The following is a 111,499-nucleotide window of genomic DNA, read 5'->3' as shown; positions in this document are numbered from 1 at the left end:
TCTCGATCGAGCTGTGCGGCGGCACCCATGTGGAACGGACCGGCGATATTGGCCTGTTCGCGATCATCGGCGAATCGTCCGTATCCTCGGGCGTCCGGCGGATCGAGGCGCTGACCGGCAATGCGGCCAGTGAGTATCTTCGCACCCGAGCGAACGCTCTCAACGAAATCAGTGGCAAGCTGGGCGCGACGCCCGATGCGGCGGTCGCGCAGCTCGATGCCCTGCTTGCACAGCGCAAGACGCTCGAGCGCGAGTTGGCCGACGCCAAGCGTGCGCTCGCCCTGTCGGGCGGGGGTGGCGACGGGCCGCAGGTCAGCGACGAGACGATCAATGGTGTGACCTTCAGCGGTCAGGTGATCGAAGGGCTGGACCCCAAGGAACTTCGCCCGCTGCTCGATGCGGCGAAGCAGCGCCTTGGCTCGGGGATCGCCGCGATCTGCGCGACCAATGACGGCAAGGCCGCCTTCGCGGTCGCTGTCACTGACGACCTGACGGATCGCTTCAGCGCTGTCGAGCTGGTCCGCGCCGGTGTTGCCGCGCTCGGCGGCAAGGGCGGCGGGGGACGACCGGATATGGCGCAAGGCGGCGGCCCCGATGCGGCTAACGCCGGGGCCGCGCTTGATGCGGTTCGAGGCGCGCTGGCCGAGGCGGTAAACGCCTAGCCGAACGCGCGCTCGGACAGTTGTTTAGCGGGCGCCGCTGCCTGCTCGCCGCGCGTCTGGCTGGCTGCCACGGTTCAGGTCTTCACCGCCGGTATCGGCAGGCCTGGAGGCGTCCCGGCGAGCGGACGGCTTGGCCTTGCCGCTTCCTTGCTGATTTTGCGGCTTGAACTTCTCGTCGTTCGGGATCGGCTTGGTGGGGTCGATGTCGGACATATAAATTCTCCTTTCCCTACCAATGGTTGGCAGCGAAAGAAGGTCCGGATCAGTCGGAAGACAGATCCGCCGGCACGTTTGAAGGTGCAGTTGCCGATACGGTGCTGGTGCGCAGCTTGGGCGCGTATTCCAGCGCGCCTTCGGTCTGAATCTGCTTGCGCATCTCGTCGCGCTTCTCGTGGATCGAGGCGATCACCGGCCCCATGGCCACTCCGATATCCACCAGCACCGCCTCCGACAGCTGCAGCGAGCTTTCGAGCGTTTCCGGGACCGCGTGGCTCGCACCAGCCTGATAGAGCAATGCGGCATGGCTGGCATCGCGGGCACGCGCGACGATCAGCAGATCGGGGTAATTGCGCCGAAGCCGTGCAACCAGCTGCTGGGCCAGAACCGGCGCGTCCATCGTCAGCACGATTGCGGAGGCGTCTTCTACCCGCAGCGCGCGAAGCGTTTCCAGCCGAGCGGCATTGCCGAAGATGACGTTGTAGCCATCGCGCTTGTCCTGCAGCGCCAGGTCCGCATCGGACTCGATGGCGACATAGGGCTTCTCGTGCACGCGCAGCATGTCTGCGATCAGCCGGCCGACACGCCCGCCGCCCACCACGATCACCCGGCCCGCCGGGGCGGACTGGTCGCGCGCGGGATCGGGGACGGGGTCCACCCTGCGGGCCACCGCGCGCCCGACGAAGGCCAGCAGCGGGGTTACGGTGAGACCGATCGCGGTCACGATCTGCCAGAACTGCGTCGTGCCCGGCTGGATCAGCATCGCCGAGCTTGCGGCAGAAAGCACGATCAGCGTGGTTTCCGAAGGGCTCGCCATCAGGATGCCGGTCTCGGTCGCCGTGTTGCGCCGCGCGCCCATCATGCGCAGCAGCAGCCCGGTGACCAGCGCCTTGAACGACAGCACCAGCACCACCGCGGTCAGGATGATCCCGACATTGTCGGCCAGCGCCTTCAGATCGATGCTCATCCCGATGGTGATCAGGAAGATACCGAGTGCGAGACCTTTGAAGGGCTCGATGATCGTCTCGACCTCGCCGTGGAAATCGGTTTCTGCGATCAGCAGCCCTGCGATCAGCGCGCCGACAATGGGGGAGAGGCCGGTGATCCCGGTCGCGAGACTGGCACCGATCACCACCACCAGCGTGGCGGCAAGGAAAACCTCGGGGCTCTTGGTACGCGCAGCCTGCGCGAACAGGACCGGCAGGGCATAGCGGCCCAGGATCAGCAGGACCGCGATCACCGCCGCACCCTGCCACAGGGTGGTCCACAGCCCGGTGAGCCCGTCGGCCTGTGCATAAGGGGCGAGCGCGCCGAGCATGAAGATGATCGGGACGATCGCGATATCCTCGAACAGCAGCATCGAGAGCGCGGCCTTGCCGACCGGAGAACTGGTGCCGGAAATCGGCAGCACGATCGCAGTCGATGACAGCGCCAGCGCCAGACCCAGCGCCATCGCGCCGGTCCAGTATTGCCCCATCATCGCCAGCACCAGCGCGATCGAGGTGCCGATGATCGTCAACTCGAGCGCGCCGAGCCCGAAGACCAGCCTGCGCATCTGCCACAACCGGTTGAACGACAGTTCCAGCCCGATCGTGAACAGCAGCAGGATGATTCCGAACTCGGCGAAGATCGCGAGCGAATCCGGCTCGGATATCGTCACCGCCGTCAGCCATTTGATTTCAGGTGTCAGCGCGCCGAGCCCATACGGGCCGACGAGGATGCCGATCAACAGGAAGCCGATCACCGGCGTGATCCGGAAACGGGCGAACAGCGGGATGACGATTCCCGCTGCGCCCAAAATCACCAGCGCGTCGGACAGCGCAGTCGTCGGTTGAAGTTCACCTGCCACGGGCCGACCATATCAAGCCTGCCCAGCCGTTGAAGGCCTGAAATGAGCGAAAGTCCGTGATTACCCACCGCCCGGGGTGTGTGGGCCCCTGGGTGCCGCGTCCTGTCCGGCGGCTTCGGCCTCTGCCTCGCCGATGCGGGGGGAGATCTGGCCCACGCGCTTGTCCCACTCGATCTGGTAGAGGTCGAAGCGGCGATCCGCGAGATTGCGCACGGTGCCCTCGGCGCGCGCCCAGCTGAGGTCTGCCAGATTGACGTCGCTGATCGTCAGCGTCTCGACATTCTCGCTCGCTTCGGCGGCGATCCCGTCGCGCGCGAAGGGGAAGTCACACGGGGTCAGGATGCAGCTCTGCGCGTACTGGATATCCATGTTCGCCACGTTGGGCAGGTTGCCGACATTGCCGCTGAGCACGGTGAAGCACTGATTCTCGATCGCGCGAGCCTGCGCGCAATAGCGCACGCGCATGTAGCCCTGGCGGCTGTCGGTGCAGAAGGGCACGAAGATGATCCGCGCGCCTTCGTCTACGAGCCTGCGGGCGAGTTCGGGGAATTCGCTGTCGTAACAGATCAGCACCCCGATCGGGCCGCAATCCGTTGGGATCGCATCGATCGAATCGCCACCCTTGATGTTCCACCAATAGGCTTCGTTGGGGGTGGGGTGGATCTTCTCCTGCGCGTGGATCGATCCGTCGCGCAGGCAGACATAGGCGACGTTGTGGATGTCCCCATCGTCCATCCGCGTCGGATGCGACCCACCGATGATGTTGATGTTGTAGTTGAGCGCCAGCTCGGAAAGCTTCTGGCGGATCTTGGGCGTGTACTCGCTCAGCGCCTCGATCGCTTCGATCGGGCTCAGCTCCTTTTCCTCCGCGCTCAGCAGCATCAGTGTGAACAGCTCGGGGAAGAGGATGAAATCGCTTTCGTAGTCCGATGCGACGTCCACGAAATATTCCACGTGGCGCATGAACTCGTCGAAGCCGGAGACCGCGCGCGCCTGCAACTGGCAGGTCGCGATCCGCACGCTTTCGACATCGCGCGGCAGGCGATGTTTGCGCGGCGCGTCGGCATCGACATACGGATTGCGCCAGACCATGCGCACGGCGAACGCCTTGGAGCGCTTGTCTTCGGGCAGATAGTTCTCGAGGATGCCCTGCGGTTCGAACCCGTTGGCCAGCTGGAAGCGCAGCACGGGGTCGTGGATCTTGTTGTCGACGACCTTCTCGAGATAGTCCTCCGGCCCCTCCGCGCGGTTGCGCTTGCGCCGCATCGCGTTCGCCAGATTGGGCATGCGCCCGCCGAAGACGATGCCCGACAGATCGAGCCGCTCGGCCAGCGCGCGCCGCTCCTCGTACAGGCGTCGTCCGATCCGGGTGCCACGCACCTTGGGATCGACGCACATTTCGTAGCCGTAGAGCCAGTCGCCGGTCGGATCATGCCGGCTGCCGAACCCGTTGCCGGTAACCTCGTCCCACGAGTGATCCGACATCGCGACATTCGCCTTCAGGCGCATCGACGCGCAATAGCCGACGATCACCCCATCCAGCTTGGCAACGAAGCAACCCTCGCGGTAATTGTTCAGCTGCCCACGGATCTCGCCCAGCTTGTAGGGCGGCAGATCGACATAGGCGCGGCGGACCAGCTCCGCGATATCGGGCACATCCTTGAGCTTCGCCTGGCGGACTTCCAGGCGGGCCTTGGTCTTGTCGGTGGTCGAGATCGGATCGTCTCCTGTATGCAGTGTTCAACGGGCACTAGTGCCTGAACAAAGGAGAGCGTCCAAGGTGCCACATGATCCCGAATTACCGGTAATCGTCGTTGGCGGAGGCCCGGCGGGAATATTTACCGGAATGTTGCTTGCCCGCGCGGGCGTGAAGGTGACCGTGCTGGAGAAGCACGAGGACTTTTTCCGGGATTTTCGCGGCGACACGGTCCATCCCTCGACGCTCGACCTGTTCCACCAGCTCGGCTGGCTCGATGAACTGCTGGAAATCGAACACAGCAAGGTCGAGCAGATCGGGCTCAGGATCGCAGGCGAGCAGCGTCAAATTGCCGACTTCCGACACCTGCCCGTGCCAGCGCCCTACATCGCGATGATGCCGCAATGGGATCTGCTCGATTTTCTGGCCGGCAAAGCGCGTCAGTACCCCGGTTTCGAACTGCGCATGGGGGCAGAGGCGGTTGCCGCCCGTAACGATAGCAGCGGGCGGGTATCGGCGGTCGAAACCAGCGCCGGGGAGGTGCTGCCCGCGCGGCTGGTGATCGCCGCGGACGGGCGCCGCTCGATCATGCGCGAAGAGGCGGCGCTGCCGCTCAAGCGAATCGGCGCGCCGATGGATGTCCTGTGGTTCCGGCTCGATCGCCCCGAAGGGCTCGGCCCGGAGAGTTTCGGTTCGCTCGCTGCGGGCAAGTTTCTCGTCCTGATCAACCGGCGCACTTACCTTCAGTGCGCGTTCCTGATTCCCAAAGGCAAGGCGGACGAAATTCGCGCGCAGGGGATCGACGCGTTTCGCAATCGCTTGCTGGGTCTGGTGCCCGAGCTCGATGGGGCGATCGCCGCTTTCTCGGATATGGACGAGGTGAAGCTTCTGAGCGTGGCGCTCGACCGTCTGACTCGGTGGAACCGTGACGGGTTGCTGGCGATCGGGGATGCCGCCCACGCGATGAGCCCGATCGGCGGGGTGGGTATCAATGTCGCGGTGCAGGATGCAGTGGTCGCGGCGAACGTGCTGGCGGCGCCGCTCGCACGCGGAGACGATCCCGATCCGCTGTTGCCGCGCGTGCAGCAGCTGCGCGCCCGGTCGGTCCATTACATGCAGATGATGCAAAAGCTCGCGCAGGATCGGATCATCCGGCCGATCCTCCAGCGCGATCAGCCGATCGACCGGGCGCCGCTGCCAGTGCGGTTGATCGATACGGTGAGCCCACTGCAACGCCTGCCTGCCAGGCTCATCGGGCTGGGCATCGACCGCCCGCATATAGAAAGCCCCGACGCCTACGAGTGAGGCGCCGGGGCTGGATTTTCACGTAACCGGTGTTCCGGATCAGGCGGGGGCGAGGCCCTGCTTCTTCATTTCGGTTTCGAGGTTGGTCACGATCGCCTCGAAGAACTGCTCGGTGGTCAGCCAGCTCTGGCCGGGGCCGATCAGCAGCGCGAGATCCTTGGTCATCTGACCGCTCTCGACCGTCTGGATGCAGACCTTTTCCAGCGTCTCGGCGAACTTCACCACTTCGGGCGTATCGTCGAACTTGCCGCGATACATCAGGCCGCGCGTCCACGCGAAGATGCTCGCGATCGGGTTGGTCGACGTCGCCTTGCCTTCCTGGTGCTGGCGATAGTGGCGGGTGACCGTGCCGTGCGCCGCTTCGGCTTCGACGGTCTTGCCGTCGGGCGTCATCAGCACGGAGGTCATCAGGCCGAGCGAGCCGAAGCCCTGTGCGACGATGTCCGACTGCACGTCGCCGTCGTAGTTCTTGCAGGCCCACACGAACTTGCCGCTCCACTTGAGCGCGGCGGCGACCATGTCGTCGATCAGGCGGTGTTCATAGGTAATCCCGGCCTTGTCGAAATCGGCCTTGAACTCGGCGTCGAACACTTCCTGGAACAGGTCCTTGAAGCGGCCATCATACTTCTTGAGGATGGTGTTCTTGGTGCTCAGGTACACCGGCCACTTGCGGTCGAGGCCGTACTGGAAGCTGGCGCGCGCGAAGTCGCGAATCGAGTCGTCCAGATTGTACATCGCCATCGCGACGCCGGGGCTGGGGAATTCGAATACGTCGATGTCGATGTTCTCGCCATCCTCGCCTTCGAAGACGAGGCGCAGCTTGCCCTTGCCGGGGATCAGCGTGTCCTTGGCGCGGTACTGATCGCCGAAGGCATGACGGCCGACCACGATCGGGTCGGTCCAGCCGGGGACGAGGCGCGGCACGTTGTCGATCACGATCGGCTCGCGGAAGACCACGCCGCCAAGGATGTTGCGGATCGTGCCGTTGGGCGAAACCCACATCTTCTTGAGGCTGAATTCCTCGACCCGCGCTTCGTCGGGAGTGATCGTCGCGCATTTCACGCCGACGCCGTACTGCTTGATCGCGTTGGCCGCATCGACCGTGATCTGGTCGTCGGTTTCGTCGCGCTTCTCGATCGACAGGTCGTAATACTTAAGGTCGATATCGAGGTAGGGCAGGATCAGCCTTTCGCGGATCCACTGCCAGATGATTTTCGTCATTTCGTCGCCGTCGAGTTCGACGACCGGGTTCTTGACCTGAATTTTCGCCATTATCCGTCCCTGCTGGTCCGTGCGTTGCAATTTGTGGGTGAATCTGGCGCGGCTTTAGCAGAGGTCCGGGCGGGTGCAAGGATCGCGGACGCAAAGCGCTGTGCCGATGCGGCGGGGTAACCAGCAATGCCGCGCTGGCGGCGGGGCAGGGGAGCTTGCAGCCAGATACGAAAAAAGGCGCCGCTCGCCGCGACGCCCCTTTCGAAAACCCCAATGGTGGGCGTAGGAGGATTTGAACCTCCGACCCCTACGATGTCAACATAGTGCTCTACCCCTGAGCTATACGCCCGCACCATGGGGATCGCCGTCTTGTCGGCGGAGGCGCCATCTAGCCGCGCCTGCTCACCGTTACAAGAGGCTAAAGTTGCTTGTTACAGAAGGGCCTCTCTCGCGTCCGCAAAAACCCGGTCCACCTCAAGTACCAGATCGCGTAGATGGAACGGTTTCGAGAGCACCCTGGCCTGCGGCTGGTCGGCGCTTGCCTTCAGCGAAACCGCCGCGAATCCGGTGATGAACATCACCTTCGTCTCCGGGCTGATCTCCGCGCACCGCTGGGCGAGTTCGATCCCGTCCATCTCCGGCATCACGATATCGGACAGCAGAAGGTCGTAATCGCCGCTTTCGAGCAGGGGCAGGGCCGCCGTTCCGCAATCGACCGAATCGACTGCGTAGCCTGATTTTTCGAGCGCGCGGGTCAGATAGGTCCGCATCGCTTCCTCGTCCTCCGCCAGAAGGATTCGCCGCTGAAAGGTGGGTTTGCTCATAGACCCTCGTCCATAGCGGCCACCACTTAATGAATCTTTGGCGTGTCAGTGCCTTGCCCTGCTTTGACACACCCTGTGTTCCGGTTCAGCACGGCGAACATGGAAGGCGCGCGCGGCAGCGATTCGGGACAGGGCATTGCAGGTGGAATGATCCCCGGCAGCGGGGCGCCGGCCTTCACCCTCGAGAATCTTGAGAACACTGCAATTCCGATCCTGATCGCGGCACCGCATGGCGGTCGCGCCTATCCTGCGCGGATTGCGGATGCGATGCGCAATCCGGCCATCGCCCAGTTGCGGCTGGAGGATCGCCACGTCGATCGGCTGGCGCTGGAGGTGGCGCGGCAGACGGGCGCTGCCTCGCTGATTGCACATGCCCCGCGGGCAATGCTCGATCTCAACCGGGCACCCGATGACATGGACTGGTCGATGGTCGCCGATGCGCCCGCGGACAGGCCTGCGCACTCAAGCGCCAATCGTCGCGCGCGAAGCGGGCTCGGCCTCGTCCCCCGCCGCGTTTCGGGGGTGGGCGAAATCTGGCGCACGGATCTGACCAGCGCCGAGGTGGCGGAGCGAATCGCGCTGATTCACGAACCCTATCACCGCGCTCTTGCCCGGGCGCTGGATGCGATCCGCAGGACCTGGGGCGTGGCCCTGCTGATCGATCTGCACTCGATGCCGCCGCTTGCCGCCAGCCACCCGGGCCAGCGGCCCACCGAATTCGTGATCGGCGACCGTTTCGGTGCCTCATGCGAGGATGGCGTGGCGGGCCGCGCGCTGCAGTTCCTGGGGTCCAGCGATCGAGGCGTGGCGCATAACCGGCCCTATGCCGGTGGCTACGTGCTCGACCGGCACGGCAGGCCCGGGCTGGGTATCAATGCACTCCAACTGGAAGTGTGTCGCACGCTCTATCTCGATGCGCGTCTGGCGGGGACCAGCCCCCGTCTGCCGGGGGTCGCGCGGCTGATTGCCGAACTGGTGCGCACGCTGGCGGACGAGATCGTACCGGATCGCCGCGATTACGGGCTACCGCTGGCTGCCGAATAAAAAAACCACCCCGTGCACGAATGCACGAGGTGGCCAAGGTTCAGGGAGGAAGCACGCTTGAAAGCGTGCCTGTCCGGGGCGGCTATGAGGGGGGAATTCCGCCCGGACACGCTGAATCTGGGGTGCGTTGCAGCAAAGTCAAGAACTGCTGCGACGCACCCTGTCAGCCCTAGTTCGGGGCGCCGTCCTGCTCGGTCGGAGCGGGCATCTTGCCCTGCTGTTCCTGGCGGCCGAAGATGTTGCGCATCAGTTCGAGCGAGGTGAGGTGCGCGTAAATGATCGCGAGCATCCCTTCCTTGTTCCACTGCTTCAGGGTCTCAGCATCGATCTCGGCCAGCTTGGCCTGATCGATCATGCGAAAACCGCGATAGACGTAGGGCTTGCCCGGCAGTTCGGCGCGTTCGATCGAGACTTCACCGTCCATCAGCAGGTCGTGCTTGAGCAGTTCCTGCGTCAGGTTGCGGGTCCGCTGACCCGCCTGCTCGAACTTCTCGCAGAAATCGAGGATCGCCTTGGTCTGTTCGGTGGTCGAACCATCTTCGTTGAACAGAAGCTCGCCTTCGTCGAATTCGCCGACCGCATTCGAGGTCGGGTCGAAGCATAGCGACAGCTCGTCGGTTTCGGGCGTCAGCTTGGCGAGGATGAACGGATAGCGGCGGATGTAGGCCGGCACGTAGACCTGATCGATCAGCTTGCCTTCATCGTCGAAGAAGGTGTTCACGCCTTCGTTGAGACCCATCAGCGCCAGCGGCAGCGGGTTGTCGCCCGACGAGAAGATCACCGGGAAATGGCGCGCGGCCTGGATGAACTCGTCGCCGGTCAGCGGAACGACGTGCTGCTTGGACAGCCAGGGTGCCGAATCGAGCATGCGATTGCGAAACTTCAGGTGGTCCCGCGTGTTGAGCGGCATCAGGTCGTTATAGAACATGGGAAGCTGGGGCTGTTGCGGCGCGCTGGCCATCGGTCTCTCCGTCATCGGGCTGAATGAGTGAGGGCGGTTATCGATGCGTGCCGCCCGGGTCGCGAAACCGCGCCTTTAGGCGGCCTGCGGGGAACTGGCAAGCGGCACAAGCTTGCCCGGATTCATGATCCCGAGCGGGTCGAGCGCCTGTTTTACTCCGCGCAGGATGGTCAGCCTTGCAGGGTCGGCGAGGCGTGCAAGCTCATCGCGTTTCATCTGACCGATCCCGTGCTCGGCACTGATGGAGCCGCCCCACTGCGTCACCAGATCGTGAACCGCAGCACTGATTGCCTTGCCTTCGCGCTCCTCCCATTCACCGCCGGTGGCGCCTGTCGGCGCACGAAGGTGGAAGTGGACATTGCCGTCGCCAAGATGACCGAAAGCCACTGCCCGGGTGCCCTCGAAACGATCCTCGAGCGCGGCGCTCGCCTGATCGATGAAGTCGGGCATCCTGGCGGGCGGCACGGAGATGTCGTGCTGCACCGCCGGACCATGCGCGCGCTCGGCGGAGGAAATGCCGTCGCGCAAGGCCCACAGCGCCTCGGCCTGAGTCTCGTTCGCGGCGATCGTGGCGTCTTCGACCAGTCCTTTGCCAAGCGCGGTTTCCAACAGGGCAGTGGTTTGCTCGGCGAGGGGGGCGGTGTCGGGATCGTGGGTGACCAGTTCGATCAGGACATACCAATGATGCCGATCTGACAGCGGGTCGCGGCTGGCGGGCTCGTGGTGCAGTACCGATTCGAGTGCGAGACGCGGGATGATCTCGAACCCTTCGAGCGCGGCTCCCATCCGGTCGCGCGCGAGGAGCAGCAGGCACCACGCCTGCTGGACCGATTCGACCCCTGCGAAAACCACCTGCCGTCCGGTGATTTGCGGTTCCAGCGAGAGCGTGGCGGCGGTCACGATGCCGAGCGTGCCTTCCGATCCGATCAGCAATTGCTTGAGGTCGAAGCCCCGATTGTCCTTCTTCAGCGCGGCGAGGGTATCAAGCACCGAACCGTCCGGCAGCACTGCTTCGAGGCCGAGGACCTGCGCGCGCATCGTGCCGTGGCGCAGCACCTGCGTGCCGCCCGCATTGGTCGAGATCAGCCCGCCGATGGTGGCCGATCCGCGCCCGCCCAGTGTCAGTGGGAAGCGCAAGGCCCGCTGCGCGGCCGCATCGTGCAACGTTTGCAGGATGACGCCTGCCTCGCACACGACCTCGCGAGCATCCTCGTCCCATCGGCGGAAGGAATCCATCCGCCGCAGCGACAGCAGCAGCGCCGTGCCGCTCGCATCCGGGGTTGCGCCGCCAGACATGCCGCTATTACCGCCCTGGGGCACGATCGGCACACGATGCCGGGCGCATAGCGCGACAAGCGCGGCGACCTCGGCAGTATTGGCAGGAGAGGCGAGGGCGATCGCGTTGCCGTGATAGCGTCCGCGCCAATCAGTCAGCCACGGCTCCATCAGCTCGGCATCGCGGGTCAGGCCGCGCTCACCCAAGGTGGCCTGCGCGCTTTCCAGGAAGGATCCGTGAGTGGCAGAGTTCATGTTGCTGTCATGCCACACTTAGGCGCGCCCCTGCCACCCCCGGACGTATTGTCCGGACACAATTAAGCCGCCATTCAAAAGACCAGGCTATCGCTTGCGCCCGGGTTGATCGAATTGGGCGCGCTGTAGATGTGCGTTCGCCCCGCAAGAGTTAGGCAGCATTTGACATCATGCACTTCGTGGCAGCATTTCTGGCACCGATTCTGGCGCTTAGCGCGCCGGTCGCGCCCGATGCTTCGTCGTCGAGTGCCAGCTGGCCGCTCGACGCGCCGGTGTTTTCAACAGAGCCGCCTGCAAATATTCGTACCGACCATTCGCCGGGGTGGATGGTCAGCCAGTCCTGGCGACGCGATCTCGAGGCGAACCAGGTCCGTATTCGGCAGCAGATTATGATCCGGGTATCCCCGCGCAGATCGACCACGAACGAACTGGTGGCCGATTGGCGGACTGCGATCCCGCGCGAGTATGAACAGCGCAAGATCGGCAAGTGTCTGCCAGCTAAAGATATTCTAGCGGTGCAAACGGTCTCTTCGCGGGATCTCGTGCTGCACATGTCCGACCAGCGAATGATCCGGGCGCTGCTGCCCAAGTCGTGCAATGCACGCGATTTCTATCTGGGCTTCTATGTGGAGCCGAGCGAGGATGGGAAGCTGTGCGTCGATCGCGATCTTCTGCGTGCGCGCAGCGGAGCGACTTGCAAGATCGGTGCGATCCGCCAGCTCGTCCCCGCCGAATAGCCCTCTAATCTTGACATTCGCGCGGGTTTGAGCGAAGCCGCGCGCGCTTGCGCGGAGCTATATTTTCCGCGGTCTTGGCGTTGATTGCCCTCCACATCCGGAACCCTGAATGAAATTTGCCGATCTCGGCCTCTCCGACAAATTGCTGCAGGCGGTAGAAGCCGCCGGCTACACCGAGCCTACGCCGATTCAGGCGCAGGCCATCCCCCCCGTGCTGATGATGAAGGACATCATCGGCATCGCGCAGACGGGAACCGGCAAGACCGCGAGCTTCGTGTTGCCGATGATCGACATTCTCGCCAGCGGTCGCCGCCGCGCGCTGATGCCGCGCTCCCTTATCCTTGCGCCCACGCGCGAGCTGGCCGCGCAGGTCGCCGAAAACTTCGAGAAGTACGGCAAGCAGCACGATCTCCAGCTCGCGCTGCTGATCGGCGGCGTGCAGATGGGCGACCAGGTCAAGGCGCTCAACGAAGGCGTCGACGTGCTTATCGCCACGCCCGGCCGGCTGATGGACCTGTTCGAGCGGGGCAAGATCCTGCTCAACGGCTGCGAGCTGCTGGTGATCGACGAGGCGGACCGGATGCTCGACATGGGCTTCATCCCCGACATCGAGACGATCTGTTCCAAGCTGCCCGAGCCGCGCCAGACGCTGCTGTTCAGCGCGACCATGCCGCCGCCGATCGAGAAGCTGGCGCAGAAATTCCTCACCAATCCGAAGCGGATCGAGGTGAGCCGCGCGGCGTCCACCAACGAGAACATCACCGCGTTCAAGATTCCGGTGAAGCCTCGCGAAAAGCGCGAGACGCTCCGCTGGCTGCTGGCGAACGACCACGTTGAAACCGCGATCATCTTTGCCAACCGCAAGACGACCGTGCGCGAGATCAACAAGAGCCTGCAGAGCCATGGCTTCGCCAGCGGAGAGATTCACGGCGACATGGACCAGTCGAGCCGGATCGCCGAACTCAACCGGTTCAAGGCGGGCGAGGTCAATATCCTGGTCGCGTCCGACGTCGCGGCCCGCGGGCTCGACATCAAGGGCGTCAGCCACGTGTTCAACTTCGACACGCCCTGGCACCCCGACGATTACGTCCACCGTATCGGGCGGACGGGCCGAGCCGGGGCCAAGGGGCGCGCCTTCACCTTCGTCACTGAAGACGATGCCGAGGCGATCGCCAATGTCGAGAAGCTGACCGGCGCCAAGGTCAAGCCGTTCGGCAAGGAAGACGTCCGGGTCGAACTGGTCGAGGCAGAGCCCAAGCGCGAATCGAGCCGCAAGCGGTCCGACGACCGCAAAACCGAAGCGCCCGATCGCGACGAAGATCGCGACGCTCGCAAGAACAAGCCTTCGCGGGAGCGCAAGCCCCGCCGCGACGAGACTCGTCACGACGAGGCGAGGCCTGCCCGATCGGCAGAGAACAGATCGTCCCGCAGCCAGGGTGGCCGTGGGCGTAGGGAAGATAATGAAGTGATCCCTGCCGGCGAGTGGAACGGGCCCAAGCCCGACTTCCTCTCGGTCAGTGCGACCTGACCCGAGAAACGGGCGCACTACCTGCGAAGGCGACGGGGGTTAGGCTGGTCTTAACCAGAATCGTGCACTCGTCGCGCGCAGAAGGAGCAGGGATGTCCGAAGAGAATATCAGCGTCGAGGCAATCCGCCACCGGACGCTTGCGGCGATGGAGATACTGGACACCGAGGCCGAAGGCGAATTCGACGCCATGGTCATGGCTGCGCGCCGGATTTTCGGAAGCCGGACAGCCTATATCTCGCTGATCGACGGGGACCGGCAATGGTTCAAGGCGCGCGAGGGTTTCCCGCCCAGCCAGGTTGCGCGCGAATGCTCGATTTGTGCGACAGCGGTCGACGAAAACCGCGAGATCGTGGTCGAGAACCTGCAGGAGCATCCGGTCTACGGCCAGATGCCCGAGATCGCGGCCATGCCACATTTCCAGTTCTTCGTGACGATCCCGTTGATGGGCCCGCCGATGGATGGCGTAAGCGTGCCGATCGGCACGCTGTGCGTCATCGACGACCGGCCGTGGGTCGCAAGCCGGGAAGAACTGGATGAACTGCGCCGACTCGCGCGGGTGGTCGAATCGCTGTTCCAGACGCGGCTCGATGCGAAGCTTGCCGAGCAGGCGCTCGAGGAGCGTCGTCAACTGATCGACGAGTTGCGCCGGGTCCAGCGCCAGTTCGAACTGGCGGAGGAAATGGCGCAGATAGGCCATTGGCGAATGGATCTGGCGACCGAGGAGCTTTTCTGGTCGCCGCAGACGATCGCAATTCATGGGATCGACAATCCGACCCAAGCGCACCTCCAGGGGGGGCTGGACTATTTCCCGCCCTACGAGCGGCCACGCATTGCCGATGCGGTCGAGGAGTGCGCCAAACATGGCACACCCTACGATCTCGAACTCGATTTCCGCGATGCGAAGGGTGTTTTCAAACGGGTCCGCGCGATTGGCGAACAGGAAATTGCTGACGGTAAGCCTGTCGGGATCATGGGCGTGTTTCAGGATATTACCGAGCGCTATCACCTCGAGACGCGCCTCCGCGCGGCGGCGCATGTCGATGAACTGACGGGGCTGCCCAACCGCGCACGCCTGAACCAGTATCTCGACAGCACCATCGACACGATGCACAAAGCGGGCCGCCGGATGGCGCTGCTGCTGATCGACCTCGACCACTTCAAGGATATCAACGACCGGCTCGGCCATGAGGCGGGGGACCGCGTGCTCAAGGGCGTTGCTGCACAACTGGTCAGCGAACCTTTCGCTGGTCAGATGGCTGCGCGGCTGGGCGGAGACGAATTCGTGCTGGTGATCGAGAACGAGCAGTTGCTTGCCGATCTGCCCGCGACGCTCGAACTGCTGCTGGGCAAGCTACGCTTCGAGGTCGGTCGGGAAGATGAGACAATTCTGGTCAGCGCTACGATCGGAGCAACCTGGCTGACTGGGTGCAACAATGATCGCAGCCAGCTGCTGCGCTGTGCCGACTATGCCCTGTACCAGGCGAAGCGGACCGAGCGCGGCACTGCTTCGATTTGCCCGGATGCGATTGCGGGGGAGCACATTCGCGCCGCGCCGCAGCTGCGCGCGGTGAGCTAGTCGGCTGGCTTCACGAAGCTGTCGATCACCCGCTTAGTGCCGGTGGTTTCGAACTCGATTTCGAGCTTGTTTCCTTCCTGCCCCATGACCGTGCCGTATCCAAACTTGTCGTGGAACACCCGCGCACCCAGCGCGATGTCGTCGCGCGGCTTGGCCGCGAAGCTGGCTGCGCTGCGGCGGCTTTCCTGAACCCTGGTGGGCCGTGTCTCGTATCCCGTCGCCAGCGCCCGCTGCCAGCCGGGGCCGCGGTTGTTCGAGCGCTCGGGCCGGTCGCGCGTGACATGGGCGAAGGGATCTTCGCTCTCGCTCCAGTTCGCCCGCCACAGGGAGGCACCGCCTGACATCGTGGTCTCGCTCTCGACGTGGTCGTCGGGCAGTTCCTCGATGAACCGGCTGGGAATGGAACTGGTCCACTGGCCGTAAATGCGCCGGTTGGCGGCGTGCAGAATCGTGCATGCCTTCTTCGCGCGGGTAATCGCGACGTAAGCGAGGCGGCGTTCCTCCTCCAGTGAGGCGAGCCCACCTTCGTCGAGCGAACGCTGCGAGGGGAAGACGCCTTCCTCCCACCCGACCAGGAACAGGTGGTCGAACTCCAGCCCCTTGGCGGCGTGGATGGTCATGATGGTGACCTTGGCATCCTCCGCATTCGCATCATTGTCCATCACCAGCGCGACATGCTCGAGGAAGTCGCCCAGCGTCTCGTAATCCTCCATCGCGCGCGCGAGTTCGGAGAGGTTTTCGAGTCGCCCCTTGGCTTCGGGCGTCCGCTCGTTCTCGAGCATCGCCTGATAGCCGCTTTCTTCAAGCACCTGCCGGAGCAGTTCGGCCGGCGCGAGGCTGTCCGCCTGTTCGCGCCACTGGAGAAACTGACGCATCAGCCCGCCGATGGTCCCGCGCGCCCGCGCAGGCAATTCGTCGCTGTCCGCCAGATCGAGCGATGCCGCAGCCAGCGGCATCCCGGTGCGCCGCGCATGCTGATACATCTTCTCCAGCGTCTTGGCGCCGAGCCCGCGCTTGGGCTGGTTGTAGATCCGCTCGAACGCGAGGTCGTCCGCCGGCTGCGCGATGACGCGCAGGTAGGCGAGGGCGTCGCGAATTTCGGCGCGCTCGTAGAAGCGGAAGCCGCCGACGATGCGGTAGGCCATGCCGATCTGGATGAAGCGGTCTTCGAACTCGCGGGTCTGGTACTGCGCGCGCACAAGGATCGCGATCTCGTCGAGGCCCACGCCGCCACGCTCGAGGCTCTCGATCTCCTCGCCCACGCGGCGGGCTTCCTCGGGCCCGTCCCACACGCCGATGACGCGGACCTTCTCGCCCGTGTCGGTCTCGGTCCATAACTCCTTGCCGAGCCTTTGGCTGTTCTCCCCGATCAGGCCTGATGCCGCGCCGAGGATGTGCGGGGTGGAGCGATAATTCTGCTCCAGCTTGATGACCTTGGCACCGGGAAAGTCCTTCTCGAACTTCAGGATATTCGCCACTTCCGCGCCGCGCCACGAGTAGATCGACTGGTCGTCGTCCCCGACCACGCAGATATTCTTGCGATGCTGCGCGAGCAGGCGGAGCCACAGGTACTGGACCTGGTTGGTGTCCTGATATTCGTCGACCAGGATATACTTGAAGCGGTTCTGGTACTGCTCCAGCACATCGGAATGCTGCCGGAAGATGTTGAGCATGTGCAGCAGCAGATCGCCGAAATCGCACGCGTTCAGTGATTGCAGACGCGCCTGATAGGTCTTGTACAGCTGCGCGCCGCGCCCGTTGGCGTAGGCCTCGTTCTCCACCGCATCGAGATCTTGCGGGTTGAGGCCACGGTTCTTCCACCGGTCGATCAGCCCGGCCAACTGGCGCGCGGGCCAGCGCTTCTCGTCCAGCTCGGCTTCCGCGATCAGCGTCTTGAGCAGACGCAGTTGGTCGTCGGGGTCGATGATCGTGAAATTCGATTGCAGGCCGACAAGCTCGGCATGGCGGCGCAGCATCTTCGCGCCGATCGCGTGGAAGGTGCCGAGCCAGGGCATGCCTTCCACCGCATCGCCGATATGCCGGCCGACACGTTCGCGCATTTCGCGCGCGGCCTTGTTGGTGAAGGTGACGCAGAGAATCTCGCTCGGCCAGGCGAGCCGCATCGCGACCAGATGTGCCAGCCTTGCGGTCAACGCCGAGGTCTTGCCCGTTCCCGCACCGGCCAGCATCAGCACCGGCCCTTCGGTGGTGAGCACGGCTTCGCGCTGCGGCGGGTTCAACCGCGCGGCATAGGGCGGGATATCCGCGTCTCCGGCGGCGGTTGCGAGGGGGAATGCATCATTCATGGCTATGCCCGAACAGGTAGGGAACGCGCGGCGAGGGAGCAAGGGAAGCGGCGCCCGCGCTCCCCAATTCGGAACCTCACGCCCGAGGTCTCGTTGGTTGGGCAAGGACGAGGGAAGAAGGAGACAGAGACATGAAAAAGCTTATTATTGCTTCGACTGCCGCCTGCGGCCTCGCAATTGCTGCAGCGGCTCCGGCGCTCGCCGACCATCATATGGAAGCCGAATCCTACGCGATGACTGCCGCGCAGGAAAAGATGTACCTCGATTGGTCTGCCGAACAGCGGATGACCTATCAGGAGTGGCCCATTGCCGCCCAGGAATATTACTGGACGCTCAACGATACCCAGAAGAACGTCTGGTGGAACACGCTGACCAATGATCAGCGGGTCAAGATCGTCAACATGGTGCCCGAGCAGCGCATGGCTGCCTGGCAGTCGATCAACAGCCAGCTGAGCGGCTCGGCAACGGCAACCACCACCAGCACGACTTCGGGAAGCGCCAAGATCAACTATACCAGCAACGCGATGGTGCAGCCGACCCCTGGCGATGAAGGTCCGCCGCCGGCTGATCTGCCCATCTGCGAGCCGATGCAGCAGGATAACTGCATCAACCGCGGGGCGGTCTAATAAACAAACGCTATTCTGCGTGAAACCGTGTGGCGACTCCGGGGTTATCCCGGGGTCGCCATATTACTTCGAGAGGAGATCAATAAGATGAATAAGATCCTTTTGACCGGTGTCGCCACCGCCCTTGCGGGGCTGTCGATGCCCGCCGCAGCGCAGACTGCACCCACGATCAACTACGTCAGCAACGAAACCGCGCAGCCGGTTCCGCAGGATGAGCAGCCCAAGTCGGGCGAGCTTCCGATCTGCAAGCCCAAGCAGGAAACCAACTGCATCAACAGCTGGGAAGCCAACAAGACCGGCAACCGCCCGATCAACTACTGGCCGGGTCGCTCGGCGAGCGAGATCGACGAGCCGCTGCCGCTTAACGAACCCAAGAACTGATCATCGATCTGCGATCGAAAGAGGGCGTTCGTCATCGGCGGGCGCCCTTTTTTTGATGGGCGTGGGCCTTAGCTGTCCAGCTGGAGCAGCAGCAGTTTGGCCTTGCCCACCTTACGCTCTGCATCGACCCGCATGCCACGCAGTTCCGGCGTTTCCTTCGCTGCCACCTCGAGCGAGATCCACGTCGCGGGGCCGATCCAGCCGAGCCTGACCAGCCGTTCCAGCGCGACGGCGCCTGCGCCAGTGCCATAGGGCGGATCGAGCATTACCAGATCGTGCGGCACCTTCGCCGGGCCTAGTCGCAACGCGGAAGCCTGCTGTACCGTCGCCCGCGTCCCCGCACCCAGCGCCGCGACGTTCGCCCGGATCGCGTCCACTGCACGCTTGTCTTCTTCGACGAACAGGCACGACGCGCAGCCGCGTGACAATGCCTCCAGCCCGAGCGCGCCCGATCCCGCGAACAGGTCCGCCGCGCTCAGCCCCTCGAAACTGCCGAGGCGGCTGCTCAGCATGTTGAACAGCGTCTCGCGCGTGCGGTCGGCGGTCGGGCGGGTGGTTTCGCCAGCTGGAGCCTTGATCGCGCGCCCGCGCCAGTCGCCTGCGACGATCCGCATCAGTCGCGTCCCTTCTTCACCGAGGCGCGGAACTTGCCGATTTCGTGCTTGCGGATTTCCATCGCCTGCCCGCGCGGCAGGTCGCCCAGCGCTACCGGCCCGAAGGCGACGCGGACCAGCCGGTTCACCTCCAGCCCGAGATGTTCGAGTACCCGGCGCACTTCACGGTTCTTGCCTTCGGTAATCGTCACTTCGATCCACTGGTTCGCACCGGTGCGCCGTTCGAGATTGGCGTTGATCGGGCCGTAATGGACGCCGTCGATGGTGATCCCCTCGCTCAGCTCCTCCAGCTGCGCCTGCGTGACGGCGCCATGCGCGCGCGCGCGATAGGTCCGCTCGACCGCATTGGCGGGCAGCTCGAGCAGGCGCTTGAACTCGCCGTCATTGGTCAGCAGCAGCAGGCCTTCGGTATTGTAGTCGAGCCGCCCGATCGGCATCACCCGCGGGGCATCCTTGGGCAGAGCGTTGCGCAGCGCGGCGTAGATCGTCGCCCGGCCTCTCGGATCGCGTTCTGCGGTGATAAGCCCGGCGGGCTTGTGGAACGCGAACAGGCGGGTCGGTTCGGGCTTGGCAACCGGTTTGCCGTCCACGGTCACCCCGCGCAGGGATTCGAGCAGGGTCGCCGGGGTCTCCACGGTTTTCCCGTCGATCGCGATCCGCTTGTCCGCAATCATCCGCTCCACCTCGCGGCGGCTCGCCACGCCTGCGCGCGCCAGCAGCTTGGCGATGCGATCGCCCTTACGTTCATCTTCGGCCATGCCCGCCCGCTTAGCGACCGCCCGGCGATCCGCCAAATGCTTTGGCACACGCAAAGCTAAACGTGGTAGTGCGGATGCGGCTTCCGGCGCACATCCGCGTCCTTGTCTGTATCGAAAGGGCGCCAGGCGTGGTTGCAGTTGATCAGCGGGCACGCGCAGCGAGCGCAGGTCGTGCGAAAATGCAGACCATCGCTCCAGACCCGCTTGCGGTCGACCCGGTGCCCGCGCAGGTCGCACAATGCTCTTTCCAGCATGGCAGCGAGCCTCCGCTAATACAGCGCGGCGAAAGAATAGACGCGTATGGTGGCAATTCTGCGTCACCGGCTAGGTCCGCCGTCTTTCGAAGCGATCGCATCGGCGTTTCGCGAGGGCTAGGCTAACCCCGGCCACAGCGGCTAGAGAGCGCAGGGACGATTTATCGAGGGAAGGGTGTGTATGGCCGAGGCTAAGGCTGACAAGGCGAAAAAGCCGGGCTGGGGAACGCTCGCACGATCGCTGCGCAATCCAAAGAGCGGCTATATGGCGCTGTTCGGCTTCGCCAGCGGCCTGCCCTTCGCGCTGTTCCTCGGCACGCTCTACGCCTGGCTGTCCGAAGCCGAGGTGGAACTGGAGACGATGGGCGTCTTCTCGCTGATCGGGCTCGCCTACGCATTCCAGTTCCTGTGGTCGCCGCTGATCGACAAGGTCTCGATCCCCGGCTTCCGCAAGCTCGGCCGGCGCAAGCAGTGGATCGTGCCCGCGCAGATCCTGCTCGGCGTCATCCTCATCGCACTCAGCCTGTCCAACCCGACCAACGAGGCGATCGGCTGGTTCAGCCTGCTCGCCGGGATCGGCGCGCTGGCGAGTGCCACCCAGGACATCGCAATCAACGCCTGGCGCATCGACGTGGCGGACGAAGAGGCGACGATCGACATCCTCTCGACCGTCTATCAGATGGGCTACCGCCTCGCGGCACTGGTGGGCGGCGCACTGGGCCTGATCATCGCCGCGCGGATCGGCTGGCCGCAAACCTACCTGATGATGGGCGCGATCCTGCTGGTGATCGGCATCGCAGGCCTGTTCGCGCCCGACAGCAAGGCGGGCGAGAATGTCGACGGCACGATCGATGACGAACTGCTGCTCAGCCTGCGCCGCAAGGGCGAGCTGAAGCCCTCGGTCCGGGCCAAGGCGCTGGGCGCGGTGGGCCTGCTGTGGGCGGTCGCCATCGGCACCGTGCTGACCTTTATGTACATGTCGCTTGCCTTCCCGCCGGAGGAGCGGCCCAATCCGACCGAATTCACGCTCAACTATGGTCCGTGGATCATCGTCGCCACGGTCGTCATCCCCGCGCTGATCGCGGGCTGGCTCGCCTCCAAGAAGGAGCGGGGCCAGTATGTGATGACCGAGGACCTGCCCGAACGCGCAGGCCAATCTTTTGCGATGGACCACCTCTATCGCGCGCTGGTGATGCCGCTGGTCGAGTTCGTGGGGCGGATGGGCTGGTCGCTGGTGCTGATCCTCTCGCTGGTGCTGACCTACCGCATCTGCGACGCGATCTGGGGCACCTTCGCCTATCCGTTCTATCTCGGCGAATTGCAGTACACGAACGACGAGGTCGCCTTCGCTTCCAAGTTCTTCGGCGTCGGCGCGATCATCGCCGGGCTGGCGATCGGCGGCTATCTGCTGACCGCGATCGGGCGGATGGCCACGCTGACCTTTGGCGCGCTGATCGCCGCGCTGACCAACCTGCTCTATGCCGACATGGCGGCGGGCGGGGCCAACATGCAGGCGGCGAGCGATGCGATCGGCTTTTCCGCGCTGATCGGCTTCATGGCCCCGTTCGGGTCGGAGGCGCTGCCGCGGCTGACCTTCACGATCATGTGGGAGAACCTTGCGATCGGCATCGCGGGGGCGGCCTATGTCGCGTGGCTGAGCTCGATCGTGTCCAAGAAGTACTCGGCGGTCCAGTATGCACTCCTGTCCTCGCTGACGCTGCTCGTGGGCACGCTGGGGCGCGGCGCGCTGGGGGAGATGATCGAGAAGCAGGGCTATTACGACGTGTTCATCCTGACGACGCTGATCGGGATGCTGGCGGTGGTCCTGTGCGTGTTCGAATGGATCCGCGTGGTCCGTTCGGGCCGCTCGCAGAACGCGCCGCCGCCCGGATCGGAAGCGGTTGCGGCGCAGTAGTCAGTCGGGCAGCGCGCCGCTCAGCCGTAGCACGTCGCCTGCGAGGTAGAGCGAGCCTGCGATCAGCACGGGCAGGCCATCGTCGGGCAGGGCCCGCAGCGCCTCGGCCACATCCGCCGCCTCGCGCACGTCTGCGCCGAACATGCTCGCGGGGTGATACTCGTGTCCCGGCACCGGCACGGCGGTGATGCTCGCGATGCTGTCCGCCAGCGGATCGACCAGCGCGCGGTGATCCTTGTTGGCGAGCATGCCGAGGATGAGGTGGAAGCGCTCACCCATAAAGTGCTGCGCCAGCGCCTCGCCCGCGCTGGGATTGTGTCCGCCATCGACCCATACGATCCGCTCGCCCGTCAGCGGCGAGGCGGGCAGACGCTGAAGCCGCGCGGGCCAGTTCACGTTTCGCAGCCCCTGCGCCATCGCATCGCGCGACACGCTCACGCGGTCCTGATGGCGCAGCATCGCGATGGCGAGTGCGGCGTTCTCCGCCTGATGCGCGCCCGGAAGCGCGGGCAGGGGCAGCGCGAGTTCGCCCAGCGCATCGACGTAATGCAGGCCCGTCTCGGTGACGCTGGAATGCCATTCGCGCCCGCGCATCGTCAGCAGTGCCTCACGCACGATCGCCGCATGCTCCACCTCCAGCGTCACGCCTTCGGGGTAGGACAGCGTGACCAGCGGCACGCCGGGCTTGCCGATTCCGGCCTTCTCGAACCCGATGCGTGCCAGCGGTTCGGCGGGCACTTTGTCCTCCGGCGCGAGGAGGAAGCGTTCATGGTCCAGCCCCAGCGCGGCGATCCCGCACGCGGCGAGGACGTGCGAGCCCAGCACATTGGTCGCATCGAAGCGCCCGCCAAGGCCGACCTCGATCACGCAGACATCGGCGGGTTCGCGCGCGAAGGCGAGGAAGGTGGCGGCGATGGTGACTTCGAAGAAGCTCGGATTGAGATCGCTTCCCGCATCCAGCACCTCGGCCAGCAGCGCGGCGAGCTGTGCGTCCCCGATCAGCGTGCCCGCGATCCGGATCCGCTCGTTATAGCGCACCAGATGCGGGCTGGTGGCGACATGGACGCGTTTGCCATCCGCCTCCAGCATCGCGCGCAGGATGGCGCAGGTCGACCCCTTGCCGTTGGTGCCTGCGACATGGAACACCGGCGGCATGCGGTCCTGAGGATCGCCCAGCCGGGCCAGCAGAGCGCGGATCGTCTCCAGCCCCAGCCGGCCATCTGGCACCGAAAGCGCGGCCAGCCGGTCGAGCTGGGCCTGAACAGCCGGATCGTCGGAGCGGGCGAAGTCCTTCATGCCTTTGGCCTCCACCAGGTCCATGCGATGAGAACGAAGCCTGACGCGAAGCACCCTATGGCAAGCCAACCGGCCCAGAAGGGCAACTCGGGCGCACACCAGTCGAAGCAGAAGGCCTTGGGGCCGCGAGCAGGGAGTTCCTCGCCCCAAGTGTCAACGAACCATTCCCAATGGCCGATTGCCGCTGCATTCATCCAGTTAGCGGCAATAACGGACTGAAGAGTCGCCGCCATTGCAGCGAACGCGAACAGCAGCAGCGCTATTGCCAGCCGTCTGTCGCGCCTGGGCTTCATTCTTCGTCGCCCGTCCGAGTGTTCAAGCCGCCTTCGATCCGCGCATATAGCGCAGCATCGTCGCCAGCTCGCCCTTCAGGTCGTGGCGGTGCACCACGCGGTCCACCATGCCGTGTTCGTGCAGGTATTCGGCGCGCTGGAAGCCTTCGGGCAGCTGTTCGCGGATCGTCTCCTGGATCACGCGCTGGCCCGCAAAGCCGATCAGCGCGCCCGGCTCCGCGATCTGAACATCGCCGAGCATCGCGTAGCTCGCGGTCACGCCGCCGGTGGTCGGGTCGGTCAGCAGCACGATATAGGGCAGGCCCGCCGCGCGCAGCTTGCGCACCATCACGGTCGCCTTGGGCATCTGCATCAGGCTGAGAATGCCTTCCTGCATCCGCGCGCCGCCCGCCGCCGTGACGACGACATAGCCGCACTTGCGCCGCAGCGCTTCGGCAGCGCCGTCGCAGAAGGCCTGGCCCACCGCCATGCCCATCGAACCGCCCATGAAGTGGAAGTCCTGCACGCCCACGACCGCAGGCTGGCCGTCGATCGCCCCGCTGGCGACGGTGAAGGCATCGCGGTGCGGATTGCTGGCGCGCGCGGCCCTCAGCCGGTCGGTATAGCGCTTGGAATCGCGGAACTTGAGCGGGTCTTCCTTGACCTCGGGCTGGGGCAGCAGCGTGAAGCCCTCGTCCATCAGCATCGCGATGCGCGTGTCCGCACCGATCCGGCCATGATGCTCGCAACGCGGGCAGACGTAGAGATTGTCGGCATAGTCGCTTGCGAAGATCATCTCTCCGCAGCCCTTGCACTTGATCCACAGCGTTTCGTCGGTGGAGCGCTTGGCCACGAAGGGCAGCGAATTGCGGACACGATTGAACCAGCTCATGCGGCTGCTCTTTCCGCAGAATGGACCGCCTTGGCAAGCCTTGCGGTGAGATCGCGCAGGTGCGCGGGTGCATCAACGCCATGTTCGGCGACCAGATCGACCAGCGCCGAGCCGACCACGACGCCATCGGCCACCTTGGCGATCGCCCCGGCCTGCTCGGGCGTGCGCACGCCGAAGCCGACCGCCACAGGCAGGTCGGTCGCCGCCTTCAGCCGCTTCACCGCCGCATCGATCGAGTCCTGCGCGGCGCTCTGCTTGCCGGTGATCCCTGCGACGGAGACGTAGTAGAGGAAGCCTTCGCTCCCCTCGATCACGGTCGGCAGGCGGAAGTCGTCGGTGGTCGGCGTGGCGAGACGGATCGGAGCGATGCCCCGTTCGCGCAATGCCGGGCCGAGCGCGGAGTCCTCTTCGGGCGGGATGTCGACGCAGATCACCCCGTCCACGCCCGCGCCTGCTGCCTCTTGCGCGAACCACTCAGGCCCGCGCCGGACCATCGGGTTGGCGTAGCCCATCAGCACGAGCGGCACGTCCGGGTGACGCTCGCGGAACTCGTTGGCGATCATCAGCACGTCTTGCGTGGTGGTGCCCGCCTTCAACGCGCGGATATTGGCCGCCTGGATCGCGGGCCCATCCGCCATCGGATCGGTGAAGGGCATCCCCAGCTCGATCACATCCGCGCCGCCTTCGACCAGCGCATCGAGATTGGCGGCGGTATCGCCATCGCCCGCGGTGACGAAGCACACAAGCGCGGGGTGGGGCTTTGCGAAAGCGGCTGCGATTCGGTTCGCGTTGTTCATCGTAGGGCTCTCGGGGCTGAACGCTGACACACCTGACACACTGTCCTAGGTTAGAAAAACGGGTTGGCGATGCGCATGGCAAAGAACGGCTGGGTGGGGAAGGGCGCTGAGCGGGTCATGCGACGATTATGCCCGTGGGGAGGGGGTGTAGGACAGCGCGATTGCCTTCGTTTCCATCGTCATCCCGGACTTGATCCGGGATCGGGCTTTTCTTCGATGGGATTGAAGGAAGCCTTGCCCCGGCTCGGTGGTCGGGGCGACGTGGAAGGTGGGAGAGGCGCAAATCCGTCAGGCGTCTTGCAAAGCCCGCCGGCGGCGCTCCGAAAGCCTAACCGCACACCACGCGCGCCGGAGTCCACCCCTTGCGTCGCCGTGCGAGCCGGTCCTCGGTCTCTTCCCCATCGAAGGAGGCGGGGCTAGCGGGGGCTAAGTCGCTCAAGCGGTCCATCGTGTTGATGTTGACGACGCCCAGCAGCCTCTCGTCGACCATTCCCAACGCCACGCACGGCACGCCACAATGCGTGCAGATGATGAAGTCGGTGATGCCCAGCCCGAAGCGGTAGCGACGGATGTCGTCGGGTGCGCGATGCGACAGGACGAGCACGCCCTGAGGATCGCTGGTCCATGCCGCGCCATGCTTGATGCAGAAGGAGCACCCGCACGCGCGCGCCGCCGGGAGTGTCTCTGATGAGGTCCGCAGTTCGACCGAAACTTTGCCGCAATGGCACGAGCCGTGGAGGGAGAGGGGTTGGTTGTTGTTCATCCTTTAGCCCCCTCACCTTCAGGGGAGGGGGATCGCCTCGTTCTTGAAAACGAAACCATCGTGTCGACAGCCTTCAGCACGTTCAGCACGAGCAAGGATACGCCGAATATTCCACAAGGTATCAAAATCCATGGGGAAATGGTGATATAGCACTCGTGAAAAAGTGCGCCGTCGAGTTGCTCGCAGCTATTACGGGTGAAGTATCCGGTAGACAGTAGAATATTCGCTAGGATGAAGCCGGTAAGCGTCAATAGGAACGTAGAGTAGCGCGTGGAAAGCCTGACGAAGCGAATGGGCGATATGGCCCTTTGTGCAAAATCCAGTAGATGCCAGAAATTGCCAAAATCGAAAATATGGCCAAGATTATGAGGCTTTCCCCGAGTACGTATAGGGCGGGGAAGGGATCGACCGCACCATTTTCAGCTCTTCCGTCTCTCAGCGCGACAAACCAGGATATGTTGGCGATGATCAGCCCCGCCGACCACGCCAAAAATATGCTGCAAACAAAGTTGAGTAGTTTCTGACGGTAACCCTCGCTCACGCGATCAAATCTCCACCCTCAGCTTTTCCGCGGCCGTGAAAATATCCTTGTCCGCCCCCCGCACAGGTTGGCAAGGATCATCGCGTCCTTGTCCATTTCCTTTGCGCGTTTCGGCTCGTCAAAACCTCTTAATCTGGATGGCCACGTCGCCTTCCTGGCTCCTCGCAATGAGGAGTGGGAGTGCGACTATTCCGGTTTCTCAACTTTTACGAAGAAGCCGAGTATCGTGATCGTGGCAAGGAACACGCCCCCCGTTGCGGTTATGGCACCGTTGTCGCGCCACAGGCCGCTTACCGCAAGGAACAGCAAGCCGACCAGCGCGAGAGCGATTGTGATCCAGGCCAGCCTGCGGGGGCTCAAATCTCCACCCCCAGCTTCTCGGCCACCGTGAAGATGTCCTTGTCCCCGCGCCCACACAAGTTCGCGAGGATGATGGCGTCCTTGTCCATCTCCTTCGCGCGCTTTGCAACGGCGGCAATCGCGTGGCTCGGCTCCAGCGCGGGGATGATCCCCTCGGTCCGGCACAGCAGCTGGAAGGCTTCCAGCGCCTCGTCGTCGGTGACGGCGGTGTATTCGACGCGGCCGATGTCCTTCAGCCACGCATGCTCCGGCCCGATGCCGGGGTAGTCGAGGCCCGCCGAGATCGAGTGGCCTTCGGTGATCTGGCCGTCCTCGTCCTGCAGCAGGAAGGTCTTGTTGCCGTGGAGGATGCCGGGTGCGCCGCCGGTCAGGCTGGCGGCGTGCTGGTCGCCGTCCAATCCAAGCCCCGCCGCTTCGACACCGAGCATCTTCACGTCCGCATCATCCAGGAACGGGTGGAACAGGCCGAGCGCATTCGAGCCGCCGCCGATGCACGCGACCAGCAGGTCGGGCAGGCGGCTGGTGCGCTGCTGGATCTGCGCGCGCGCTTCGGTTCCGATCACGCTCTGAAAGTCGCGGACCATCGCGGGGTAGGGGTGCGGGCCCGCCGCGGTGCCGATGATGTAGAACGTGTCGTCGACGTTCGCGACCCAGTCGCGCAGCGCCTCGTTCATCGCGTCTTTCAGCGTGCCGCGCCCGCTGGTGACGGGCACGATTTCCGCGCCGAGCAGCTTCATCCGGAACACATTTGGCGACTGCCGCCGCACGTCTTCGGCGCCCATGTACACGACGCAGGGCAGGCCGAAGCGCGCGCAGACGGTGGCGGTGGCGACGCCGTGCTGGCCCGCGCCGGTTTCCGCGATAATGCGAGTCTTGCCCATCCGGATCGCGAGCAGGATCTGCCCGATGCAATTGTTGATCTTGTGCGCGCCGGTGTGATTGAGCTCGTCGCGCTTGAACCACACCTGCGCCCCGCCCAGCGCCTCGGTCAGGCGTTCGGCGAAGTAGAGCGGGCTGGGGCGGCCGACATAGTGTTCGAGCAGATCCTCGAACTGGTCGGTGAAGGCGGGGTCCTTCTTTGCCTCGTCATAGGCCTGCTCCAGCGCGAGGATGTTCGGCATCAGCGTTTCGGCGACGTAGCGCCCGCCGAAATCGCCGAAATGGCCGCGATCGTCCGGCTGCTGGCGGAAGCTGTTGGGGGTGTCGGCGGTGTCGCCCGGGCTGGTCTGGGGTGTGCGCATAGGCCTGAGCGATTGGCAGAGCCGCAAAATCATGTCCACCGGTTTGCGCGCGTTTCGCGAGCCGGTTGCCACGCCCGCGCTGCCCAAAAAAACCGGCCCCGGGGGAATCGGGTGCGGCGCATCTCTCTATGATGGAAGCCTTATGGGTCTGGTTCGGGCCGGCGCTCCGGCGAGTGCGCGGTGGCCCTCTTGATGGGATGTTTCGATGATTAAACCTGTTGTGTTGTCCGCTCTCCTGATCGCTCTGCCGGCGGCTCCGGCCTTGGCCGAAGAAGCGGCCGGTGGCCCGCGTGCGGAAGTTCGCGGCGGTGTCGCATGGTCGGAAGGGGAGACCGATCCGGTCCTCGGCATTGCGGCGGGCTATGATTTCGACCTTGGCGAAACGGTGTTCCTCGGCGGTGAAGTGTCGGGCGAGAAGATCCTTGCCGAAGACACCTTCGTGGAACTCGCGCTGACCGGCCGCCTCGGCACGAAGGTGAGCGAGAAGGGCAGCATCTTCCTCGCGGGCGGATACACCTTCACCCACCATGGCGACGGGCCGCATGTGGGCGTCGGCTACGAGCATCATCTCGGCCACAGCGGCACCTACATCGCCGCCGAATACCGCCACGTGTTCGTGGACCATCACGAGGCCAACGCCGTAACCATCGGCATCGGCACCTTCTTCTAACCGTCGTTTTGGTTGCCGGGCCGGGGCGCATTGCCGCTCCGGCGCTAGCACTCAGGGGTTCGCGTCCGCAGCGCGCACCGCGTCGCAGAAGGCGCGGATCAGGGCTATGTCCTTCACGCCCGGCGCGGTCTCCACCCCGCTGGAGGTGTCGACGAGCGGCGCGCCGGTACGCGCAATCGCATCACCGACATTGTTCGGCGTCAGACCGCCCGCCAGCGCCCAGTCCATCGGGTGTTCGTAGCCGTCGAGGATCTCCCACTGGAAGGCGACGCCATTTCCGCCGGGGAGCGCCTTGGCCGGTGCATCGAACAGCACCCGGTCGACCTGACCGACAAAGCGTTGCGCCCGGTCCAGCGTGGCGCGTTCCTTCAGGCCAACCGCGCGCCAGGTCTCGACACCCATCAGCTTGCGGACCAGCGCCATCCACTCGACCGTCTCATTGCCGTGAAACTGGATCACGTCGGGCCTGACCGCGAGGTAGGCGGCTTCGAGCTCGGCGGGCTGCAAGGCCGAGGTCAGCAGCACGACCTTGACGCCTTCGGGCACCCGGCGGCGCAGCTTCGCCGCGTCGTCTAGGGTAACGTGGCGCGGGCTCTTTGCGAAATGTACCAGGCCGACATGGCTCGCGCCTGCGTCCACCGCCGCATCGAGCGTTTCGGGCATCGAGAGTCCGCAAATCTTGATCTGGGTGGGCATGTGTGTGCTCTTATAGCTTGGCCTTGCCGAGGCAAATGGTACTCGCTGGGCAATCGCACGGGGCTGACGAGTGGGGGACACGGCAATGCTGAAATGGATCGCAATGGTACTCGCCGGCGTGCTGCTGGCCGGGTGCAACCCGGTGCAGCAGGCGAAGGATGCGCGCGCGCAGGTGGATCTGTTCCACAAGCGGCTGAATGCGGGCGAGGATCAGGCGATCTGGACCAATGCGGGCGAGCAGCTGCGCAAGGCGACCTCGCGCGAGGATTTCGTCCGCCTGCTGGGCACGGTGCGCAAGAGCCTGGGGCCGGTCGAGGAAACTTCGCAGACAAACGTCAACATGAACACCAGCCCGCAGGGCAGCTTCACCACCTTGCAGATGGAGACCCATTTCGAACGGGGCCGGGGCGTCGAGACCTTCGTGTTCAGCGGATCGGGCGATTCGCTGAGGCTGGTCGGCTATAACATCAACTCGCCCGACATGATGGCCGACGTGTTCGAGAATTACGCGGACGAGCCCTCGGCGGAAGCGACGGGGAGCGCCGAGGCGAACGATTCGCCAGCAATCAGGATCGCTCCTGCCGAGCAGTAGGCGCGCGCTTCACAGCGTGCCTTCGATGGCCTTCGCTGCGGCGAGCGGATCGTCCGCCTTCGAAATCGGCCGCCCGATCACCAGCACGCTGGCGCCGTCATTGCGCGCGGCGCGCGGGGTGACGACGCGCTTCTGGTCGCCGACCGCGCTGCCCGCAGGGCGCAGGCCGGGGACGACGAAGAAGCCGTGCTTCCAGCGCCTGTGCACCTCGCCCACCTCGTGGCCCGAGCATACGATCCCGTCGAGCCCGGCGTCCTGCGCCAGATCGGCAAGGCGCAGCACCTGATCGTGCGCGCTGCCCGAAACGCCCGTGCGTTCCAGATCGCGCTCGTCGAGGCTGGTAAGCATGGTCACCGCGACCACCTTGGTATTCTCGCCCGCCGCCGCCTTGGCATCCTCCATCATTGCGCGCCCGCCGCCCGCGTGGACCGTGACGATCGCGGGTTCGAGCACGTGGATCGCCTGCATCGCGCCGGCGACCGTGTTGGGGATGTCGTGGAACTTGAGGTCGAGGAAGATCGGCAGACCGACCTGCGCGATCTCGTGCACCCCGTGGTGGCCGTGCGCGCAGAAGAATTCGAGTCCCAGCTTGAACCCGCCGACATGGCCCTTCACCTTTTCGGCGAGGGCACGCGCCGCGTCGATCCGCGGCAGGTCGAGGGCGAGATAGACCGGGTTGCTCACGAGCTGGCTGTCGTATCCTGTGTCGGTTTGCGATCATCCGTGGCGGGTGCATCGCCATGTGCCGTGTCGTCGGCGGTCAGGCGGGTTTCCTCTTCCGCCGGGGTCTCGTCAACCGTCGGCGTGGTGTTCACCGCTGCCGGGGCGGGAGCGGCAGCGGGATCGGTAGCGGGCGCGGGTTGCGGCTCGATGTGCGCTTCTTCCCGCCGCTCTGCCTCCTCGCGGTCGGATTCGCGTGCGGCGGCGGAGACGGAGCTGGCCTTGGCCGCGATCTCGAGGCTGCGGATCTTGCGATTGAGGCTCCAGATCACGCCGCGCGAATAGAGCCACACCGGCAGGAAGCCGATCAGGAAAGAGATGATGACCAGCGCGGGCACCTTGGTTTCCACAACCAGATTGTCCCAGATCGTCACTTCGACCGGGTTCCAGTTGGACCAGGAAAAGATGATCACCGCCACCAGCAGGATCACCCACACAATCATCCGCACGATTTGCACAGCACTTCCCCCCGTAATTCCGGTCAAGGCCCGGCCAGAGCGCAGCCTAGGCCGCGCGTCCCCATGCGTCCAGCGGCTGGTCAGCCCCTTTCGAAAGGCTAGTCGCCGTCGAACACCCGCGCGAAAATCGTATCGACATGTTTCAGGTGGTAGTCGAGGTCGAACAGCGCGGTGAGGTCATTTTCGGACAGGGCCTTCGAGACATCCTCATCCTGCTTGAGCAGGTCGAGCAGTTGCAGACGCCCGTCCGATTCCCACACCTTCATCGCGTTGCGCTGCACGATGGCGTAGGCATCCTCGCGGCTCACGCCGTTCTGGGTCAGCGCCAGCAGCACGCGCTGCGAGTGGATCAGGCCGCCCATCCGGTTCATGTTGGCCTCCATCCGCTCGGGGTAGACCAGCAGCTTGTCGACCACGCCGGTGAGGCGGGCGAGCGCGAAGTCGAGCGTGATGGTCGCGTCGGGGCCGATGAAACGCTCAACGCTGGAATGGCTGATGTCCCGCTCGTGCCACAGGGCGACGTTTTCGAGCGCGGGCATGGCGTAGGCGCGGATCATGCGCGCTTGGCCGGTCAGGTTCTCGGTCAGCACGGGGTTGCGCTTGTGCGGCATGGCCGACGAACCCTTCTGCCCCTTGGAGAAGAACTCTTCCGCCTCGAGCACTTCGGTGCGCTGGAGGTGGCGGATTTCCACCGCAAGCCGCTCGATCGACCCGGCGATCACCGCCAGCGTGGCGAAGTACATCGCGTGGCGATCGCGCGGGATGACCTGCGTGCTGACCGGCTCGGGCACGAGGCCCAGCTTGTCGGCCACATAAGCTTCGACCTGCGGATCGATATTGGCGAAAGTACCGACCGCGCCGCTGATTGCGCAGGTGGCGATCTCGGTGCGGGCATCCCACAGGCGCGCGCGGCACCGCTCGAACTCGGCATAGGCCTGCGCCAGCTTGAGGCCGAAGGTGACGGGCTCTGCGTGGATGCCATGGCTGCGGCCGATGGTGGGGGTGAACTTGTGCTCTTCCGCCCGGCGGCGCAGCGCGGCGAGCAGGTCGTCCATATCCGCCAGCAGAATGTCGGTCGCGCGGACCAGCTGCACGCTCAGCGTCGTGTCGAGCACGTCCGAACTGGTCATGCCCTGGTGCATGAAGCGCGCTTCCTCGCCGACATGTTCGGCCACCCAGGTCAGGAAGGCGATCACGTCGTGCTTGGTCACCGCCTCGATCGCGTCGATCGCGTCGACGTCGATCTCCGGGTTGGTTTCCCACCAGTTCCACAGCGCGTCGGCGGCGCTCTGCGGGACCACGCCCAGTTCGGCCAGCTTGCTGGTCGCGTGCGCCTCGATCTCGAACCAGATGCGATATTTCGCCTCCGGCTCCCACAGGGCGGTCATTTCGGGGCGGGCATAGCGGGGGACCATCGGGCGGCTCCGGTTGGAATGGCGGGGATCGACGCGCGGCTAAGATGCATCGGGTCCGAAGGCAAGCATCTCGGGTGCCAATGCGCGCCGGGACAGGCAGAAGCTTCGCCTTGCACGCGCCCGTGTGCCCTGTAAGTCTGCCGGGCCAAGGCAAGTACAGGGATCATCGGGGGACCAATGCGTTATTTTCACGTCGCTTATGCGACCGGGCTGATTGCGGCTGCCATCGCCATGCCGGCCCATGCGGGCGAGACGATTCTCTATGGCGATGAAGGCGCGTGGATCGATGTGGCCGATCTGCCATCTGCCGAAGATGGCCGGGGCCTGCCGCTGCGCCTGATGGAGTCGCAGACCCGGATGGAGGATGGCGTCGTCTCCAGCTACGGCGACATCGCCTTCGCGCTCGACAGCACCGAAGCGCTCGACGCGATGGGCACGATCTCGCTCGAATGGCTGCCCGACAAGGGCGATCTGACGGTCCACCGGGTCGAACTGGTGCGCGGGGACAAGGTGATCGACGTGCTTGCCGACGGCGCCCGGTTCGAGGTCCTGCGGCGCGAGGAAGGGCTGGAAAAGCGCATCCTCAACGGCGCGCTGACCGCCACCATGTCCATTCCCGGCGCGCAGATCGGCGATGTGCTGCGCTACAGCTTCACCACCACCACCGACGAGCAAGTGCTCGACGACGACATGGAATATGTGAACGTGGTGATGGCCAAGCCCGTGCCGCTCGCGGAAGGACGCATGATCCTGTCGTGGCCGGTGGACGAGAGTGTGCGCTGGGCGACCACCCGGGTCGACGCGCCGGTCGATGAGACGACGCGCGACGGGTACAGGTACGTGACCATCGCGGTGCCGGTGGCCGAACCGGCCGAGATTCCGGCAGACGCGCCGCCGCGCTTCCGCCTGCCGCCGCAGATTCGCGCGACCACGTTCGATAGCTATGCGCAGATTTCCGCCGACATCGCGCCGTTCTTCGCCACCGAAGGGACGATCGAACCGGGCAGTGCGCTGGCGGAGAAGATCGCCGAGATCGGCGCGCAGACCGCCGACAAGAAGGAGCGCGCTGCGCTCGCCACGCAATTCGTGCAGGACGAGGTCAGCTACCTGCTCAACGGCCTCAATGGCGGGAACTACATCCCCCAGAGCCCGGCGGAGACCTGGGAACTGCGCAGCGGAGACTGCAAGGCGAAATCGCTGCTGCTGCTCGCCATGCTGCGCGAGCTGGGGATCAGCGCGGAGGCGGTACTGGTGCAGAGCCAGACGGGCGATGCGCTGCCCGAGCAATTGCCCACGCTGACCAATTTCGACCACATGATCGTGCGCGCCGATATCGACGGCGTGCCCTACTGGCTCGACGGCACCAACGGCGGGTTGCGGGCGACCAATATGATCGAGGTCCCGCGCTTCCGCTATGCGCTGCCGCTGCGCGAAGGCGGGACGGACCTGCAGGAAATGGAGATGCGCCCGCAGGCCGTGCCCGACCAGACGGTGTCGATCAAAATCGACCAGTCGGCAGGGGTCGGGCTGCCCGCGATCTACGACGTGCGGATCGAGATTACCGGCGCGACCGCCCGCCAGTTCCAGGCGCTCTCCCTGATCGACGATCCCGCGCAGAAGAAGGACGCGCTCTACGGCACCGTCTCGACGATCCTTGGCGATCACCAGCCGGTCGACATGCAGCTCGCCTTCGATTCCGACAGCGGCATTGCCACCGTCACCGCGCATGGCCTCGTCACCTCGCCGTGGGATACGGACGCGCCCCGGGCCGAGCTCGACGTGCCGTATCAGGTGGCCGACAGCTTCGGTTTCGAGGTCGATCGCGCGCGCCCGGATATCGCCGACCTGCCGGTCAGCGTGCCCGGGCCGATCTACTTCCGCCGCGAGATCGAATGGCTGCTGCCCGAAGGGGAAACCGAGTTCCGCCTGCTCGGCAATCCGCAGATCGACGAGGTGATCGGCGGCACGCGGCTTTCCTCGCAGACAGAGCTGACCGCGCCGGTGCTGCAGATCACCGAGGAGGTGCAGAGCCTCGCGTGGGAATTCCCGGCCAGCGATCTGCCCGATGTGCGCCGTGCCAGCCTGCGGCTCAAGCGTAGCCTGCCGCGGCTGCGGGCGACCTCGCCCGTGCGCCGGGCGTGGGAATATCGCGGGGACGCGAGCGCCAGGCTCGAACCGATCGAGCGGATCTACACACAACTGGTCGCCGACGCGGACAGCGACGATACCAGCGCTCTGCTCAACCGCTTCAACTTCCGCTTCCGCACCGGCGATTTCGAGGGGGCGCTGGCCGATATAGACGCGGCGATCGCGCGCGATGCCTCGGCCGACAATTATCTGAGCCGGGGCGAGATTCACTACAATCTGGGCGATTTCGACGCCGCGCTGGCAGATCACGTCGCGGTGGCGGATATCGACCCCGACTATACGATCAACAGCCGCCGGATCGAACTGCTCGCGCTGCTGGGCCGGGCGGACGAGGCGGTCGCGCTGGTCGACGAGTTCGCCTACCTGTTCGAAGACCCCAAGAGCGAGGCGCAGCTGCGCTCCTACGCGCTGGGCTTTGCCGGACAGGCGCAGGAAGGGCTGGACCTGCTGCGCGACGAGCTGTCGATCGAGCCCGAGGATGCGGGCCTGCTGAATGGGGCCTGCTGGCACGCAGGGATCTTCGATCTTGTCACCGAAGGGACGCTGGAGACCTGCACCCGCGCTGTTGAAGAGGCGCAGAACAGCTCGGGCGCGATCGATAGCCGCGCGCTGGCGCTGTATCGCATGGGCCGCGCCGAAGAGGCGCTGCGCGACCTCGACGTGGCGCTTGCGCGTTCGCCGGGTCAGCACAGCTCGCGCTATCTGCGCGGGGTGGTGAAACGCTCGCTGGGCCGCGAGGCGGAAGCGCGCGAGGATATCGAATCGGCGCTGCATGCGGCACCGGGCATCGCCTCGCTCTACAGCCTGTGGGGCCTGCCGCCGAAATAGGCGTTTCGAGGGGGGAGGGGCTAGATCAGCCCCTTCGCCTTCAGGCTGACATAGCGGCCCTGGCCGATGATCACGTGGTCGTGCACCGCGATGCCGAGCAGCCGCCCGGCCTCCGCGATCTTCAGCGTCACCGCGATATCCGCGCGGCTGGGCTCCGGATTGCCGCTGGGGTGGTTGTGGACCAGGATCAGCGCCGCCGCGCCCAGATCGAGCCCCCGGCGGATCACCTCGCGCGGGTGGATCGACGCTTCGTCGATCGATCCGTCGCCCACGTGATGGTCTTGCACCAGCCGGTTCTTGGTATCGAGATAGAGCACCCGCACGCGCTCCACCGTAAGATGCGCCATATCGGTGGAAAGATAGTCGATCAGCGCGTGCCAGTTGGCGATCACGGGCCTGTCCACCACTTCGCTGCGCGCCATCCGCCGTGCCGCCAGCGCGACCGCTTTCAGCGCGGCAGCGCCCGCCTCGCCCATGCCCGGCGTCCTGGCGAGCGCAGCGGGTTCCGCCTCCAGCACCCGTGCCAGACTGCCGAACCGCGCCAGCAGCGCCTTGGCCAGCGGCTTGGTATCGCCCCGCCGGTTGGCGGCGAACAGCAGGTATTCGAGCACTTCGTAATCGGCCAGCGCCTCCGCCCCGCCGCTCAGCAGCCGCTTGCGCAAACGCTCGCGGTGGCCGGCCGCAGCGGGAACCTGTGCCGACCTCGCGAATTCGTCATCCACTTGCGCCATGCCCGCCCTATCCCGATAAGACCCCCAAGACGCGCAAGAGATGCCCGCTGGCGGCATGACGTGCAAGCGAGTGACCCGAATGGCGGACAGCGCAGAGGCAGATTTGGCCGCCGGTGAGGGCGAGGAGGGCGCACGCCCATCCTCCCGCTGGGCTCGCCTGCGACCCGGTCGCCGGGTCGGCTATACACTGATCGCCTTGGCCGCGCTGGTGGTGATCGCGCTGACGATCGCGTGGCTTTCGCGCGAGCGGATCGCGGATGATGTGATCCAGGGCCAGCTCGACCAGTATGATCTGCCCGCAACCTACGACATCGAATCGATCGGCCCCAACCGGCAGGTGTTGCGCAATATCGTGGTCGGCGATCCGGCAGACCCGGACCTGACCGTCGCGCGCGCGACCGTCGACCTGCGGGTGCGCCCGTGGGGCACGCGCTTCGGGCGCGTCACGCTCGAAAAACCGCGGTTCAAGGGCACGCTGGGCGAGGGCGGGATCAGCTTCGGGACGCTCGACCGGGTGCTCTTCCGCGATACCGGCGGGGAGGGCGGGCTGCCCGAACTCGATCTCAAGATTATCGACGGGCGCGCCCGCATCGGCGGGGCCTATGGCGACATCGCGCTGGGGCTGGTGGGCGAGGGGCGGCTCGATGGCGGATTCGCCGGACGTTACGACCTGCGGGCCGACGCGCTGGATTATGCGGGGTGCGGGCTCAGCAATGCACGCAGCAAGGGGCGCATCGGCGTCGATGGCGGCAAGCCGACCCTGCGCGGCCCGCTGCGCGTGGCCGAGATCGCGTGCGAAGACCCTGCTGTGCAAGTGGTCGACCTCAGCAGCCCGGTCACGCTGGTGGTGGACGACACGCTCGATGGTCTGGAAGTACAGGTCGACGGCAAGGTCGCGCGTCTTTCTGCCCCCAGCCTTGCCGCGGGTAGCAGCACGATCGAAGGCGCGCTTGCTCTGCGCGGCGGGCAGACCAGCCTGCACTACGACCTGCGGCTGGGCAATGCGCGCACCACCGGGCTCGCCGCGCGGTGGATCGGCGCGAAGGGCGTCGCGCGGCGCGGGCGCGATACCGGATGGCGGGTGCAGACCAGCCTTGCTGGCGAGGGGCTGTCACCCAGCGCCGACTGGCTGGCGCGGCTGCGCGACTGGCAGGTTGCGAGCAAGGACACGCTGGCAGCACCGCTGATCGCCCGCCTGCGCGAGGCATTGTCGCGGGAGGCACGGGGAAGCTCGCTGGCGGCCGAAGTCACGCTGACGACGAATGCGGACGGCTTCTCGCTCGGCGTGCCCACCGCCACGCTCGACGGGGCGAGCGGCGCGCGCATCCTCTCGCTCTCGCGCTTCGCGGTCCTGCCGACGCAAGGGGCGTTGCCGCGCGTTTCGGGTAATTTCACCACCGCCGGGCCGGGCATCCCGGTGATGCAGGGCCGGATGGAGCGCAGCGCCTCGGGGCGGCTGGTGTTCCAGCTGGCGATGGAGGAATACCGTGCGGGCGAGGCCCGGCTGGCGATCCCGCAGCTGGCGGTCGCGCAGGCACCCGGCGGCACGATCGGGCTGGCGGGCGCAATTCAGGCGAGCGGGCCGCTACCCGGCGGCTTCGCGCGTGGGCTCAGCCTGCCGATCAAGGGCTCCTATGATGGCAACAGGCTGGCGCTGTGGCCCGACTGCACGCGGGTGAGCTTCGGCCAGCTGGTCTACGCCAACCTCGCGCTCGACCAGCGCACGGTGACCCTGTGCCCCGCGAAGGGCCGGCCGATCCTGACCGCAGCGGGTGGCGCGGTGCAGCTGGCGGCGGGCGCGCCCAGCCTCGACCTGTCGGGCACGCTGGCAGACACGCCGATTGCGCTGAAGAGCGGCCCGGTGGGCTTTGCGCTGCCCGGGGAATTGTCCGCCCGCGCGCTCGACGTGACGCTGGGCAGCGGCGATGCCGCGCGGTTCCGGATCGACAATCTCAAGGCCCGGCTGGGGCGCGACATCGGCGGCACCTTCAGCGGCGCGGATATTGGGCTGGCCGCCGTGCCGCTCGATTTGAGGGATACGGCGGGCGAGTGGTCCTATCGCGATGGCGTGCTGGCGCTGACCGAAGGCTCCTTCCTGTTGCAGGACCGGGCCGATCCGCCGCGCTTCGAACCGCTGGCGGCGCGCGGTGCCCGCCTGCGCCTGCGCGACAACCGGATCGTCGCCGAGGCGGGCCTGCGCGAACCCGAATCGGACCAGCTGGTGACCAACGTCACGGTCGAACACGATCTCTCCTCGGGCTCCGGCTTCGCCTATCTCGACGTGCCCGGCATCCGCTTCGGCAAGGATCTGCAGCCCGACGATCTGACCCGGCTCGCCTTCGGGGTGATCGCGCAGACCGAAGGGGCGGTGACCGGTTCGGGCAAGATCGAGTGGGGCGCGGATGGCGTGACCAGCACCGGGCAGTTCTCTTCCGACGGGCTCGACTTCGCGGCCGCCTTCGGCCCGGTCAAAGGCGCGTCGGGCACGATCCGCTTCGACGATCTGCTCGGCCTGACCACCGCGCCCGACCAGCGAATCACCGTCGGCTCGGTCAATCCGGGGATCGCGGTCGAGGGCGGCACGGTGCAGTTCGGGGTGCGCGAGGGCCAGCTGATCGCGGTCGCGGGGGCCAGCGCGCCGTTCCTCGGCGGTACGATCACCCTGCGCAATCTGGATATCAATATCGGGGCGCAGGAAGAGCGCGCCTACGTGTTCGACATCACCGGGCTTGACGCGGCGCGGCTGGTCGAGCGGCTGGAGCTGGGCAATGTCAACGCGACCGGCATCTTCGACGGGTCGATCACCGTGCTGTTCGATGCTCAGGGCAACGGGCGGATCGTCGATGGCACGCTGGTGTCGCGCCCGCCGGGCGGCAATGTCGCCTATGTCGGCGAACTGACTTACGAAGACCTGACCCCGATCGCCAATTTCGCCTTCCAGGCATTGCGCTCGCTCGATTACGAGCGGCTGGAGGTCGAGATCGAAGGCCCGCTGACCGGCGAGATCATCACCCGCCTGAACTTCACCGGGGTCGCGCAAGGGGCGGAGGCCGACAGCAACTTCCTGACCCGTCAGCTCGCCTCGCTGCCGATCGAGTTCCGGATCAACATTTCCGCGCCGTTCTTCGCGCTGATCCAGAACGTGCGGTCGTTCTTCGACCCCGCATTCATCCGCGATCCGCGCTCGCTCGGCCTGCTGAGCGACGACGGCGTGCGGCTGCGCCCCGCGATCACCGGCGAAGAGGTGCGCGCGGCGGACGAGGCGGCAGAGGAAGAGGCAGCACAGGAGGAGGCGGCGCGGGCAGCCGCGCAAGCCGGCAAGAAGCCCGAACGAACCATTCAGCACTCGGAAAGCGAGAAAAGGCCATGATACATGCGAAGATGAAGGGGCTCGGCCTGGTCTGCGGGCTTTGCCTGCTGGGCGGATGCGTGAATGTGAACGCACCTTCCGACAAGATCGTGATCGAGCTCAACATCAACATCCAGCAGGAGGTGATCTATCGCCTGGCTGCGGATGTTGAGGACAATATCGACGCCAATCCCGATATTTTCTAGCTCGGGATAACAGGGGTGAACGAGATGATGAAACGCACGAAGCTGATGCTGACCATTGCCGGCGGAGCGATCGGCCTGGCGCTGGCCAATCCGGCTGCGGCCATGTTCCAGCGCGATCCGGCCTATGAGCAGGCGCGCGCCAACGGCCAGGTGGGCGAGCGGATGGACGGTTTCCTCGGCGTGGTCGGCAACCAGCCGCAGGCGATCGTGGATCTGGTGTCGGACATCAATATCCGCCGCCGCGCCAATTATACCGAGCGCGCACGCTCGCAGAACGCCACGATCGACGCCTATGCGCTGACCCAAGGCTGCCTGCTGATCGCGCGGACCCAGCCGGGCGAGAAATATCAGGCACCCGACGGTTCGTGGAAGACGCGCACCAGCGCGCCGCCCGAACGCGACAGCCGCTGCCCGCCGATGTGATCGGCACGGTCCCTGCAGCAGGGGTCTGACACCGCTCCTCTGACGGGGACGTTTTGCCGCGCCGCGTCGGCTCCGGTTGACTTGCCAAAAACCCTTTTCTAAGGCGACCGCGCCCTCGGCGGGCAGGTGTTGCCCGTGCCGCATGATTCTCACTTTTATAGAGAGCCTTGGCATGAGCGACGATAAGTCCGCGCGAGAGCCCATACCTGAGGATGCGCGGATCGACGCGCTCGAGCAGCGGCTTAAGGCCGCACGCGAGCGAGAGGAGAAGCGCAGGCCCACGGAAAGTGCGCGAAAAGCCGATGCGGATTACCGTGCCGGCAATCGTGTGCTGGCGGATCTTCTGGGTGGGCTGCTTGGCGGTTCGGTGATCGGTTATGGCGTGGATGCGCTGGCCGGAACCTGGCCGTGGGGTCTGTTGGTCGGCCTGTTCCTCGGAATAGGCGTGGCTTTCAGGAATATGTTTCGAAATGCGGGCACCGGTGGCGGTGCCGGCAGCAAACCTTCTGACGAAGGCTGATTTTTCCAAGCCGCCGCGATTGAGCGGTAAGAGACGCGAACAGGATTTCAGGTGGCCGGCGAAGAAGGCAAAATCGACCCGATGTACCAGTTCACCATCAAGCCGCTCTTCGGATCGGCTCAGTGGGAAGTGGCTGGCGTCAACATCGCATTCACCAACAGCGCGCTGTGGATGATGATCGCGACCATCGTGCTCATCCTGTTCGTGCGCGCGGGTACCAAGCAGGACCTGATTCCGGGTCGCTGGCAGATGGCGGTGGAAAGCCTGACCGGCTTCATCGAGAATATGGTGGAAGCCAATATCGGCAAGGAGGGGCGCAAATACGTGCCCTACGTGTTTACCCTGTTCACCTTCATCCTGTTTGCAAACCTGCTCGGCCTGATGCCGCTGGGGATCGTCGGGATCCACCCGTTCACCTTCACCAGCCACTTCACGGTCACCGGCATACTCGCCATTCTCAGCTTCTCGATCGTGCTTGCGGTCGGTTTCTGGAAGCACGGCCTCAAGTTCTTCGGCCTGTTCGTGCCGCACGGCACGCCGCTGCTGATGACGCCGCTGATCGCGCCGATCGAGTTTATCTCGTTCATGGTCCGCCCCTTCAGCCTCGCGCTGCGTCTGTTCGTCGCGATGATGGCCGGGCACCTTCTGCTTGAAGTTCTCGCCAGCTTCGTCGTCTCCGGCGGGCTTGGCGGCGTCGGCACGGGCCTGATCGTCAGCCTGCCCAGCATGCTGCTGATGATCGCGATCTGCGCCCTGGAAATCCTGGTCGCAGGCATTCAGGCCTATGTTTTCGCGCTGTTGACCTCGCTGTATATCAACGACGCCGAACACCTTCACTGATCCCCTTTCAACACACGCATATTTTACCAAGGAGTATTCGAAATGGACGCAGAAGCCGCAAAGCTGCTCGGAGCCGGTCTCGCCGCAATCGGTTGCGGTCTCGCCGCGCTGGGTGTGGGTAACGTCTTCGCCTCGTTCCTCGATGGCGCGCTGCGCAATCCGGGTGCCGCCGACGGCCAGCAGGGCCGCCTGTTCATCGGTTTCGCCGGTGCGGAACTTCTCGGCCTGCTCGCGTTCGTCATCGCGATCATCCTCACCTTCGTGGCCTGAGGAAACCGATCGATATCTGAAAGGGCCGGGCGCGTCCCGGCCCTTGTATCGAACGTCCTCCACCTCCCACGCCGGATAGAGCAACATGCCCCAGATCGACCAATTGGCCGAAACCTTCTCCAGCCAGGCCTTCTGGCTGCTGGTGTTTTTTGGCATCTCCTTCTTCGTCGTCGGACGCGGAATGGTGCCCAAGGTCTCGGGCACGATGGAGCGGCGTAGCAAGCAGATCGCCGACGATATCGCAGCGGCGCAGGCCGCCCGCGATCAGGCGGACCAGGAAGAAGAAGCCTGGCGCGTGCGCGAGAACGAAAATCGCGCGCGGGCGCAAGCCCTGATTGCCGAGGCCAAGGCCGAAGCTGCCGCCAAGTCCGAGAAGAAGATCGCCGCCGCGCAAAAGCGGCTCGACAAGAAGCTCGAAGAGGCGGACCAGGAACTGGCCGCTGCCCGGGCCCAGGCTATGGGCGAGATCGAAGCGGTCGCGACCGATGCGGCGCAGGACATCGTGGCCCGGATCGCCGGCATCACGGTGACCAAGCCCGCAGCCGGCAAGGCCGTGAAGGAAGCGATGGCACATGGCTGAATCTACCGAAATCTTCACCACGCAAGAGCCCGTCGAATATACCGAGGCGGCGCATGGCGGTGACGCTGCGCATGCCGAACCCACCCTGCTGGGCCTCCAGCCCTTCCAGTGGGTCTCGGTCGCGATGCTGCTGCTGATCCTGGTGGCGATCCTGCGCCTCAAGGCGCACAAGAGCATCACCGCCGGGCTCGACAGCCGGATCGCCGCGATCCGCGAAGAGCTGGACGAGGCCAAGCGCCTGCGCGCCGAAGCCGAGACGCTGCGTGACGAATATGCCGCCAAGATCGCCAATGCGGAGAGCGATGCCGAGGCGATGCTCGACAATGCACGGGCCGAAGCGGAGTCGATTCTGGAACGTGCCGAGGAAGACAGCAAGGAGCTGGTCGAACGGCGCAAGCGCATGGCGCAGGACAAGATCTCCGCTGCCGAGCGTGAGGCCGTAGCCGAAGTGCGTGCCAAGGCCGCTGCCGCTGCTGCCGCAGCCAGCCGCAGCCTGATCGGCGAGAAGCTGGACGCGGATGCGGACCGCAAGCTCGCCGACGACATGATCGCCGGGATCTGATTTCCCGGCCATGACGGCGCTATCGCCCGACAGAATCGTCGTTCGTCGCGACGATCTGACGGGCGAAGCGACCCGTTCCCTCATCGAATTGCACCTGCGGGGGATGCACGCGCAGTCCCCGCCCGAAGCCGTATTCGCGCTCGACCTGAGCGGCCTGACCCGGCCCAATGTGGAAGTCTGGTCCGCCTGGCTCGGTGACGCAATCGCCGGTGTCGGCGCGCTGCGGCTGCTCCCCGATGGAACGGGCGAGATCAAGTCGATGCGGACCCATCCCGATTTTCTGAAGCGCGGGGTCGCGGACGCCATTTTGGCTTCGATCGTCTCCCGCGCACAGGAACTGGGCCTGCACCGCCTCTCGCTGGAAACCGGCAGCGGTGCGGCTTTCGAGCCCGCGATCCGCTTCTACCGCGCTCGCGGCTTTGTGCCGGGTGCGGCCTTCGGCGACTATGTGAAAAGCGACTTCAACCAGTTCTTCCACCGCGACCTCGCCGCGCCTCGAGGCTAACCGAAGATCGACAGGTCGAGCGGTTCGGATTGGCCGAACCAGATCACATGGCGCGAGTGATCGGCTAGATCGTCCCCGCTCAGGCCATGCGCGAACACGGTCAGGTCGCCACGCGCGCTCGGCGCCCAGCGCACGAATTGTCCGAACTGTTCGGGGCTGAGTGTCAGCTGGCAGCTTCCACGCGGATGCGGGCCGACCGGTCGCGCGTGGAAATGCCCCACGCTGCATCCGAACCGGGCCTTCGCACGCGCCGCGAACTCCTGTGCCGCCGCCAGCTCGTGCGGGTCGAAATAGATGTGCACGTGGAAGCCGCGGAGCGCGACTTCAGGCCCGTCCATCAGAAGCTGTCCTTCGCCGCGCGCAGCTTGGCAAAGGTATCCGCCGGGCTCTCTCCGCCCCAGCGCGCCTGCATCTCCGGTGCATCGGCACGCAGGAAGGGATTGGTCTTCAGCTCGCGCGAGAGGACCGTGGGCACGGTCGGCTCGTCCTTCGCGCGCTTCGCATCGATCTCCTGCACATAGGCCTGCAGCGCCGCGTTCTCCGGATCGGCGTGCAGCGCGAACTTCGCATTGGCTGCGGTGTACTCATGCGCGCAGTAGAGCGTGGTTTCGGGCGGCAGCGCCTTGATCCGTGCAAGGCTGTCCCAGAACTGCTGCGGCTCGCCTTCGAACATCCGCCCGCAGCCCAGCGCGAACACGCTGTCACCCACGAAGGCGATGCCGTCCGCAGGCAGGTGGAAGGCGATATGGCCGTTGGTGTGGCCCGATACGTCGATCACCTGCGCCGTGTGCTCGCCCAAGGTCACCGCATCGCCATGCGCCACCACACGGTCGATAGGGGAGAGCTTGTCGACTTCCTGCGGCGCGATCACCTGCGCGCCCGTTGCCTCGACGATGGCCTTGTTCCCGCCGGCGTGGTCGGGGTGCCAGTGGGTGTTCCAGATGTGGCTGATCCGCCAGCCCTTGGCTTCGGCCTGCCTGAGGTATGCCGCGCCATCGGGCGTGTCGATCGCGGCGGTCTGGCCGCTGTCGGGATCGTGCAGCAGGAAGCCGTAATTGTCGCTGAGGCAGGGGAACTGGTGGATCTCGAGCAGGGGGACTTCTCCGCTGGTTAGTAGACCGACACATCGAGCCGCGCAGGCTCGCCGTCACGGGTATAGACGTCGACCGCGACCAGCACGTTCCCGTCGACGATCTTGCGCGCCGAAGCCTCGGTCATGTTGCCATTGGCGACCATGTCCTCGATCCGGTCGCGATTGGCGGCGGAGGCGAACAGCGGGTCGTCCTGGTCGGCATCCTGCCGCACATCGCGCTCGTGGTAGTTGGCCCGGTCCTGTTGCAGCACCTGCCACGCCTGATCCAGCCGCGCGCCCGAGGCGCTGGTGTGGTCCGGCCCGTAGAGAAACGCCTTGTACTGCCCTGCCAGCTTGAGCGGGGCGCGGGTGGGCTCGGCAGCGGCTTCGTTGGCATCATCCGGCTGCGGGACGGCGGCTTCGTCGGTGCAGGCCGCGCTGGCGAGCAGCAGGGCGGTACAGGTAAGGAATCTCATCTTCGGCATGCGCGCGACGCTATGAGCGCGCGCGGCCCGATACAAGGGCACTGGCGCGCATGGTGGCAGGCTTGCCGGGGATACGAAAAGGCCCGCCGCTCCGGTTGGGGAGGGCGGGCCGTTTCAAAGGTCACGCGTCAAGCGTGGCGGAGCTTAGTCCTGCTTCTTGAGCGCTTCGCCCAGGATGTCGCCCAGCGAGGCGCCGCTGTCGGCCGAACCGTACTGCTGCACCGCCTGCTTCTCTTCGGCGATCTGGTACGCCTTGATCGAGAAGGTCGGCTTCTTGCTGCGGTCGAACCCGGTGACCATCGCGTCGATCTTCTGGCCCGCCTGGAAGCGATCCGGACGCTGTTCGTCGCGGTCGCGGCCGAGGTCCGAACGCTTGATGAAGCCGGTCGCGCCGTCTTCGCCAACCTGCACTTCGAGGCCGCCATCGCGGACTTCGAGAACGGTGACGGTGACGGTTTCGCCGCGACGCAGCGAACCACCGGCGGCGGCTTCGGTCGGCGCACCCTTTTCGAGCTGCTTCATGCCCAGGCTGATGCGTTCCTTGTCGATGTCGACGTCGAGAACGATCGCCTTGACCTCTTCACCCTTGCGGTGAAGCGCCAGCGCGTCTTCGCCCGAGATGCCCCACGCGATGTCGGACATGTGGACCATGCCGTCGACGTCGCCCGGCAGGCCGATGAACAGGCCGAATTCGGTGGCGTTCTTGACTTCGCCTTCGACTTCGCTGCCGATCGGGTGCGCTTCGGCGAACTCTTCCCACGGGTTGCGCTGGGCCTGCTTGAGGCCGAGCGAGATGCGGCGCTTTTCGGAATCGACTTCCAGCACCATGACTTCGACTTCCTGCGAGGTCGAAACGATCTTGCCCGGGTGGACGTTCTTCTTGGTCCAGCTCATTTCCGAAACGTGGACCAGGCCTTCGATGCCCGGCTCGACTTCGACGAAGGCGCCGTATTCGGTGATGTTGGTCACCTGGCCCGTCAGCTTCATGCCGACCGGGTACTTGGCGGCGACGCCATCCCACGGATCGCTTTCGAGCTGCTTCATGCCGAGGCTGATGCGCTGCGTTTCGGCATTGATGCGGATGATCTGCACGGTCACGGTCTGGCCGATCTCGATCACTTCGCTGGGGTGGTTGACCCGCTTGTAGCTCATGTCGGTGACGTGGAGCAGGCCGTCGATGCCGCCCAGATCAACGAACGCACCGTAATCGGTGATGTTCTTGACCACACCGTCGACCACCTGGCCTTCGGCCAGATCGCTGATCAGTTCGCTGCGCTGTTCGGCGCGGGTTTCTTCAAGCACCGCACGACGCGAGACGACGATGTTGCCGCGGCGGCGATCCATCTTGAGGATCTGGAAGGGCTGGGGCTGGTCCATCAGCGGGGTGACGTCGCGCACGGGGCGGATGTCGACCTGCGAACCGGGGAGGAAGGCCACGGCGCCGTCGAGATCGACGGTGAAGCCGCCCTTGACGCGGCCGAAGATGCGGCCTTCGACGCGCTTGCCTTCGCCGAATTCGTTTTCGAGGCGATCCCACGCGGCTTCGCGGCGGGCGCGGTCGCGGCTGAGCATCGCTTCGCCGTCGGCATTTTCGACGCGGTCGACATAGACCTCGACTTCGCTGCCGACTTCGAGGCCGTGCTCGTCTTCGTTGCGCATGAATTCGCGCAGGTCGACGCGGCCTTCGCTCTTCAGGCCGACATCGATCATCGCCATGCCGTTTTCGATGGCGGTGACGGTGCCCTTGACGACGCGGCCTTCGAAGCCGCCATCATCGGCATCGCCGAGCTGTTCGTTAAGTAGCGCTTCGAAATCGTCGCGCGTCGGGTTGGCTGCAGTTGCCATAGGGATGAGGTTCCTAGTTCACTTTTGCTACCGGCCACCGGTTGTCCGGGGTCTTTACCCGTCTGCCTGCACACCATTGCGCGGGCCGTACGGGGCAAGAGGGCCGTGTTCCGCGCGAGGCCGTATGCCACCGCGCGGGTCCGTCGAATCCATGAGAATGCGAGAACGGCGGGCAGGTACGCGCGAACCGCGGAAAATGCAAGCAAATTGGAGGCTTTGCGTGCCGGGCGGCAATCGGCTTCATTGCGGGCCTGTTTCAAGCCGTCCGCAAAGATTTGTCGTTTTTACAATCCGTTATCACCTTGCTCTTACTGGTTCGAGGGTAAAGGAAAGGAATTGCCGATGGGTGGCTGTTCGCAGTGCAGATCGCCGCAGCACGAATTCGCCATCGCGATGGCGTTCCAGCCGATCGTCGATTGCGAGACGGGCTCCGTGTTCGCATATGAGGCGCTGGTGCGCGGCGAGAACGGCGAGAGTGCTGCCTCGGTCCTCTCGCAGGTGGACGACGAAACGCGCTACGCCTTCGATCAGCAATGTCGCGTGACAGCGATCGAGGACGCGGTGAAAGCGGGCATTCTCGACACCGATGCCAGGCTGTCGATCAACTTCCTGCCCAACGCGGTCTATTCGCCGCTCGCCTGTATCCAGCTGACCCTGGCGACCGCGCGGGCGTGCGACCTGCCGACCGATCGCCTGCTGTTCGAGCTGACCGAGAACGAGCGGATGGATGATACCGAGCATGTGCGGAACATCGTCGAGAGTTACAAAAGCATGGGCTTCAGCACCGCGATCGACGATTTCGGGGCGGGCCACGCGGGGCTGGGCCTGCTGGCGAAGATCCAGACCGATTATCTCAAGCTCGACATGGAGCTGATCCGGTCGATCGACAGCTCGGTATCGCGCCGGGTGATCGTCGAGGGGATCGTGCGCATTGCCAAAAGGCTGGGCATCACGGTGGTCGCGGAGGGGATCGAAACCATCGAGGAGTGGACCACGCTGAGGCTTCTGGGCATCCGCTATTGCCAGGGATATCTGTTCGCAAAGCCGGGCTTGCGCACGCTGCCGCCGGTGCATTGGCCGACCCCGCTAGAGCCTCTGAAGAGCGCCGCGGCCTGACCGGCTAGCGGGTCTTTCCTCGCGCCTGTTCGACCGCTTCGATGGCGGCGGCGATGGCGGCGTCCTTGCCGAGTGCGGTGGTGTCGAGAACGAAGGCGTCGGGCGCGGGCTTCAGCGGAGCATCCTTACGGTTCATATCGCGCTCGTCACGGCGTTCGATCTGCGCGTGGATTTCCTCGCGCGTGATCTCGCGACCTTGGGACTGCATCTCGGCAAAGCGCCGGTCCGCACGCGCGTCGAGCGAGGCGGTGACGAACAGCTTAACATCTGCATCGGGGCAGATCACCGTGCCGATATCGCGCCCGTCGAGCACCGCGCCGCCGGCCTGCTGCGCGAAAGCCCGCTGGCGTTCGAGCAGCGCCGCGCGCACCTGCGGGTGGATCGAGACGCGACTGGCAAAACCGCCGATCGCCTCGCTGCGCAGTTCCGGATCGGACAGCAGCGCGTCGGGGAAGTCCGCCGCCGCCAGAGCATCCGCTGCGCTGTCAGGGTTCGTCCCGGCAAGCTGCACTTGCCGCCCGACCGCGCGGTAGAGCAGACCGGTATCGAGATACGGCAGGCCGAAATACGCGGCGATGGCCCTGGCAAGAGTGCCCTTGCCGCTGGCGGTGGGTCCGTCGACGGCGACGATCACGGCGCGTCGTGCCTCGCCAGCCAGGCCCGAAGGATCGCCTCGCTCTCCATCGGCCGGTCGGTGAAGAAGCCGTGCGCGGCCCCGGGGACCACGCCGAATTCGGCACCCGGCGTCATCGCTACATAATCCTGCACGGTGTCGATCCGCGCCTCGTCGTACTGGCCGATCAGGAACAGCGTGCGCGAACCGTCGATCTGCGCGAGCAATGGAACCGCGTCATAGGTCTTGAGCGAACCCTTGGAGCGAAACTCGCTCGGCCCCCACATCGCGTTGTAGATCACCGGGTTAAAGCCCTGTCCGCCGATCCTTTCGGAATAGGCGCGCAGCGCGGCAGTCGCCGGTTCGCGGCGGTTGAATTCGGCGTAGAACGCATCGGTTGCGGCGGCGCATTGCTCCGCAGGCGGGGGCGCATCGGTCTCGCATGCGGCGATGGTCTGCTGGACGCTTTCGGGCAGGTCTTCGAGCAGGATGTTGGCGTCCGCGATCCAACGCTCGGTATTGATGTATGTCCCGCCGAGCACGGTGGAAGCGACATGCTGCGGATACTTCGCGGCATATTCCAGCGCGATCGCGGAACCCCAGCTGTGACCGACCACGTGCCAGCGCTCGACGCCGAGCGTCCGGCGGATTGTCTCCAGTTCCTCGACGAACCGCTCGACCCGCCAGTTGGCCGGGTCGTTCGGATGGTCGGACTTCCCGCTGTCGAGCTGGTCGTAGAGGATCACAGCGCGCTCGTCCGCCAGCCCCAGCATCGAGGCGAGGCCGTTATGCGTGCCGCCGGGGCCGCCGTGGAGGAACACCACTGGTGGTGCTGCGTCGAGATCGCCGTTGACGCGCACGTATACGTTGCCGCCTTCTACCGGGACCATCAGCTCGCGCTCGGGCGCGGCATAGGCTTCGGCGCTGGCGTGAGCCGGGGCGGGGGCGGGTGCTGCCTCGGGCGGAGGAAGCGTTGCGCACCCCGACAGGGCGAGTGCGGCGGCGACGAGGATGGTGCGGATCATGGCTGCTTCGCGGCCTTCTTCTCACGGATCGCCTTGGCGATGCCCCAGATTGCGATCGCGGCCCAGAAGCCTTCGAGTACGAGGCTGGGCCAGTTGGTGTGCACCAAGAGGCTGACCGTCAGCAGCGCCGCGCCTGCCAGGTTGGTGCCGTGGAGGATGAACGGGTTTGGCGCCTTGCTCGACGTCAGATAGGCATAGGCACCGATGATGCAGGCCATCCCGACGAAGCCGATTAGCGAGTAAATATCCATTGTCACCTTATCCCTCTCCCCGCACGGGGAGAGGATACGAAGGCTTGGCGCGAACAGCGCCTGGCCGGAGTTGGAGAGAAGGCTGCTTGGGAGCGAGCTCGAACGCGATCACCGAGTCACCTCGTCGAGCAGTGCCATGAAATTGGGGAAGCTGGTTGCGATGGGGCTGGTGTCGTCCACCTCCACCCCGTCGCGGCTGACAAGCCCCGCCACCGCCATGCTCATCGCGATGCGGTGATCGAGATGGGTCTTTACCCGCGCATTGGCACTGCCGCGCAGCGGTTCGCCGCCGGTGCCCTGGATCGTCAGCCCGTCTTCACGCTCTTCCACCCGCGCGCCGGTCGTCTCCAGCGCGGCGGCCATGGTGGCGAGGCGGTCGCTTTCCTTGACCCGCAGTTCTTCGAGCCCGCGGGTGACCGTGGTGCCCTGTGCCAATGCGGCGGCGACGAACAGCACGGGGAATTCGTCGATCATGCTCGGCGCAACGGCCGGATCGACCTCGATCCCGGTCAGCGTGGCGTGCCGCACGCGCAGGTCCGCGACGGGCTCTCCGCCGACCTCGCGCGCGTCGATGTCCTCGATATTCGCGCCCATCTGCCGCAGCACGTCGACCAGCCCGGCGCGGGTCGGGTTCATGCCGACATTGCGGATCGTAAGGTCGCTGCCCTCGACCAGCGTGGCGGCGACCATGAAGAATGCAGCGGAAGAAGGATCGCCCGGCACGGTGAGCGTTTGCGGGCGCAGGTCGACCTGCCCGGTCAGGCGAATCACACGCGCGCCGTTGTCTTCGCCAATCTCCAGCTCAGCGCCGAAGCCGCGCAGCATGCGTTCGGAGTGGTCGCGGGTCGGCACCGGCTCGATCACCGAGGTGACGCCCGGCGTGTTGAGCCCGGCGAGCAGCACCGCGCTCTTCACCTGTGCGCTCGCGACGGGCAGGCGGTAGGCGATCGGCACGGCAGGATGCGCGCCTTCCAGCATCAGCGGCATCGTGCCGTCGGGGCTAGGAGTGAAGCGCGCGCCCATCTGGCTCAGCGGATCGATCACGCGGCCCATCGGGCGTTTGGACAGGCTCGCATCGCCGGTGAAGGTCACGGCGATCCCGTGGCTCGCGACCAGCCCCATGAGCAGGCGGGCCGAGGTGCCGCTATTGCCGCAGTCGATCGCCGCCTCGGGTTGCAGCAATCCGCCGACGCCGACGCCGTGGACGTGCCAGGTTGCATCCTCGTCGCGGTGAACATCCGCGCCCATCGCCCGCATCGCGGCGGCAGTCGCCAGCACGTCCTCGCCTTCGAGCAGGCCGGAAACGCGGGTTTCGCCCACGGCCATCGCGCCCAGGATCAGGGAGCGATGGCTGATCGACTTGTCGCCGGGCACCGCGATGCTCCCGCGCAAGGGGCCGGCAGGGCTGAAGCGATGGGAGGCAGCGGTGTCATTCATGCGCGGGCGGCTTTGACACCGGCATTGGTGCATGGCAAGGCGCGCGCCATTCTTGATTCGGGGCGGTGGCGGCCCCAAGTCAGCCTTCACGGAAATTCACATCGGCGCGCGCGAAGATGGCAGCGCCCGCAACAAGGACATCTCTCATGGTCAAACCCGAATGGGGCACCAAGCGCACCTGCCCCAAGTGCGGCACGCGTTTCTACGATCTGGGCAATGAAGACCCGGTGACCTGCATCGAATGCGAGAACACCTGGACGCCCGAGCCGGTGCTCAAGTCGAAGCAGCCGATTCCCTTCGAGGAAGAAAAGAAGAAGAAGGACGAGGAGGCCGACAGCGATCTGGCCGATGACGATCTGGAGGATATCGACGTCGATGACGACGACGATTCGCCGGATAACGAGGTCGATCTGGGCGGCGACGACGACCTGGGCGTCGCGAAGTCCAAGGGTGACGACGACGAGAACGACGACACCTGATTTTTCGTATCGCGGGCGGATATTCCGCTTGCAAAGGGGCGCCGTGCTTTCTAAACGGCGCCTCCCACAACCGGCACGGGGCCTTAGCTCAGCTGGGAGAGCGCTACAATGGCATTGTAGAGGTCAGCGGTTCGATCCCGCTAGGCTCCACCACCGGTTCGAAGGGTAGTTCGCTACCCTGATGTGAGTTTCAGAAGGGGCACCGCCCCGACGCTGGCCGACGAGGTTTCGTCCGCCGGCGTTTTTCGCGTTTAATCCGGTATCGTGCCGGAGATGGAGTAAGCGGCTAGCATGTTCGACGCACTGTCGGATCGCCTTGGCAATACCTTCGACCGCCTGCGCGGGCGCGGTGCCCTGCGCGAACAGGACGTGCGCGATGCGATGCGCGAAGTGCGGATCGCGCTGCTCGAAGCCGATGTCGCGCTGCCCGTCGCGCGCGATTTCATCGCGAAGGTCACCGAAAAGGCCGTCGGCGAAAGCGTCCTCAAGTCGGTCACCCCCGGCCAGCAGGTCGTCAAGATCGTCAACGACGAGCTGGTCGCGATGCTCGGCGGCGGCGCCAATGCGGAGGGGGGTGAGGACGGCCACGTTCCGCTGACGCTCGACGCCAAGCCGCCGGTCGTGATCATGATGGTCGGCCTGCAGGGTTCGGGTAAGACGACCAGCACGGCCAAGCTCGGCAAGCTGATCCGCGAGAAGCACGGCAAGAAGGCCATGATGGCCTCGCTCGACGTCAATCGCCCGGCCGCGCAGGAGCAGCTGGCGGTGCTCGGCGAGCAGGCGCAGGTCGACACGCTGCCGATCATCGAAGGCCAGCAGCCGGTCGATATTGCGCGCCGCGCGCTCGAATCGGCGAAGCTGCGCAATGTCGATGTCGTGCTGCTCGATACCGCGGGCCGCCTGCATGTCGACGAAGCGCTGATGGCCGAGATGAAGGCGGTCGCCTCGGTGGCGACGCCGACCGAAGTCCTGCTGGTGGTCGACAGCCTGACCGGTCAGGACGCGGTCAACGTGGCGCAGAGCTTCAGCGACGAAGTGCCGCTGACCGGCGTGATTCTGACGCGGATGGATGGCGATGCGCGCGGCGGTGCGGCGCTCTCGATGCGCGCGGTCACGGGCAAGCCGATCAAGTTCGCAGGCGTCGGCGAAAAGCTCGACGCGCTCGAAGCCTTCCACCCGCGCCGGGTTGCCGAACGCATCCTGGGCATGGGCGATGTCGTCTCGCTGGTCGAAAAGGCGGCGGAATCGATCAAGGTCGAGGAAGCCGAGCTTCTCGCCAAGCGGATGGCCAAGGGCCAGTTCGACCTCAACGACCTGCGCATGCAGCTGCAGCAGATGCAGAACATGGGCGGTCTCGGCATGCTCGCGGGCATGATGCCCGGCATGAAGAAGGCCAAGCAGGCGATGCAGGCCAGCGGCATGGACGACAAGGTGCTGGTCCACATGGACGCGATCATGGGCTCGATGACGCCCAAGGAGCGCGCCAATCCCGCGCTGCTCAACGCCAAGCGCAAGAAGCGCGTCGCGGCGGGCAGCGGCACGCAGGTGCAGGACGTGAACAAGGTGCTGAAAATGCACCAGGAAATGTCCCGCGCGATGAAGCAGATCAAGAAGATGGGCGGGATGAAGGGCCTTGCCGCGATGCTTGGCGGAGGCGGCGGAATGGGCGGTCTTCCCGGCATGGGCGGCAAGGGCATGCCCCAGATTCCGGGCATGGACGGTCAGGGCATGGGCGATGTCGACATGAGCAAGCTGCCCCCCGACCTTCAGAAATTGCTGCCCAAGAAGAAATAACCGAAACCGACTTAGATTAAGACCAAGGACGAACCGAAATGGCTATTGCACTCCGACTTTCCCGTGGCGGCGCCAAGAAGCGCCCCTATTACCGCATCGTTGCTGCCGACTCGCGCTATCCGCGCGATGGCCGCTATCTCGAGCAGATCGGCACCTACAACCCGCTGCTCGCCAAGGACGACGAGAAGCGCGTCCAGCTGAACGAAGACCGCGCCAAGTACTGGCTCGGCGTCGGCGCGCAGCCGAGCGACCGTGTCGCCCGCTTCCTCGATGCCGCCGGCATCCGTGAGCGTGCTGCGCGCAACAACCCGAACAAGGCCGAGCCGGGAGAAAAGGCCAAGGAACGCGCCGAGGAAAAGGCCGCCAAGGAAGCCGAAGCCGCCGAAGCGCTGAAGGCTGCCCAGGAAGCTCCGGCCGAGGAAGAGAAGACCGAAGAAGCACCGGCTGAAGAAGCTGCTGCCGAAGCACCGGCAGAGGAAGCTGGCGAAGAAAAGGCCGAAGGCTGATGACATCTCCCTCTCCCCACCGGGGGAGAGGGTCGGGAAGAGGGGGCGAGGCCCGAGGCGCATCGCCGTCCGCTTCCCCCCTCCCAACCCTCCCCCCGAGCGGGGGGAGGGCTATAGTATTGGCCGCCGTCACCGGCGCGCACGGGGTGGCGGGCGAGGTCCGGCTCAAGCTGTTCGGCGATGATGTCGATGCGCTCAAGGCGCACAAGACCTTCAATGACGGCCAGCTGACCGCCTCCAAGATCCGCTCCGACAACAAGGGCGGGGCGATCGCCCGCTTCGCCGAGGTGCCCGACCGCACCGCCGCCGAAGCCCTGCGCGGCACCCTGCTCAGCGTATCGCGCGACGCGCTGCCCCCGCTCGAAGATGGCGAGTTCTACCACGCCGACCTGATCGGCCTGCCGGTGGTGACCACCGACGGGGCCGCAGTCGGCCACGTGATCGATGTCGCCAATTACGGCGCGACCGACATTGTCGAGATCGCGCACGATCCCGTGCCCGAAAAGGGCCCGAAGACCTTCATGGTCCCGATGATCCCGACTGCCGTACCCGAGTGGGATGACGGGCGCCTTGTGATCGCCGCCGAATTCGCGGATTAGGGACGCATGTTCGCTATTGTCGGCCTGGTTGCGTCTCTCGGATTTGTGGTCGCTCTGACCCTTGGCATCGCGTTCCTGCTCGATATTATGGCCGCTTCGACCTCGTGGAAGGTGCGGGCCGTGTGGACGGCGCTGATCGCCGCCTTTGTGCCTATGTCGCTGCCGATCATCACGCTCCTGAGCGAAAGCGGTTTTCGATCCGAGCTTGTCGCGCCGCTGGCGGCGCTCGTCATCGGTGCGCCGTTCATTGCCGTAGTGGTCTGCTTTCCGGTCGCCTATTTATTCTCCAGGAAGCGCGCTGCTGGCCGAGAGCCGGTTTCCGACAAGGTCTTCGACTGATCGGGAAGGCTGGTTGCTGCGACGGCGTATTGCTGCGCTGCTTATCGATATGTGACGCCAAGGATCGCCGGAGACTTTCGGAACATCGCCCCCGCCTTGCGCACTGATCGGGCATGACGACATTCAGGAATATGACGAGCCTGCTCTGCGCGCCGCTGCTCCTGCTAGCCTGCGCCGGGCCTTCGGACGAGAGTGGCCAAAGCGCCGATGCGGCGCGCGACGAGATGATCGCTGCGCCCGGTGACAATTCCGGCAACCCGGCCGCGGGCACGCGCCCTTCCGGGCAGCCGGATCTGGTGACGGTCGAGGGCAGGATTGCCAAAGGCGTCGAATGCCTGACACTGAAGACGCCTGATGGCGAGACGTGGGCGTTCAACGCGGGCGAGGCGGATTTCGGGCCGGGCGACTATGTCGAGATTATCGGCGAGGTCGCCGATGCCAGCTTCTGCCAACAGAGAACGGGCACGCTGATCCCGCGGCGGATCGAGGCTAAGAGCCCGCCAGCGCGCGATCGCGACCCGGCCCGAGCGGGCGGGCTTGCGGTGACGGGCGAGTATGTCCGGGGGAACTGGGTGGCGAAGGGGCTGAACGCCGATTGCGCCAGGCCGGATTTCGCTGTCAGCGCCAATTCGCGCGGGATGAGCATCATCGAAACGCGGGTGAACGGCTACCCCGAAACCGGCGTGGTCGATGTTGGCCCGACACCTGCGCTGCAATGGGACGAACCGCTGCCCACGCTGCCGATCGAAACGCGTGGGCCCGATGGTCTGGCGGTGATGCCTGCCGCCGATGGCGAGGTGGTGACGCTTGCCGGGCACCGCATCGATGGCGACGGCGTGGTCTTCGTCAAATGCGCGGATTGACGCTGGCCTGAGCGCGCCTGTGCACCGATAGTGCGCGGATGAGCGCGTTCGAAACCGATCTGTGGTGGCGGCTGGCCGATTACGAGATCGGCCCGGCGGATGCTGCGTTCACCTTCGCCCAGCGCCTCGCGCGGGAGAACCGCTGGAGCGCGGACTATGCCGCGCGCGTCCTCACCGAGTACAAGCGGTTCTGCTGGCTCGCCTGCGAGGCTGGGCATGAGGTCACGCCCTCGGACGCGGTCGATCAGGCATGGCACCTGCACCTGACCTTCAGCCGCGACTACTGGGAGCGCTTTTGCCCGGAGGTGCTGCGCATGCCGCTGCACCATGGGCCGACCGCGGGCGGGACGGTGGAACGGACGCGCTATTACGATCAGTATGCGCAAACGCTCGCCAGCTATGAAGCGCATTTCGGCGAGCCTGCGCCGGAGGATATCTGGCCCGATGCGCGTCGCCGCTTCCTCGTCGATCCCAAGGCGGTGCGGGTGAACCCGGCGGACGCCTTCATCGTGCCGCGCGGCAAAGCCTATGGTTTCGCCGCGGCGATCGGGCTAGCGCTGACCGCGCTGGCACTGGGGGTGCTGCTGTGAGGAGTGGGGCGCAATGAATATCGATCTGGCGCAATACGGCGCGGCACAGTTCATCATGCTCTATGCCGGGCTGATCGTGCTCGGCTGGCTGCTCGCGCTGATCGTGCCCGCGATCCTGCGCCCGGCAGGCGAGCCGGGCCGCCCGCGCGATTTCGGCCAGTTCGCCGCGCTGGCAAGCGGCAAGGCCCGCTATGCCGAGGCGGTGATGGCCGACCTGCTCGCCTCGGGAAGGCTGGAGCTGGAGGGCAAGAAATTCCACGTGCGCGACCGGCAGGCTGCCTCGGGCGGCGCGGAAACGCGGCTGATGTCGCTGGGCGACAGCTTCGGGTGGCGAACCTTCGCGCGCGCGATCGACGGGGGCTATCAGGCGGATCGCGACGCGCTGGTCGATGCGGGGCTGCTGACCGGATCGGGCCAGGCGCTGCCGGTGCGGATCGTGGCCGCGCTGCCGATGCTCGCGATCGTGCTGCTCGGGCTATACCGCCTGCAGGCCGGGAGCGCGGAGGGGGAGCCGGTTGGCATCCTGGTGATCCTGATCGCGCTGGGCGTGGTGGTGATCGGCTGGCGCCTGATCGCCGGGCTGCGCCGCACCCGTGAGGGCGAGCGCGCGCTGAAGGAGGCACGGCAGGAGCATGTCGGGCTGAAACGCGCGCCGACCCGCGACCAGATGGGGCTGGGGGTCGCGATCTTCGGCACCGCCGTGCTGGCGGGCACGCCGTTCGACCCGCTGCACGCGATGCGCCATGGCGGCGGCGGGGATGCGGGCTATGCCGGAGATGGCGGGGGCGACGGCGGCGGATCGGGCTGCGGCGGCGGTGGCTGCGGCGGGTGCGGGGGGTAGTCGCGAGCTTCGCTTCATCTATGGGGATTTTGGCCTTCCTTTCCGCCATTCTGGGCGCTGTCTTCCTCATCTGCCTGATTGGAAATCTGTGCGTACGGGCTGTAGTGCGCGATGAGCGCTGGCAAGTTCGACTGGCGTTACTGGTGGTCCCATTCCTGCCAGCGGTCGTTGCCTATTTCTGGATTTACCCGGGTCTGATGCCTTGGAATGCGGCCGGCGCGATCATGCTGTACCCTCTGTTCCACGTCGTATTCGTACTGGCATCTGCCGTGTCGTTGCTCATCCTGGAGAAAATTCGATTTCGTTCACCGCCACCGTCCTGACCCTGTATCCAGAGATGTTTCCCGGCCCGCTCGGCGTGTCGCTCGCCGGGCGTGCGCTGCGCGAGGGCGCATGGTCGCTCGACACCGTGCAAATTCGCGATTTCGCGACCGACAAGCATCGTACGGTGGACGATACGCCTGCAGGCGGCGGGGCGGGCATGGTGCTCAGGTGCGATGTGCTGGCAGCGGCGCTGGATAGTGTGACGCAAAAGCCCTCACCCCTTCAGGGGGGAAGGTTGGGAGGGGGGCTTTCCCCGGGCGAGGCCCTCCAGCGCGATCCTTTGCCCCTTCCCCCGACCCCCTCCCCTGAAGGGGAGGGGGAGAGTAGGCCGATCCCCGTCCTCGCCATGACTCCCCGCGGAAAACCGATCACCCAGGCGCGCATTCGCGAGATCGCGGAAGGGCCGGGCGTCACTATCCTGTGCGGCCGGTTCGAGGGGTTCGACGAGCGCCTGTTCGAGGCGCGGCCCTATATCGAGGAAGTCAGCCTGGCGGACATCGTCCTGTCGGGCGGAGAGACTGCCGCAATCGCCATACTCGACGCTTGCATTCGGTTGCTTCCGGGAGTAATGGGCGCGGCTTCAAGCGGGACCGAGGAGTCGTTCGAGGACGGCCTTCTGGAATACCCGCACTACACCCGACCTCAGGAATGGGAAGGGCGCACGATCCCCGAAGTGCTGCGATCGGGGGATCATGCGAAGATCGCGGCGTGGCGAAAGCGACGCTCCGAAGAAATGACACGGTTACGCAGGCCGGATTTGTGGGAGCGTCACACCGATGCTCCGGTCCAGTCTGCCTCTGGCGCGCAGCGAGAAACGAAGGACCAGGACCAATGAACCTGATTCAGCAGCTCGAAGCCGAAGCGATTGAAAATCTCGGCAAGGATATTCCGGAATTCCGCTCGGGCGACACCGTGCGCGTTGGCGTGAAGGTCGTCGAAGGTACGCGTGAGCGTATTCAGAACTTCGAAGGCGTGGTCATCGCGCGTTCGAACCGCGGCATGGGTTCCAACTTCACCGTTCGCAAGATGAGCTTCGGCGAAGGCGTGGAGCGTGTGTTCCCGCTCTATTCGCCGATCGTCGACTCCATCACCGTGGTCCGCCGCGGCGTCGTGCGTCGTGCGAAGCTGTACTATCTGCGCGGCCGCACCGGCAAGAGCGCGCGCATCGCCGAACGCCGCGATGTGCGCCCCGCCAAGGGTGAGAAGAAGGACGCGTAAGCGCGGCTTTCTGACAAGCGAAACAGGAAAGGGCGGTCCGGCAGGGCCGCCCTTTTTCGTTGCAAGCTTGTCATTCTCCCCCGTCATTGCGAGGAGCCCTTCGGCTGGCTGCTTGCAGCAGCCGCTCAGGATAGACTACGCGACGAAGCAATCCATGGCGTATCGCCCTGCATGTCGGGCGTTAGGCCACGGGATCGCCGCGCGCCCCTGCGGGCTGCGTGCGGTGACGACGGAGAGGACTTACATCAATGCGCCACCTGTTTGCCGCCGCAGCCATTCTCGCCCTTGCCACACCGCTTGCCGCGCAGGAGAGCGACGCCATGACCAGCCAGGCCATCCAGAACGCAGACCTCACCATCGAACGCGTCTTCGCCAGCCCCGGCCTCGACGGGCCGAGCCCGCGCCAGGCGAAGCTTTCGCCCGATGGCCGCTATCTCACCCTGCTGCGCAACCGCGCGGATGATCGCGAACGCTACGATCTGTGGGGCTACGACCGGCAGAGCGGTGAATGGACCATGCTGGTCGACAGCGAAGCGCTGGGCTCGGGTCGCGAGCTGTCCGAAGACGAGAAGATGCAGCGCGAGCGGGCGCGGGTCGGCAATCTCAAGGGCATCATCGCTTATCAGTGGAATGCGGATGGATCGGGCGTGCTGGTGCCGCTGGACGGCGATCTCTACCTCGCGAAGCTGGACGGCACCGTCACCCGGCTGACCGATACCGAGGAGAGCGAGCTCAATCCCAAGCTCAGCCCGGAGGGCGACTTCGTCTCCTTCGTGCGCGACCGGCAGCTGTGGGTTGGCCCGGTGGGCGGCGACGCGCAGCCGATCACGCCCAAGGAAGGCGAGTTGATCCGCTGGGGCGAGGCGGAATTCGTTGCACAGGAAGAAATGGGCCGGATGGCCGGCTTCTGGTGGAATCCCGACGATAGCCGGATCGCGGTACAACGGACCGACGAGAGCCCGGTGGGCGTGGTCACCCGCGCGGCGATCGGCGCGACCGGGACCAAGGTGTTCGACCAGCGCTACCCCGTGGCGGGCAGCGACAACGCCATCGTCGAGCTGTTCGTGATGGACCCGGACGGCGCGAACCGGGTGAAGGTCGATCTGGGGGACAACCCCGACATATACCTCGCCCGGGTCGACTGGGCCCCCGATGGCAGCGCGCTGTATGTCCAGCGCCAGAACCGCGAGCAGACCCGGCTCGACGTGCTCAAGGTCGATCCCGCAACCGGGGCAAGCGAGGTCTGGTTTACCGAAGAAGCGGCGCGGCCCGACTACTGGATCAACCTGTCGGCCAATTACCGCTTTCTCGACGACGGAAGCCTGCTGTGGTGGTCCGAACGCGACGGTTACGGGCAGTTCTACCGCTTCGACGGTAAGGACTGGCAGCAGCTGACCCGTGGGGACGAACCCGTGACCTCGCTGGTCGGACTCAACGAAGAGACCGGCGTGTTCTTCTACCAGGCGACGACCAATGTGCTGACCCAGCAGATCTATCGCGCCTCGCTCGACGGGCAGGCGGATGGCGCATTGCTGACCGACCCCGGCTTCACCAACAGCGCGAGCATGGACCAGCAGGGCCAGACGCTGCTCATCAGCCGGTCTTCGCCGAGCCAGCCGCCGCAAAGCTACCTCGCCGATACTGATGGGCAACGCCTGGCGTGGGTGGAGGAAAACGCGCTCGACGCAGATCACCCCTACGCGCCCTATCTCGCCAGCCATGTGTGGCCCGAATTCGGCACGCTGCCTGCGGAGGATGGCACGCCGCTGCATTATATGATGCTCAAGCCCAAGATGGAGCCGGGCAAGAAGTACCCCGTGTTCATCATGCACTATGGCGGGCCCGGCCCGCAGATGGTTGATCGCGGGTGGAAGGGCGCGCTGCCGCAGGCGATCGTCGACAAGGGCTATGTTTACTTCGTGCTCGACAATCGCGGCTCGGCCAACCGGGGCGTCGCGTTCGAGCAGCCGATCTACCACGCTATGGGCGGGGTCGAGGTGCGCGACCAGAAGGCGGGCGCGGAGTTTCTCAAGTCGCTCGACTTCGTCGATCCGGACAAGCTGGCAATCTACGGTTGGTCCTATGGCGGGTACATGACGCTCAAGCAGTTGCAGGCCGATCCCGGCCTCTATGCCGCAGGCGTGTCCGGCGCTCCGGTCACCCGGTGGGAACTGTACGACACCCACTATACCGAACGTTTCATGGGCGACCCGAACGCAGTGCCCGAAGCCTACGAAGCGGCGAGCGCGATTCCCAAAGCGACCGAGATGACCGATCCCCTGTTGCTGATCCACGGGATGGCGGACGACAACGTGGTGTTCGAGAATTCGACCGAGCTGATCTCGACCTTGCAGGAAGCGGCGGTGCCGTTCGAGATGATGCTCTATCCGGGCTATACCCACCGGGTCAGCGGGCCGAAGATCAGCGTGCACCTGTGGCACACGATCTTCGATTTCCTGGATAGCCACGGGGTAACACCGCCGGAATGAGCGAAAAGCAGTCGACCGGGGGCCAGCTCGGTCTTGCAGCGGTCTGGGCGATCGCGGTCGGCGGGATGGTCGGCGGCGGGATTTTCTCGACGCTGGGCGTGGTCATGTCCAGCGCGGGGCACTGGGCCGCGCTCAGCTTCGTGCTCGGCGGGCTGGTGGCCTATGCCACCGGACACAGCCTTGCCGCGCTGACGGTGGCGAAGGACGAGGCGGGCGGCATCTACACCTTCCTGCGCGACCTCAAGTTTACCCGGCTCGCCCGCTGGTCTGCCTGGGTACTGCTGGCGGGATACGTGCTGACCTGCGCAGTCTATGCCTACACTTTCGGGGCCTATCTGGGGCAGGCGATCGACGGGCCTGGCTGGCTCCCCCCGGCGATGGCCTCTGCGGTGATCCTGGCGATGACCGCGATCAACCTGCGCGGGGCTGGGCAGGCGGCGGGGGTGGAGATCGCCATCGTTGCGATCAAGCTCGCGATCCTTGCCGCGCTCGCCGCATTCGGCCTTTCGCAGTTCGAGGCGGACAAGCTCTCCATCGCGCAGCAACCGGGCCTGATCGGGATCGTGATCGGCGCGGCATCGGTGTTCATGGCCTACGAGGGGTTCGAACTGGTCGCCTACGACTACGACGAGATGAAGGACCGCAAGCGGGTGATGCGGCGGATCATGCCGCTCGCCATCGGCAGCGCGGCGCTGATCTACGTGCTGGTCGCGCTGGCGGTGCCGATGCTGACGGGCACGCAGGCGGTGATCGAGGATGGCGAGGTCGCGCTGTCCCGCGCCGGGCAGGCGGCGCTCGGCACCCCCGGCCTGATCGCGGTAACCATCGCCGCGGCGCTTTCCACTGCGAGCGCGATCAATGCGACGCTGTTCAGCTCCGCCCGGCTGGCGCGCGAGGTGGCACAGGATGGGGGCCTGCCCGGCGCGTTGGGGCGCGAGAACTCGGAAGGGTCGCCATACTGGGCAGTGCTGCTGCTGGCAGCAGGCGCGCTGGCGCTGGCGGTGATGGGCGGGCTCGACGGGCTGGTCAGCGGGGCGAGCGTGGTCTTCCTGCTCGTGTTCGGCACGCTCAATGCGCTGGCGGTGAAGGAGAATGTCGGCAAGCGATGGATCACGTTGCCCGGCGCCGTGCTCGCCTTTGCGGCGCTGGCCGTCTTGCTCCTGCACATGGCGAAGCTGATCTGACCCACAATCGCTTGCGGCGCGGCGCGCTTGGCCCCATGTGGCGGTGCAGCACGAACAGGAGTGATTGATGGGTTACAAGGTCGCCGTTGTCGGCGCGACGGGGAATGTCGGGCGTGAAATGATGCAGGTTCTGGCGGAGCGCGAGTTCCCGATCGACGAGATCGTGGCGCTGGCCAGCTCGCGCAGCCAGGGCACCGAGATCGAATTCGGCGACACCGGAAAGATGCTCAAGTGCAAGAACCTCGAACATTTCGACTTCACCGGGTGGGATATCGCGCTGTTTTCCGCCGGTGGCGCGATTGCCAAGGAATATGCGCCCAAGGCTGCTGCGGCGGGCTGCGTGGTGATCGACAATTCCTCGCACTACCGGATGGACCCGGACGTGCCGCTGATCGTGCCCGAGGTGAACCCGGACGCGATCGACGGCTACACCGCGAAGAACATCATCGCGAACCCCAACTGCTCGACCGCGCAGCTGGTCGTCGCGCTCAAGCCGCTGCACGATGCCGCCGGGATCAAGCGTGTGGTCGTCTCGACCTACCAGTCGGTTTCCGGCGCGGGCAAGGAAGGCATGGACGAGCTGTTCCAGCAGAGCCGCGCGATCTTCGTCGGCGACCCGGTGGAGCCGAGCAAGTTCACCAAGCAGATCGCGTTCAACGTGATCCCGCATATCGACGTCTTCCTCGACGATGGATCGACCAAGGAAGAGTGGAAGATGGTGGTCGAGACCAAGAAGATCCTCGACCCCAAGATCAAGCTGACCGCCACCTGCGTGCGCGTGCCGGTGTTCGTCGGCCACTCCGAAGCGGTGACGATCGAGTTCGAGCGCGAGATCACTGCCGAACAGGCGCAGGACATCCTGCGCGAGGCACCCGGCATCATGCTGGTCGATAAGCGCGAGGATGAAGGTTACATCACCCCGGTGGAAAGCGTGGGCGACGGCGCGACCTATATCAGCCGCGTGCGCGAAGACCCGACGGTCGAGAACGGCCTCAACCTGTGGTGCGTCTCTGACAACCTGCGCAAGGGCGCCGCGCTCAACGCCGTGCAGATCGCCGAACTGCTGGGTCGCCGTCACCTCAAGAAGGGCTAGGCGATGCTTGGCCCCGATCCGGACCAGCAGCGCCGCATGGCGGGCGAGATGGATCGCTCGATCGAGCAGATTGAGCGTGAGACATCGGCTGTCCTGAAGCGTCTGGTCGTGCGTTGGGGGATCCGCTGGGCTGTCGTTTTCGCGGTCATCTTCCTGCTCACGCAGAGTGTCGACTGGCTCGACTGGCTGTGGTGGATTGCAGTGCCGATCGCGGTTGTCTCACTGGCGGTGCCGCTGCTGTTCCGCCGCTTCCTGACCAGACGGCTGGAGCGGGTTCGCGGCCAGTTCGGCATGTTCGGCGGGCAGGGCGAGACGATCGACGGATCGTGGCACGATGCGGGGCCGGCAAGACGTGACCCGCCGCGCGATGAACCTGCGGGAGTGATCATCGACCAGCGCCCGCGCGGGGACGGCGACGACTAGTGCTTGTGGCACGCGGGCGGCTCTGACACTCTCGCGCCGGAACAACCTCGCTTGGGAGCGTGACATGACACATCGGTTCGGATTGGCCTTGGCCGGGATGGCGGCGCTCTCGCTCGCGGCGTGCAATGATGGCGCGCAGGAGCCCGCGCCGAGCGAACCGGTGACGCAGGAACAGATCGATGCGCAGACGCCCAATGCGCCCAGCGAAAGGTCGATCGACCTGCTGCCAGACGGGCTGGTGATCGCTCCGCCCGAAGCAGGCGGCGATGGGGTGGTCCTCAACTTCGGTGAAGGTGAGGACGAGGTGGTCGAAGCGCTGACCGCAGTTTTCGGCGGCCCGCAATTCGGCAGCAACGAGGAATGCGGCGCAGGCCCCATGACCTTCGCGACCTTCGACCAGTTCGTCGCCAATTTTCAGGACGACCGCTTCGTCGGCTGGATGGTCAACGGGCCGAGCGAGCGCGCGAGCTTCACCGGGCCCGATGGCGTGACGCTGGGGATGTCGGCGGCGGACCTGCGCAAGCTATCGACCTACGCCGCGTTCGAAGACAGCACGCTGGGCGAGGAATTCACCGTCGGCGGCAACGAGATGCTGGTCTCCGGCCTGATCGAGGACAATCAGGTCGCGGTGCTGTGGGGCGGCGTCGCCTGCAATTTCCGCTGAGCGGGGCGAGGCCGTGCTGACCGCCGATCTCTATTTCAGCTTCCGCTCGCCCTACAGCTACCTCGCGATCGGCCGCTATCGCGCGCTTATGGAGAGCCACGCGGTGGAGATTACGCTGCGGCCCGTCTGGCCGCTCGCGATCCGCGAACCCGATTTCTTCGAGCGCAATCATCCCAACTGGCTTGGCTACACGGTGCGCGACATGATGCGCGTGGCCCAGTTCCACGCCATTCCCTTCGGCCCGCCGCGGCCCGACCCGATCGTGCAGGATGTGGCGACGCGCAGGATCGCGCAGGACCAGCCTTTTATCCGTTACGTCACCCGGATGGGGCAGGCGGCGGCACGGCGCGGGAAGGGCGTGGCGTTCGCGCATGAGGCTGCGCAGCTGATCTGGGGCGGGGCGGAAAACTGGCATCAGGGCGATCACCTCGCCAATGCGGCGCAACGGGCCGGGCTCGATCCGGAGGCTCTGGATGCAGAGGTCGCGGCGCAGGCCGATACGCTCGACGCGGAGATTGCCGCCAACCAGCAGGCGCTGGAGGACGCGGGCCATTGGGGCGTGCCGACGCTGGTGTTCGATGGCGAACCCTTCTTCGGGCAGGACCGGATCGAGATGGTCCGCTGGCGGATGGAGCAGAAAGGGCTGACTCCGCGCGCCTAGCGAAGGCCCGTTAGGTGCGGCCCTTGCGCATCAGGAAGACCATCGGGATCGCCGCCAGCGCGAGCCACATCATCAGGTAGAAATCGTCGATATAGGCGATCATCGCGGCCTGCCGGTTGACCTCCAGATCGACCATCGAGAGCACCGTCTGCCCAAGCGGCTGGTAGCGGTCGACCGTCGACAGGTCGATCGCATCGATCGTGGACGAGGTGACGTGGCTGCCAAGGTCCGTGTGCGCGGTCTGGATGTTCCTCGCGAGCAGCACGGTGGTGATCGAGATACCAACCGATGCGCCGATCGAGCGCAGCAGGTTGAGCAGGCTCGACCCGTCGGTGCGCAGGTGCCCCGGCAGGGTCGAGAACGCGGTTACGTTGAGCGGGATGAACACCAGCCCCAGGCCCAGCCCCTGGATCAGCCCGGTGACGATGAAATGCCACTCGTCCGCCGCGAGCGACCAGCCCGCCATCATCCACTGCGAATAGGCCGCGATGGCAAAGCCCGTGGCGACCACGATCCGCGCGTCGAGCCCCCGCCGGATCAGCACGCCGGACAGCTGCATGCTGAGCATCACGCCGACCCCGCGCGGCATCAGCACCATGCCGGTATCGATCACGCCATAGCCGAACAGGCGCTGCAGCATCGGCGGGAGCAGCGCCATGTTGGCGAACAGCACCATCCCGATCACCACCATGAACAGCAGCGCGATCACGAAGTTGCGGTCGGCGAAAATGGCCTTGTCGAACAGCGGTTCGCGCGCGGTCGTGAAATGGACGATCGCGATCCACGCCGCGCTGCCCATCAGGAAGGTGTAGAACCAGATCTCGTAAGACTGGAACCAGTCGAGCTGCGACCCGCGGTCGAGCAGCAATTGCAGCGAGGAGAGCGCGATCGCCAGCATCACGAACCCGAACAGGTCGAACTTGCGCCGCTTGCCCTCGCGGTGGGGCAGCTGGGTGATCAGCAGCGCCAGCGCGAGTATGCCGACGGGCAGGTTGACGTAGAAAACCCAGCGCCAGTTGGCGCTTTCGGTCAGCCAGCCGCCCAGGATCGGCCCCAGGATCGGGCCGATCATGATTCCCAGACCCCAGATCGCCATCACCTGCGGGTGGCGGCTGGGCCGGGAGCTGTCGAGCATGAAGCTCTGGCTGAGCGGGGGGATAAACGCGCCCGTCACCCCCTGCATGGCGCGGAACAACACCATTTCGCCAAGGTTCTGCGCCATCCCGCACATCATCGAGGCGATGATGAAACCCGCGACGGAGAAGATGAACAGCCGCCGCGCGCCGACCCGGTCGCCCAGCCAGCCGGTGGCCGGCATCGCGACCGCGCTGGCGATGATATAGCTGGTCAGCACCCAGGTGACGCTCTCCGCATTGGCGCCGAGCGCGCTTTGCATGTGCGGGATCGCGACGTTGGCGATCGTCGTGTCGAGCACCTGGATCAGCGATGCGGCCATGATCCCGACCATCAGCAGGGGCTGGTTGCGGACCTGCAGCAGAGGCTCGTCGGCGGCCGGAGGCGTGGCGGCTCCGGCAGCGGGTGAGGCAGGGCGGGCGGCGCTTGCCATTGCTTCAGCGGTCGTCGGTGAAGACGGTCACATCGGTAGAAAGCCCGGCGATCAGCCGTCGCGGGCTCTTGCTGGTAATGCGGATCTTGACCGGCACGCGCTGCGTCACCTTGACCCAGTTGCCGGTCGCGTTCTGCGCCGGGAGGACGGAGAATTCCGAACCCGTGCCCGCGCCGATAGTCTCTACCTCGCCCTTGAGCACCAGCCCGGGATAGGCATCCACACGGATTTCCGCGCGCTGGCCCACCCGCATGTCGTCGAGATCGGTTTCCTTGAAATTGGCCTCCACATAGGAACTGCCATCCTCGACCAGCGTGAGCACGGGCAGGCCTTGCACGATCTGCTGGCCGATCTGCAGCCGGTCGGCCTGCGTCACGGTGCCCGCCGCGGGCGCGCGCACTTCGGTGCGGCTGAGGTTGAGCTCTGCCCCGGCTTTCTTGGCCTCGCCCGCCGCGATCGCCGGGTTCTGCCCCGGTACGGCAGCGCCTTCCGCCAGCTTCGACTCCGCCGAGGCCTTGCGGGCCTGTGCGAGGCGCAGTTCTTCGCGGGCCTGATTGACCTGGTGTTGGGCGGCATCATGCTCCGCCTTGGTTAGGAAGCCTTTCTTGTAAAGCGCATCCTTCCGCGCGAAATTGGCTTCGGCAAAGGCGATATCCTCGCGCGCGGCGGAGATCGACGCACCGGTGAGGTCGGGATCGCTAGTCAGCGCGGTACGGCTGGCCTGCGCCTGCGCGATGGCCGCATTGGCCTCGGCAATCTGCACTTCGTAGGGGCGCGGGTCGATCCGGAACAGCAACTGGCCCGGTTTCACCCGATCCCCGTCGGCGACCAGCACCTCGACGATCTGCCCGCCGACCTCGGCCGAAATCGAGACACGATCCTGCTGGACGTAGGCATTGTCGGTCGCCACCTTGCCCTGCAGGCTGGACCAGTAGACGAACCCGCCGATCAGCAGGAGCAGTGGCACCACCGCCATCAGCGCGATGCGCCGCCAGCGGCGCTTCTTGGGCGCGGTTGCGGGCGCTTCCTCGGTTGCGGGAGTATCGCTTGCGATGACGGGATCGGCTTCAGCCATGAGCGGGCTCTTGCATTTCGGGAGTGGTGGAGAGGTTAGCGGAAACCCGGTGAAGTATTCGTGAAAACGCCGCCTGCTCGCCCTCGTCAAGCCCGTCGACCATCTGGTCGAGCAGCCCGGAGAGCGCATCGCGAATGCGCGCGGCCTCGCCTGCGGCGCGCGGCGTCAGGAAGAGCAGTCTTGCACGGCGGTCGCGCGGGTCGTTGCGCCGTTCGACGAGGCCGGATTCCTCCATCCGGTCGACCATCCGGCACAAGGTGATCGGTTCGACCTCCAGCCGCTCGGCATGAAAGGCCTGGTTCTCGCCCGGCGATCTTTCGAGCGCGAGCAGCAGGCGCGCCTGCGGACCGGTAATACCGATGGCGCGGACACGCTCGTCGAACGCGCGGCGCAAAAGGCGCGCATTGTCGACCATCAGCCAGCCCAGGTTCTTGTCCATGCGCGCGCATATAATAAGCGTACTTATTACGTGCAACACCGTTGCCGGACGATGCCGCCATTTGATAGGCGAAAGGTCAATCTACCGGAGCATTTGCCCCCAATGACCACAGAAAATTTCCAATCCTTCGACGGCACCACGCTAGCGCTTCACCGGATGGGCGAGGGCAGGCCGGTGGTGCTGCTGCATGGCCTGTTCTCCAATGCGGACATGAACTGGATCCGCTTCGGCCATGCGCAGCAGATTGCCGAGCAGGGCTACGAAGTCCTGATGCCCGATTTCCGCGTGCACGGGCAAAGCGAGGCACCGCACGGCGTGGAGAACTATCCATCGGGCGTGCTGGTCAAGGATGTCGTCGCGCTGGTCGAGCATCTCAGGCTGATCGACTACGACCTTGCCGGCTTCTCGCTCGGCGCGCGGACCGCGATTCACGGCGTTGCCACCGGCAGGCTCGCTCCGCAGCGGCTGATCCTGGGCGGAATGGGCGTCGACGGCCTGCGCGAATGGGATAAGCGCGCGGCGTTCTTCATCCGCGTGATCGACGAGTTCGATGCGATTCCGAAGGGCGATCCGGCCTATTTCTCAATGCAGTTCCTCAAGTCGCAGAAGGTCGATCGGACCGCCGCGAGGCTGCTGCTCGGGAGTATGGAAAACCTCGATCCGGCAGAGCTGGCCAACATCGCCTGCCCCACGCTGGTGGTCTGCGGCGACGAGGACAGCGACAACGGTTCTGCGCAAGAGCTGGCCGCGATGCTGCCGGACGCGACCTATGCCGAGGTGCCGGGTACGCACATGAGCAGCGTCACCAAGCCCGATCTGGGCCGCGCGATGGCACAGTGGCTGGGCCCGGCAAAACGCTGACGGCCCCGCTTGCTATTACCCGACGTGACGGTAGTTTCGCGGCCAATCTCAAACGCTACGACAGGATGCCGCTCATGAAATTGCTTCCCGTTTCGCTCGCCGCGCTCGCCGCCGCGTCTCTCGCCACGCCTGCGCTGGCCGACGACCACGGCACCCAGACAGAGCAGGCGGCCGAGCAGTATCCGATGACGCCCGAAGGCGCCGCCAGCTGGGTCGCGATGGTTGAGAAGGACCTGTTCGACTATTCGGTCCACGCGAGCCAGATCTACTGGGTCAACGCGACCTACATCACGCATGATACCGATGCGCTGGCCGCCAAGGTCGGGGCCGAGGGGACCGAGAAGTCGGTCAACTACGCGCTCGAGGCGGCAAAATACGCCGAGGTCGACGGGCTCGATCCCGAAGTCGCCCGCAAGCTCGACATCCTGCGTAACGGCATCGTCCTGCCCGCGCCGACGGCCGATGGCGCGGCGACCGAGTTGAACAAGATCGCGACCAGCCTCAACAGCCAGTACGGCAAGGGCAAGGGCACGCTGAACGGCGAGGAAATCAGCGGCTCCGACATCGAAGCGGAGATGGGCAATCTCGAACGCACGCCTGCCGAACTCGCGGAGATGTGGGCCAGCTGGCACACCAACGTCGGTGCGCCGATGAAGGACGACTATGCCCGCATGGTCGAGATCGCGAACGAAGGCGCGAAGGAGCTGGGCTTCGACAATGTCGGCACGATGTGGCGTTCGGGCTACGACATGCCGCCGGAGGAATTCTCCGACCAGCTTGAGCGGATGTGGCAGGAGGTCGCGCCGCTCTACCAGTCGCTGCACACCTATGTGCGGACCAAGCTGAACGAGAAATACGGCGACGACATCCAGCCCGCGACCGGCCCGATCCGCGCCGATCTGCTGGGCAATATGTGGGCCCAGGAATGGGGCAATATCTACCCGCTGGTCGCGCCTGCGGGCTCGGGCGATCTGGGCTATGACATCGGCGACCTGCTGACGGCGCAGGGCAAGGATCCGATGGACATGGTGAAGATCGGGGAGGGGTTCTATTCCTCGCTCGGCTTCAAGCCGCTGCCCGAGACGTTCTGGGAACGCAGCATGTTCACCAAGCCGGCGGATCGCGAGGTGGTGTGCCACGCATCCGCCTGGGACGTGGACAACAAGGACGACATCCGCATCAAGATGTGCATCAAGGTGAATGCGGACGACTTCGTCACCATCCACCACGAGCTTGGCCACAACTACTACCAGCGCGCCTATAACCAGCAGCCCTACCTCTACCTCAACGGTGCGAACGACGGCTTCCACGAGGCGATCGGCGATTTCATCGCGCTGTCGATCACGCCCGAATATCTGGTCCAGATCGGTCTGCTCGATCGCAAGGACGTGCCCAGCGCGGACAAGGATATCGGCCTGCTGCTGCGCCAGGCGATGGACAAGGTCGCGTTCCTGCCCTTCGGCCTGCTGGTCGACAAATGGCGCTGGGGCGTGTTCGACGGGTCGATCACGCCTGCCGACTACAACACCGCGTGGCACGATCTGAAGCGCGAATATCAGGGCATCACCCCGCCGGCCGAGCGGCCCGACGACGCCTTCGATCCCGGCGCGAAATATCACATCCCGGGCAATACGCCCTACACCCGTTACTTCCTCGCGCGCATTCTGCAGTTCCAGTTCTACAAGGCGGCGTGCGATCAGGCGGGCTGGAAGGGCCCGCTGCATCGCTGTTCCTTTTACGGCAACAAGGAAGTGGGCGAGAAGCTGAACGCCATGCTCGAAATGGGCGCGAGCAAGCCGTGGCCCGACGCGCTGGAAGCCTTCACCGGCAGCCGCGAGATGAGCGGCAAGGCGATGATGGAATATTTCGCCCCGCTCAAGGAATGGCTCGACAAGCAGAACGCGGGCAAGCCCAGCGGATGGTGATCGCACCCGCGGCAGGCGCGCAGCTGGCGGTGATCGCATGATCACCGTCGGCTGGCGCGAACTGGTCGGGCTGCCTGAACTCGGCCTCAAGCGCGTGCCCGCCAAGATCGACAGCGGCGCGCGCACATCCTCGCTCCACGGCAGCGTGCTCGAAGAGTTTCGGCGCGATGGCGAGAAATTCGTCCGCTTCGAGGTGTTCTTCCCCGGCGCCAAGGTGCAGCAGGTGTGCGAGGCGGTGCATGTCGATGTGCGCGGGATCACCAGCTCCAATGGCGAGACCCAGCTGCGCTATGTGATCAAGACCCCGCTCACGATTGGTGATATCACCTTCCGTGCGGAGATCAGCCTCGCGGATCGTAGCGACATGAAGTTCCCTATGCTGATAGGGAGGAGCGCACTGCGTCGACGCTTCCTCGTCGATTCGGGCAATTCCTGGCTCCAGACCCCCGGAAGGGAGCCAGTGAAAGGTCACAAACCATGACATTCCGGCCCATGAGGATCAGGCCATGAAAATCGCGCTGCTCGCCCGAAATCCCAATCTCTATTCGCACAAGCGCCTGATCGAAGCGGCGGAGGCACGTGGCCACCAGATCGACTGGCTCAACACGCTGCGCTGCACGGTCCACATCGCCAGCCACAAACCCGAAGTCTATTATGATGGGGAGCCGTGCATTGGGTACGACGCGGTCATTCCGCGTATCGGGGCCTCGATCACCAATTACGGCCTCGCGATCCTGCGGCAGTTCGAAATGCGCGGCTGCTGGCCGCTGAACGAAAGCGTCGCGATCGGGCGCAGCCGCGACAAGCTGCGCAGCTTGCAGATCCTTGCCAAACACGGCCTCGGCCTGCCGCTGACCGCCTATGCCAATGATCCCAAGAAGGCGGAGGAGATCATCCGCGCGGTCAAAGGCCCGCCGGTGGTCATCAAGCTGCTGGAGGGCACGCAGGGGATCGGCGTCGTGCTGGCGGACTCGATGTCCTCGGCCAAGTCGGTGATCGAGGCGTTTCGCGGCGCGAACGTCAACATTCTGGTGCAGGAATTCATCAAGGAAGCGGGCGGCACGGATATCCGCGCGCTGGTGATCGGCGGCAAGGTGGTTGCCGCGATGAAGCGCACCGGCGCGCCGGACGATTTCCGTTCCAACCTGCATCGCGGCGGCAGTGCCCAACTGATCAAGATCACGCCCGAGGAACGCAGCACGGCGGTCCGCGCGGCCAAGCGCATGGGTCTGAACGTGTGCGGCGTCGACATGCTGCGGTCCAACCACGGGCCGGTCATCATGGAGGTCAATTCCTCGCCCGGGCTCGAAGGGATCGAGGCGGCGACGAACAAGGACATTGCCGGGCAGATCATCGAATTCATCGAAAAGAGCGCCAAGATCGGCGCAACCAAGACCAAGGGCGCGGGCTGAGCCGACAGCGTTCGGGATCGTCAACGGAAGGGGGCAGGTAATGCGGAAACTGGCAACGGCGATGGTGCTGGCGGCGGGCCTTGCGGGTCAGGCATCGGCGCAGTCGAGCGCACCGATGGTGGGTGCACACGCGCCTGAAAGCGTCGTCAGCGCGCTCAGAAATGCGGGCTACCGGGCGGAGCTGGACACCGATGGCAATGGCGATCCGATGATCACCAGCGCCTTCGCATCGATGGTGTCCTTCATCCACTTCTATGGCTGCAACGAGGGCAAGGACTGCACCTCGCTGATGTTCACCACCGGCTTCGACAGCGAGAAGCCGTGGACGCCTGAGGACGCGCTGGCGATCAACCAGAGCATCCGCTTCGCCTCCACCTGGCTCGACGACGAGGGAGATCCGTGGATCTCGTGGGATGTCGCGACCGGGCTCGAGGGCATCCCTACTGGGTCATTTATCTACGGCCTGCGCAAGTACGAAACCACGGTCGATCAGGTGGCCGATCAGGTGTTCGGTGAAGAGGCCACGGAGTAGGCTTCCTGCAAATCGTGCGGCTTTGCATCCGGCACGAAATTGCTATTCTGGACCTTCGGGAAAAGAGGGGGAAATCTTGAAAACACTGTTTCTTGCCATTGCCGCAGGCGGCCTCGCGCTGTCTCCGGTTGTCGCCAGCGCGCAAACCTATCAGGAAACGCGCCTGCTCCAGACCATGGACAATGCCGACCTGGAAGCGGTCCTCGATTCGATGGGCGCAACGTGGAAAAGCTCGCCGCGCGAGGATGATACCGACCTGTATCAGATCACCTTCGCCAATGGTCTGAAGGCCTATGGCTGGTATCGCGTATGCGAGGACGACCAGTGTCGCGGGCTGGTGCTGGTGGCCCAGTTCTCGCGTCCGTCAGGCTACGACAGCGACGCCGCGCTGGACGACAAGCTGCGCGGCTTCAACGATACCGCGCCGGCGGCGAAGGCCTATCGCGGGGCCGACGGAAATGTGGTCCTGCAATCCTACGTCATCTCGGACAGTGGGATCATGATGGGCAACATGAAAGCCCAGATCGAGGTCTTCAGGGACTCCGGAGGCAGTTACCAGAACTACATCAGCCAGTAGGCCGCGCTCCGCACCCGTCGAGCAATCTTGAGGCGCCCCCGGTTCGTCCGCGGGGCGCCTTTTATCTGAACGGCGGTTCGTTGAACGCCCGCAGCTTGCGGCTGTGCAGACGCGGGCCTTCCTCGCGTAGGTGGCGCACGGCGGCGATGCCGATCTGCAGGTGCGCGGCGATCGCCTCCTCGTAGAAGGTGTTGGCCTGCTTGGGCAGCTTGATCTCGCCGTGCAGCGGTTTGTCGCTGACGCACAGCAGCGTGCCGTAGGGCACCCGGAAGCGGAAGCCCTGCGCGGCAATGGTCGCGCTTTCCATGTCGATCGCGACCGCCCGGCTGAGCGAGAAGCGCCGCGCCGACATGGCGTAGCGCAGTTCCCAGTTACGGTCGTCGGTGGTGACCACGGTGCCGGTGCGCAGGCGCTGCTTCAGATCGCTGCCCTGCTGGCCGGAGACCTCTTCCGCCGCCTCCGCCAGCGCCTGCTGCACTTCCGCGATCGCGGGCAGCGGAATTTCGGGCGGCAGCACGTGGTCGAGCACGTGATCGTCGCGCAGGTACGCATGGGCGAGCACGTAGTCGCCGATCTTCTGGCTGGAGCGCAGGCCGCCGCAATGGCCGATCATCAGCCACGCCTCGGGCCGCAGCACCGCCAGATGGTCGCAGATCGTCTTCGCATTGCTGGGACCGACGCCGATATTGACCAGCGTGATCCCGTCGCCATTCTCGCCGATCAGGTGGTAGGCGGGCATCTGATGACGCCGCCATGCCGCGTCGGACAGCTGGTCCTTCGCGTTCTCGGTGGGTTCTGTCAGGTAAAGCCCGCCGGGGCCGGCCAGCGCGCTGCATCCATCCTCGCCCAGCCGCTCGCCCGCCCAGTTGACGAATTCGTCGACATAGCGGTGGTAGTTGGTGAACAGCACGAAGCGCTGGAAATGCTCCGGGTCGGTGCCGGTATAATGCGCCAGACGGGCGAGGCTGAAATCGGTCCGCAACCCGTCGAACAGCGACAGCGGAATCTGCTGGTCGGGCTCGTCCAGCTCGATCCCGTCGGCCAACTCGTCGCCGATATCGGCGAGGTCGGTATGCGGGAAGTGGCGGGCGATATCCTGCGGGCTGATCCCCTGAAGCCGCGCGGTTGCCTCCCCGTCGAGCACGTAGGGGAAGGGGATTTCCTGGTCGGAAGGCTGCACGTCGAGCTGGATCGTGTAGTCGCTTTCGATCAGCTCGAGCTGCGCGCGCAGATAGGCGCGGAACAGCTGCGGGCGGGTGACCGTGGTGGAATAGGTGCCCGCCGTTCCCAACCGGCCGAACGCCCGGCTCTGTGAATCCTTGGGTTCGCTGCCATCGTAGTGGAGCAGCAGGCGCGGATAGGTGTAGCGGTCCTTGCGTGCGCTTTCGGCGGGCAGCGTGCCGTTTTCGGCAAAGGCGATGATGTCTTCGCGCAGCGCGGCGATGCTTGCGTCGTAGTGCGCCTGAAGCGCGTCGAGGGCCTGTTCGATGGATAGCATGGCGCGGCGTCTAACCTCCCCGGGGTAAGGGTCAAGCGGGGAGGCGCGAGATCGCGCCCGGTCCGGTACGATCGCAGGCGGGCCGGGCGAGGGCCGCCCAGTACCGATTCCCAAGAAAAAGGCCGCTGCGCACCGTGGTGCGAGCGGCCCTTTTACTAGCTGCGCGATGCGCGAGGCTTATTCGCCCTTGGGCGCAACCTCGTCCGAGCTCGTTTCCGGCTCGGTCGCTTCGATCAGCGATTCGGTGGTCGACTGGCCTTCGGGCGTGCTCACGCCGTCTTCCATCAGCTCGGCGGGAATTTCGCCCGGCTCGAGATTCGGGTCGATCCGGTTTTCGGAGGCCGCTTCCTCGATTTCCCGCTGTTCGTCTTCGAACATCTGGGCGAGGACGTCGACGCCCTGGCTCTGCAGTTCGGCTTCGTCGTCCGAACGGGCGACGTTGGCCTTCACGATCACGTGCACCTCGGGGTGCAGCGCAACGGTGACGTCGTGCATGCCGATGGTCTTGATCGGGCTACCCATGACGACCTGACGCTTGTCGACTTCGTGGCCCTGGGCTTCGAGGCCCGCCACGATGTCGCGCACGTTGACCGAACCATACAGCTGGCCGGCGTTCGAGGACGCGCGGATCAGGACGATTTCTGCACCGGCGATCTTCTCGCCAGCCTTTTCGGCTTCGCCGCGACGTTCCGCGTTTTCCTTTTCCAGGCGTTCGCGGTTCGCTTCGAAGACCTTCTTGTTCGCGGCGTTGGCGCGCAGCGCCTTCTTCTGCGGAAGCAGGAAGTTGCGTGCGTAGCCGTCCTTGACGGTCACGACGTCGCCAATGCTGCCCAGATTGCCGATACGTTCGAGGAGGATAATATCCATGTCTCTGCTCCTCTTACTTCACGACGTAGGGAAGAAGGCCGATGTGGCGCGCGCGCTTGATCGCCTTGGCGAGTTCACGCTGCTTCTTCGCGCTGACGGCGGTGATGCGGCTGGGTACGATCTTGCCACGCTCGGACATGAAGCCCTGCAGCAGACGTACGTCCTTGTAGTCGATGACCGGAGCATTCTTGCCCGAGAACGGGCAGGTCTTGCGGCGGCGGAAAAACGGGCGGGCCATTAGTCGTCTCCCCGATCGGAGCGCTCGCGGCGCTTCTTGGAATCGCGTTCGTTCTTGCGCATCATCGCCGAGGGGCCTTCCTCGTGTTCGTCCACGCGGATGGTCATGTAGCGGATGACGTCTTCGTTGATGCGGGTCTGCCGTTCGAGTTCGGCGACCATCGCACCGGGGCCTTCGATGTTCAGCAGAACGAAGTGGGCCTTGCGGTTGCGGTCGATCTTGTAGGCGAGGTTCTTCAGACCCCAGGTCTCCGTCTTGGTGACCTTGCCTTCGTTCGACTCGATAATCTCGGTGGCTTGCGCGGCCAGAGCGTCGACTTGCGACTGGCTCAGATCCTGGCGCGCAAGGAATACATGCTCGTACAGAGCCATGCCTTTTCCTTTCACATTGCTGCCGATCGCTGGCTTGTCCGTCCGGATGACGGGGCCCCTCCGGCTTTCTTGGTTTCCCCACTGCGGGCCGTCACCCACAGCAGGGAAGCGGGGCACATAGCTGGATCGTGGAATAATGCAAGGCTTGTGGGATCGTGCCGCGGCGGGCAGTCATTGTGTCGGTCGCAAGCTCAGGGGGTGTCCATGTCTAAACTTCCGACACTCGCAGCCATGATTCTCGCTGCATGTCAGCTCGTTGCTTGCGGGGCTCCCTCTCGAACCTCTTCCAGTGCGATATTCCTTGCCGAGGCAACCGATCTGCCAACTGTCCAGTCATGTCGTGACGCCCACCTTTCTGAAGGTTTCCTGACCTTCGGTAAAGTCGGCGATGCGATGGTCTCGGCAGATCGCGCCCTCAAGGTATTCTGTACATTCGATGAGGCTGACAACCTTATTGCCGTGTTCAGGCAGACGCGGCGTGCTGACGCAACGCACGTTTTTCAAAGCACCGTCGGAACGGACGCTCGAGGCCGCCGTCATACGCTTGAGATTATAGACTGAACTTAGGAGAATAGCGTGCCCGGCGGCCTTGCTGCACTACTGGATGATGTATCGATAATCGCACGCGCCGCGGCGGCCTCGGTCGACGATGTCGCGGCGGCGGCGGGCCGCGCGGGCACGAAGACCGCAGGCGTGGTGATCGACGATGCGGCGGTGACGCCGAGCTACGTCACCGGCTTCTCGCCCGCCCGCGAACTGCCGATCATCGCCAAGATCGCGGTGGGCAGCGTCAAGAACAAGCTCTTGATATTATTGCCCGGCGCCCTTTTGCTGAGCGAGTTCCTGCCGCAGGCGATCGTCTTCATCCTGATGCTGGGCGGCTGCTACCTGTCCTACGAAGGCGCGGAGAAGATCATCGAGAAGCTGACCGGCGACAAGCATGGCGACACCGTGGATGAGCCGATCAAGAACGAAAAGGCCTTCGAGAAGAAGCGCGTCGATGGCGCGATCCGCACCGACCTGATTCTCTCGGCGGAGATCATGGCGATCGCTCTGAACGAGGTGGCGGCGGAAACCTTCGTCACCCGCGCGATCGTGCTGGCGCTGGTCGGCCTGGCGGTGACGGCCGGCATTTACGGCGCGGTGGCGCTGATCGTGAAGCTGGACGATATCGGCCTGCACCTGATGAAAAAGCCCGGCGACTTCGCGAAGAAGGTGGGCAAGGTGATGCTCAACGCGATGCCCCATATCCTGACCATCCTTTCGGTGGTGGGCACCGCAGCGATGCTGTGGGTCGGTGGCGGGATCATCCTGCACGGAACGCACGAGCTCGGCTTCCAGCCGCTCTACGGCGCGGCGCATGGGCTGGAGCATGCGGTGGAGACGACGACCGGCGCGCTGGGCGGCGTGCTCGGCTGGGTGGCCTATGCGACCTCGTCCGCGCTACTCGGGCTGGTATTGGGCACGGTGATCTTTTTCGTGCTGCACAAGGTGTTCGGCGTGGGCCACGAAGAAGGCGGCGGCGAGGGCGCGCACTAGGCGCCGCGCCAGGGCTCCTTCGCAAGGTCCGTGCCGCAGCGGCTGCAGGTCCTGTTTGGCCATGGCAGCATCAGCGGGCCGCGAAAGAACAGGTTCTTGCGGCAGTTCGGGCAGTTGAAGCCGAGGATGCCGATATTGGCCATGAACAAGCCGAAGATCACGATCGCAAAGGCGATGCTCGAATGGCCGATCCACGCATCGACCGCGATGATGAACACCACGCCGAGCGCCACGCCGAGCAGCATCTTGAGCGCGTGGCGGCGGGCGCGTTCGTAGACGCTCAAGCCAGCCGCTCCAGCACGTCGCGGGCAAACACGCTCAGAGTATCGTCACGCGCGCCCATTACGGCGATGCGGTCGCCGGGTTTTGCGTTCGCCACCAGCCAGTCGCCGCAGCCCTCGCGCGTGTTGATGCACAGGGCCTTTCCACCGTGCTCGGCGATCAGGTCGACGATCCGCTCGCTGCCTTCGGAGCGGTCGACCGTGCCGCCGAAGTAGACCGGATCGCACAACAGGGTGATATCTTCAGGGCCAAGTTCGCGGGCGAAGGTTTCGGCCAGTTCGGCACCTATCTGCTTCAAGGGCCCATAGCCATGCGGCTGGAAGAACGCGAGCACGCGGCCTTCGTGTGCTTTCAGCGTGCGCAGGGTCGCCGCGGCTTTCTCCGGGTTGTGACCGAAGTCGTCGATCATGGTCACGCCTGAGGAGGACGTGCCGACGATATCGAACCGGCGCGCCAGCCCTTTGAACTCGGCCAGCGCGGCAACCGCATCCGCCACCGGCACACCCGCCGCATTCGCGCCTGCGATCGCCGCGAGCGCGTTCGACAGGTTGTGCCGCCCCGGCAGGTTGAGCGTCAGCGCGTGCTGCGTATCGTCGCGCTTGTCGTGGACCATCGCCGCCTGCCGCGTCGGCCCTTCGGCAATGCTGCCCTCAACGATGCCGAGTGCCGCGCAGCCATTGGTCACGCCGAAGGTCAGCGGTGCATTGGCGTGCGCGACGAGGCGGAAGGCTTCCTCGTCATCGGCATTCACCACGCCGCGCTCCGACGCCTCGAGGAAATCTCCGAAAAGCTGGCGCAACTCGTCCATGCTCTTGTGGTCGAGCGAGACGTTGAGAAGGATGCCGACCGCGGGTGTGTATTGCGCGATCGAGCCGTCGCTTTCGTCGACCTCCGACACATACAGGTCCGCATCACCCACCACCGCGCTGGCGAAGGGGCGGTCGTCGCTGACGAAGTTCTTCATCACCGCGCCGTTCATGATCGTGGGGTTTCTGCCCGCATGATGCAGGATCCAGCCGAGCATACCGGTGACGGTCGACTTGCCGCTGGTCCCCGCGACCGCGATGCCGGTTTCGGCGGCGTTGAACAGCGCTGCGTTGAGGTCGGCGCGGGTCAGGCGGGGTAGGCCCAGTTCCTTCGCACGGACGACTTCGGGCACGGTGTCTTCGACTGCGGCGCTGGCCACCAGCACTTGTTCGGGCCGGGTGATCCCGCTGCCGTCCTGCGGGAACAGCTGGAAGCCCTGCCGCTCCAGCGCGGCGAATTTCTCGGGCGTGCGGCCTTGGTCGAAGCTGCGGTCCGATCCGGCGACCTCCGCCCCGCGCCCCTTCAGGATCGCGGCGAGCGGTTGCATGCCCGATCCGCCGATCCCGCAGAAGAACCAGGGGCGGGCGGTCAGGTCGGCGGTGGGGTCGGGAAGGTCGGTCATCCGGCCTGCCTATTGTCATTAGACCAACTCGTCACCCCCGCGCAGGCGGGGGTCCCGCTTTTTGCCACTCGCCTCCGCTGAAGAGAGCGGGATCCCCGCCTGCGCGGGGATGACGGGGGTGGGTTTGGCGGGTACAGCGAAGACATGACCCGCATCGCCATCTGCGCGCCCGCAACCGCCATCACGCCCGACCATGCCGCCGCGATCGAGCAGCTGGTCGCGGACGAGTTTCCCGAACACGGCGTCCATGTGCACCCGCAATGCTTCGAAAGCTGGGGCCACTTCGCCGGCACCGATCTGCAACGCCTGACCGCGCTGCTCGATTGCGCCAATGACCCGCAGTTCGATGCCGTATGGTTCGCCAAGGGCGGCTATGGCTCCAACCGGATCGCGCAGGCGGCGGTGGCGCAGATGAACGATGCCGCGCGGCAGAAGACCTATGTCGGCTTTTCGGACATGGGCTACATGCTCGCCGCGCTCTACCGCGCGGGGATCGGCCAGCCGGTCCACGGTTCCATGCCGGTCAGCGCGCGCAGCGAGCATGGGCGCGAGGCGGTGCGCCGCGTGCTGCGCTGGTTCTCCGGCGATGGCAGCGGGCTGGAGCCGAGCCTCGACGGCAAGACGCCGGTGGTCGCGTTCAACCTCATCACTCTGGCGATGATGGTCGATACGCCGATGCTGCCCGATCTTTCGGGCCATGTGGTGATGGTCGAGGAGGTGAGCGAGCATCTCTACGCGGTCGACCGGCTGTTCTTCAGCCTGTCCAACACCCTGCCGCGGGTCGCGGGGCTGAGGCTGGGGGCGGTCAGCAATGTGCCGGAGAACGACCGTGAATTCGGTATGAGCGCAGAGGAAATCGCGCAGTTCTGGTGCGCGCGGGCAGGTATTCCATACCTCGGCCGGGCCGAAATCGGCCATACCGCCGCCAATCGGATCGTCCCCTTCGGCCTTGCCAGCCCGGCGCGCGGTTCCTAGGCCGCAGGCAACAAGGAGATATTATGCGAGCTTTCATCTTCCCCGGGCAGGGGAGCCAGAAGGTCGGCATGGGTGCCGACCTCGCCGAAGCCAGCGCCGCCGCGCGCGAGACCTTTCAGGAAGTCGACGACGCGCTGAACCAGAAGCTGTTCACGCTGATGCGCGAAGGGCCTGATGCCGAACTCACGCTGACCTCCAATGCGCAGCCCGCGATCATGGCCAATGCCATCGCCGCGCTGCGCGTGCTGGAGAACGACTTCGGCGTGAAGCTGAAGGATGCGGGCGATTGCGTCGCCGGGCATTCGCTGGGCGAATATACCGCGCTGTGTGCGGTCAACGCCTTCTCGCTGACCGAAACCGCGAAGCTGCTGCGCCTGCGCGGCATCGCGATGCAGGATGCCGTGCCGATCGGCGTCGGTTCCATGGCCGCGCTGCTGGGCTCGGATATCGAGACAGCGCAGAAGCTGGCCGAGGCCGCTGCCGAAGGTCAGGTGTGCGAGATCGCGAACGACAACGACCCCTCGCAGGTCGTTCTGTCGGGCCACGCTCAGGCGATCGACCGGGTGCTCGACATGGCGAAGGAATACGGGGCGAAGCGCGCGATCAAGATCGCGGTTTCCGCGCCGTTCCACTGTTCGCTGATGAAGCCCGCCGCGCAGCGGATGAAGCTGGCGCTGGAAAACACGCCGCCTTCGGCGATGGACCTGCCGCTCTATGCCAATGTGACCGCCGCGAAGGTGGCCGATTCGGACGAGGAAAAGGCCCTGCTGGTCGACCAGATCACCGGTCGCGTCCGCTGGCGTGAGAGCGTGCTGGCGATGCGCGCGGACGGAGTGGAGCAGTTCGTGGAACTGGGCGGCAAGGTGCTCGGCCCGATGGTCAGCCGCACCGACAAGGACGCGAAGGTGACCAGTGCGATCACCATGGAAGACCTCGAAGCGCTGGCGAAGGAACTGGCCTGATGTTCTCACTTGAAGGAAAGACCGCGCTGGTAACCGGCGCAAGCGGCGGGATCGGTTCGGCGATCGCCCGTGCCCTCGCATCGCAGGGCGCGCGCCTTGCGCTGTCGGGCTCCAACGGCGACAAGCTGCGCGCGTTTCGCGACCAGCTCAACGACGAATACGCGCATGATAGCGGCGCGCATGTCGAGATCACCTGCGACCTGTCCAACCCGACCAGTGTCGAGGAACTGATCCCCGCGACGATCGACACGCTCGGCAAGGTCGACATCCTGGTGAACAATGCCGGGATCACGCGCGACAACCTCGCCATGCGGATGAAGGACGACGAGTGGGATCAGGTGATCCGGATCAATCTGGAAGCCGCCTTCCGCCTGATGCGCGCCGCCGCCCGCCCGATGATGAAGGCGCGCCATGGCCGGATCATCTCGATCACCAGCGTCGTGGGTGCGACGGGCAATCCCGGGCAGATGAACTACTCGGCGGCTAAGGCAGGCCTGACGGGCATGTCGAAAAGCCTTGCGCAGGAACTCGCCACCCGGGGAATCACCGTCAACTGCGTCGCCCCCGGCTTCATCCGCACCGCGATGACCGATGCGCTGGACGACAAGCAGAAGGCAGCCATCGAAGCGCGCATTCCGGCGGGCCGCATGGGCGAGGGCGACGAAATCGGCGCTGCCGTGGCCTACCTCGCCAGCGACGAGGCAGCCTACGTCACCGGGCAGACCCTCCACGTCAATGGCGGGATGGCGATGCTCGGCTAGGTGTTGCGGGGCGGGACTGGCGCGCATCGACAACACCAACGGCTAGCCTTACCGCCCTCAACCCCTTATCCCCAGCAATCCGGGTGGACTCGCGCTTGCAGCTTGCCCCTAAGTGCAGGCGCGATAAGGAAACCGGATGAGATTTCTCGCGCGAAGGCAGACTCGAGGGGGAGTCGCGCCGCATTCCAAGCGCTTATGAGACGAGAGAAGGACCGATGAAGGCCACCATCGAACGCGCCACGCTGCTCCGCTGCCTGTCCCACGTGCAGTCCGTGGTGGAGCGCCGCAACACGATCCCGATCCTCAGCAACGTGCTGATCGACGCCGACGCAGGCGGCGGCGTGAAGGTGATGGCGACCGACCTCGACCTGCAGGTGGTCGAGACGATGACCGCCGCAAGCGTCGAGAGCGCCGGGGCGATTACCGTCTCCGCCCACCTGCTGTTCGACATCGCGCGAAAGCTGCCCGATGGCAGCCAGGTCAGCCTGGAAACCGCGGACAACCGCATGGTGGTGAAGGCCGGACGCAGCCGCTTCCAGCTGCCCACGCTGCCGCGCGACGACTTCCCGGTGATCGTCGAGGGCGAGCTGCCGACCAGTTTCGAGCTGCCTGCGCGCGAGCTCGCCGAGATGATCGACCGCACCCGTTTCGCGATCAGCACCGAGGAAACGCGCTACTACCTCAACGGCATCTTCCTGCACGTGTCGGACGAGGCGCGCCCGGTCCTGAAGGCCGCGGCGACCGACGGCCACCGGCTGGCGCGCTACACGCTCGACCGGCCCGAAGGCGCGGAGGGCATGCCCGACGTGATCGTCCCGCGAAAAGCAGTCGGCGAACTGCGCAAACTTCTTGAAGAAGCGCTCGATTCGAACGTCCAGATCGACCTTTCGGCGAGCAAGATCCGCTTCGCCTTGGGCGGCGAGGGCGGGGTGGTCCTGACCAGCAAGCTGATCGACGGCACCTTCCCCGATTACAGCCGCGTGATCCCGACGGGTAACGACAAGCTGCTGAGGCTCGATCCCAAGGCCTTCTTCCAGGGCGTCGACCGTGTGGCGACCATCGCCACCGAGAAGACCCGTGCGGTCAAGATGGGGCTGGACGAGGACAAGGTGACGCTGTCGGTAACCAGTCCTGACAACGGAACGGCAGCCGAAGAGATTGCCGCCGAGTACAAGTCCGAAGGGTTCGAGATTGGCTTCAACGCCAATTACCTGAAGGACATTCTCGGCCAGATCGACAGCGACACGGTGGAGCTCCACCTCGCGGATGCGGGTGCCCCCACGCTGATTCGTCGGGACGAGAACAGCCCGGCGCTGTACGTCCTGATGCCGATGCGGGTGTAAAACCTAACCGCCCTTGTCACTGGCTCCGGCCGGTGGCGAGGCTAGGTTTGCTGGCGAAGGGAATTTCGCCATGCCATCCGGCTTCCTCGTTCTGTTGCTGCTGTCGGGAGCGACTCCGGTCGGTTCCGACGACTGCCCGGCGATCGTCGCTGCGACCACCAGCGAAAACGTGGACCGGAACCACGATGCGGTGCGCTGCCTCTCCTCGCGGATGAGCCAGAAGGTCTACGAGGATACGGAGCGGTGCATCGAACTGATGATCGGCGTGTCGGATCTGCGCGAGAGCCTGAAGGGGATCGAGCGCTATTCCCATCTCGACAATGCCAAGTCCGACAGGATCGAGGCCAGCATGCGCGGCGAGTTCGCGCGGATGAGGGCGCTGCCACCGCTGGGGGTGGATCTGGATGCCGGGAGGCAGGTGGCCGAGGCAACCCGGGCACCCTTCGCCGTCGCGCTATCCTCGATCCCGGACCGCCGCTATGCCGTCTGGTACGCCGAGGCCGTCCCGCCCGAGCATTGTACCGCGGCGCTCGAATTCCGGACCGCGCTACGCGTGCTGGAAGAAGACGAGAGGCGCCGGGCGCTGGCCAGATAGAATTTCATATGGGGAGCAGGATTTTCATGACCTTTCGCAAAACGGGCATCGCCATCGCGACCTTGGCGGCAGCCACCGCAGCATTGCCCGCACCGGCCGCCGCATCCGTGCGCGACGATGCGCAGTGTCTGATGGTCTACTCCATCGCGCTCGGCCAATACGAGGACCAAAAGGACCGCGACTACTCGATCGCGACCGGGCTCTATGCTCTGGTCGGTTACTTCTCGGGCAAGCTGACCTCGACACTGGGTGTCGACAGCCTCCGATCGGTCATGACTGAGGAACTGGCAGCCGAGGTCGCGGAAGACTACGAGACCATCCAGACCCGCTGCGTGGCCGAATCCGAACAGATGGCGGATGCGATGATGGCCGCCGGAGAGGCGCTTTCGGGGAAGTGATCCTGCCTTGCTGCCGGCGGGGTGGCGGCCGTTTGCGCTAACCCAGAAACTCGCGCAGCAGGTCTATCGCACGCTCCGGGTGGGTCATCAGGAAGAGGTGGCCAGCGCCTTCGAACACTTCCAGTCGGGCATCGGGAATCGCACCTGCGAGCAGCCTGCCATTGGCGAGCGGCACGATCGGATCGTTTTCTCCCATCATCACCAGCACCGGCTTGTCGAGGAAGGGAAGGGCGGGCAGCGAGGTCCACCCGGCCAGCGCCATCAACTGGTAGAAATAGCCTGTGCTGCTGGGCGCGGTGATATTGCCGATCGAATGGCGTGCGCGCCTTGTTTCGTCGGCATTTTCCAGCGCCATCAGGTATTCGCTGCGCAGCATGGCGTTGATGCCCGAGAAGGGATCGGCCATCTGCGCCAGCATCGCCGGGTCGCCCGGGATCATCAGCATGCCCGGAGAGGTCGCGGCCAGCACCACCCGCCTTACGCGGCCGGCATATTGCAGGGCAAATTGCTGCGCCATCGCGCCGCCCCAGCTCATCCCCATCACATCGACCGTCTCAAGCCCGAAGCGCTTCAGCACGCCTGCGGCGGTCGAACTCATGGTAAAGGGATTATACGGCAGCACCGGATCGGGCGATTCCCCCGTGCCCGGCATGTCGAACATGATAAAACCCCGGTCGGTCAGCGTTTCCGCCAAGGGAGCGACCGCTTCGATGTTCGCGCCGATCCCGTTGAAGAACAGCAGCGGGGGGTGCGCGCAGGGCGCATCGAGCCGCCAGCGCGCCACCCGCAGCTCAATCCCGTCAACCGTCTCGAAGGATACATCCGCGCTCAGTGGACCGCCCGGCTTGCCCCGCAGGTGCTTGCTCGGCTGACTGCGCGCAGCGCCGCCAAACAGGCCCCAGCCGGGCAGGCGCAGGTCCATGTCTGTGAAACGCATCATGTTTTAAAGCCCTGAAAATCGGAATAAAAATCGAAGGAGCCGCTGCGTTCCGGCGTTTGCAGCCTTCAGCAAAGAGTGCGTTTTCTTCTCAGGAGTGGAGTGATGGCCCTTGCTGCGCCGCAACACAAGGATGGGCCGCCTATTGATCCTTGATGGGCGCCAAAACCGGCTTTAACCTGCCGCTAACCCCGATGGTTAATCCTTCTCCAGCCGGTTTCAGGCATAGGATCCAGGATGCAGCAGGGTACGCGTACGGAAAGACGGGCATTGGCAGCGATGCGATCGCCTGAAGGCGACGCGACCGCTAGCGAGCGCCGTCGCAGCGGCCAGCCCACCAAAAGCAACGAAGCCGATGCTTTCGCGCGCGCGCGAGGGCTTAGCCTGAGCGACGATGCACCCGCGCTGCCCTCGCAATGGCCCGTGCTGGGCGCAATGGCTCTGGCAGGCGCGCTGGGCAACGGATTGATTGCCCAATCCTATCCGCCGATCACCTCGCTGGTTGCAGTGCTTCTTTCGGCGTTGCTTTTCTCCCTCTCCCGGCTCGTTCGCGACACAGGCAGGGTTCGGCGCCTGTCGGTGACCACCGCCTTCGGCCTGATCCCGCACCTGCTGGTCGGCTATGCCTATGCCGAATGGATGTTCCATGGAGGCCTGCCGCTGGGCTTCGGGATCGCTACGCTGATCCTTGCGGGAAGTATGGCCGCGGTGTTCCTTGCCGGGCGGCCGTTCCCGATGCTGTTCGTCAAGATCGGGATATGGCTGCCGATCGCGGTTCACTCCATCGCCTATAACGATCACATGGCCGTGGTTGCCCTTCCGCTCGCGATCCTTGTCGCGGTGGGCATCGCCCTGTTCCAGGAACGCTACGACCGGCGCAGCGAGGAAGAGCGGCAGGCGGAAGAGCGCAGCCGCAATCGCTCGATCGACATCCTGCGCGATTACGAGGCGACCGGGCAGGGCTGGTTCTGGGAAACCGACAAGCACGGGCGGATCGTCTACATCTCTGAAGTCTTTGCCGAGCGCTATGGCTTCGATCACGAAGATCTGCTGGGCAAGGTGTTCACCAGCGTGTTCGAGGTCGATCCCGGCGACCGCGACGCCGAACGCACGATCAAGTTCCACTTTACCGCCCACTCTCCGTTCCACGAACTGCCGGTCAGGGGCGAGGGGCGCGCTGGCGACGGCACGGTGTGGTGGTCGGTCAACGGTCGGCCGATCTTCGATTCGTTCGAGAATTTCTGCGGTTTCCGCGGCTCGGGCACCGATCTGACCGAGCGTCGACGCAGCGCCGAACATGCCTCTCGCCTGGCGCTGTACGACTCGCTCACCGGGCTCGCCAACCGGCACGCGCTCAGCCAGGCGCTGTCCAAGCTGCTGACCCACCGCAACCCGGCCCAGCGGGTCTGCTCGATCCTGATGCTCGACCTCGACCGGTTCAAGCATGTCAACGATACCTTCGGCCATCCGACAGGTGACGCCCTGCTCAACCAGGTCGCGCGGCGGCTGGAAAAGGTGGTCGGCGATCTCGGTACGGTCGGCCGGATCGGTGGCGACGAGTTCCAGGTGCTGATCCCGAAGCGTTGTGAAAAGGCGCGCCTCGAACAGTTGGGCAACGATATCATCCACTCGCTCTCGCAGCCTTATTCGATCGATGGCAACCGCGCCGTGATCGGCGCGTCGGTCGGCATTGCGATCGCGCCCGAGCATGGCAGCACCAGCGAGCGGCTGGTCCGCAGCGCCGATCTTGCGCTGTACGCTGCGAAAGACGCTGGCCGCGGGCGCTATCGCGTGTTCTCCGACGATCTCCACGTCGCCGCGCGCGAGCGTAACCAGTTGGAAGAAGAGCTGCGGCTGGCGATCGACACCGGCGGCCTGCAACTGCACTACCAGCCGGTGGTCAACACGGCGACCGAAGAGATCAGCGGGTTCGAGGCGCTGATGCGCTGGAACCATCCCAAGCAGGGCTGGATCAGCCCGGAAAAATTCGTCCCGGTGGCCGAAGATGCGGGGCTGATCGTGGCGATGGGCGAATGGGCCATCCGCCAGGCCTGCCGCGACCTTGCCCGCTGGCCGAAATCGGTGCGCTGCGCGGTCAACGTGTCGCCGCTGCAATTTGCCGATCCGGCGTTGCCCGGGGTCATCGCCGATGCCATCGCAAAGGCCGGTATCTCGCCCGAGCGCCTGGAGCTCGAGATTACCGAGAGCGTGTTCCTCGACGACAGCGAGGGGACGGACGCGACCTTTGCCGCGCTAAAGGCGGTCGGGGTGCGGCTGGCGCTCGACGATTTCGGAACCGGCTATTCCTCGCTCGGCTATCTGAAGAACGCGCCGTTCGACAAGATCAAGATCGATCAGGGCTTCGTGCGCGGCGCGACGATGCCGGGCAGCCGCAATGGCGCGATCATCGCAGCGATCTCGAGCCTTGCCAACGCGCTGGGAATGGACACCACCGCCGAAGGAGTCGAGACGCTCGACGAGCTGGAGCTGATCCGGATGCACGGGTGCAGCCACATCCAGGGCTATATCTATTCCAAGCCGCTCTCTACCGCAGAGGCCGATGCGCGGCTGGCGGAAGGGCTCAAGGCCCGCCCCAGTGGCCCGCGCGCCGCGCGCGAGCCACGCCAGGCGATGCTGCGCCGGGTGGTGCTGCAGCACGACGAGCACTTCTATAACGGCACGATTCGCAACATCTCGTCGCAGGGCGCGCTGATCGAAGGCCTGTGGAACGTACCCGAGGGCACCGTCTTCCGTGTCGCGCTGAGCGAGCGGCTGGCAGTTGACGCGGAGGTGCGCTGGTGCGCCGAGAACCGCATCGGCGTGCGCTTCGCCCAGCGTCTGCGGCGCGACCAGCGCGGCCATTTCGACCTGCCGGCTCCCGAGGTCGAGCGCTCGATCCAGCGCGAGCAGCGGCGCTCGGCCTGAGGGCGCACGCAATCGCCGCTGTCCTGTGCGGGACAGATCGTGCATCCCCGTCAAACATGCTGACAGACGCCCGCCCCGCGTCTATTGCGGCGCGGTAATGACTGACCTTTCCAAGATCCGCAATTTCAGCATCATCGCCCATATCGACCATGGCAAGTCCACGCTCGCCGACCGGCTGATCCAGCTCACCGGCGGGCTGACCGAGCGCGAGATGAGCGAGCAGCTGCTCGACAACATGGATATCGAGCGCGAGCGGGGCATCACCATCAAGGCGCAGACCGTACGCCTCAACTACACCGCGTCCGATGGCGAGACCTATCAGCTCAATCTGATGGACACGCCCGGCCATGTCGACTTCGCCTACGAGGTCTCCCGCAGCCTCGCCGCGTGCGAGGGGGCGCTGCTGGTGGTCGACGCGGCGCAGGGGGTCGAGGCGCAGACGCTCGCCAATGTCTACCAGTCGATCGAGCACGACCACGAAATCCTGCCTGTTATCAACAAGATAGACCTCCCCGCCGCCGAGCCCGAGCGGGTCGCGGAGGAGATCGAGGAGATCGTCGGCATCCAGGCCACCGGCACTTGGGCCAACGGCGGCGCGGTGCTCACCAGCGCCAAGTCCGGCATCGGCGTCGAAGACGTGCTCGAAGCGATCGTCGCGCGCATTCCGCCGCCCACGGGCGACCGCGACGCGCCGCTGACCGCCAGCCTGGTCGATTCCTGGTACGACCCCTACCTCGGCGTCGTCATCCTCGTGCGCGTGATCGACGGCGTCCTCAAGAAGGGCCTCAACGTCAAGTTCATGCAGGGCGGCACGCAGCACCTGATCGACCGGGTGGGCGCCTTCACCCCCAAGCGCGTCGACTTGACCGAGATCGGCCCGGGCGAGATCGGCTTCATCACCGCGCAGATCAAGGAGGTGGAGCAGGCCCGCGTCGGCGACACCATCACCACGGTCAAGAACGGCGCCACCAAGGCGCTGCCCGGCTATCGCGAGCCGCAGCCGGTGGTGTTCTGCGGGTTGTTCCCCGTCGACGCCGCCGATTTCGACAAGCTGCGCGAAAGCATCGCGCGCCTGCGCCTCAACGATGCGAGCTTCACCTTCGAGACCGAAAGCTCCGCCGCGCTGGGCTTCGGCTTCCGCTGCGGCTTCCTCGGCCTGCTGCACCTCGAGATCATTCAGGAGCGGCTGAGCCGCGAATACGACCTCGACCTGATCACCACCGCGCCATCGGTCGTCTACCGCATCCACCTCGGCAAATCGAAGACCGAGGATGCCAAGGTGATCGAGCTGCACAATCCCGCCGACTACCCCGACCCCAACCGGATCGAGATGATCGAGGAGCCGTGGATCAAGGCGGTGATCTACACCCCCGACGAATATCTGGGCAGCATCCTCAAGCTGTGTCAGGACCGGCGCGGCATCCAGACCGACCTCACCTACGTGGGCGGCCGCGCGCAGGTGACCTACGAGCTGCCGCTGAACGAGGTGGTCTTTGATTTTTACGATCGCTTGAAGTCGATCTCGCGAGGCTACGCCTCTTTCGATTACGAGCAGATCGGCCTGCGCGAAGGCGACCTCGTGAAGATGAACATCCTCGTCAACAACGAGCCGGTCGATGCGCTATCGCTGATCGTCCACCGCGGCGTGGCGGAAGAACGCGGCCGCGGCATGTGCGAGCGCCTGAAAGACCTGATCCCGCGCCACCTGTTCAAGATCCCGATCCAGGCCGCGATCGGCGGCAAGGTGATCGCCCGCGAAACCATCGCCGCCCTGCGCAAGGACGTGACCGCCAAGTGCTACGGCGGCGACATCAGCCGCAAGAAGAAGCTGTTGGAGAAGCAGAAGAAGGGGAAGGCGCGGATGCGGGAATATGGCAATGTGAGCATTCCGCAGGAAGCGTTTATTGCTGCGCTGCGGATGGGTGAGGAATGAGTTTCTCAGTGTGTTTATCGGTGCGTTGAGTTAAGGACTGTGACATGGCGAATTTAAGAGATAGCTTGGACACAATCCAACAGAAAGCGCGTGAGCGAACCGTCAAGACGCAAAATGTGGAGTATGATTTAGACACTCTCATCAAGCGCATCGACAAAGGGGCTATCAAACTGGATCCCGAGTATCAGCGACGTCACCGCTGGCCTGAAGAGACGTCTTCACGACTTATTGAAAGTTTGATCCTTAATATACCAATCCCGGTTATATTTCTTTCTCAAGATGTCGACGTGGATGACGAAGTCGACGCGTCTGTGGCACGATATACCGTTATAGACGGTCAGCAGAGATTAACCGCGATACACAAATTCATGAAGAATAAGCTTAGGCTCGAGGGGTTAGAGGGGCTCGAAGAGCTTAACGGATCTTACTACAAGGATCTTCCGCCATTTCTTGAGAGGCGCCTCGAAGAACGCACAATAAAATGTTTGAGAATTGACAGCACAGTAGACCCGCAAGTAAAGTTTGATATCTTTGAGAGGCTTAACACCGGTTCTGTGAAGCTGGAGTCTCAGGAGCTGCGTAACGCTACGGCCCGAGGGCCTTTCAATAATGCAATCAAGAAGTGGGCTGCGAAGCCGTACTTCCGAACCCTATTGCAAATCGATCCGAACCGTCCGGAGGACTCGATTAAAGTTAGGAAAATGGAAGATGTTGAGCTCGTACTTCGATTCTTTGCATTGAAAGACGGTCGTTATAAAAATCTTAGAAAAGGTTTCCGTGATTTTATAACGGGAAGTTTGATTGATTTTAACGAACTGCACGGCCCCGAAATTGAAAGCATGGGTGAGACCTTTGCTACATATATGACTTTTCTTTTGGAGGAGGCTGGTAGAGATGCTTTCTCAAAATGGCGAGTTACAGAGGGCGGTCCGAAGCGGATGTCTAGCTTCAATGCCGCTGTATATGATGCCGTGGCCGTTGGTCTCTCTGAAGTGTTTACTGACCAAGATATTCAGAACCGTAGGGGCGAAGTCTGTTCCGCCCTTAGCGGGTATAGAAGCCTTTTCGCAGATGACGAGTTTTTTTCTGCCGTTAGCGGAAGCGTAAATGACGCAGCGAAAGTGAAAACTCGTATCGAAAAGATGGTTACATATCTTCGCCGATGATCACCGGGACATTCGAATTGGTTTACTCGATTCCAAAGAGAATCGGTGAAGTTCAATTGCTTGTCAATCGAGCGTCCGACTCGAAGGACAGTGATCCTGAATTCTATGATGCCCTTTGCCGTGCTTCTGCCGTCTTATTGGCGGCTCATCTCGAAGCGTTTCTAAAGGAGCTTTCGTCGAACGTCATTGCTGATCTCAACTATCACATTAGAGACTTCGCGCAGATGCCGGAGATTTTAAAAAGGGAGTTCTGCAGGAAAATTGCTTTTTACAAAGGTGTAGAGAGTAGCGAGATCGAAAAGCGTATAAGGCAGCTTATGGACTTTTTCGAAAGAAACAATGTTGCAATAGATCTTTCTGCGTTCTCATATAACGAAAATCCAAACAAAAATCCCTCGCCTGATTTAATTCAGTCCACCCTGAATAAGATCGGTGTGCCGAATGTTCTGCATTCAATAAAAGGTGAAGATTTCACATCAGTTTTTGATGGTAATTATCGAACAGATTGGGCGATGCGCCGGAAAATGAGAAAAGCGACGAGCGCGGTCTATAGTTTTCCGTACCGGAGTCTCGCAGGCGATTTCAGTTTCGAACGAAGAAGGCCTGCAAGCGGTGAAAAAACGCTTTGGCACGAGTTCATTGAGACCGTGATGACCAGGCGACATTCGATCGTACATGGCGATACGATTGAGAACAGTTCGTCTGCTACTGAGTTGGGCCGTGATGCTGAAAAGCTTTTAGTTCTCATGTACGGCCTCTCTTTCTCTGTTGCGACTTGGTTCGCCGAGCGTGGCGCCTGAAAGGAGGCTGTCAGCATGTCCTTCGGCGTTTTCATGCACAAGGATGGGTCGATCTACTACGACGTCCCTTGGTCTCACTACCAATTCCCCAAAATCTATCTCAGCCGCGCAAAGCAGATGGTCGGGGACTGGGTCGTCTATCGCGAGCCGGTCAAAGTCGCTGACTCAAGGGGCTTCTTTGCGGTGGCCAAGGTTGACCGGATCATTCCCGACCCTGACGAGCCGGATCGCTACCGCGCGCTGATCGAAGAAGGCAGCTACCTGCCGTTCGAGCCGACTGTCCCGCATAAAGTCGACGGCGTGCCGGTCGAGCGCGACCTCGCCAATGCGCAAGCCGCAGTCCGTCCGCTCTCACACGCTGATTTCGCGCGCATCATTGCGCTGGGTCTGCCCAACGAAGATTATCTGCCGCGTGTTGACGAACCCGACGTAGACGAAAACACGCTGCGCGAAGAGAGGATGCCGTTCGAGGTCGAACGGCCTCTCGTCCAAACGCTTGTCTCCAAGCCCTTCCGGGAGCGCGCATTTCGGCGCGCGGTGATGCATGCCTATGATGGGCGCTGTGCCGTGACGGGGTGGAAGCTCGTCAACGGTGGCGGTCGGCTTGAAGCGCAAGCGGCGCATATCCGGCCGGTCGAGCACGGCGGGCCAGACAGTGTGCGAAACGGGCTCGCGCTATCGGGTACGGCGCACTGGATGTTTGATCGCGGTCTGATCTGCCTTTCCGACGATCACGACATCATGATCCATCGGAAGGTGAACGATCGCGACGGTGTGGCCGCGATCATCAATCCGAGCGGCAAGCTCATTCTGCCCGAGCGCGCGGCGGATCGACCGCATCCGAAGTTTCTCGGCTGGCATCGCGAGTATCACGCCTTCGCGGCCTAGCACTCTGTCCCGCGCCGTTCCGCGTTTGCTGGCGCAAACGCTCCATCCGCCGCGTGACGTCGAACGGGTCCCGCCCTTCGACAAGCTCAGGACGGACCCGCCGGCCGGAGTTCGCGATGCGCGTTCCGCGCACCGGCTTCTAGCTTGTCGGTTGCTGCGCAACCTCTGGCGCTAGGCGCCTTCGCTTACTCCCACCCCGGCGCAGGCAGCGCCCGCTCCTCCCAGTCATCGCCGTCCTCCTCGTCCTCCCCCGCATCGTACTTCGGATGCTCCGGGTCCTCCCACCAGCGGTAGCCTGCGGCCTCGTCCTCGGCCTCGATGGCCTTGAAGGCGTCCCAGGCCGCGCGGGCGCGGGGGCTCATGGAGTCGAGGCGGCGCTGGTGGAGCGCTTTCAGCTTTGCGTCGAGCGCTTCGTACACGCGGGCCTCGCCGCCCTGCGCGCGCTCGCGCTCGTACTCCTCGCGCCATTGCTTCTTGAGCCGCTTCAGCTCCATCTGGCCGACCGCGTTGAGGCCTTTTGCGCGGCCTTCCGTGAAGCGCTCGGGCGCGCGGTTGCGCAGCATGAACATCAGCAGGCGGTCGTTATAGATGGTCCGCGTGCCGACCAGCTTGCCGTAGGAGTAGACGGGCACGTCGACGCCGTTGAGCGCGCGGTCCATGGCGACATCCTCGATCCGCTGCAGGCCGAGGTCGATCGCCGCCTGCCATGCCGCGCGGAAGCTCTGCGCGCCCGGCTGGCGGCGCAGGTGGTAGGCGCCGGCCTGGCTCATGTTGACCGCCTTGCACGCGGCGTGGACGGAGCCGGTATCGGCGAGCGCGGCGATGAAGCGGCGCTGGCGATCCTCGGTCCAGCCATCATGCCGGTCGGTCTGGCGGGGGACGGGGACGAAGTCGGGCAGCTCGCCAGCAGGCACGGGCAGGCGCTGCTCGCGGTTGTCGGCCTTGCGGGTCATGGCCGGAAGCTCATGGGCGGCGGTCCTTGCGCGGCGGGGAGGGCGCGAAGCTATGCCCCGGCCGCGCGGCTGTAGGACAGCGATTTTCCGCGCCGCGCGGGTGCTGCGTGGCGGGGGAGCGAGCGAGCAACGCCCGCCTAGAACCAGGCGCGCACGCCGAGGAGGACCTTGAAACCGTCCGGATCCTCGCCCCCCGCGCGCGCGATGTCCGCCGTCTCGCCCAGCTTCGCCTCGTACTCGACGCCGATATAGGGCGCGAATTCGCGGGCGATCTCGTAGCGCAGCCGCAGCCCCGGCTCGACCTTGGTGACGCCTGCGCCGATCTCGCGCTCGGGAATGTCCTGCGCGGCGAACTCCGCCTCGATCCGGGGCTGGAGGATCAGGCGTTGCGTGATCTTCTGGTCGTATTCGGCTTCGACCCGCGCGGTCAGGTCGCCCCGGTCGGACAGGAACAGCGCGCCGTCGACATGGAACATGTAGGGCGCCAGCCCCGCCACGCCGAGCACCAGGTGCGTGCGGCTATCCGGCTCGGGATCGAACCGCACCCCCGCCTGCAAATCGAAGAACGGCCCGATCGCGCGGCTGTAGAGCGCCTGGATCTCGGCATCCTCCACCGCGCCGCCGAATTCGCCTTCGCCCTCGGTCTTGAGGACGAAGCGGTTGAGATCGCCACCGTACCAGGCCTGCGCGTCCCACAGGTAGCCGGTCTCGCCCCCGTCGGTGGGGATGCGTGCCTCGAGCCGCTCGACCAGCACCATGCCGGTGGTCATGCCCCCATTGCCACGGGCAAGTTCCCGGCGCGCAGGCTCCATCGCCTCGCGGCCCCAGATCGCGTCGGCGGCATGACGCGGCCCCTCCAGCGCACGCGCGGGAACGGCGTCTTCCGGAGCGGACTTATCGTTCATCGCTCCGTGAGAGCCATGGTCCATGCCTGCCATTCCATCGTCCATCGCCGGGGCCGGTTCGCTCTCTTCTTGCTTGCCGCACTGTTCGGGCGGAAGGTGCCCCATCGCGCAGTGATCCATCTCGGGCGCGGGTTCGCTCCTGCTGCCATGCCCCGAATGGTCCTGCGCGGCGAGCGGGGCGGGCAGCAGCACGGCCCCGGCGAGAAGCATCGCGCGGATCATGCGCCGTCTCCTGCGGAGAACGGGCGCACGGTCACCACCTGCATCATGCCGGCGTGCATGTGGTAGAGCAGGTGGCAGTGGAAGGCCCAGTCGCCAGGCTCGTTGGCGGTCAGGTCGAAGGTCGCGGTGCCGCCCGGCTGGACGATCACCGTGTGCTTCAGCGGCTGGTGCATGTGGTCCGCGCCGTTGACCAGTTCGAAGAAATGGCCGTGCAGGTGGATCGGGTGCGCCATCATCGTGTCGTTGACCAGCGTCACGCGCACCCGCTCGTCGAACCCGAAGCGGATCGGATCATCGGTGACGGCGGTGAACTTCTTGCCATCGAAGCTCCACATGTAGCGTTCCATATTGCCGGTAAGATGGATGCGCATCTCGCGGTCCACCTCGCGGTGCGGGTTCATCCGCTTCGCCTTGAGATCGGTGTAGCGCAGCACGCGGTGCTTGACCGTGTCGAGGCCGAGGCCGGGGAAATCCATCCGGTCCATCGGCATGGGTGAGACCATATCGAGCCCCGGGCCGACCTTCACATCAGCGGGCAATTTCGAAGTATCGCGCATGGAGTGATCCATGCCCTCCATCCCCGCCATGCCGCCGTGGTCCATCATGCCCATATCGGCCATGGTCAGGGTCACTGGCTCGCGCAGCGGCGGCGGAGAAGCGCGATGGCCCTTATGGCTGGTCAGGCTGGCAACGCCCATGCCGCTGCGGTCCATCGCCTCGGCGACAATCGCGTGGCTGCCGTCGGGCGGGCTGACGATCACGTCGTAGGTTTCCGCAACGCCGATTTGGAATTCGTCGACCTCGACCTCGGCGACGTCCTGTCCGTCGGCGGCGATCACCGTCATCGGCACGCCGGGGATGCGCACATTGAAGAAGGTCATCGCTGACCCGTTGATGATCCGCAGCCGCACGCGCTCGCCCGCGCGAAATGCGAATTGCAGGTCGTCCGCCGGGCCGTGGCCGTTGATGAGGAAGGTATAGGTGCTGCCCGTCACGTCCGAGATGTCGCGCGGGTTCATCCGCATCTGGCCCCACATGCGGCGCATCGCGCCCGACATCTCGCCCTCGGTCGCGGTTTGCATCTGATAGTTGAAGTAGTGCTCGCCGACCTTGAGCTTGCGCATGATCTCGTGCGGATGGATCGGGGTGAACTCGCTCAGCAGCACGACGTAGTCGCGGTCGTAACGCGGGTCCGGATCGGCGCTCTCGACCACGATCGGGCCGTAATGCCCGGCCTGCTCCTGCAGGCCCGAGTGCGAGTGCCACCAGTAGGTGCCACTCTGCCGGATCGGGAATTCGTAGGTGAAACGCTCGCCCGGGCGGATGCCGGGGAAGCTGACGCCGGGCACGCCGTCGAACTGGAACGGCACCAGCAGCCCGTGCCAGTGGATCGAGCTGTCCTCCGCCAGATTGTTGGTCACGTTGAGGCGGACGTTCTGGCCTTCGCGCAGGCGGATCAGCGGCCCCGGCACGCTGCCATTGACCGCGACCGCGTGGCCCGAGCGGGTGCCGGTCATGAAGTGATGATCGCCGATGGAGAGCTCGATATCCTCGCCCGAAAGCTCGCCGGAGCCGTTCTGCGCCCGGCTCAGCGAGGCACCGCGTGCCCAGGCGGGCACGGGCAGGGCGCTCGCGGCGGCGAGCGCGACGGTGCTGCGGATAAGGTGGCGGCGGGAAAGGGATGCCATTGGTGGGGCCTGCGAAAGAGTGAGCCTGAAGCGAAGCCTATATATACCCCCACGGGGTATTTCAATCGAGGACGGTGCGGGCTCCCCTTCGCACGCCGCGCTGTCCTACACGGCAGTCTTTGCCTAGGCGGGAAGCCGCTCTTTCAAATCGTCGATCCGTGTTTCGCGCGCGCCTGCCGGTTGGACGATCGCGCGCAACTAACCGGCCATCTTCGTGGCGCATGGGGAGGGACTGTTTTTGACCCCTAGGACTGTGTGTCAGCTGTGCCAGAAAGCCTGCACGCGCGCTTGCGCGTTGCCCGGCAGGAAGGTGCCGAGTGGCCAGAGCCTTAGGCGACCTTGCGCTCCGGCACGTCATCCGGCGAGACCGCGCATTCGGCTGGCGGCACGGTGAGGGTTTCCAGTTCACGCTCGTGCACGGTCCTGTCGCGGCCCTGGCTCTTGGCCGCGTAGAGCGCCTTATCCGCGCGGTGGTAGAGTTCGCGCCAGGTGGAATCGTCATGCAGCGCACCCTCGGCAACGCCGATGCTGATCGTGCAGTTTCCGCCATGCGGCATCTCCGCCTCGCGGATTTCGGCAAGCAGTTGCATCGCCTTGCCCGGCGGCAGCGCCTCGCTCGTGCCGAGCAGGGCGAATTCCTCGCCCCCCAGTCGCGCCGCGCTGACCCCGTCACCCGCATGCGCCTGGATCAGCCGCGCGACCTCCTGCAGCACGGTATCGCCAACATCGTGGCCATGCGTGTCGTTGATGACCTTGAAACAGTCGATGTCGATCAGCAGCAGCCGCGACTGCCCGCTCTGCTCGCCCAGATCCTCGGCGAAATCGAGCAGGGCGCGGCGGTTGAGAAGTCCGGTCAGCGGATCGGTCAGGGCAAGCTGCTGGCTCTTGCGTTCGAGCATCAGCAACTCGATCACCTGATTGTGGTGCGCGTTGATCATGCGCCACTGGAACACCCCGGCGACGCACAGGCTCACCGCGGTCGCGATGTCGAGGGTCGATCCGGTCAGCAGCATCAGCGCTGCGATGACCCCGATGTCGATCACCAGATGGGTCACCGCCGCTGCGCGAATGCTCGCCATGCAATAGGCGGTGGCGAGCGCGCCCATCACCAGGATGACGGGGAAATGCAGCCGCACGCCCGGGTCCGCGGCGGACCAGCAGGCGACCGCCCAGGTGGTGGAGATCACCGCGCCGATCAGCGAGGACGCCCAGCTCTGGACCATGAACCGCTCGGCCCGCCAGGGCTTCTGCGGGAAATGGTTTTCCTTGAAGAGGTCTTTCAGGCCCATCAGGCAATAGAGCGCCATCAGCGTGGGCAGGCCCCAGCGCACGAACCATCCGGCAGCCTCTGGCGTGGCAAGCGCGGCGAAGGGGCAGGTCAGAAGCAGCCCGACGAACAGCCAGCGCCCCTGCTTCTGGACAGTGGTCGCGCTGGCCACGACGAAATCGGTCCGAACCTCCTGCGGAAGATCCGGAATCGCGGCATTGCGCAGTATCGTTTTCACCCCGTCCATGGCCCCCGGATAACCCGCAAACGTATAAACAAAAATTAAGCGGGGTGCCCGGCCCGTCCGCCGTAATCCCCCTATTAACCATTGTGACGTAGCATTTCTGCGGTCTCAACTGAAATCGACGGAAATGGACGGAAATACAATGGCTCATCAGGCACCGGCTGATCCCACGCTTCCGCAGAACGTTACGCCCGCGCAGCGCAAGGCCCGCGAGGCGCAGCTCGCCGCCAGTCAGGCGACCTACGAGTGGACCGACGCGGTCCCGTCGCTCGAAGGCGTGCCGGTGGTCAAGACGCTGCCCACGGCGGAGATGCCGACGCTCGAATGGTGGCTGAAACTGGTGAAGATCATGCTGGAGGTGGCGATCAACCAGATCGAGGTGGAGCAATCGCTGATCGAACAGGGGCTCTCCGCGCTCGATCCCGCGCTGGTCGAGGCGGACCGCGTGGTCGTCGCCGCGATCGAGAAGGACGTCGCCGCGCTGGAGGCGAAGATCGCGGGCGATGTGAGCGGCGGGAAGGGCATCGTCGCGCTGGCGACCGACTGCGTTCACATGTTCGACGCGGACATCGCCATCGCGGACCTGAAGAACCACGCGACCAAGCTGAAAGGCGTGATCGAACTGCGCGGCGCGACCAAGGAAGCGCTGGGGAAGGAACGCCCGCGAACGCTCCAGACCTATCTCGATAACTTCAAGACCATCTCCACTCCCGCGATCGCCTACACATTCCAGGACGATCTCGAATTCGCCAACCTGCGGGTTGCGGGGCCGAACTGCATGCTGATCGAGGCGGTCAGCAAGGTGCCGAAGAAATGCGCGGTGACGGCCAGGCAATATGCGGCGGTCGTGCCCGGCGATACGCTGGATGCCGCGCTGGAAGAGGGGCGCCTGTTCCAGTGCGACTATTCGCCGCTCTCGATCATCGAGCCGGGGGAGTGGGATGGTTCGGCCAAGTACCTGACGTGCCCCGTGGCGCTGTTCGCGGTGCCGCCGGGTGGGCAGAGCCTGGTCCCGGTCGCGATCAATTGCGATCCCTCCAACGCGGCGAGCCCGGTGATGACGCCGAGCATGAGCACGGAAAAGCAGTGGGGCTGGGAAATGGCCAAGCTGGTCGTGCAGGTGGCCGACGGCAATTACCACGAGCTGTTCGCTCATCTCGCGCGCACGCATCTGGTGATCGAGGCGATCGCCATCGCGACCCATCGCCAGCTTCCCGATGTCCACCCGATCAACGCTCTGCTGGTGCGCCATTTCGAAGGCACGCTGTTCATCAACGATGCCGCCGCGAACAGCCTGATCGTTGCGGGCGGCCCGATCGACCACATCTTCGCAGGCACGATCGAGAGCAGCCAGCAGGCCGCCGTGCAGGCGCGGCTCACCTTCGATTTCGCCAAGGGGATGTTGCCGCAGGATATCGTCGCGCGCGGCGTCGGCGCGGATTCCGCGCTGGGCGACTATCCCTATCGCGACGACGGCCTGCTGGTGTGGAACGCGATCGAGAGCTGGGCGAAGGCTTACGTGCGCACCTACTATTCATCGGACAAGGACGTGACCGGCGACACCGAGTTACAGGCGTGGGCCGCGGCAATCTCCGACAGCGGCAAGCTGAAGGGCTTCTCCGCGCCGACGACGATTCAGGAGCTGGTCGACATCTGCACGATGACGATCTTCACCGCCAGCGCGCAGCACGCCTCGGTCAACTTCCCGCAAAAGGCGATCATGGAATATGCCCCGGCGGTGACGGGCGCGTTCTGGCAGCCGGCACCCGATACGCAAAAGGGCGGGACCAAGACCGGCTGGCTGGCGATGATGCCGCCCGAGGTTCTGGCGTTGCAGCAGCTCAAAGTGCTCTTCCTGCTCGGCTCGCTCTACTACCGTCCGCTGGGCACCTATCTCTCGCCCGACTTTCCCTATCCGCAGTGGTTTCAGGACCCGCAGATCGCGGGGAAGGGCGGGGCGCTGTCGCGCTTCCGTGCGGCACTGCAGGACGTGGAAGAGCAGATCGTCGCGCGCAATTCCGAACGGATGCGACCCTACACCTTCCTGCTGCCCAGCCTGATTCCGTGCAGCACCAATATCTGACGCCCAGGAAAAAGCCGCCGACGCCCGGGAAGGCATCGGCGGCACTTTTCGCATGGGTCGCGCGGCTTACGGCCGCGTCTGGCCGTTGCCGTGGACGAGGTATTTGAAGCTGGTCAGCTGTTCGAGGCCGACCGGGCCGCGCGCGTGCATCTTGCCCGTCGCGATGCCGATCTCCGCGCCCATGCCGAACTCGCCGCCATCGGCGAACTGTGTCGAGGCGTTGTGCATCAGGATCGCGCTGTCGATGCTGGTCATGAACTTGCGCGCCGCATCGTCATCCTCGGTGATGATCGCGTCGGTGTGGTGGCTCGAATAGGTGTCGACCCAGTCGATCGCCTCGTCGAGGCCGTCGACCACCTTCACGCTCGCGATGGGGTCGAGATATTCGGTGCCCCAGTCTTCGTCCGTCGCGGGCTTGATGCTCGGCGCGATGGAAACGGCGGTTTCGTCGCCGCGAAGCTCGCAATCATCGCCGAAGATCGCCGCGATCTTGGGGATCGCCTGCTCGGCCACCGCCTTGTCGACCACGATGCTCTCGGTCGCGCCGCAGACGCCGGTGCGGCGCAGCTTGGCGTTGCGGATGACCTCGGCCGCCTTGTCGAGGTCGGCCTTTTCATGGACATAGGTGTGGCAGTTGCCATCGAGGTGGAGGAGCGTGGGCACGCTCGCCTGGTCACGCACCAGCTCGACGAGGCCACGCCCGCCGCGCGGGATGACGAGGTCGACGAACTCGTCCGCCTTGAGCAGTTCGGCCACAGCAGCGCGGTCGGTTGTGCCGACGGTCTGCACGGCATTCTCGGGCAGGCCCGCAGCCTTGAGGCCTTCCTGCATGCAGCGGACAATGACCCGCGTCGAATTGCGGCTTTCGGAACCGCCGCGCAGGATCACCGCGTTGCCCGACTTGAGGCACAGCGCCGATGCGTCTGCGCCGACGTTGGGCCGCGATTCGTAGATCATGCCGATCACGCCGATGGGCACCGCGACGCGTTCGATCTTCAACCCGTTGGGCCGGTCGAACTCGGCGAGCTGGCGGCCGACGGGGTCGGGCAGCTCGGCAATCTGTTCAAGCGCGCTAGCCATGCCTTCGATGCGGTCGGGGGTCAGTTTCAGGCGGTCGATGAAGCTGTCGGGCTTCTTGCCTTCAACCGAGGCGACATCCTTGGCATTGGCTTCGAGCAGCTCGTCCTGATGGTCGCGCAGCGCCTTGGCGGCGGCGGTGAGGGCGGTGTTCTTGGCCCCGGTACTCGCGGTCAGCAGGCCCTTCGCCGCGGCGCGCGCGTTGCTGCCGAGTTCGTGGATGTGGATCGCCGGATCGAGTGTCTGGTCGTTCATGGTGGTCCTCTTCGGATCTGTTATTTTTGAAGCTCTGCTTGATAGACGGGCAAGACGTGCCCCGGGTTCCGAACGTCCGCTACCTCAGTTCGACGGCGCGGTTGTAGGCCGCCTCCAGCGTCTGTTCGAACTTGCGCGACACGGCACCGTCGCCGTTCAGCGCGTCGAGCCCGGCGGCGGTCGTGCCGCCCTTGCTGGTGACCGAATTGCGCAGTTCCTCCAGCGTCTGCCCGTCCTGGTCGATCGCCATCGCGATCGTGCCTTCCAGCGTGCCGAGCACCAGTGCGCGGGCCTGTTCGTGCGAGAAGCCGATGCCTTCGGCCGCGGCGACATAGGCGCGGGCAAGTTCGAAGACGTAGCCGGGGCCGGAACCTGCGACTGCGGTGACGCGGTCGAGCTGGTCCTCGTCGTCGACTTCGACCACGGTGCCGGTCCGCTCCATCATCGCATGCGCGTGCTTGCGCTGGTCGTCCGTGACGCCGGGGCCTGCGACGAGGCCATTGGTCGCCTTGCCCACGAACGCCGGCAGGTTTGGCATGATCCGGATGACCGGCGCATGGCCCATGACCTTGGAAATGCGCTCGATCGAGGCGCCTGCCGCCATAGAGATCACGTAGCCGTTATCCGACAGGACGGGCGCATAGTCGGGCAGGATGTCGTCGATCATCTGCGGCTTGATCGCGACGATGATCGCGTCGAAGCGCTTGTCGCCGAGTTCGCTGCGTTCCTTGACGAGCGTAACACCCTCGGGCGCTTTCTCCAGAAACGGGTCGACGATGGTGAAGCTTTCGTCACCCCGCTTCCAGTATTCGAGCAGCGCTCCGCCCATTTTTCCGCAGCCGATCAAAAGTATGTCTTGAAAGATAATATCTCTCCATCTGTTTTCCAAGGCGATCTTGGCGCGCGTGCTTTGGGGCCGTCGATCGTGCCTTTTCAATGTGTTTATTCTTTTATAACACAGTCGTGCAATTTTTTCCAGTGGGTTGTGCGATGCAACACCCTTGCCTATGTCCGCGCCACTCTTTTGGCCGCCAAGATGGATCAAACATGCCGCAATCGAACACCGTTGTCGTCAAGATCGGTTCCACCCTGGTTGCGAACACCGAACGCCTGACGCCGCGTTTCGGGTTCATCCAGCGGATGCTGGAAGACGTCGCCAGGCTGCGCGAGCGCGGCACGAACGTCATTTTGTGCAGTTCCGGCGCGGTGGCGCTGGGGCTCAAGATCGTGGGTGAGCGGCCCGAGACCGCCGGGGTCAGCGACAAGCAGGCCGCCGCTGCGTGCGGGATGCCGATCCTGACCAATGCATACAAGCAGATCGGGCACGAATTCGATTTCGAGATTGCGCAGGTGCTGCTGACGCTCGGCGATTTCGAGGATCACCGCCGCTTCCTCAACACCCGCAACACCGTGTTCCGCCTGCTGGAAGCCGGGGTGATGCCGATCGTCAACGAGAACGATTCGATCACCACCGAGGAAATCCGCGTCGGCGATAACGACCGGCTGGCGGCCAAGGTGGCGCAGATGGTCGATGCGAAGGACTTCATCATCCTGACCGAGGTCGACGGCCTGTTCGATCGCCACCCGGACGAAGAAGGTGCCGAGTTCATTCCCGAAGTCACCGATGTCGCGCCGTTCATGGAAGCGACCAAGGGCAAGAGCACGCTGGGCACCGGCGGCATGACGACCAAGCTGATGGCAGCCAACATCGCGCAGGAAGCGGGCGTCACCACCTATATCGCGCATGGCGAACACGATAATCCGCTCAGCTCCGTGCTCGACGGGGAGCGTCGCGCCACCAAGTTCATCGCGCACGACACGCCAACCACGGGGTGGGAGCGGTGGATTGCCAACCGGCTCCAGATGGCTGGCAGCATCGGCATTTCGGACGAGCTGGCGGACGAGATCGCCGAGGGCAACCGCGCTATCCGGCGCGAGGACATCCTCTCGATCGAGGGCGATTTCAGCCGCGGCGATGTGCTCCACATCTACGACCAGCAGGGGCAGGAGCGGGCCCGCGGCCTGTCCGACTTCACCTCAGAAGAACTGCGCGTGTTGGCGGTGAATCCGCATCTCGATGCCGAACAGCTGCTTGGCTACAAGACCAAGGGCGAAGTCATCCGCGACAAGAATCTCGTCGCGCTGGAGGGGCGCCATCTGCTGTGGGACGCGCCCGAGGGTGGCGAGCTTTCCGGCCATGGCGAACGCCCGGCGAGCTGAGCAAGACCGGCCCAGCCTTTCACTTGGCGTTCATGGCGGTGGTCGCTATACCGCGCGACCATGACAGCCAACGCCAAGACCATCGCCGCCGCGCTCGCCCTCGGCACCATTGCCACTCTCGTGTCCGGCTGTGCCGGTAGCGGCGGCGGCCCGGCCGATACCGCCTATGTCGCGCGCGACGTCGAAACGCTTTACGCGACTGCCAAGCAGCGGCTCGACCGTGGCAATCCGCAGCTCGCCGCTGCGCTGTTCGACGAGGTTGAGCGCCAGCATCCCTATTCGCCCTGGGCACGCCGCGCGCAGCTGATGAGCGCTTTCAGCTATTACGTCTCGCGCGACTATTCGAAGGCGATCCAGAGCGCGCAGCGCTTCCTGTCGATCCATCCGGGCAACAAGGATGCGCCTTACGCCTATTACCTGATCGCACTCAGCTATTACGAGCAGATCAGCGACGTTCAGCGTGACCAGAAGGTGACCGAGCAGGCGCTGGTCGCGCTGCGCGAGGTGGAGCGCCGCTTCCCGCAGTCGGAATATGCCGCCGACGCGCGCCTCAAGATCGACCTCGTGCGCGATCACCTCGCGGGCAAGGAAATGGACATTGGCCGCTTCTACGAAAAGTCGGGCAAGTGGACCGCCGCGCAGATCCGGTTCCAGAACGTGGTCGAGAACTATCAGACCACCAGCCATGCTGCCGAAGCGCTCTATCGCCTGACCGAAACCAGCCTCGCGCTCGGCATTCCGCAGGAAGCGAAGAAGTACGCCGCCGTGCTCGGCGCGAATTATCCCGGCAGCGAATGGTACGACAAGGCCTACGCACTGGTCGAGGATCATGCGGCCGACACGCAGGTCGCGCTGGCCAACTGATCGCGCTTCTGTCCCCGGGCGGCCCGCGATCGGGCCGCTTATGCACATCCATGAACCGTAAGCATGCGTGCGGGCCGGTGACGCGCGCGCATGCGCACGCTATTCTGCGCCCGCGATGCTGACTCAACTCGCCGTCCGCAATGTCGTTCTTATCGAAGCGCTCGATCTCGATTTCGGGCGCGGTCTCGGCGTGCTCACGGGTGAGACGGGGGCGGGCAAGTCGATTTTGCTCGACGCGTTGGGGCTGGTGCTGGGCAACCGCGCGGAAACCGCGCTGGTGCGCAGCGGCGCCGATCAGGCCAGCGTCACCGCCAGTTTCGAATTCGCCACTCTCCCGCCCGCGCTGGCAGAGGCGCTGGAGGATGCGGGGGTCGAGATCGAGCCGGGCGAACCGCTGATCATCCGCCGCCAGATCAAGGCGGACGGGGGCTCCAAGGCCTTCGTCAACGACCAGTCGGCCAGCGTCGGACTGCTCCGCAATCTCGCGCCGATTCTGGTCGAGCTGCACGGTCAGCACGATGATCGGGGGCTGGTGAACCCGCGCGGCCACCGCCAGCTGCTCGACCGGTTCGCCGGGGCTGATACCGCCAAGGTCGCGCGCAACTGGCGCGAATGGCAGAAGGCGTCGGAAGCGCTGGAAGAGGCGCGCGCCGCGATCGATGCCGCCAGTGCGGAACAGGACCTTCTGCTCGCGCATCTGGCCGAGCTGACCGAGATTGCCCCGCAGGCGGGCGAGGAAGCACGCCTCGCCGAACAGCGCGCCTCGATGCAGAAGGGGGAGCGGCTGGCGGGCGATCTGGAAGAGCTGCGCCACATCTGGGAAGGCTCCGAATCGCCGCTCAGCGAACTGCGCACCGCCGCGCGCCGGCTCGACCGGATTGCCGGAGAGCACAAGCTTCTGGCGGAGGCGCTGGCGGCGCTCGACCGGGCGATCCTCGAAGGGACCGAGGCGGAGGAGAAGCTGGAAGAGGCAGCCGAGGCGCTGGTCCACGATCCCGCCGCGCTGGACGCCGCCGAAACGCGCCTGTTCGACCTGCGCGCGCTCGCCCGCAAGCATCGCTGCGAGGTCGACGAACTGCCGGACAAGATGCGCGAGATGCGTAGCCAGCTCGACGCGATCGAAGGCGGCGAGGCACAGCTCGATGCGCTGCGGATCGCCGAGCGCGAGGCGTTTGACGCCTACGAGGGCGCCGCTGTGCGGCTGCGCAAGGCGCGCAAGGCCGCCGCCAAGACGCTCGACAAGGCGGTTGCCGCCGAGCTTGCGCCGCTGAAGCTGGACGCCGCGCGTTTCCAGACGGACGTTCAGCCGCTGCCGCAGGAAAAGTGGGGCCCCACGGGCATGGACGCGGTCGAATTCCTGATCGCGACCAATCCGGGCGCGGACTTCGCTCCGCTCAACAAGATCGCCAGCGGCGGCGAATTGTCGCGCTTCATCCTCGCGCTGAAGGTCGCGCTGGCGGAGCAGGGCGGCGCGGCGACGATGATCTTCGACGAGATCGACCGCGGCGTGGGCGGGGCGGTCGCCTCGGCCATCGGCGAACGGCTGGCGCGCCTCGCCAGTGACGGGCAGGTGCTGGTGGTGACGCACTCGCCGCAGGTCGCCGCGCGCGGCCGCGTCCATTACCAGATCGCCAAGGCGAGCAGCGGTACGGTGACCAAGACGTCCGTTGTGCTGCTCGATGCCGCGCAGCGGCAGGAAGAGATTGCGCGCATGCTCTCGGGCGCGGAAATCACCCCCGAAGCGCGCGCGCAGGCGGACCGGTTGCTGGAGGGGGTGTGAGGCTGGCGGAACCTGGGGCCTCCATCCGGCCTTAGACCTGCATGCACGCCCCGAGCTTTCCCGACTGGCTCCACGCACTCTCGACGATCTCTTTACTGATTGCGGCAGCCTGCGCGCTGTGGATCGCTATCGACGTCGCGCGGCATCCGCAGAAGATGGCGGTGATGAACTTCGTCTGGCCGCTGACCGCGCTGTTCGGCAGCGTCGTGTGGGTGGCGCTCTATTACGCTTTCGGACGGCGCAAGGGGCGCGGGATCGACGCGCCCGGGGAAGAGCTGCCCTTCTGGGCCTCGGTCGCCAAGGGCGCATCGCATTGCGGGGCCGGGTGTACGCTGGGCGACATCATCGCCGAATGGTCCGCCTTCGCGATGCCCCAGATCGCGGTGTGGTTCGGCTGGCATTCGCTGTTCGGCGAGAAGATCTTCGCCGTGTGGATTGTCGATTATATCGTCGCCTTCGCGCTGGGCATCGCGTTCCAGTATTTCACCATCAAGCCGATGCGCGATGTCTCGGCCGGCGAAGGCATATGGGCGGCGGTGAAGGCCGATTTCCTCTCCATCACATCGTGGCAGGTCGGCATGTACGGGCTGATGGCGCTGATCCAGTTTGTGTGGTTCAGGCCCAGTTATGGCGGGCTGGCCGAGGTCGCGACGCCCGAGTTCTGGTTCGCGATGCAGATTGCCATGCTGGCCGGCTTCGCGACTGCCTTTCCCACCAACTGGTGGCTGATCCGCAAGGGCCTCAAGGAGAAGATGTAGCGGGCAGTTGCAGCGGGCAGAAAACCGCTTCCGTAAGCTTGCCGGTGTGCCCTATCGCAGCGCCTTATGGACGACCCCAAGGACCTTGCCCAAACCCTCTCCGAAGCCGAGGCCGCGAACGAGCTGATGCGGCTCGCGCGGACCATCCGCAAACACAACCGGCTGTATCATGCCGAAGATGCGCCCCAGATTACCGACCAGGAATATGATGCGCTGGTCCGCCGGAACGAGGCGCTGGAGGCGGCTTTCCCCGATCTGGTGCGGCCCGATTCGCCGTCGAAGGGCGTGGGGCACGAGGTCGCCGCATCGCCGCTTTCCAAGGTGACGCATGCGGTGCGGATGATGAGCCTCGACAATGCCTTCAACGGCGAAGAGGTGGGCGAGTGGGTCGCGCGGGTGCGGCGGTTCCTCGATCTGGCTGCCGATACGCCGATCGCCTTCACCGCGGAGGACAAGATCGACGGCCTCTCGTGCTCGCTGCGATACGAGAACGGCCAGCTGGTCCGCGCGGCGACGCGGGGCGACGGGCAGGTGGGCGAGGATGTGACCGCCAATGTCGCGCATATTGCGGATATCCCCGCGCAGCTGACAGGCGATGCGCCGGACGTGTTCGAAGTGCGCGGCGAGGTCTATATGGAGCGCGCCGCCTTCGCCGATCTCAACACCCGGCTGATGGACGAGGCCCGGGCTGCGGCGGCAGAGAAGGGCGAGGAGTTCGACCCCACCAAAGCTCGCCAGTTCGCCAATCCGCGCAACGCGGCGGCGGGATCGCTGCGGCAGAAGGATGCGAGCGTCACCGCAAAGCGCCCCTTGCGTTTCTGGGTGCATGGATGGGGCGAAGCCTCGAAGGTACCCGGTGAGACGCAAACCGAAGTCATCCGCGCGATCGAGGCGTTCGGCCTGCCGGTCTCGCCGCAATTTACCCGGGTGGAAGGGCTGGATGCGCTGCTCGATCATTACGAGACGATCGCGTCCGCAAGGCCCGATCTGCCCTATGAGATCGATGGCGTGGTCTACAAGGTCGACCGGCTCGACTGGCAGGAGCGGCTGGGCTTCGTCGCCAAGGCCCCGCGCTGGGCGCTGGCGCACAAGTTTCCCGCCGAGCGCGCGGAGACCACTCTGGAAGCGATCGACATCCAGGTCGGGCGCACGGGCAAGCTGACCCCGGTCGGCCGCCTCGCGCCGGTGCTGGTCGCCGGGGTCACCGTCACCAATGTCACGCTGCACAATCGCGACGAGATCGCGCGGCTGGGCCTGCGCGTGGGCGACCGGGTGCTGATCCAGCGCGCGGGCGACGTGATTCCGCAGGTGGTCGAGAACCTTACGCCCGATGCGGACCGCGAGCGTTTCGAATTTCCCGAGACCTGTCCCGAATGCGGCAGTGAGGCGGTGGCCGAGGAAGACGAGGTCGATGTGCGCTGCACCGGCGGGCTGATCTGCCCGGCGCAGCGGCTCGAACGGATGAAGCACTTCGTCAGCCGCGGCGCGCTCGACATCGAAGGGATGGGCGAGAAGACCATCGCCGAATTTCTGGAACGCGGGTGGCTCGAAAGTCCGGCGGATATCTTCCGCCTGCGCAAGCGGCGTGACGAGATCCTCGCGCTCGAAGGCTGGCAGGACAAGTCGGTGGATAACCTGTTGGCAGCGATCGAGGCCAAGCGCGCGCCCGACGCCGCGCGGCTGCTGTTCGGCCTCGGCATCCGCCAAGTCGGCGCGGTCACCGCGCGCGACCTGCTCAAGGGGCTGGGCGATATTCGCAAGCTGCCGGGCAAGGCGGCCGAATTCCACCGCTACCGTATCGAAAATCCGCGTGGGCAGGACGAGAAGGTCAGCCCGTTCAACGCGCGGATGCTGGACGCGGTGCGGCGCATCTACGAGGTGCGTGCCGACGGGATCGGGACGGCGGTGGGCCACGCGCTCGCGGATTTCTTCCATGAGGAGCACAACCGCCAGGTGTGGGACGATCTGATCGGGTCGGAACCCGGAGCGGGCGAGGTCGATCCGCCGGTCTACGAAGTCGAGACGGTGGAAAGCCCGGTCGCGGGCAAGATCGTGGTGTTCACCGGCAAGCTCGAGACGATGAGCCGCGACGAAGCCAAGGCGCAGGCCGAGAGGCTGGGCGCGAAGGCGGCGGGCAGCGTGTCGGCCAAGACCGATCTGCTGGTCGCCGGGCCGGGCGCGGGCAGCAAGCTGAAGAAGGCCGAGGAACTGGGCATCGAGGTGATCGACGAGGCGGGCTGGGCGCAGATCGTCGCGGCGGCTGGCTGAGGGCATTCATTTTCAACGGGTTGAGGCTATATGGCGGCGATGCGAACCCTCCTTTCCGCCCTGTTCTGTCTCCTCGCGTTCGGCGCATTGGCGACCTGTCGCCCGAGCGACGAGGCTGCCGACACCTCAGGGGTGCCCAGCTTCGGCGAGCGGATCGAGCAGGCGGCGGAAGACCTGACGGTCGAGCGGTCGGCACAAGAGGAATGGCTCGACGATCAGCTGTTCGCGCTGGGCACCGGTCTCAAGGGTAAGGTCGGCATCGCGGTGTATGATCCGGCGCGCGGGCGGATGATGCATTTCAAAGGAACGCAGCTGTATCCGCAGCAAAGCGTCAGCAAGCTGTGGGTCGCGCTGAGCGCGCTCGACATGGCCGATGCAGGCAGGCTCGACCTTTCCGAGACGGCGACGGTTCGGAATGGCGATCTGGCGGTGTTTCACAGCCCGATCCGCCAGAGCGTCGCCGCGCAGGGCAGCTTCACCACCAGCTATGCCGACTTCATCTCCCGCGCGCTGACGCAGAGCGACAACACCGCAAACGACATGGTCCTGCGCCGGGTGGGCGGCTCGGATGCGGTGCGCCGGGTTCTGGCGCGCAAGGGCTTTGCCGATATCCGCTTCGGGCCCGGCGAACGCCCGATGCAATCGGCGATCGCGGGGCTGGAGTGGCGTCAGGCCTATGCGCTGGGCGATACCTTCTTCGAAGTGCGCAAGACGGTGCCGCACGACGTGCGCGAAGCAGCCTTCGATGCCTATGTCGACGATCCGGTCGACGGAGCGAGCCCGGTCGCGATCGCCAGCGCGCTTGCCCGGCTGGAGGCGGGCGAGCTGCTCTCCGACACCAGCACCGCGCGCTTCCTCGGCTGGCTGGGCGAGGTGAAGAGCGGGCCGAACCGGCTCAAGGGCGGGCTGCCCGAAGGGTGGAGCATCGCGCACAAGACCGGCACGGGCCAGGTGCTCGACATCGTGGAGCCGGGCCAGCCTGCCGATCAGGCGGGCTATAACGACGTCGGCATCCTCACCGCGCCCGATGGCAGTGTCT

Annotated in this window: 110 protein-coding genes and 2 tRNA genes (2 of these 112 cut by a window edge); 65 read left to right on the top strand and 47 right to left on the bottom strand. The window is 65.0% G+C overall.

The features are described from left to right. On the top strand, positions 1 to 662 hold the 3' portion of the coding sequence (gene alaS / locus KYN89_RS14445) for an alanine--tRNA ligase (protein ID WP_222825728.1). 1,999 nt of this gene lie to the left of the window's left edge; only the last 662 of its 2,661 coding nucleotides appear in the window; its start codon lies beyond the left edge, outside the window; its stop codon occupies positions 660 to 662. A gap of 24 nt (positions 663 to 686) precedes the next feature. On the opposite strand, the gene KYN89_RS14440 is transcribed toward alaS, so the two are convergent. From KYN89_RS14440 to KYN89_RS14430, 3 genes are read right to left on the bottom strand one after another with little or no spacing between them, the layout of a single operon-like run. Next, positions 687 to 875, bottom strand: coding sequence for a hypothetical protein (locus KYN89_RS14440; RefSeq protein WP_010234901.1), 189 nt, complete (start codon positions 873 to 875; stop codon positions 687 to 689). Positions 876 to 924: 49 nt separating this feature from the next. Then, entirely contained in the window at positions 925 to 2,727 is a 1,803-nt protein-coding gene (locus KYN89_RS14435; protein WP_222825727.1) for a cation:proton antiporter domain-containing protein, read from the bottom strand. Between the two features lie 60 nt (positions 2,728 to 2,787). Beyond that, positions 2,788 to 4,443, bottom strand: a complete 1,656-nt coding sequence (locus tag KYN89_RS14430; protein ID WP_029140279.1) for a bifunctional GNAT family N-acetyltransferase/carbon-nitrogen hydrolase family protein — start codon at positions 4,441 to 4,443, stop codon at positions 2,788 to 2,790. 37 nt (positions 4,444 to 4,480) lie between these two features. Here KYN89_RS14430 and KYN89_RS14425 point away from each other — a divergent pair, with 37 nt between their 5' ends. After that, complete coding sequence (locus tag KYN89_RS14425; RefSeq protein ID WP_346727244.1) at positions 4,481 to 5,728, top strand: FAD-dependent oxidoreductase; 1,248 nt, start codon at positions 4,481 to 4,483, stop codon at positions 5,726 to 5,728. Between the two features lie 39 nt (positions 5,729 to 5,767). On the opposite strand, the gene KYN89_RS14420 is transcribed toward KYN89_RS14425, so the two are convergent. The 3 genes from KYN89_RS14420 to cpdR form a co-directional block, all read right to left on the bottom strand. Beyond that, positions 5,768 to 7,000: an NADP-dependent isocitrate dehydrogenase gene (locus KYN89_RS14420; protein WP_222825725.1), complete on the bottom strand. Its 1,233-nt coding sequence runs from the start codon at positions 6,998 to 7,000 to the stop codon at positions 5,768 to 5,770. A 214-nt stretch (positions 7,001 to 7,214) separates the two neighbouring features. Beyond that, a tRNA-Val gene (locus tag KYN89_RS14415) sits at positions 7,215 to 7,289 on the bottom strand. 82 nt (positions 7,290 to 7,371) lie between these two features. Further along, complete coding sequence (gene cpdR, locus KYN89_RS14410; RefSeq protein WP_197635719.1) at positions 7,372 to 7,764, bottom strand: cell cycle two-component system response regulator CpdR; 393 nt, start codon at positions 7,762 to 7,764, stop codon at positions 7,372 to 7,374. A gap of 75 nt (positions 7,765 to 7,839) precedes the next feature. Between cpdR and KYN89_RS14405 the strand changes: the two genes are divergently transcribed. Then, positions 7,840 to 8,808, top strand: coding sequence for an N-formylglutamate amidohydrolase (locus tag KYN89_RS14405; RefSeq protein ID WP_346727243.1), 969 nt, complete (start codon positions 7,840 to 7,842; stop codon positions 8,806 to 8,808). Between the two features lie 169 nt (positions 8,809 to 8,977). On the opposite strand, the gene KYN89_RS14400 is transcribed toward KYN89_RS14405, so the two are convergent. Further along, positions 8,978 to 9,769 carry a SapC family protein gene (locus KYN89_RS14400; RefSeq protein ID WP_222825785.1) on the bottom strand — a complete coding sequence of 264 codons (792 nt, stop codon included), beginning with the start codon at positions 9,767 to 9,769 and terminating at the stop codon, positions 8,978 to 8,980. 75 nt (positions 9,770 to 9,844) lie between these two features. After that, positions 9,845 to 11,299 (bottom strand): FAD-binding oxidoreductase, encoded by a 1,455-nt coding sequence (locus tag KYN89_RS14395; protein WP_222825724.1) that lies wholly within the window; start codon positions 11,297 to 11,299, stop codon positions 9,845 to 9,847. A 170-nt stretch (positions 11,300 to 11,469) separates the two neighbouring features. On the opposite strand from KYN89_RS14395, the gene KYN89_RS14390 reads away from it, so the two are divergent. The 3 genes from KYN89_RS14390 (at position 11,470) to KYN89_RS14380 (ending at position 15,141) form a co-directional block, all read left to right on the top strand. Beyond that, complete coding sequence (locus KYN89_RS14390) at positions 11,470 to 12,036, top strand: hypothetical protein (RefSeq protein WP_222825723.1); 567 nt, start codon at positions 11,470 to 11,472, stop codon at positions 12,034 to 12,036. A gap of 109 nt (positions 12,037 to 12,145) precedes the next feature. Then, complete coding sequence (locus KYN89_RS14385; protein ID WP_222825722.1) at positions 12,146 to 13,564, top strand: DEAD/DEAH box helicase; 1,419 nt, start codon at positions 12,146 to 12,148, stop codon at positions 13,562 to 13,564. Between the two features lie 92 nt (positions 13,565 to 13,656). After that, on the top strand, positions 13,657 to 15,141 hold the full coding sequence (locus tag KYN89_RS14380; protein ID WP_222825721.1) for a sensor domain-containing diguanylate cyclase: 1,485 nt from the start codon (positions 13,657 to 13,659) through the stop codon (positions 15,139 to 15,141). Here KYN89_RS14380 and KYN89_RS14375 read toward each other — a convergent pair. Further along, the gene (locus KYN89_RS14375; protein ID WP_222825720.1) at positions 15,138 to 17,447 is read right to left on the bottom strand and encodes an ATP-dependent helicase; all 2,310 of its coding nucleotides are present in this window, start codon (positions 17,445 to 17,447) and stop codon (positions 15,138 to 15,140) included. The two genes, KYN89_RS14380 and KYN89_RS14375, sit on opposite strands and share 4 nt — an antisense overlap. A gap of 131 nt (positions 17,448 to 17,578) precedes the next feature. On the opposite strand from KYN89_RS14375, the gene KYN89_RS14370 reads away from it, so the two are divergent. Both KYN89_RS14370 and KYN89_RS14365 read left to right on the top strand, forming a co-directional pair. Continuing rightward, a complete protein-coding gene (locus KYN89_RS14370; RefSeq protein ID WP_248285308.1) occupies positions 17,579 to 18,073 on the top strand; it encodes a hypothetical protein in 495 nt (164 codons plus the stop codon). Positions 18,074 to 18,160: 87 nt separating this feature from the next. Continuing rightward, positions 18,161 to 18,454 carry a hypothetical protein gene (locus KYN89_RS14365; RefSeq protein WP_222825719.1) on the top strand — a complete coding sequence of 98 codons (294 nt, stop codon included), beginning with the start codon at positions 18,161 to 18,163 and terminating at the stop codon, positions 18,452 to 18,454. A 68-nt stretch (positions 18,455 to 18,522) separates the two neighbouring features. On the opposite strand, the gene rsmD is transcribed toward KYN89_RS14365, so the two are convergent. Together rsmD and KYN89_RS14355 are read right to left on the bottom strand one after the other, a co-directional pair. Continuing rightward, positions 18,523 to 19,068 (bottom strand): 16S rRNA (guanine(966)-N(2))-methyltransferase RsmD, encoded by a 546-nt coding sequence (gene rsmD, locus KYN89_RS14360; RefSeq protein ID WP_222825718.1) that lies wholly within the window; start codon positions 19,066 to 19,068, stop codon positions 18,523 to 18,525. Further along, entirely contained in the window at positions 19,068 to 19,826 is a 759-nt protein-coding gene (locus KYN89_RS14355; protein ID WP_222825717.1) for a pseudouridine synthase, read from the bottom strand. The genes rsmD and KYN89_RS14355 overlap by 1 nt, the downstream gene beginning before the upstream one ends. Before the next feature lie 435 nt (positions 19,827 to 20,261). Here KYN89_RS14355 and KYN89_RS14350 point away from each other — a divergent pair, with 435 nt between their 5' ends. After that, positions 20,262 to 21,995 carry an AmpG family muropeptide MFS transporter gene (locus KYN89_RS14350; protein WP_222825716.1) on the top strand — a complete coding sequence of 578 codons (1,734 nt, stop codon included), beginning with the start codon at positions 20,262 to 20,264 and terminating at the stop codon, positions 21,993 to 21,995. Here the strand turns inward: KYN89_RS14350 and KYN89_RS14345 are convergent, their stop codons facing one another. The 6 genes from KYN89_RS14345 to trpB all read right to left on the bottom strand — a co-directional run bounded on the left by KYN89_RS14345 (position 21,996) and on the right by trpB (position 28,157). Next, on the bottom strand, positions 21,996 to 23,291 hold the full coding sequence (locus KYN89_RS14345; protein ID WP_222825715.1) for a bifunctional folylpolyglutamate synthase/dihydrofolate synthase: 1,296 nt from the start codon (positions 23,289 to 23,291) through the stop codon (positions 21,996 to 21,998). Next, a complete protein-coding gene (locus KYN89_RS14340) occupies positions 23,288 to 23,584 on the bottom strand; it encodes a hypothetical protein (RefSeq protein ID WP_222825714.1) in 297 nt (98 codons plus the stop codon). Before KYN89_RS14340 ends, KYN89_RS14345 begins: the two co-directional genes overlap by 4 nt. A 22-nt stretch (positions 23,585 to 23,606) precedes the next feature. Beyond that, on the bottom strand, positions 23,607 to 24,455 hold the full coding sequence (gene accD, locus KYN89_RS14335; protein ID WP_222825713.1) for an acetyl-CoA carboxylase, carboxyltransferase subunit beta: 849 nt from the start codon (positions 24,453 to 24,455) through the stop codon (positions 23,607 to 23,609). Beyond that, entirely contained in the window at positions 24,452 to 25,252 is an 801-nt protein-coding gene (gene trpA, locus KYN89_RS14330; RefSeq protein ID WP_222825712.1) for a tryptophan synthase subunit alpha, read from the bottom strand. The genes accD and trpA overlap by 4 nt, the downstream gene beginning before the upstream one ends. A gap of 328 nt (positions 25,253 to 25,580) precedes the next feature. Next, on the bottom strand, positions 25,581 to 26,015 hold the full coding sequence (locus KYN89_RS14325) for a GFA family protein (RefSeq protein WP_248285307.1): 435 nt from the start codon (positions 26,013 to 26,015) through the stop codon (positions 25,581 to 25,583). Between the two features lie 897 nt (positions 26,016 to 26,912). Next, complete coding sequence (gene trpB, locus KYN89_RS14320) at positions 26,913 to 28,157, bottom strand: tryptophan synthase subunit beta (RefSeq protein WP_054526026.1); 1,245 nt, start codon at positions 28,155 to 28,157, stop codon at positions 26,913 to 26,915. A 205-nt stretch (positions 28,158 to 28,362) separates the two neighbouring features. Between trpB and KYN89_RS14315 the strand changes: the two genes are divergently transcribed. Then, entirely contained in the window at positions 28,363 to 28,827 is a 465-nt protein-coding gene (locus KYN89_RS14315; RefSeq protein WP_248285306.1) for an outer membrane beta-barrel protein, read from the top strand. A gap of 51 nt (positions 28,828 to 28,878) precedes the next feature. On the opposite strand, the gene KYN89_RS14310 is transcribed toward KYN89_RS14315, so the two are convergent. Beyond that, complete coding sequence (locus KYN89_RS14310) at positions 28,879 to 29,523, bottom strand: phosphoribosylanthranilate isomerase (RefSeq protein ID WP_222825711.1); 645 nt, start codon at positions 29,521 to 29,523, stop codon at positions 28,879 to 28,881. 85 nt (positions 29,524 to 29,608) lie between these two features. Between KYN89_RS14310 and KYN89_RS14305 the strand changes: the two genes are divergently transcribed. Next, complete coding sequence (locus tag KYN89_RS14305; RefSeq protein ID WP_222825710.1) at positions 29,609 to 30,115, top strand: DUF4019 domain-containing protein; 507 nt, start codon at positions 29,609 to 29,611, stop codon at positions 30,113 to 30,115. Positions 30,116 to 30,124: 9 nt separating this feature from the next. On the opposite strand, the gene pyrF is transcribed toward KYN89_RS14305, so the two are convergent. The 3 genes from pyrF to purB all read right to left on the bottom strand — a co-directional run bounded on the left by pyrF (position 30,125) and on the right by purB (position 32,708). Beyond that, entirely contained in the window at positions 30,125 to 30,799 is a 675-nt protein-coding gene (gene pyrF / locus KYN89_RS14300; protein WP_054523838.1) for an orotidine-5'-phosphate decarboxylase, read from the bottom strand. Further along, positions 30,796 to 31,278: a LapA family protein gene (locus KYN89_RS14295; protein WP_222825781.1), complete on the bottom strand. Its 483-nt coding sequence runs from the start codon at positions 31,276 to 31,278 to the stop codon at positions 30,796 to 30,798. The genes pyrF and KYN89_RS14295 overlap by 4 nt, the downstream gene beginning before the upstream one ends. Before the next feature lie 113 nt (positions 31,279 to 31,391). Continuing rightward, positions 31,392 to 32,708, bottom strand: a complete 1,317-nt coding sequence (gene purB / locus KYN89_RS14290; RefSeq protein WP_197635740.1) for an adenylosuccinate lyase — start codon at positions 32,706 to 32,708, stop codon at positions 31,392 to 31,394. A gap of 177 nt (positions 32,709 to 32,885) precedes the next feature. Here purB and KYN89_RS14285 point away from each other — a divergent pair, with 177 nt between their 5' ends. Next, a complete protein-coding gene (locus tag KYN89_RS14285; RefSeq protein ID WP_222825709.1) occupies positions 32,886 to 35,684 on the top strand; it encodes a DUF3857 domain-containing protein in 2,799 nt (932 codons plus the stop codon). Positions 35,685 to 35,704: 20 nt separating this feature from the next. Here the strand turns inward: KYN89_RS14285 and radC are convergent, their stop codons facing one another. Further along, a complete protein-coding gene (gene radC, locus KYN89_RS14280; RefSeq protein ID WP_222825708.1) occupies positions 35,705 to 36,415 on the bottom strand; it encodes a RadC family protein in 711 nt (236 codons plus the stop codon). A 79-nt stretch (positions 36,416 to 36,494) separates the two neighbouring features. Between radC and KYN89_RS14275 the strand changes: the two genes are divergently transcribed. The 9 genes from KYN89_RS14275 (at position 36,495) to KYN89_RS14235 (ending at position 43,670) form a co-directional block, all read left to right on the top strand. Beyond that, positions 36,495 to 39,785 carry an intermembrane phospholipid transport protein YdbH family protein gene (locus KYN89_RS14275; RefSeq protein ID WP_222825707.1) on the top strand — a complete coding sequence of 1,097 codons (3,291 nt, stop codon included), beginning with the start codon at positions 36,495 to 36,497 and terminating at the stop codon, positions 39,783 to 39,785. Next, complete coding sequence (locus KYN89_RS14270; protein ID WP_054523843.1) at positions 39,782 to 39,970, top strand: YnbE family lipoprotein; 189 nt, start codon at positions 39,782 to 39,784, stop codon at positions 39,968 to 39,970. Before KYN89_RS14275 ends, KYN89_RS14270 begins: the two co-directional genes overlap by 4 nt. 27 nt (positions 39,971 to 39,997) lie before the next feature. Next, a complete protein-coding gene (locus KYN89_RS14265) occupies positions 39,998 to 40,393 on the top strand; it encodes a YdbL family probable chaperone protein (RefSeq protein ID WP_050775850.1) in 396 nt (131 codons plus the stop codon). A 172-nt stretch (positions 40,394 to 40,565) separates the two neighbouring features. Then, entirely contained in the window at positions 40,566 to 40,913 is a 348-nt protein-coding gene (locus KYN89_RS14260; protein ID WP_222825780.1) for an AtpZ/AtpI family protein, read from the top strand. 81 nt (positions 40,914 to 40,994) lie between these two features. Further along, complete coding sequence (locus tag KYN89_RS14255; RefSeq protein ID WP_040378847.1) at positions 40,995 to 41,753, top strand: F0F1 ATP synthase subunit A; 759 nt, start codon at positions 40,995 to 40,997, stop codon at positions 41,751 to 41,753. Positions 41,754 to 41,795: 42 nt separating this feature from the next. Then, complete coding sequence (locus KYN89_RS14250) at positions 41,796 to 42,023, top strand: F0F1 ATP synthase subunit C (RefSeq protein ID WP_010236656.1); 228 nt, start codon at positions 41,796 to 41,798, stop codon at positions 42,021 to 42,023. Positions 42,024 to 42,108: 85 nt separating this feature from the next. Continuing rightward, a complete protein-coding gene (locus KYN89_RS14245) occupies positions 42,109 to 42,603 on the top strand; it encodes a F0F1 ATP synthase subunit B family protein (RefSeq protein WP_010236658.1) in 495 nt (164 codons plus the stop codon). Continuing rightward, positions 42,596 to 43,165 carry a F0F1 ATP synthase subunit B gene (locus KYN89_RS14240; RefSeq protein ID WP_010236660.1) on the top strand — a complete coding sequence of 190 codons (570 nt, stop codon included), beginning with the start codon at positions 42,596 to 42,598 and terminating at the stop codon, positions 43,163 to 43,165. Before KYN89_RS14245 ends, KYN89_RS14240 begins: the two co-directional genes overlap by 8 nt. A gap of 10 nt (positions 43,166 to 43,175) precedes the next feature. Next, positions 43,176 to 43,670: a GNAT family N-acetyltransferase gene (locus tag KYN89_RS14235; protein WP_222825706.1), complete on the top strand. Its 495-nt coding sequence runs from the start codon at positions 43,176 to 43,178 to the stop codon at positions 43,668 to 43,670. On the opposite strand, the gene KYN89_RS14230 is transcribed toward KYN89_RS14235, so the two are convergent. From KYN89_RS14230 to rpsA, 4 genes are all read right to left on the bottom strand, one after another. Further along, on the bottom strand, positions 43,667 to 44,008 hold the full coding sequence (locus tag KYN89_RS14230; RefSeq protein WP_222825705.1) for a DOPA 4,5-dioxygenase family protein: 342 nt from the start codon (positions 44,006 to 44,008) through the stop codon (positions 43,667 to 43,669). The genes KYN89_RS14235 and KYN89_RS14230 overlap by 4 nt on opposite strands. Then, on the bottom strand, positions 44,008 to 44,763 hold the full coding sequence (gloB, locus tag KYN89_RS14225) for a hydroxyacylglutathione hydrolase (RefSeq protein ID WP_222825779.1): 756 nt from the start codon (positions 44,761 to 44,763) through the stop codon (positions 44,008 to 44,010). The genes KYN89_RS14230 and gloB overlap by 1 nt, the downstream gene beginning before the upstream one ends. Positions 44,764 to 44,780: 17 nt before the next feature. After that, complete coding sequence (locus tag KYN89_RS14220) at positions 44,781 to 45,227, bottom strand: hypothetical protein (protein ID WP_222825704.1); 447 nt, start codon at positions 45,225 to 45,227, stop codon at positions 44,781 to 44,783. Between the two features lie 144 nt (positions 45,228 to 45,371). Continuing rightward, entirely contained in the window at positions 45,372 to 47,072 is a 1,701-nt protein-coding gene (rpsA, locus tag KYN89_RS14215) for a 30S ribosomal protein S1 (protein WP_010236673.1), read from the bottom strand. A gap of 342 nt (positions 47,073 to 47,414) precedes the next feature. Between rpsA and KYN89_RS14210 the strand changes: the two genes are divergently transcribed. Further along, positions 47,415 to 48,188 carry an EAL domain-containing protein gene (locus tag KYN89_RS14210; RefSeq protein WP_248285305.1) on the top strand — a complete coding sequence of 258 codons (774 nt, stop codon included), beginning with the start codon at positions 47,415 to 47,417 and terminating at the stop codon, positions 48,186 to 48,188. 4 nt (positions 48,189 to 48,192) lie between these two features. Here the strand turns inward: KYN89_RS14210 and KYN89_RS14205 are convergent, their stop codons facing one another. From KYN89_RS14205 to aroA, 4 genes are all read right to left on the bottom strand, one after another. Continuing rightward, positions 48,193 to 48,822: a (d)CMP kinase gene (locus KYN89_RS14205; protein WP_222825703.1), complete on the bottom strand. Its 630-nt coding sequence runs from the start codon at positions 48,820 to 48,822 to the stop codon at positions 48,193 to 48,195. Next, positions 48,819 to 49,826, bottom strand: coding sequence for a proline iminopeptidase-family hydrolase (locus KYN89_RS14200; RefSeq protein WP_222825702.1), 1,008 nt, complete (start codon positions 49,824 to 49,826; stop codon positions 48,819 to 48,821). Before KYN89_RS14200 ends, KYN89_RS14205 begins: the two co-directional genes overlap by 4 nt. After that, positions 49,823 to 50,077, bottom strand: a complete 255-nt coding sequence (locus KYN89_RS14195) for a CBU_0592 family membrane protein (protein ID WP_222825701.1) — start codon at positions 50,075 to 50,077, stop codon at positions 49,823 to 49,825. The genes KYN89_RS14200 and KYN89_RS14195 overlap by 4 nt, the downstream gene beginning before the upstream one ends. Positions 50,078 to 50,185: 108 nt before the next feature. Next, the gene (gene aroA / locus KYN89_RS14190) at positions 50,186 to 51,514 is read right to left on the bottom strand and encodes a 3-phosphoshikimate 1-carboxyvinyltransferase (RefSeq protein WP_222825700.1); all 1,329 of its coding nucleotides are present in this window, start codon (positions 51,512 to 51,514) and stop codon (positions 50,186 to 50,188) included. 146 nt (positions 51,515 to 51,660) lie between these two features. Between aroA and KYN89_RS14185 the strand changes: the two genes are divergently transcribed. From KYN89_RS14185 to KYN89_RS14100, 18 genes are all read left to right on the top strand, one after another. Continuing rightward, entirely contained in the window at positions 51,661 to 51,993 is a 333-nt protein-coding gene (locus KYN89_RS14185) for a TIGR02300 family protein (RefSeq protein WP_222825699.1), read from the top strand. Between the two features lie 77 nt (positions 51,994 to 52,070). Continuing rightward, positions 52,071 to 52,146 (top strand) — tRNA-Ala (locus KYN89_RS14180). A 138-nt stretch (positions 52,147 to 52,284) separates the two neighbouring features. Beyond that, entirely contained in the window at positions 52,285 to 53,787 is a 1,503-nt protein-coding gene (ffh, locus tag KYN89_RS14175) for a signal recognition particle protein (RefSeq protein WP_222825698.1), read from the top strand. A gap of 38 nt (positions 53,788 to 53,825) precedes the next feature. Beyond that, entirely contained in the window at positions 53,826 to 54,293 is a 468-nt protein-coding gene (rpsP, locus tag KYN89_RS14170; protein WP_222825697.1) for a 30S ribosomal protein S16, read from the top strand. A gap of 119 nt (positions 54,294 to 54,412) precedes the next feature. After that, on the top strand, positions 54,413 to 54,892 hold the full coding sequence (rimM, locus tag KYN89_RS14165; protein ID WP_222825696.1) for a ribosome maturation factor RimM: 480 nt from the start codon (positions 54,413 to 54,415) through the stop codon (positions 54,890 to 54,892). Positions 54,893 to 54,898: 6 nt separating this feature from the next. After that, complete coding sequence (locus KYN89_RS14160) at positions 54,899 to 55,231, top strand: hypothetical protein (protein WP_222825695.1); 333 nt, start codon at positions 54,899 to 54,901, stop codon at positions 55,229 to 55,231. 131 nt (positions 55,232 to 55,362) lie between these two features. Next, positions 55,363 to 56,094 carry a DUF5818 domain-containing protein gene (locus KYN89_RS14155; protein ID WP_222825694.1) on the top strand — a complete coding sequence of 244 codons (732 nt, stop codon included), beginning with the start codon at positions 55,363 to 55,365 and terminating at the stop codon, positions 56,092 to 56,094. 38 nt (positions 56,095 to 56,132) lie between these two features. Beyond that, entirely contained in the window at positions 56,133 to 56,684 is a 552-nt protein-coding gene (locus KYN89_RS14150) for a glycine-rich domain-containing protein (protein WP_222825693.1), read from the top strand. A 13-nt stretch (positions 56,685 to 56,697) separates the two neighbouring features. Further along, on the top strand, positions 56,698 to 57,525 hold the full coding sequence (locus KYN89_RS14145) for a TIGR04222 domain-containing membrane protein (RefSeq protein WP_222825692.1): 828 nt from the start codon (positions 56,698 to 56,700) through the stop codon (positions 57,523 to 57,525). Positions 57,526 to 57,545: 20 nt separating this feature from the next. Then, the gene (locus KYN89_RS14140; RefSeq protein WP_222825788.1) at positions 57,546 to 57,848 is read left to right on the top strand and encodes a hypothetical protein; all 303 of its coding nucleotides are present in this window, start codon (positions 57,546 to 57,548) and stop codon (positions 57,846 to 57,848) included. Beyond that, positions 57,824 to 58,684: a tRNA (guanosine(37)-N1)-methyltransferase TrmD gene (gene trmD, locus KYN89_RS14135; protein ID WP_222825777.1), complete on the top strand. Its 861-nt coding sequence runs from the start codon at positions 57,824 to 57,826 to the stop codon at positions 58,682 to 58,684. The genes KYN89_RS14140 and trmD overlap by 25 nt, the downstream gene beginning before the upstream one ends. Continuing rightward, on the top strand, positions 58,681 to 59,067 hold the full coding sequence (gene rplS, locus KYN89_RS14130) for a 50S ribosomal protein L19 (protein ID WP_010240097.1): 387 nt from the start codon (positions 58,681 to 58,683) through the stop codon (positions 59,065 to 59,067). The genes trmD and rplS overlap by 4 nt, the downstream gene beginning before the upstream one ends. A 248-nt stretch (positions 59,068 to 59,315) precedes the next feature. After that, positions 59,316 to 61,556: a S9 family peptidase gene (locus KYN89_RS14125; RefSeq protein WP_222825691.1), complete on the top strand. Its 2,241-nt coding sequence runs from the start codon at positions 59,316 to 59,318 to the stop codon at positions 61,554 to 61,556. Further along, positions 61,553 to 62,740 (top strand): APC family permease, encoded by a 1,188-nt coding sequence (locus KYN89_RS14120; protein WP_222825690.1) that lies wholly within the window; start codon positions 61,553 to 61,555, stop codon positions 62,738 to 62,740. The genes KYN89_RS14125 and KYN89_RS14120 overlap by 4 nt, the downstream gene beginning before the upstream one ends. 67 nt (positions 62,741 to 62,807) lie before the next feature. Further along, on the top strand, positions 62,808 to 63,833 hold the full coding sequence (locus KYN89_RS14115; RefSeq protein ID WP_222825689.1) for an aspartate-semialdehyde dehydrogenase: 1,026 nt from the start codon (positions 62,808 to 62,810) through the stop codon (positions 63,831 to 63,833). A 3-nt stretch (positions 63,834 to 63,836) separates the two neighbouring features. Further along, complete coding sequence (locus KYN89_RS14110; RefSeq protein ID WP_222825688.1) at positions 63,837 to 64,256, top strand: hypothetical protein; 420 nt, start codon at positions 63,837 to 63,839, stop codon at positions 64,254 to 64,256. 64 nt (positions 64,257 to 64,320) lie between these two features. Further along, positions 64,321 to 64,920, top strand: a complete 600-nt coding sequence (locus KYN89_RS14105; protein WP_248285303.1) for a hypothetical protein — start codon at positions 64,321 to 64,323, stop codon at positions 64,918 to 64,920. Positions 64,921 to 64,933: 13 nt separating this feature from the next. Then, entirely contained in the window at positions 64,934 to 65,581 is a 648-nt protein-coding gene (locus tag KYN89_RS14100) for a 2-hydroxychromene-2-carboxylate isomerase (protein ID WP_222825687.1), read from the top strand. Between the two features lie 10 nt (positions 65,582 to 65,591). Here KYN89_RS14100 and KYN89_RS14095 read toward each other — a convergent pair whose 3' ends face one another. The 3 genes from KYN89_RS14095 to KYN89_RS14085 are packed head-to-tail and all read right to left on the bottom strand — an operon-like array spanning position 65,592 to position 68,662. Continuing rightward, on the bottom strand, positions 65,592 to 67,148 hold the full coding sequence (locus tag KYN89_RS14095; protein WP_222825686.1) for a DHA2 family efflux MFS transporter permease subunit: 1,557 nt from the start codon (positions 67,146 to 67,148) through the stop codon (positions 65,592 to 65,594). Between the two features lie 4 nt (positions 67,149 to 67,152). Further along, complete coding sequence (locus tag KYN89_RS14090; protein ID WP_222825685.1) at positions 67,153 to 68,223, bottom strand: HlyD family secretion protein; 1,071 nt, start codon at positions 68,221 to 68,223, stop codon at positions 67,153 to 67,155. Continuing rightward, complete coding sequence (locus KYN89_RS14085) at positions 68,216 to 68,662, bottom strand: MarR family winged helix-turn-helix transcriptional regulator (RefSeq protein WP_222825684.1); 447 nt, start codon at positions 68,660 to 68,662, stop codon at positions 68,216 to 68,218. The genes KYN89_RS14090 and KYN89_RS14085 overlap by 8 nt, the downstream gene beginning before the upstream one ends. A gap of 102 nt (positions 68,663 to 68,764) precedes the next feature. Here KYN89_RS14085 and KYN89_RS14080 point away from each other — a divergent pair, with 102 nt between their 5' ends. The 6 genes from KYN89_RS14080 (at position 68,765) to KYN89_RS14055 (ending at position 73,969) form a co-directional block, all read left to right on the top strand. Next, on the top strand, positions 68,765 to 69,523 hold the full coding sequence (locus KYN89_RS14080) for an alpha/beta fold hydrolase (RefSeq protein WP_222825683.1): 759 nt from the start codon (positions 68,765 to 68,767) through the stop codon (positions 69,521 to 69,523). 74 nt (positions 69,524 to 69,597) lie between these two features. Then, a complete protein-coding gene (locus KYN89_RS14075; protein ID WP_222825682.1) occupies positions 69,598 to 71,448 on the top strand; it encodes a M2 family metallopeptidase in 1,851 nt (616 codons plus the stop codon). A gap of 37 nt (positions 71,449 to 71,485) precedes the next feature. Then, entirely contained in the window at positions 71,486 to 71,929 is a 444-nt protein-coding gene (locus tag KYN89_RS14070) for an ATP-dependent zinc protease family protein (protein WP_222825681.1), read from the top strand. Positions 71,930 to 71,954: 25 nt separating this feature from the next. Next, positions 71,955 to 72,860, top strand: a complete 906-nt coding sequence (gene rimK / locus KYN89_RS14065) for a 30S ribosomal protein S6--L-glutamate ligase (RefSeq protein ID WP_197635770.1) — start codon at positions 71,955 to 71,957, stop codon at positions 72,858 to 72,860. Positions 72,861 to 72,900: 40 nt separating this feature from the next. Next, positions 72,901 to 73,392, top strand: a complete 492-nt coding sequence (locus KYN89_RS14060; RefSeq protein WP_222825680.1) for a YbjN domain-containing protein — start codon at positions 72,901 to 72,903, stop codon at positions 73,390 to 73,392. A 76-nt stretch (positions 73,393 to 73,468) separates the two neighbouring features. Beyond that, on the top strand, positions 73,469 to 73,969 hold the full coding sequence (locus tag KYN89_RS14055) for a YbjN domain-containing protein (protein ID WP_222825679.1): 501 nt from the start codon (positions 73,469 to 73,471) through the stop codon (positions 73,967 to 73,969). Between the two features lie 61 nt (positions 73,970 to 74,030). Here KYN89_RS14055 and KYN89_RS14050 read toward each other — a convergent pair whose 3' ends face one another. From KYN89_RS14050 to KYN89_RS14030, 5 genes are all read right to left on the bottom strand, one after another. Then, positions 74,031 to 75,467 carry an AMP nucleosidase gene (locus KYN89_RS14050; RefSeq protein WP_222825678.1) on the bottom strand — a complete coding sequence of 479 codons (1,437 nt, stop codon included), beginning with the start codon at positions 75,465 to 75,467 and terminating at the stop codon, positions 74,031 to 74,033. 177 nt (positions 75,468 to 75,644) lie between these two features. Continuing rightward, positions 75,645 to 76,334, bottom strand: coding sequence for a 50S ribosomal protein L9 (gene rplI / locus KYN89_RS14045; RefSeq protein ID WP_222825677.1), 690 nt, complete (start codon positions 76,332 to 76,334; stop codon positions 75,645 to 75,647). Positions 76,335 to 76,347: 13 nt separating this feature from the next. Then, positions 76,348 to 76,572 (bottom strand): 30S ribosomal protein S18, encoded by a 225-nt coding sequence (rpsR, locus tag KYN89_RS14040; RefSeq protein ID WP_010240048.1) that lies wholly within the window; start codon positions 76,570 to 76,572, stop codon positions 76,348 to 76,350. Further along, positions 76,572 to 76,943 carry a 30S ribosomal protein S6 gene (gene rpsF, locus KYN89_RS14035; protein WP_010240046.1) on the bottom strand — a complete coding sequence of 124 codons (372 nt, stop codon included), beginning with the start codon at positions 76,941 to 76,943 and terminating at the stop codon, positions 76,572 to 76,574. The genes rpsR and rpsF overlap by 1 nt, the downstream gene beginning before the upstream one ends. A gap of 333 nt (positions 76,944 to 77,276) precedes the next feature. Continuing rightward, the gene (locus KYN89_RS14030) at positions 77,277 to 77,483 is read right to left on the bottom strand and encodes a hypothetical protein (RefSeq protein WP_222825676.1); all 207 of its coding nucleotides are present in this window, start codon (positions 77,481 to 77,483) and stop codon (positions 77,277 to 77,279) included. Positions 77,484 to 77,519: 36 nt separating this feature from the next. On the opposite strand from KYN89_RS14030, the gene KYN89_RS14025 reads away from it, so the two are divergent. Next, positions 77,520 to 78,482, top strand: a complete 963-nt coding sequence (locus tag KYN89_RS14025; RefSeq protein ID WP_222825675.1) for a DUF808 domain-containing protein — start codon at positions 77,520 to 77,522, stop codon at positions 78,480 to 78,482. Here KYN89_RS14025 and KYN89_RS14020 read toward each other — a convergent pair. Continuing rightward, positions 78,479 to 78,766: a hypothetical protein gene (locus KYN89_RS14020; RefSeq protein ID WP_222825674.1), complete on the bottom strand. Its 288-nt coding sequence runs from the start codon at positions 78,764 to 78,766 to the stop codon at positions 78,479 to 78,481. The two genes, KYN89_RS14025 and KYN89_RS14020, sit on opposite strands and share 4 nt — an antisense overlap. Further along, entirely contained in the window at positions 78,763 to 80,193 is a 1,431-nt protein-coding gene (locus KYN89_RS14015; RefSeq protein WP_222825673.1) for a Mur ligase family protein, read from the bottom strand. The genes KYN89_RS14020 and KYN89_RS14015 overlap by 4 nt, the downstream gene beginning before the upstream one ends. A 144-nt stretch (positions 80,194 to 80,337) precedes the next feature. Between KYN89_RS14015 and KYN89_RS14010 the strand changes: the two genes are divergently transcribed. The 6 genes from KYN89_RS14010 (at position 80,338) to KYN89_RS13985 (ending at position 85,227) form a co-directional block, all read left to right on the top strand. Further along, positions 80,338 to 81,168, top strand: coding sequence for an LD-carboxypeptidase (locus KYN89_RS14010; RefSeq protein ID WP_222825672.1), 831 nt, complete (start codon positions 80,338 to 80,340; stop codon positions 81,166 to 81,168). 23 nt (positions 81,169 to 81,191) lie between these two features. Continuing rightward, positions 81,192 to 82,130, top strand: coding sequence for an ACP S-malonyltransferase (gene fabD, locus KYN89_RS14005; protein ID WP_222825671.1), 939 nt, complete (start codon positions 81,192 to 81,194; stop codon positions 82,128 to 82,130). Further along, a complete protein-coding gene (gene fabG, locus KYN89_RS14000) occupies positions 82,130 to 82,891 on the top strand; it encodes a 3-oxoacyl-[acyl-carrier-protein] reductase (RefSeq protein WP_222825670.1) in 762 nt (253 codons plus the stop codon). Before fabD ends, fabG begins: the two co-directional genes overlap by 1 nt. Positions 82,892 to 83,106: 215 nt before the next feature. Further along, positions 83,107 to 84,234 (top strand): DNA polymerase III subunit beta, encoded by a 1,128-nt coding sequence (gene dnaN / locus KYN89_RS13995; protein ID WP_222825669.1) that lies wholly within the window; start codon positions 83,107 to 83,109, stop codon positions 84,232 to 84,234. Between the two features lie 70 nt (positions 84,235 to 84,304). Next, positions 84,305 to 84,829, top strand: a complete 525-nt coding sequence (locus tag KYN89_RS13990; protein ID WP_222825668.1) for a hypothetical protein — start codon at positions 84,305 to 84,307, stop codon at positions 84,827 to 84,829. A 26-nt stretch (positions 84,830 to 84,855) separates the two neighbouring features. Further along, positions 84,856 to 85,227, top strand: a complete 372-nt coding sequence (locus KYN89_RS13985; RefSeq protein WP_222825667.1) for a hypothetical protein — start codon at positions 84,856 to 84,858, stop codon at positions 85,225 to 85,227. Between the two features lie 37 nt (positions 85,228 to 85,264). On the opposite strand, the gene KYN89_RS13980 is transcribed toward KYN89_RS13985, so the two are convergent. After that, positions 85,265 to 86,167: an alpha/beta fold hydrolase gene (locus KYN89_RS13980; RefSeq protein ID WP_222825666.1), complete on the bottom strand. Its 903-nt coding sequence runs from the start codon at positions 86,165 to 86,167 to the stop codon at positions 85,265 to 85,267. A gap of 276 nt (positions 86,168 to 86,443) precedes the next feature. Between KYN89_RS13980 and KYN89_RS13975 the strand changes: the two genes are divergently transcribed. The 5 genes from KYN89_RS13975 (at position 86,444) to KYN89_RS13955 (ending at position 93,876) form a co-directional block, all read left to right on the top strand. Next, positions 86,444 to 89,089, top strand: coding sequence for an EAL domain-containing protein (locus KYN89_RS13975; RefSeq protein ID WP_222825665.1), 2,646 nt, complete (start codon positions 86,444 to 86,446; stop codon positions 89,087 to 89,089). 97 nt (positions 89,090 to 89,186) lie between these two features. Then, positions 89,187 to 91,022 (top strand): translation elongation factor 4, encoded by a 1,836-nt coding sequence (gene lepA / locus KYN89_RS13970; RefSeq protein ID WP_222825664.1) that lies wholly within the window; start codon positions 89,187 to 89,189, stop codon positions 91,020 to 91,022. A 44-nt stretch (positions 91,023 to 91,066) separates the two neighbouring features. After that, the gene (locus tag KYN89_RS13965) at positions 91,067 to 92,188 is read left to right on the top strand and encodes a DUF262 domain-containing protein (RefSeq protein ID WP_222825663.1); all 1,122 of its coding nucleotides are present in this window, start codon (positions 91,067 to 91,069) and stop codon (positions 92,186 to 92,188) included. Beyond that, positions 92,185 to 92,988 (top strand): HEPN domain-containing protein, encoded by an 804-nt coding sequence (locus KYN89_RS13960; RefSeq protein ID WP_222825662.1) that lies wholly within the window; start codon positions 92,185 to 92,187, stop codon positions 92,986 to 92,988. The genes KYN89_RS13965 and KYN89_RS13960 overlap by 4 nt, the downstream gene beginning before the upstream one ends. Positions 92,989 to 93,003: 15 nt before the next feature. Beyond that, positions 93,004 to 93,876, top strand: coding sequence for an HNH endonuclease (locus KYN89_RS13955; RefSeq protein WP_222825661.1), 873 nt, complete (start codon positions 93,004 to 93,006; stop codon positions 93,874 to 93,876). A 185-nt stretch (positions 93,877 to 94,061) separates the two neighbouring features. On the opposite strand, the gene KYN89_RS13950 is transcribed toward KYN89_RS13955, so the two are convergent. From KYN89_RS13950 to KYN89_RS13935, 4 genes are all read right to left on the bottom strand, one after another. Then, positions 94,062 to 94,829 (bottom strand): hypothetical protein, encoded by a 768-nt coding sequence (locus tag KYN89_RS13950; RefSeq protein ID WP_222825660.1) that lies wholly within the window; start codon positions 94,827 to 94,829, stop codon positions 94,062 to 94,064. A gap of 137 nt (positions 94,830 to 94,966) precedes the next feature. Next, on the bottom strand, positions 94,967 to 95,956 hold the full coding sequence (locus KYN89_RS13945) for a copper resistance protein B (protein WP_222825659.1): 990 nt from the start codon (positions 95,954 to 95,956) through the stop codon (positions 94,967 to 94,969). Further along, entirely contained in the window at positions 95,953 to 97,644 is a 1,692-nt protein-coding gene (locus KYN89_RS13940) for a copper resistance system multicopper oxidase (protein ID WP_222825658.1), read from the bottom strand. The genes KYN89_RS13945 and KYN89_RS13940 overlap by 4 nt, the downstream gene beginning before the upstream one ends. 329 nt (positions 97,645 to 97,973) lie before the next feature. Continuing rightward, on the bottom strand, positions 97,974 to 99,158 hold the full coding sequence (locus tag KYN89_RS13935; protein ID WP_222825657.1) for a GGDEF domain-containing protein: 1,185 nt from the start codon (positions 99,156 to 99,158) through the stop codon (positions 97,974 to 97,976). Positions 99,159 to 99,297: 139 nt separating this feature from the next. Between KYN89_RS13935 and KYN89_RS13930 the strand changes: the two genes are divergently transcribed. Beyond that, positions 99,298 to 101,238, top strand: coding sequence for a lipoxygenase family protein (locus KYN89_RS13930; protein WP_222825656.1), 1,941 nt, complete (start codon positions 99,298 to 99,300; stop codon positions 101,236 to 101,238). 66 nt (positions 101,239 to 101,304) lie between these two features. On the opposite strand, the gene KYN89_RS13925 is transcribed toward KYN89_RS13930, so the two are convergent. Together KYN89_RS13925 and KYN89_RS13920 are read right to left on the bottom strand one after the other, a co-directional pair. Continuing rightward, on the bottom strand, positions 101,305 to 102,570 hold the full coding sequence (locus tag KYN89_RS13925) for a glutamate-5-semialdehyde dehydrogenase (RefSeq protein WP_222825655.1): 1,266 nt from the start codon (positions 102,568 to 102,570) through the stop codon (positions 101,305 to 101,307). A 79-nt stretch (positions 102,571 to 102,649) separates the two neighbouring features. Beyond that, positions 102,650 to 103,417, bottom strand: coding sequence for a pyrroline-5-carboxylate reductase family protein (locus KYN89_RS13920; protein ID WP_283248549.1), 768 nt, complete (start codon positions 103,415 to 103,417; stop codon positions 102,650 to 102,652). A 200-nt stretch (positions 103,418 to 103,617) separates the two neighbouring features. On the opposite strand from KYN89_RS13920, the gene proB reads away from it, so the two are divergent. From proB to KYN89_RS13890, 6 genes are all read left to right on the top strand, one after another. Then, entirely contained in the window at positions 103,618 to 104,790 is a 1,173-nt protein-coding gene (proB, locus tag KYN89_RS13915) for a glutamate 5-kinase (RefSeq protein WP_222825653.1), read from the top strand. A gap of 60 nt (positions 104,791 to 104,850) precedes the next feature. Next, positions 104,851 to 105,654: an outer membrane protein assembly factor BamD gene (locus KYN89_RS13910; protein ID WP_222825652.1), complete on the top strand. Its 804-nt coding sequence runs from the start codon at positions 104,851 to 104,853 to the stop codon at positions 105,652 to 105,654. 115 nt (positions 105,655 to 105,769) lie between these two features. Then, on the top strand, positions 105,770 to 107,434 hold the full coding sequence (gene recN, locus KYN89_RS13905) for a DNA repair protein RecN (RefSeq protein WP_222825651.1): 1,665 nt from the start codon (positions 105,770 to 105,772) through the stop codon (positions 107,432 to 107,434). Between the two features lie 41 nt (positions 107,435 to 107,475). Continuing rightward, positions 107,476 to 108,192 (top strand): DUF4396 domain-containing protein, encoded by a 717-nt coding sequence (locus tag KYN89_RS13900; protein WP_222825650.1) that lies wholly within the window; start codon positions 107,476 to 107,478, stop codon positions 108,190 to 108,192. Positions 108,193 to 108,258: 66 nt separating this feature from the next. Further along, positions 108,259 to 110,460, top strand: coding sequence for an NAD-dependent DNA ligase LigA (gene ligA, locus KYN89_RS13895; RefSeq protein ID WP_222825649.1), 2,202 nt, complete (start codon positions 108,259 to 108,261; stop codon positions 110,458 to 110,460). Positions 110,461 to 110,499: 39 nt separating this feature from the next. After that, a protein-coding gene (locus tag KYN89_RS13890; RefSeq protein WP_248285302.1) for a serine hydrolase crosses the window boundary here: on the top strand, positions 110,500 to 111,499 show its 5' portion. The gene runs 152 nt beyond the window's last position; 1,000 of the gene's 1,152 nt are visible here — the first part of the coding sequence; it begins with the start codon at positions 110,500 to 110,502; its stop codon lies off the right edge, out of view.

This window comes from Alteriqipengyuania abyssalis (genome assembly GCF_019857185.1).
GTDB classification, from domain to species: Bacteria; Pseudomonadota; Alphaproteobacteria; order Sphingomonadales; family Sphingomonadaceae; genus Alteriqipengyuania; species Alteriqipengyuania abyssalis.
Note: the sequence above shows the minus strand (reverse complement) of the source record. Positions and strands in the feature narration are given on the sequence as shown.

Excerpts from the sequence above, each read along its gene's own strand:
- KYN89_RS13955 (WP_222825661.1), top strand. The coding sequence starts at position 93,004 with ATGTCCTTCGGCGTTTTCATGCACAAGGATGGGTCGATCTACTACGAC.
- rsmD (WP_222825718.1), bottom strand. The coding sequence starts at position 19,068 with ATGCGGATCGTCGCAGGCGACTGGCGCGGGCGCGCGATCAAGGCTCCA.
- fabG (WP_222825670.1), top strand. The coding sequence starts at position 82,130 with ATGTTCTCACTTGAAGGAAAGACCGCGCTGGTAACCGGCGCAAGCGGC.
- KYN89_RS14185 (WP_222825699.1), top strand. The coding sequence starts at position 51,661 with ATGGTCAAACCCGAATGGGGCACCAAGCGCACCTGCCCCAAGTGCGGC.
- rpsP (WP_222825697.1), top strand. The coding sequence starts at position 53,826 with ATGGCTATTGCACTCCGACTTTCCCGTGGCGGCGCCAAGAAGCGCCCC.
- rpsF (WP_010240046.1), bottom strand. The coding sequence starts at position 76,943 with ATGGCTCTGTACGAGCATGTATTCCTTGCGCGCCAGGATCTGAGCCAG.
- KYN89_RS14090 (WP_222825685.1), bottom strand. The coding sequence starts at position 68,223 with ATGGCTGAAGCCGATCCCGTCATCGCAAGCGATACTCCCGCAACCGAG.
- rpsR (WP_010240048.1), bottom strand. The coding sequence starts at position 76,572 with ATGGCCCGCCCGTTTTTCCGCCGCCGCAAGACCTGCCCGTTCTCGGGC.
- KYN89_RS14240 (WP_010236660.1), top strand. The coding sequence starts at position 42,596 with ATGGCTGAATCTACCGAAATCTTCACCACGCAAGAGCCCGTCGAATAT.
- KYN89_RS14365 (WP_222825719.1), top strand. The coding sequence starts at position 18,161 with ATGAATAAGATCCTTTTGACCGGTGTCGCCACCGCCCTTGCGGGGCTG.
- KYN89_RS14305 (WP_222825710.1), top strand. The coding sequence starts at position 29,609 with ATGCTGAAATGGATCGCAATGGTACTCGCCGGCGTGCTGCTGGCCGGG.
- KYN89_RS14120 (WP_222825690.1), top strand. The coding sequence starts at position 61,553 with ATGAGCGAAAAGCAGTCGACCGGGGGCCAGCTCGGTCTTGCAGCGGTC.
- KYN89_RS14105 (WP_248285303.1), top strand. The coding sequence starts at position 64,321 with ATGACACATCGGTTCGGATTGGCCTTGGCCGGGATGGCGGCGCTCTCG.
- KYN89_RS14060 (WP_222825680.1), top strand. The coding sequence starts at position 72,901 with ATGCGGAAACTGGCAACGGCGATGGTGCTGGCGGCGGGCCTTGCGGGT.
- KYN89_RS14265 (WP_050775850.1), top strand. The coding sequence starts at position 39,998 with ATGAAACGCACGAAGCTGATGCTGACCATTGCCGGCGGAGCGATCGGC.
- rimK (WP_197635770.1), top strand. The coding sequence starts at position 71,955 with ATGAAAATCGCGCTGCTCGCCCGAAATCCCAATCTCTATTCGCACAAG.
- dnaN (WP_222825669.1), top strand. The coding sequence starts at position 83,107 with ATGAAGGCCACCATCGAACGCGCCACGCTGCTCCGCTGCCTGTCCCAC.
- KYN89_RS14390 (WP_222825723.1), top strand. The coding sequence starts at position 11,470 with ATGCACTTCGTGGCAGCATTTCTGGCACCGATTCTGGCGCTTAGCGCG.
- KYN89_RS14350 (WP_222825716.1), top strand. The coding sequence starts at position 20,262 with ATGGCCGAGGCTAAGGCTGACAAGGCGAAAAAGCCGGGCTGGGGAACG.
- KYN89_RS14255 (WP_040378847.1), top strand. The coding sequence starts at position 40,995 with ATGTACCAGTTCACCATCAAGCCGCTCTTCGGATCGGCTCAGTGGGAA.
- KYN89_RS13935 (WP_222825657.1), bottom strand. The coding sequence starts at position 99,158 with ATGGACGGGGTGAAAACGATACTGCGCAATGCCGCGATTCCGGATCTT.
- KYN89_RS14140 (WP_222825788.1), top strand. The coding sequence starts at position 57,546 with ATGGGGATTTTGGCCTTCCTTTCCGCCATTCTGGGCGCTGTCTTCCTC.
- KYN89_RS14380 (WP_222825721.1), top strand. The coding sequence starts at position 13,657 with ATGTCCGAAGAGAATATCAGCGTCGAGGCAATCCGCCACCGGACGCTT.
- ligA (WP_222825649.1), top strand. The coding sequence starts at position 108,259 with ATGGACGACCCCAAGGACCTTGCCCAAACCCTCTCCGAAGCCGAGGCC.
- KYN89_RS13985 (WP_222825667.1), top strand. The coding sequence starts at position 84,856 with ATGACCTTTCGCAAAACGGGCATCGCCATCGCGACCTTGGCGGCAGCC.
- KYN89_RS14195 (WP_222825701.1), bottom strand. The coding sequence starts at position 50,077 with ATGGATATTTACTCGCTAATCGGCTTCGTCGGGATGGCCTGCATCATC.
- KYN89_RS14075 (WP_222825682.1), top strand. The coding sequence starts at position 69,598 with ATGAAATTGCTTCCCGTTTCGCTCGCCGCGCTCGCCGCCGCGTCTCTC.
- KYN89_RS14200 (WP_222825702.1), bottom strand. The coding sequence starts at position 49,826 with ATGATCCGCACCATCCTCGTCGCCGCCGCACTCGCCCTGTCGGGGTGC.
- KYN89_RS14160 (WP_222825695.1), top strand. The coding sequence starts at position 54,899 with ATGTTCGCTATTGTCGGCCTGGTTGCGTCTCTCGGATTTGTGGTCGCT.
- KYN89_RS14400 (WP_222825785.1), bottom strand. The coding sequence starts at position 9,769 with ATGGCCAGCGCGCCGCAACAGCCCCAGCTTCCCATGTTCTATAACGAC.
- KYN89_RS14080 (WP_222825683.1), top strand. The coding sequence starts at position 68,765 with ATGACCACAGAAAATTTCCAATCCTTCGACGGCACCACGCTAGCGCTT.
- KYN89_RS14230 (WP_222825705.1), bottom strand. The coding sequence starts at position 44,008 with ATGGACGGGCCTGAAGTCGCGCTCCGCGGCTTCCACGTGCACATCTAT.
- KYN89_RS14325 (WP_248285307.1), bottom strand. The coding sequence starts at position 26,015 with ATGAACAACAACCAACCCCTCTCCCTCCACGGCTCGTGCCATTGCGGC.
- KYN89_RS14245 (WP_010236658.1), top strand. The coding sequence starts at position 42,109 with ATGCCCCAGATCGACCAATTGGCCGAAACCTTCTCCAGCCAGGCCTTC.
- KYN89_RS13990 (WP_222825668.1), top strand. The coding sequence starts at position 84,305 with ATGCCATCCGGCTTCCTCGTTCTGTTGCTGCTGTCGGGAGCGACTCCG.
- KYN89_RS13950 (WP_222825660.1), bottom strand. The coding sequence starts at position 94,829 with ATGACCCGCAAGGCCGACAACCGCGAGCAGCGCCTGCCCGTGCCTGCT.
- rplS (WP_010240097.1), top strand. The coding sequence starts at position 58,681 with ATGAACCTGATTCAGCAGCTCGAAGCCGAAGCGATTGAAAATCTCGGC.
- purB (WP_197635740.1), bottom strand. The coding sequence starts at position 32,708 with ATGGTCCCCCGCTATGCCCGCCCCGAAATGACCGCCCTGTGGGAGCCG.
- radC (WP_222825708.1), bottom strand. The coding sequence starts at position 36,415 with ATGGCGCAAGTGGATGACGAATTCGCGAGGTCGGCACAGGTTCCCGCT.
- KYN89_RS14145 (WP_222825692.1), top strand. The coding sequence starts at position 56,698 with ATGAATATCGATCTGGCGCAATACGGCGCGGCACAGTTCATCATGCTC.
- KYN89_RS14260 (WP_222825780.1), top strand. The coding sequence starts at position 40,566 with ATGAGCGACGATAAGTCCGCGCGAGAGCCCATACCTGAGGATGCGCGG.
- KYN89_RS14395 (WP_222825724.1), bottom strand. The coding sequence starts at position 11,299 with ATGAACTCTGCCACTCACGGATCCTTCCTGGAAAGCGCGCAGGCCACC.
- KYN89_RS14420 (WP_222825725.1), bottom strand. The coding sequence starts at position 7,000 with ATGGCGAAAATTCAGGTCAAGAACCCGGTCGTCGAACTCGACGGCGAC.
- KYN89_RS14375 (WP_222825720.1), bottom strand. The coding sequence starts at position 17,447 with ATGAATGATGCATTCCCCCTCGCAACCGCCGCCGGAGACGCGGATATC.
- KYN89_RS14115 (WP_222825689.1), top strand. The coding sequence starts at position 62,808 with ATGGGTTACAAGGTCGCCGTTGTCGGCGCGACGGGGAATGTCGGGCGT.
- aroA (WP_222825700.1), bottom strand. The coding sequence starts at position 51,514 with ATGAATGACACCGCTGCCTCCCATCGCTTCAGCCCTGCCGGCCCCTTG.
- trpA (WP_222825712.1), bottom strand. The coding sequence starts at position 25,252 with ATGAACAACGCGAACCGAATCGCAGCCGCTTTCGCAAAGCCCCACCCC.
- KYN89_RS14270 (WP_054523843.1), top strand. The coding sequence starts at position 39,782 with ATGATACATGCGAAGATGAAGGGGCTCGGCCTGGTCTGCGGGCTTTGC.
- KYN89_RS14250 (WP_010236656.1), top strand. The coding sequence starts at position 41,796 with ATGGACGCAGAAGCCGCAAAGCTGCTCGGAGCCGGTCTCGCCGCAATC.
- ffh (WP_222825698.1), top strand. The coding sequence starts at position 52,285 with ATGTTCGACGCACTGTCGGATCGCCTTGGCAATACCTTCGACCGCCTG.
- KYN89_RS14095 (WP_222825686.1), bottom strand. The coding sequence starts at position 67,148 with ATGGCAAGCGCCGCCCGCCCTGCCTCACCCGCTGCCGGAGCCGCCACG.
- KYN89_RS13960 (WP_222825662.1), top strand. The coding sequence starts at position 92,185 with ATGATCACCGGGACATTCGAATTGGTTTACTCGATTCCAAAGAGAATC.
- fabD (WP_222825671.1), top strand. The coding sequence starts at position 81,192 with ATGCGAGCTTTCATCTTCCCCGGGCAGGGGAGCCAGAAGGTCGGCATG.
- KYN89_RS14370 (WP_248285308.1), top strand. The coding sequence starts at position 17,579 with ATGAAAAAGCTTATTATTGCTTCGACTGCCGCCTGCGGCCTCGCAATT.
- KYN89_RS14345 (WP_222825715.1), bottom strand. The coding sequence starts at position 23,291 with ATGAAGGACTTCGCCCGCTCCGACGATCCGGCTGTTCAGGCCCAGCTC.
- KYN89_RS14070 (WP_222825681.1), top strand. The coding sequence starts at position 71,486 with ATGATCACCGTCGGCTGGCGCGAACTGGTCGGGCTGCCTGAACTCGGC.
- KYN89_RS13910 (WP_222825652.1), top strand. The coding sequence starts at position 104,851 with ATGACAGCCAACGCCAAGACCATCGCCGCCGCGCTCGCCCTCGGCACC.
- KYN89_RS14440 (WP_010234901.1), bottom strand. The coding sequence starts at position 875 with ATGTCCGACATCGACCCCACCAAGCCGATCCCGAACGACGAGAAGTTC.
- KYN89_RS14015 (WP_222825673.1), bottom strand. The coding sequence starts at position 80,193 with ATGACCGACCTTCCCGACCCCACCGCCGACCTGACCGCCCGCCCCTGG.
- KYN89_RS14295 (WP_222825781.1), bottom strand. The coding sequence starts at position 31,278 with ATGATTGTGTGGGTGATCCTGCTGGTGGCGGTGATCATCTTTTCCTGG.
- trpB (WP_054526026.1), bottom strand. The coding sequence starts at position 28,157 with ATGCGCACACCCCAGACCAGCCCGGGCGACACCGCCGACACCCCCAAC.
- KYN89_RS14340 (WP_222825714.1), bottom strand. The coding sequence starts at position 23,584 with ATGAAGCCCAGGCGCGACAGACGGCTGGCAATAGCGCTGCTGCTGTTC.
- KYN89_RS14125 (WP_222825691.1), top strand. The coding sequence starts at position 59,316 with ATGCGCCACCTGTTTGCCGCCGCAGCCATTCTCGCCCTTGCCACACCG.
- KYN89_RS14355 (WP_222825717.1), bottom strand. The coding sequence starts at position 19,826 with ATGGCCGAAGATGAACGTAAGGGCGATCGCATCGCCAAGCTGCTGGCG.
- KYN89_RS14220 (WP_222825704.1), bottom strand. The coding sequence starts at position 45,227 with ATGCCGAAGATGAGATTCCTTACCTGTACCGCCCTGCTGCTCGCCAGC.
- KYN89_RS13945 (WP_222825659.1), bottom strand. The coding sequence starts at position 95,956 with ATGATCCGCGCGATGCTTCTCGCCGGGGCCGTGCTGCTGCCCGCCCCG.
- KYN89_RS14110 (WP_222825688.1), top strand. The coding sequence starts at position 63,837 with ATGCTTGGCCCCGATCCGGACCAGCAGCGCCGCATGGCGGGCGAGATG.
- KYN89_RS14285 (WP_222825709.1), top strand. The coding sequence starts at position 32,886 with ATGCGTTATTTTCACGTCGCTTATGCGACCGGGCTGATTGCGGCTGCC.
- KYN89_RS14010 (WP_222825672.1), top strand. The coding sequence starts at position 80,338 with ATGACCCGCATCGCCATCTGCGCGCCCGCAACCGCCATCACGCCCGAC.
- rplI (WP_222825677.1), bottom strand. The coding sequence starts at position 76,334 with ATGGATATTATCCTCCTCGAACGTATCGGCAATCTGGGCAGCATTGGC.
- KYN89_RS14235 (WP_222825706.1), top strand. The coding sequence starts at position 43,176 with ATGACGGCGCTATCGCCCGACAGAATCGTCGTTCGTCGCGACGATCTG.
- KYN89_RS14385 (WP_222825722.1), top strand. The coding sequence starts at position 12,146 with ATGAAATTTGCCGATCTCGGCCTCTCCGACAAATTGCTGCAGGCGGTA.
- KYN89_RS13900 (WP_222825650.1), top strand. The coding sequence starts at position 107,476 with ATGCACGCCCCGAGCTTTCCCGACTGGCTCCACGCACTCTCGACGATC.
- KYN89_RS13980 (WP_222825666.1), bottom strand. The coding sequence starts at position 86,167 with ATGATGCGTTTCACAGACATGGACCTGCGCCTGCCCGGCTGGGGCCTG.
- KYN89_RS14155 (WP_222825694.1), top strand. The coding sequence starts at position 55,363 with ATGACGAGCCTGCTCTGCGCGCCGCTGCTCCTGCTAGCCTGCGCCGGG.
- KYN89_RS13930 (WP_222825656.1), top strand. The coding sequence starts at position 99,298 with ATGGCTCATCAGGCACCGGCTGATCCCACGCTTCCGCAGAACGTTACG.
- KYN89_RS14050 (WP_222825678.1), bottom strand. The coding sequence starts at position 75,467 with ATGCTATCCATCGAACAGGCCCTCGACGCGCTTCAGGCGCACTACGAC.
- KYN89_RS14085 (WP_222825684.1), bottom strand. The coding sequence starts at position 68,662 with ATGGACAAGAACCTGGGCTGGCTGATGGTCGACAATGCGCGCCTTTTG.
- rpsA (WP_010236673.1), bottom strand. The coding sequence starts at position 47,072 with ATGGCAACTGCAGCCAACCCGACGCGCGACGATTTCGAAGCGCTACTT.
- KYN89_RS13975 (WP_222825665.1), top strand. The coding sequence starts at position 86,444 with ATGCGATCGCCTGAAGGCGACGCGACCGCTAGCGAGCGCCGTCGCAGC.
- lepA (WP_222825664.1), top strand. The coding sequence starts at position 89,187 with ATGACTGACCTTTCCAAGATCCGCAATTTCAGCATCATCGCCCATATC.
- KYN89_RS13925 (WP_222825655.1), bottom strand. The coding sequence starts at position 102,570 with ATGAACGACCAGACACTCGATCCGGCGATCCACATCCACGAACTCGGC.
- cpdR (WP_197635719.1), bottom strand. The coding sequence starts at position 7,764 with ATGAGCAAACCCACCTTTCAGCGGCGAATCCTTCTGGCGGAGGACGAG.
- KYN89_RS14150 (WP_222825693.1), top strand. The coding sequence starts at position 56,133 with ATGAGCGCGTTCGAAACCGATCTGTGGTGGCGGCTGGCCGATTACGAG.
- KYN89_RS14275 (WP_222825707.1), top strand. The coding sequence starts at position 36,495 with ATGGCGGACAGCGCAGAGGCAGATTTGGCCGCCGGTGAGGGCGAGGAG.
- KYN89_RS13965 (WP_222825663.1), top strand. The coding sequence starts at position 91,067 with ATGGCGAATTTAAGAGATAGCTTGGACACAATCCAACAGAAAGCGCGT.
- KYN89_RS13940 (WP_222825658.1), bottom strand. The coding sequence starts at position 97,644 with ATGGCATCCCTTTCCCGCCGCCACCTTATCCGCAGCACCGTCGCGCTC.
- KYN89_RS14315 (WP_248285306.1), top strand. The coding sequence starts at position 28,363 with ATGATTAAACCTGTTGTGTTGTCCGCTCTCCTGATCGCTCTGCCGGCG.
- KYN89_RS14210 (WP_248285305.1), top strand. The coding sequence starts at position 47,415 with ATGGGTGGCTGTTCGCAGTGCAGATCGCCGCAGCACGAATTCGCCATC.
- KYN89_RS14310 (WP_222825711.1), bottom strand. The coding sequence starts at position 29,523 with ATGCCCACCCAGATCAAGATTTGCGGACTCTCGATGCCCGAAACGCTC.
- accD (WP_222825713.1), bottom strand. The coding sequence starts at position 24,455 with ATGAGCTGGTTCAATCGTGTCCGCAATTCGCTGCCCTTCGTGGCCAAG.
- recN (WP_222825651.1), top strand. The coding sequence starts at position 105,770 with ATGCTGACTCAACTCGCCGTCCGCAATGTCGTTCTTATCGAAGCGCTC.
- KYN89_RS14030 (WP_222825676.1), bottom strand. The coding sequence starts at position 77,483 with ATGACGGCGGCCTCGAGCGTCCGTTCCGACGGTGCTTTGAAAAACGTG.
- proB (WP_222825653.1), top strand. The coding sequence starts at position 103,618 with ATGCCGCAATCGAACACCGTTGTCGTCAAGATCGGTTCCACCCTGGTT.